Genomic DNA, 114,130 nt, shown 5'->3' with positions numbered 1-114,130 from the left:
ATATACGATTGAACTGCAGGCGCGTGCACCATTTGTCAGTAAATTAATACTTGCGCAGCTGAAACTAGCGATTACACTAGGTTTTTCAAAACTGGCAAAATCTGTATAAGCGGAAGTTTATGACAATTCAAATTATTACAATTGATGGTCCGAGTGGCTCTGGAAAAGGTACGCTCGCAGCAAAACTGGCTGATCACTATGGTTACCATCTGCTGGACTCAGGGGCGCTTTACAGGTTGCTTGGGCTGTCTTTGCATAAAGCTGAATTAATTGAAAAGCTTGATGATGAAGATGCGCTACAGCAAAGTGCTTCAATTGCAGAACATCTGAATATTGTATTTAAGACAGCAGAACAGGGTACCCATATATTTCTGGATGGCGAAGAAGTTACTCAGACCATCCGTACTGAACATGTGGGGGAATATGCATCTAGAGTGGCTGCCATTCCTGTTCTGAGAGCAGCACTCGTTGCACGGCAGCATGCTTTTGCTCAGGCTCCAGGTCTGGTTGCAGATGGGCGTGATATGGCGACATCCATCTTTCCACAGGCTCAGGCAAAAATATATTTAACTGCATCAGCAGAGTCGCGGGCACAGCGTCGCGTAAACCAGTTGCAGGGTATGGGTCTGGATGTTAAAATGAACGACATTTTAGCCAATATACAGGCTCGGGATAAGCGTGATATGGAGCGAACAGTTGCTCCTCTCAAGCCAGCCGAAGATGCATATATCATTGACAGTTCAGAACTGAACATCAATGAGGTGTTTCATCTGATGACTGAATATATCGACCTCAAACTGGCTGATTAAAAAATCTTTCAGCAGAAGCATAGCTTGATCAGTTTTATATGGACTATGTAGACGCTTTATTAAACCGGCCTTGTCTGATCCAAGACCGCTGACTTTATCAGGTATATCATGACCGAATCTTTTGCAGCCCTCTTTGAAGAAAGCGAATTAAACCTCAACGTTGAAAAGGGTGCTGTCATCCAGGGCGTTGTAGTAAACATCGATTCTGACTGGGTAACAGTTGACACTGGCCTTAAATCAGAAGGTATTGTTGACCGCGCTGAATTCTTAAATGAACAACGTGAACTTGAAGTTCAAGTTGGCGACACTGTAGACGTTGTTGTTGAAGCTCTTGACAACGGTATGGGTCAAACTGTTCTTTCTCGCGAAAAAGCTAAACGCGCTGAGACATGGACTAAACTTGAAAAAATCTTTGAAGACGGCGAAATCGTTACTGGTGTTATCTCTGGTAAGGTTAAAGGCGGTTTCACTGTTGACATCGGTCCAGTTCGTGCATTCCTTCCAGGTTCTTTAGTTGATACTCGTCCTATTCGTGATACTACTCACTTAGAAGGTAAAGAGTTAGAATTTAAAGTAATCAAACTTGACGCTAAACGTAACAACGTTGTTGTTTCACGTCGTGCTGTTATGGAAGCTGAATCTTCAGCTGACCGTGAAGCTCTTCTTGCTCAGCTTGAAGAAGGTCAGACAGTTACTGGTACTATTAAAAATCTTACTGACTACGGCGCATTCGTTGACCTTGGCGGTATTGATGGTCTGCTTCACATCACTGACATGGCTTGGAAACGTATCAAGCATCCTTCAGAAGTTGTTGAAGTTGGTCAGGAAGTTACTGTTAAAGTACTTAAATTTGACCGCGAACGTAACCGCGTATCTTTAGGTCTTAAACAGCTTGGTGAAGATCCATGGTTAGCGATCATGAACCGTTACCCTAAAGGTTCTATCGTTAAAGCTCGCGTTACTAACTTAACTGACTACGGCTGTTTCGCAGAAATCGCTGAAGGCGTTGAAGGTTTAGTACACGTTTCAGAAATGGATCACACTAACAAAAACATCCACCCATCTAAAGTAGTTCAGATTGGTGATGAAGTTGATGTTATGGTTCTTGAAGTTGATGAAGAGCGTCGTCGTATTTCTCTTGGTATCAAACAGACTCGTGCTAACCCATGGGAAGAGTTTGCTAAAGACCACGATAAAGGCGAAAAAGTTTCTGGTACTATCAAATCAATCACTGATTTCGGTATCTTCATCGGTTTACCAGGTGGTATTGATGGTTTGGTTCACCTGTCAGACATCTCTTGGAACGAACAAGGCGAAGACGCTATCCGTCGTTACAAGAAAGGTGACACAGTTGAAGCGGTTATTCTGTCAGTTGACGCTGAAGGCAACCGTATCAGCCTTGGTATCAAACAGCTGAACAACGACCCGTTCAATGACTTCCTTGCTGCTAACGAGCGCGGTGCGCTGGTTAAAGGTACAGTAACTGCTGTTGACGCTAAAGGTGCAACTGTTAAGTTAGCTGATGAAGTTGAAGCTTCTCTGAAAGCATCTGAAATCAACCGTGATCGCGTTGAAGATGCTACTAAATTCTTAGAAGTTGGTCAGGAAGTTGAAGCGAAAATCATCAACGTTGACCGTAAGTCTCGCTCTATCAACCTGTCTATCAAAGCGAAAGACGAAGCTGAAGAGAAAGAAGCTGTTGCTAACTTACGTCAGACAACAACTGGTCAGGACAACGGTCCTAAGACTATTGGTGATTTGATCAAAGCTCAAATGAACCACTAAGTAGTTGGATGTAAAAAAGTATTATTAATGTAATTTAACTAATACTTTTTGCACAATTACTGTAAACGGTAGCGTAGTATTCACTTATTACGCTACCGTTTTGTATTTAAACAGGTTATTATCTTCGCATCTATGAAAGTAGCTTGATAATTAAAGAGGTCGAAGATGACTACCGAAGCACTTAATAAGTCAGACTTAATTGAACGTATTGCACTTAAAAATCCACATCTGGCAGAGCCATTAGTGGAGGAAGCAGTTAAGATCATGATTGATCAGATGATAGAAGCTCTATCTACTGATAACCGTATAGAGATTCGTGGTTTTGGCAGTTTTGCACTGCATCACCGTGAACCAAGAGTAGGACGTAATCCTAAAACAGGCAGATCTGTAGATGTGGCAGCGAAAGCTGTTCCTCACTTTAAACCTGGTAAGGCATTGCGTGACGCTGTAAATGAATCAATCAACCAGGGATAACAGGTAGGTGTACAATGCGTTATGTTTTAGTTGCACTGCTGATCGTTCTGTTTGGTTATTCCCTGGCATTGGTTTTGCAAAATGGCACTGAACTGACAGTTGATTTACTGTTTACTCAGGTTCCGGCGATGCGTTTAGGCTTACTGCTTTTACTTACGCTGGCATTGGGTATAGTGGTCGGTCTGTTGTTGGGTGTTCAGGTGTTCCGTGTTTTTCAGAACAGCTGGGAAATTAAACGCTTGCGTAAAGATATTGATTATCTTCGTAAGGAGCAGATTAAATCTGCTCAGCAGGCTGCCGCTGAAGCTGCTGCAAGTACCCGTCATGAGAAGACTGTCCTGGACATTCAGCCTGAAGACAGACCTTCAAATCCGTTATAAGAACGATTAATATAAAAATGCCCTTTATCTTTATGGTAGAGGGCTTTTTTTATGCCTTTTAAAAAGAATATCGCCTGGATTGTCAGTATGGGTTTCAGGCTGTCTGTGCGTTGGGATGTTTTCAGCTGCGGTTAATCAGGGTATTTACCCGATTCTGAAGATACTGAATTCTATCTGAGCGTCTGAGCGTCTGAGCGTCTGAGCGTCTGAGCGTCTGAGCGTCTGAGCGTCTGAGCGTCTGAGCGTCTGAGCGTCTGAGCGGGTTTGGTTAGGTAGGTGTGCTTTAAAAGATTAAGCAGGGAGCTTTTTATAGGTCTTTTATCGGGGGAATCAGTAACATAAGCAAGGCTTGTGAGGTAAGCAATATTTGTCGATCTGGGTAAGATTAGACAGATATTGACCTCATATAAAAACAGATCTTGGTAAAATCCATTTTTATTTTCAGTGCTGCTTATTTTTTGATTTTATCAATTGCAACTGACAGTACTAAAACGATCAGAGCAGGAATAAGCCATGCAAGGTTTTGTTCATTTAAAGGCAGGTGCTGAATGGTTTCAGGCAGAACTGCTTCAAAACCTGCAACTTTTATACCTTCAATAATACCGAAGATAAATGCAACTGCTGTAACTGGAGCTACCACACGTGATGGGTTATTCCAGAACTTTGAGAAAAAGCTCAGCATGATTACCACAATCGCTGGTGGGTAGATTGCACTTAAAACAGGTACGGAGACAGCAATCAGCTTGGTTAAACCCAGGTTTGAAATGAGCAGGGAAAAACCCACAAGAACAAATACCAAGATTTTATAAGGGATCTTGGTCAGTTGTGAAAAATACTCGGCGCAGGCACAGGTCAGACCAATTGCTGTCACCATACATGCAAGGAAGATCATTCCTGTCAGAAACAGTGAACCTAAATCGCCAAAGGCATGCTGTACGTAGGCATGCAGAATAATTGCGCCATTCGCTGCATTTGGAGCAACTTCGTGACTTCCTAAGCCCAGTTTAAACAGGCTGAGATAAACCAGTGTCAGTCCTACACCCGAAATCAGGCTGGCAATAATGGCATAGCGTGTGACAAGCTTTTTGTCTGTAACACCGCGGGAGTGAATGGCGTGAATAATCACAATACCAAAAACCAGTGCACCTAATGTGTCCATGGTCAGATAACCGCTTACAAAACCTTCAGATACCGGGCTGCTGATGTAGTTACCTACGGCAGGTGGAATATAACCAGAAGGGATCATTACGGCAGCAATACCCAGGATCGCTAAGGAAATGATTTTCAGCGGAGCAAGAAAGTGTCCGACTGTATCGAGTAGCTTATTGGGGTAAAGTGAGACTACGGTGACAACAGCAAAATAGATAATGCTGTAGATCAGTAAACTGCCAGCGGATGTACCAAAGTAAGAAGAGAAGCCTATTTCGTAGGAAACAGTTGCTGTTCTTGGTGTGGCAAACAGTGGACCAACCGACAGATAACAGACCACTGTCAGGATCAGACTGGCGATTTTACCCAATGGAGAGCTGAGCTGCTGAATAGAGCCTTCAACGCGGGATAATGCCATAATTGTAATTACGGGTAATCCTACAGCTGTGATCAGAAATCCTGCTGCGGCAAGCCAGACATGAGCGCCAGCCTGCTGTGCAACGATAGGAGGGAAGATAATATTACCTGCACCGATAAACAGTGCAAAGGTCATAAAACCTAATGCAATAATATCCCTTGTGCGTAGATTCGTCATAGTGGGGAGAGGTATTGTTCACAAAAGAAAAGGATTTTAGTCCATGTTGCTTAAATTTTGTAATTTATTTTATGCATGCTATTAATTTTTTTTATGATTTAGAGGGTTGTTCTCGTAGAAGAAGTTTTATGGTTCATTTATATAATTAAAATATAAACAGAAAAATAAATAGTTAAAAACTGCATAAGTCATGATGAGATTTTGAGGGTGTTGGGCTTTTGATTGGTTGTATTAATGGGGGAGTATATAATCCGACCAGTTTTCGATGACTGAAGTTGATACTTGAGCAAAATACTCAGAAAAGGCATATAATTACAAGCCTTACTAAGAGGGCGATGTTATGCGAGCTTCCACTGTCACAATCAAAACCGAACAGGATCTGGAGAAACTTCGGATTTCGGGGCGTCTTGCCGCAAGTGTTTTAGAAATGATAGGGAAGCATGTCAAGCCCGGTGTCACCACGGAATATCTTGATGATATCTGTAATGACTATATTGTAAATACTCTGAAAGTGATTCCTGCAAATGTGGGATATTACGGTTATACCAAAACAACATGTATTTCACCCAATGAAGTGGTCTGTCACGGTATTCCATCGGGTTCAACGGTTTTAAAAGATGGCGACATTATTAATATTGATGTCGCGATTATTAAAGATGGGTATTTTGGTGATACCAGCCGGATGTATTATGTGGGAAATGTCAGCCCTGAAGCGCGCAAACTATGTGAGACCACTTATGAAGCAATGGTTGCGGGCATTCATACAGTAAAACCAGGCGCGACACTGGGTGATATTGGACATGCGATCCAGAAAGTTGCTCAGCGTGAAGGTTACAGTATCGTGCGTGAATATTGTGGGCACGGAATTGGTAAGGTGTATCATGAGCAGCCGAATATTCTGCACTATGGACAGCCAGGTACAGGCATGGTTCTTAAAAAAGGAATGGTCTTTACTATTGAGCCGATGGTCAATGCTGGAAAGCTTCATGTTAAAGAGCTGAAAGATGGCTGGACTGTTGTTACTGCAGATAAATCACTTTCAGCCCAATGGGAACACATGGTTGCTGTGACTGAAACAGGATTTGAGTTACTTTCACCATGGCCTGAGGGAACAGGGAAATATCCTGTAATCTAACTCACTACTTTAGTCTATGTTTGATTTGGAAATTGTTTGATTAATTGAGAGTTATTTATTATTTAATTTGAAAATTACGTAACTTATTGTTTTATTTAGATGTAAACTGTCTTAAATTATCGTTTTTAAGTATTAGTTGTAGTTTTGTAATGTGATTAAAATAAAACCTGAAGATACTAGCTGTAGTTTCTTTATTTTCAGTTTATAAGCTTATCCTCCAAGGATAAGCTTTTTTTTGCCTATAATTCAGCAAACAGCAGGCTGTTATCGGATGCTGAACTTTTCAACCAGATAATCTATGAATACGCGTACGGCAGGCAGCATTCCTCTGCGGGATGCATAAACGGCGTGGAATATACCGTGGGGAGCTTTCCATTCGGGCAGGACGCGCACGAGTTCACCTGTTTTAATAAAATCCTGGGCAATGGTATCTGGAAGAAGTGCGATACCACAGTTCTGACGGGTCAGTTGTGCAAGCATCATCAGATCAGAGCCCATTACGACAGGATTCACTTTAATTTTCTTTTGATGATTATTGTGATCATGTACCACGATATGCTGATCAAGATGTTCATCTGCCATGCTTAATATTTTGTGCTGGCTTAAATCTTCCGGCTGTTTCATATCGCCAAATTCATTTAAATATGCCTGGCTGGCAAACAGATGCTGTTCTATGGTGCTGAATTTTCGGATAACCAGGCTTGGGTCATCGTCCAGGCTGGAGCGGACACGTAAAGCGATATCAATGCCTTCATTAATAATGTCGATACGTCGGTTGCTGACCATGAGCTGAACTTTGATTTCGGGATAAATTTTTAAAAATTCAGGTAAAACTTTTGCTATTTCATTCTGGGCAATGGAAACGGGCAGGCTGACTTTGATCACACCACGAGGCTGAATACTTAAATGGTCAACCATATCATGTGCAGCCTGGGCAGCATTCATCATGACCTGTGCATGTCTGTAAATATTCATGCCCATGTCAGTCACTGCAAAATGTCTTGAGCTGCGCTGGATCAGTCTGACTCCCAGGCGTTCTTCAAGGTTGTAAACCCTGCGGCTGAGTTTGGATTTTGGGATATCTGTAGCGCGCTCGGCAGCACTGAAACCACCATGCTCAACCACGAGGGCAAAGCAATAAAAATCATCCAGATCGGAAAGCATTTGTTTACACCATTTTTGCAACAATGTTACAAATTAGAAAATTATCGTTGCACAATGTCAAATATAGATTTGTGTTTTTTAATTAACGTATTTGCTTGATTGGGTTCAGTTTCACTACCTGATTCAGAATAAAAATGACAGATGATTTAAGTCCAAAAGAGGTTTTGTACAGAAGAATGCAGGTTGAGTGTAAGGTTTATCATGTCGAGATGCATTTTTTGATTAACCTGCGGATACGAATCTTTTATACTTGGTGAAATCTTCATTTTTCAGTGTTTTTATGTCATATCATTTAATAGAAGTAACAGATGCATCTGCAAATATTCATTGCCCACACTGTCAGCAGGCAGTTGTGAATCTTGCAAATGAAGACTACATCCAGCCATGTAAACATACTTTGTTTATTGCGCTGAATATCGGTTTTGAATATGTGGCAGACAGATTTGAAAAACTGTTACCTAAATCTGTAGATGAGCTGCATGAAGATCTTGAGCAGGATATTTTTAAAATTGTGAGTGCTGTGAATATCAATGATATGACGATTGTGAAGTCAGATCTTGGGGTGATGGATATGTTCAGATATACAGGCTTTTCAAAGTGAAAATAAAAACTCCCTCATTTGAGGGAGTTTTTATTTAAAGACAGGTTCGTCTGATTCAGTACTCAGTTTTCCACTTCTTCTTCAACATCATCATCTGTACTGTCCATGCCCAGTTCTTTCAGCTTGCGGGTCAGGGTGTTGCGCCCCCACCCCAAAAGTTCAGCTGCATGCCGTTTACGTCCGCGGGTCTGTTGCAGTGCAGCATTAATCAGGGTGCGTTCAAACATGGGTGTCGCAATATCCAGGATTTTCATTTCACCATTTTTCAGTTTCTGAATCGCCCATTGTCCCAGCAGTTCATCCCAGTGGTGAAGTGAAATGCGGTCGAACTGCGTATTTGGCTGTTGTTCACCTGATTTTTCAATTGGGATCTGTTTCAGTTCCGAAGGCAGATCTTCAGGGTAGACTTCACGTCCGGTAATCATGACTGTCAGCCATCGACAGGTGTTTTCCAGCTGGCGGACGTTACCTTGCCAGGGCAGTTGCTGCATGTATTCCTGAGTTTCCGGTCTGAGTATTTTTGGACTCACCCCCAGTTCTTTGCCTGCCCGTGCAAGGAAATGCTGAGCCAGCATAGGAATATCTTCACTGCGGTGCGCAAGTTTTGGAATGTGAATGCGGATGACATTCAGACGGTGATAAAGGTCTTCACGGAAGCGACCTTCATGCACAAGTTTCTCGAGGTCCTGATGGGTTGCCGCAACAATACGGACATCCACTTTGACAGGAATGTGTCCGCCTACACGATAAAACTCCCCATCTGCAAGGACTCGCAGTAAACGGGTCTGAGTTTCAAAAGGCATATCGCCAATTTCATCCAGGAACAGTGTACCGCCATTTGCCTGTTCAAAACGCCCTTGCCGCTGTGAATTGGCTCCTGTGAATGCTCCTTTTTCATGACCAAAAAGTTCGGTTTCAATCAGGTCTTTGGGAATAGCTGCCATATTCAGTGCAATAAACGGTTTGCTGCTGCGCGGAGAATGGCGATGCAGTGCATGAGCGACCAGTTCTTTACCTGTGCCAGACTCACCATTGATCAGAACTGTAATGTGAGACTGAGACAGGCGACCAATTGCACGGAATACTTCCTGCATGGCAGGAGATTCACCGATAATTTCAGTGGACTGAATGGGCTGAACAGTTTTAGCAGATTCCTGTTGCTGTAATTTGGTGATGTGAAGAATAGCGCGGTTAACCAATGCCAGTGCTTCATCAATATCAAACGGTTTAGGCAGATATTCAAATGCACCTGTCTGGTAGCTTGAAACCGCAGATTCAAGATCTGAATGTGCAGTCATAATGATAACTGGCAGATCTGGATAATTCGCTTTTACTTTACCGAGGAAAGTCAGACCGTCTATTCCAGGCATGCGGATATCGGTGAGAATGACATCGGGCGCATCCAGACTAAGCTGATCCAGAGCTGACTGAGCTTCCTCAAAACTGGTTACATCAAAACCTTCTTCTTTGAATGTTTTTTCCAGCACCCACCGCATGGCGCGATCATCATCAATGACCCATATTTTATTTCGCGACATGATTTGACTCCCAAGGTAAATATAAGCTGAATGTTGTTTTTCCTGGAACTGACTGGCATTCAATCATTCCGTTATGTTGATGCATGATGTTCTGAGCAATACTGAGTCCCAGACCGGTACCTTTGGCGCGACCTGTCACGAGTGGATAGAAAACAGACTCAAGAATTTCTTCAGGGACACCAGGTCCGTTATCTTCAATATCTATTCTTATAGCTGATTTGTTCAACGTGCCATTAATAGTCACTAGTCGCTGAATCCGTGTTCTTAAAATCAGTTCGGGCTGATGATCTATAAAGAAGTCTTTATTTTCCATCATTGCCTGCACGGCATTGACACTGATGTTGAGCATGACCTGAATCAGCTGATCACGATCTGCTTTGACATCAGGTAAAGACAGATCATAGTCACGGGTAATTTTAATTTTCTTTTTGGTCTGGTTTGCAATCAGTGAGCGTACACGTTCCAGTGGCTCATGGACATTAACCGGTTCATAACTTGGCAGCTGTCTTGAACCGAGCATGGTATCTGCAAGATTTCTTAAACGCTCAACCTCACTGATAATAATATCGGTAAATTCTGCATACTGAGGATCGTTCAGACTGCGGGCAAGTAACTGTGTTGCACCCCGTATTCCGCCTAAAGGATTTTTGATTTCATGAGCGACACCCCGAATCAGCTGACGCGCAACCTGGTGCTGCTGGATCAGGTTTTCTTCTTTTGAGATCTTCAGCATGCGATCAATTGGATTGAGTTCTATCAGCAGCAGAGGGTGGTAAGGTTTGCCTGTGTTGAGCTGTGATACAGAATAATCGACATGAATGTCTTTGAAATTGACATTGATGGTTGCTTCACGTCTTGTGTAGTGCTGTCCCTTGGAAAGAGTGTTCAGTAAGGCTTCTCGGGTATTGAACTCATCATCCGGCATATGCAGTAAGTTCAGAACGGGCTGTCCTGATGCTCTGAGCAGGCTGATGTCAAACAGTGATTCGCAGGAGGAGTTTAGATAGAAGATATTCAGATTGCTGTCGGCGAGCAGAATTGCGGTGGTTAAATTGTCCACCAGTAATCGGTAGTCGATCGCATTCGGTTGTTCCATTAGCGTAAGCATCCTGTATTAAAATAGCGCAATGGCAACTTCATAAAATAAGCAATGTCCATATAAAAGGACTGAATTGAGGCAAATAAAGCAAAATATAAGCCAACTTTATAAAAATGGTGCCAGATAAGGTCATAAATGAAATAAATGCGCTCAAAGTGGACTTGTTATTAAATGTATAACCTGTTCATGAATCAGTGTATATTAAAAACGAACCAAAATGGTGCAACAAGTGTTATGGCATAATTTTGATGGTTGTATTTTGGTGCATTATACAAAGAGTCCGCTTTTCACCTGTTTTTATAAACAGAAAAGTCATACAATACGCGCATTCTAGTGGAGCGCAGATTCATGAAGTCCCCCAAAGTCGGTTTTGTATCTTTAGGTTGTCCTAAGGCATTGGTAGATTCTGAACGAATTTTAACTCAGTTAAAGACTGAGGGTTATGATGTTGCATCAGATTACGATGGTGCAGATCTTGTAGTTGTAAATACCTGCGGTTTTATTGAATCAGCAGTACAGGAGTCACTCGACGCTATTGGCGAAGCAATGAGTGCAAATGGCCGTGTTATTGTGACAGGCTGTTTAGGTAAAGATGAAGATAAAATCCGTGCAATGCACCCTAATGTTTTAAAAGTAACAGGTGCAGCTGCCTATCAGGAAGTGATGGAAGCCGTACACGAGTATGTTCCTGAACCACCGAAGCACAATCCGTTTATTGACCTTGTTCCTGAACAGGGTATCCGTTTGACCCCGAAACATTATGCTTACTTAAAAATATCAGAAGGCTGTAACCACCGTTGCACGTTCTGCATTATTCCAAGCATGCGTGGTGATCTGGTTTCCCGCCCTGTTGGTTCAGTATTGAGTGAAGCTCAGGCACTTAAAAATGCAGGTGTAAAAGAAGTCCTTGTGATTTCCCAGGATACTTCTGCCTATGGTCTGGACACTAAATATAAGCTCGATTTCTGGAATGGTCAGCCGGTCAAAACCAAATTTTATGACATGTGTGAAGCACTGGGACAGTTAGGCATCTGGGTGCGTCTGCATTATGTCTACCCATATCCACATGTGGATGCTGTGATTGACTTAATGGCACAGGGGAAAATCCTACCGTATCTGGATATTCCTTTTCAGCATGCCAGTCCGCGCATCTTAAAACTGATGAAGCGACCAGCCCACAGTGAAAATACACTGGAACGACTGAAATTATGGCGCGAAAAATGTCCTGATCTGGTCATCCGCTCAACATTTGTCGTCGGTTTTCCTGGTGAAACTGAAGAAGATTTCGTGATGCTGCTTGACTGGCTTAAAGAAGCTCAGCTTGATCGTGTTGGTTGTTTCACATATTCACCTGTTGAAGGTGCAACAGCGAACGATTTGCCTGATCATGTGCCTGAAGAGATCAAACAGCAGCGTTATGAACGCTTTATGGAAGTGCAGCAGGAAATTTCTGCAGCAAAACTGCAGAAACGTATTGGTCAGACAATGACAGTGCTGGTGGATGACCTGGAAGAAGAATTCCCGGTTGCTGTTGCACGTTCTTATGCAGATGCGCCAGAAATTGATGGTAATGTTTTTGTTGAAGATATCGACAAAACTCAGATTAAAGCAGGTGATCTGCTTGAAGTCGAAATTACCGATGCAGATGAATATGATCTGTATGCCCGATTAATTCAGGTTAAATCAGCTTAAGCTGGTTTTAAGTAGTTCTTAACCTGAAACGAATAAAATTTTAGAGATTGATATTGGAGTAAAGTGATGATGGATTCAAAAAAGCCACGTTATGAGCGCATCCTGCTGAAACTTTCAGGCGAAGCGCTGGCTGGAAACAAGGATATGGGTATTGATGCTCAGGTACTTGATCAGATGTCATTGTCCATTGCACACATGGTTGGACTGGGTGTGCAGGTTGGTATCGTGGTTGGTGGCGGTAATCTGTACCGTGGCAGCCAGCTGCAGAAAGAAGGTCTGGTTGGTCGTGTGACTGGCGATCAGATGGGTATGCTTGCAACTGTGATGAATGGTCTGGCTTTGCGTGATGCACTGGTCCGTCGTAATATCAAAACCCGTCTGATGTCTGCTCTGCCAATTGGTGCAGTGGTTGAATCCTACTCAAGCCGTGATGCAATCCGTCATCTGACTCAGGGTGAAGTCTGCGTATTTGTTGCTGGTACTGGTAACCCATTCTTTACAACTGATACAGCAGCGTGCTTACGCGGTATTGAAATTGAAGCCAATCTGATTTTAAAAGCCACTAAGGTTGATGGTGTCTACAACAAAGACCCAAGCAAATATGATGATGCTGTTAAGTATGACAATCTGACTTTTGATCAGGTGCTGGATGAAAAACTGGGTGTTATGGATCTGACAGCTATCTGCTTATGCCGTGACCACAATGTACCGTTACAGGTCTTTGATATGAATAAGTCCGGTGCTTTACTCTCAGTCGTTATGGGTGAAAAAGAAGGAACTCACGTTACAAACTGATGTACGTGAGCCTGAAAGCTCTTTATACTGCTGCAATTTTACGTTATACACATTTAGATTATTAAGTAAGGAAGATCATATGATTAACGATCTTAAAAAAGATGCTGAAGACCGTATGAACAAGTCACTGGACTCGTTGGAACATGGTTTTGCAAAGGTCCGTACGGGTCGGGCGCACCCATCCATCCTGAATGGTGTCATGGTTTCTTACTATGGTTCTGACGTACCTTTAAATCAGGTTGCGAACGTGGGTGTTGAAGATTCACGTACATTGCTGGTTCAGCCTTTTGAGCGTTCAATGGTTTCTGCAATTGATAAAGCAATCCGTGAATCTGATCTGGGCTTAAACCCGATTACTGCAGATGCTATCCGTGTTCCAATGGCTGCTCTGACAGAAGAAACACGTAAGGATATGCTGAAAGTTGCGCGTAACGAAGCTGAAAATGCTAAAGTTGCGATCCGTAACATCCGTCGTGATGTTCTGGGTGATGTGAAAGCATTGCTGAAAGAAAAAGAAATTTCTGAAGATGATGAGCGTCGTGCTGGCGATGATATTCAGAAAATTACAGATAAATTTGTTGCTGAAGTTGAAAAACGTCTTGCTGCGAAAGAAGCTGACTTGATGAAGGTCTGATACTCAATGACCTCATCCGAAGACTGTAAAAATCTTCCAGAACATGTTGCCATCATTATGGATGGCAACAACCGTTTTGCTAAAAAAAATCAGATGCAAAAGGGTGATGGACACCGTGAAGGAAAAAATGTCCTTGATCCGATTGTTGAGCATTGCCGAAAGGTGGGTGTTAAAGCACTGACTGTTTTTGCGTTTTCCAGTGAGAACTGGAACCGTCCACAGTTTGAAGTCGATCTGTTAATGAGACTGCTTGAAGAAACCATTCATGAGCAGTTACCCCGCATGGAAAAATTCAATATCGCATTGCGCTTTATTGGTGACCGTGCGCCATTACCTGAACATTTACGTGCATTAATGTTGCATGCTGAGGAAAGGACTGCTAAGTTCACAAGCATGACATTAACCATTGCGATCAGTTATGGTGGTATGTGGGATATGGCACAGGCTGCTCAACGGATTGCTGCGGATGTATCAGCAGATAAAATAAAGATTGAGCAGATAGACAGCCAGCTGTTTGGAAAGTATGTCAGTATGGCTGATTTGCCTGCTGTTGATCTGTTGATCCGTACTGGTGGTGATTTCAGACTGTCTAACTTCCTGCTCTGGCAGGCAGCTTATGCTGAATTGTATTTTAGCCAGACCTTGTGGCCTGAGTTTACTGTTGAAGAGTTTGATGATGCACTTGCTGTATTTGGTGGTCGTGAACGTCGTTTCGGTAAAACTTCAGAACAGATTCTGCAAGAAAAAACTGAGAATTAATAAATGTTAGAGCGGATTATTACCGCATTGGTACTGGTTGCTGTTGTATTGAGTTGCATGTTTGCAACTCAGTCACAATACCCAATGTTTGTGCTGATGATTATTGCAGCTGGGGTTGCGGGCTATGAGTGGTATAAACTCATGCCTAAAAAAACAAAAAACACCCTGAAACCGGTTGCATGGGCTTATGGCGCCTTTACAGCGGCACTTGCTGCACTGGCATTATATCTGGATGATGTTGCATTATTATTGTGGGCAGCATCCATTTTATCCTGGATACTGAGTGTTTACTGGGTAAAAGCCTATCCTGAATATGATGGCTGGTACAATCCGAGTCTGAATTTCATCGGTTTTATTCTGATTTCTGCTGCTGTAACCGCTATTTTTGCTGTATGGCATAGCTCACCATGGTGGCTGATGTATCTCTTTCTGCTGGTATGGGGCGCAGACAGTGGTGCGTATTTTGTTGGGCGTAAACTTGGTAAAAAGAAACTGGCGCCCGATGTCAGTCCTAATAAATCTGTAGAAGGTCTCTATGGTGGCTTGTTTACTGCAATGATCATTGTGGTTGCTGTTGAGTTGCTGTATCTCGATCTGACTTTTGCTCAGCATGTTTTATTTCTTATTCTTTCTGTTGTAACTGTATTCAGTTCAGTGCTTGGTGATCTGTTTGAGTCTATGATCAAACGTCGTGCCGGTATCAAGGACTCTGGTCGGATTTTGCCTGGTCATGGCGGCGTGCTGGATCGTATTGACTCGCTGCTTGCAGCAGCTCCTGTGTTTGCTGCGGGTATGTATATTTTAAAACTCATTGGTGTAGATTTATAGATGTCTCAATCTGTTTGTATATTGGGTGCAACTGGCTCCATTGGACAAAGCACCCTGAAAATACTGCAGCAACATCCTGGGCAGTATTCGGTTTTTGCAGTAACGGCACACAGTCGGATTGCTGAACTTGTAGAAATATGCAGACAGTTCCGACCGAAAGTCGCTGTAGTTCCTTCTGAAAAAGTCGGTGAATTACAGCAACTGTTAAAACAGTCAGATATTCATCAGATTGAAATTCTGTCAGGTGAAGCAGGGCTGATCAGCATTGCGGAACATCCTGAAGTGGATGTGGTGATGGCTGCTATTGTTGGAGCAGCAGGGCTATTGCCTACGCTGGCTGCGGTCAAGGCAGGTAAGCGGGTATTACTGGCAAATAAAGAAGCACTGGTGATGTCTGGTGACATCATGATGCAGGCTGCCATTGATCATCAGGCTTTACTGCTTCCTGTCGATTCAGAACATAATGCAATTTTTCAGTGCCTTCCTGCGGATTACCTTCAGGCAGAAAGAAATGGGCAGCCTAAAAAAGGAGTGTCCCGATTACTTCTGACGGCTTCCGGTGGTCCATTCCGAAATCACACACTTGATCAGTTACATCAGGTTACGCCAGCTCAGGCGTGTAAGCATCCAAACTGGTCAATGGGACAAAAAATATCCGTCGATTCGGCTACCTTGATGAATAAAGGGCTGGAATTGATCGAAGCGTGCCATCTCTTTGCAATATCAGAACATTTTGTTACAGTTGTTGTGCATCCGCAGAGTATCATTCATTCTATGGTTCAGTATGTAGATGGTTCTACACTGGCTCAGATGGGGAATCCGGATATGTGTACACCAATTGCGCATGCTTTGGCATGGCCTGAACGAATTCAGACCCATGTTCCTCCACTTGATCTGTTTGTAAATCATCAGCTGGATTTCCAGGAGCCGGACACATTGCGCTTTCCTGCATTGAAACTTGCAAGAGAAGCAATGAAAAGTGGCGGACTGGCACCCGCTGTGCTTAATGCTTCAAATGAAATTGCAGTCGGTGCGTTTTTAAACAATCAGATTAAATTTACAGATATTCCTGTGGTTGTTGAACATACGCTGAACCTTTTATCTAATGCAGCAGCATCCAGTCTTGATGTTATTCTTGAGGCAGATCAGAAAGCCAGGTTGCTGGCGCAGCAGTTTGTTTCAAGTAAAGGAAGTTAAACGATGAATGCCCTGTTTATTATTGTCGCAGCCATACTTTTACTTGGTCCATTGATTGCCATTCATGAGTTTGGGCATTATATCGTTGCGCGTAAACTGGGTGTTAAAGTGCTGGTCTATTCCATTGGGTTTGGTCCGACACTGCTGAAATGGACATCTAAAAAATCAGGTATTCAGTATCAGTTGTCTGCATTGCCACTGGGTGGTTATGTGAAGATGCTGGATGAGCGTGAAGGTGATGTGTCTGAAGAGGATCGCCCTAAAGCGTTTAACAGACAGCATCCGTGGAAACGTATTGCAATTGTTGCGGCAGGTCCCTTAATCAACCTGGTTTTTGCTGTTCTGCTTTTCTGGATACTGTTTCTGCCATCTCAGGAACAGCTGAACACTAAAGTGGGTAAGGTGATTCCTGGTACACCTGCGGCTACAGTTCAGATGAAATCTGGAGACCTGATTACTGCTGTTGATGGAACTCCTGTATCTACATGGGAAAAACTCAACTTTGCTCTGGTGGATCGGGTAGGTGAAACCGGCACAATTGAAATTCAGGCAGAGCGTCAGGGGCAGATCAGGACTTTTAATCTACCTGTTCAGAACTTTCTGAAAGATCAGAGTCAGTCTACGCTTGATGTACTGGGATTCACACCATACCGCCCACACATTCCTGCAGTGATTTCAAAGCTGAGTGAGGATGGTGCTGCTATCCGTCAAGGGATGAAAAATGGCGATAAAATTATCGCGATTAATGGTGTGAAAATGAATGACTGGTTTGATGTTGTTCAGGTTGTTCAGGCTTCACCAGAAAAACTGCTCAAAATTGATGTGCTGAGAAATTCTCAGCGGGTACAGCTTGAGGTTATGCCACAAGGCAAACGTGACAGTATGGGTAATGTCACAGGTATGCTTGGTGTGCAGAATAATCCTGGAAAAGTGGTTATTCCTGATGAATACAAACAGATGATTCAGTATTCTCCTGCTGAAGCGGGTATAAAAGCAGTTGAAAAAACGGGTCAGATCTCCAGCATGATTCTGAACTCGATTGTGAAAATGGTGCGTGGATTGATCGGTCTTGAAAATTTATCAGGTCCAATTACTATTGCCAAAGTCGCGGGTCAGAGTGCGGAAATGGGCTGGCAGACCTTTATTTCCTTTATGGCGCTGATGAGTGTCAGTCTGGGGATTCTGAATTTATTACCAATCCCGATGCTTGATGGTGGGCATCTGGTTTATTATTTTGTGGAACTTCTTCGAGGCAAACCTGTATCTGAACAAATACAATTGGTTGGCTTGAAAATTGGTATGGTATTGCTTGGCAGTATGATGCTCCTTGCATTATTCAATGACTTTATGCGTTTATAAGCGTCGTAATGGACTAAATTAACATCGGAAAAACAGGCATGCAGCACAAACATTTATTTATGCCACTGGCGCTCGTGAGTGCAATGGCAGCTGTACAACAAGTATATGCAGCAGATGAATTTATTGTACAGGATATAAAAGTTGATGGTCTTGTGCGTTTAACACCCGCCAATGTTTATGGAATGATTCCAGTAACGAAAGGTGATCGTGTTAATGACCCAGTGGTTGCAAATGCAATCCGTTCTCTTTATGCCTCAGGTTTATTTGATGATATTAAAGCTTCAAATGAAAATGGAGCTCTGGTTTTTAAAGTTGTAGAACGTCCGTTAATTTCAAAAATTGACTTTAAAGGCAATAAGCTGATTCCTAAAGAAGCACTTCAGGATGGCTTGAAGAAAATGGGCATCAGTGAAGGTGAGGTTCTGAAAAAGTCTGCACTACAGACAGTTGAATCAGAACTTGAGCAACAGTACATGCAACAGGGTCGTTATGATGCTGATGTAAAAGTCGTCACTACAGCCAGACCCAATAACCGTGTTGATCTGACGATTGAATTTATTGAAGGTAAGTCTGCAAAAGTTGTAGATATCAACATGATTGGTAATACAGTCTTTAAAGACAGTGAAATCAAACAGGCTTTCTCTGTGAAAGAAAGCAGCTGGAGCTCTGTGATTTCACGTAATGACCGCTATGCTCGTGAAAAAATGGCAGCAAGTCTTGAAGCACTGCGTGCGATGTATCTCAACAAAGGTTATATCAATTTCAATATTTCAAACTCAAGTCTGAATTTGAGTGAAGATAAAAAGAATATTTTTATTGAAGTCTCTGTCGATGAAGGCGAGCAGTTTAAATTTGGTGAAAGTAAGTTCCTGGGCGATGCGTTATATAAGCCGGAAGACCTGAAAGTTCTGCAGATTTATAAGGATGGCGCAACTTATTCTCAGGAACAGGTCAATGCTGTTAAACAGTTACTGCTCAGAAAATATGGTAATGCCGGTTATTACTATGCTGAAGTGAATGTCGTTCCTGAAATCAATAAAGAAACCAAAGTTGTTGATCTGAACTACTTTATCAACCCAGGTCAGCAGATTACTGTCCGTCGTATTAATTTCTCAGGTAATACTAAAACTGCTGATGAAGTTTTACGTCGTGAAATGCGCCAGATGGAAGGTGCTCTTGCGAGTAATGAAAAAATTGATCTGTCTAAAGTTCGACTTGAACGCACAGGTTATTTTAAAACGGTCAATGTAAAACCTGTTCGTGTACCAAACGTGCCGGATCAGGTGGATCTGAACATTGATGTTGAAGAACAGCACTCAGGTACCAGTACACTGGCTGTCGGTTATTCTGCCAGTGGCGGTATTACATTCCAGGCAGGCTTAAGTCAGACAAACTTCCTGGGTACAGGGAACAGTGTTTCAGTTGATTTATCCCGTTCTGAAACGCAGGATTATTATAACCTGAGTGTGACGGATCCATATTTCACGATTGATGGTGTTCGTCGTGGTTACAATGTCTACTACCGTAAAACCAAACTGGATGATGATTATAACGTCAACAACTACGTTACAGACAGTCTGGGTGGTGGTATCACATTTGGTTATCCAATCGATGAAAACCAGAGCATCAGTGCAGGTCTGAATATTGACCAGACTGAAGTGACGACAGGTCCTTACGTTTCGACTTATGTAAAAGACTATCTGATGGCGCATGATGGTAAGGGGACTAAAACAGCAACTTACTGTCCTCAGGATCTTGAAGCCATAAAAGACAAAGATGATGTAATTACAGGTTATAAATGCCCTGTAGATGAAAATACTTATTTCAGTGAATACAAGGGTGACTTTCTGACCTATAACCTGAATTTAGGTTGGTCATACAATACACTCAACCGTCCAATTTTCCCGACCAATGGTATGTCACATCGTGTTAATGCCGAGATTGCACTTCCTGGCAGTGATGTTGAATATCAGAAAGTGACCTATGACGCTCAGGGTTTCATACCTTTAGGTAAGGACTTTGTTCTGCGTGGTTATGGTAAACTGGGATACGGTAATGATCTGCCATTCTATAAAAACTTCTATGCAGGTGGTTATGGATCGGTACGTGGATATGACAACAGTACTTTGGGTCCTAAATATCCTGGTGTTTACTTTAATGAAACTAAAAACGTAGACCCTTCTTATGAAGAAGTTGGTGGTAATGCATTGCTTCAGTTTGGTACTGAACTGGCATTGCCATTACCGTTTAAAGGGGACTGGGTACGCCAGATCCGTCCGGTTCTTTTTGCTGAGGGTGCGCAGGTGTTTGATACACAGTGTGATGTACCTAAAGGTGAACTGTATCTGGGTGGACCAACCAATCGACTGCTCGATGCGAAAAAGTACTGTAAAGATAACTTTGGATTCGATTTTGGCAACATGCGCTACAGTGTGGGTGCAGGCTTTACCTGGATTACGATGATTGGTCCGTTATCACTCAGCTATGCTTATCCGCTGAATGATAAAGACGGTGATGATACGAAGAGCATTCAGTTTGAAATCGGCCGTACTTTCTAAGTACGGTTCGCATCTGACTTTAATATGGAAATATAGGGCTGAACATGAAAAAAATAATTTGCAGTATGGCTGTCGCAGCAAGTGTTCTGAGTTCTGGTGCTCATGCAGCAGGATATGGCGTGGTTGATCTGGAAAAAGTTGTAGAATCAAGCAGTTTTCTTAAACAGCAGAATGCAGCTTTACAGCAGTCTTTAAAGCCGCAATCAACGAAACTTGAACAGCTGGGTAAAGAGCTTGAGGCAATGCAGCAGAAAGCACAGCAAAGTACGAGTCTTTCTGAAGCGGATAAGCAGAAAATGTCTGCTCAGTATCAGTCTAAGATGAAAGAATTTAATACGATTCAGCAAAGTGTTCAGACGACTGTACAGAGTTCCATTCAGAGCACCAATAAGCTGATGGATGGTCGAATCAAGCAGGCTGCAGAGCAATTGCGTAAAGAAAATACACTGGATTTTATTTTAAATAAAAACTCTGCCCTGGCGTATGACGCTAAGTATGATTTAACTGATAAAATGATTCAAAAGGTTAATGCAATTAAGTAAACCATGATTTCAAAACAATATCGTCTTGATGAACTCGCAAAGCAGGTCCAGGGCGAGCCTGTTGGTCAGTCAGACTTAAAACTGAAGCGCCTTGCAAGTCTGGAAAATGCATCGTCAGATGATATTGCATTTGTAAATGCAGATAAATTTCTGGATCTGGCAAGGTCGTCTAAAGCAGGCGCTTTAATTGTCACTGAGCAGTTACGGGCTCAATTGCAGGATGTTCATCAGAACTTCATTGTGGTTGCAAATCCGTATCTTGCTTTTGCAATACTGACACATACATTTGAACGGAAGCATGAGCAGCGCGGTATTGAAAGCTCTGCATATATTCATCCATCAGCCATGATTTCTGACAGTGCTTATATTGGGCACTTTGTCTGTATTGGTGAAAACTGTGTAGTGGGAGATGACACAGTTATTCTTTCACATACAAAAGTGGATGATGGCGTTGAAATTGGAAAGCAGTGCTTTATTGATTCTCATGTCACATTGACAGGTGAGTGTACTCTGGCTGACCGCGTGCGCATTCATGCAAATACTGTGATTGGTGGGGAAGGTTTTGGCTTCGCACCTTATCAGGGAAAATGGAACCGCATTGCTCAGCTGGGTTCGGTCCGCATTGGAAATGATGTCCGGATTGGATCAAACTGCAGTGTGGATCGGGGTGCTCTGGATGACACTGTTATTGAAGATGGTGTGATTATTGATAACCTTGTGCAAATTGCACATAACGTCAGAGTGGGGGCAAATACAGCAATGGCTGCGAAGTGTGGTGTTGCTGGAAGTACGGTCATTGGCAAAAACTGTGTCTTTGCTGGTGCTGTAGGTGTTGTAGGGCACATTAATATTGCTGATAATGTAACTGTTACCGGTATGTCAATGGTCACAAAAAGTATTTCTGAAGCTGGAAGTTATTCTTCTGGTACACCAATGCTGGAAACTGCTCAGTGGAAGCGGGCTGCGATACGCTTCAAACAATTAGCAGATGTGCCATTGACCCAGTTTGCCAAAAAACTTGATCATATACAGGCTCAAATAGAGTCCCTTGAATCAACTTTTAAATTGCGTAAATAGAAATATGATGACTGAGTCGAATTCTCCTGTGTTTACGAAACCAGAACTGCCAATGCATATTCAAACGATTCGTGAATATTTACCGCATCGTTATCCTTTTTTATTGGTCGATCGCGTAGTTGAAGTAACTGACAATGGTATTGTGGGTTATAAAAATGTTTCCATTAATGAAGAATTTCTTCAGGGGCATTTTCCTGACTATCCAATTATGCCTGGTGTTCTGATTATTGAGGCACTTGCACAGGTTGCCGGTATTCTGGGTTTCATTATGAATAATGAAAAACCAGGACCTGGTTCATTGTTCCTGTTTGCTGGTGCTGAAAAAGTCAGATTTAAAAAACAGGTTGTAGCTGGCGATCAATTGGTCTTAAAAGCAGAACTTGTGATGCAAAAGCGTGGAATTTACAAATATAATTGTATTGCCACAGTTGATGGCGTAGTTGCAACCACAGCGGAAATTATTGTTTCGCATCAGAAAATAGAGAAGGCATGAGCAATACAGAACTTATTCACCCTACAGCTATTATTGACTCATCAGCAGTAATTGCACCTGATGTTCAGATTGGACCGTACTGTATTATTGGTCCAAATGTCAGCATTGGGGTTGGTACCCGACTTCGCTCTCATGTTGTAATTGGGGGTTATACCCGAATTGGTGAACATAATGATATTTTTCAGTTCGCCAGTGTCGGAGAAGAGTGCCAGGATTTAAAATATAAGGGTGAAGAGACCTGGCTTGAAATTGGAGATCATAACTCCATTCGTGAGCATTGCAGTCTGCATCGTGGTACGGTTCAGGATGGTGGAATAACCAAAGTAGGTAGTCATAATCTGCTTATGGTCAATACACATATCGCGCATGACTGTGTTGTGGGTGATCACAATATTTTTGCAAATAATGTTGGTGTAGCCGGTCACGTCCACATTGGTGACTATGTCATTGTTGGTGGTAACTCAGGTATTCATCAGTTCTGTAAAATTGATTCCTACAGCATGATTGGTGGAGCTTCTTTGATTCTGAAAGACGTTCCTGCTTATGTGATGGTTTCTGGTAATCCTGCACATGCTTATGCAATGAATGTGGAAGGAATGCGCCGTAAAGGGTGGTCCCGTGATGTTATCCAGGGACTGCGTGAGTCATTCAGAATTATTTATAAATCTGGGCTGACAACCGAACAGGCGATCAGTAAAATCCGTGACGAAATACTGCCAACAGTATCTGAAGCTCAGCTTCTGATTGACTCTGTAGAGAGTTCAAGTCGTGGTATCGTACGTTAATATATAACGATACGTTAATAAAAAGGCACCTGTAGGGTGCCTTTTCTTTTGGACAATAAAGAATATTTATTTTTTGAAATAGCTGGCTTCTTCGGATTTTGGATAGTTGGCAAGAATTTTATTTTTAGCTTTGGCTGCCTGCACAGAGTCACGATCTACGTCTTTTGCAATGCTGTATAGACGATAAAGTGCATTTGACGCTTTGGCAGAGTTTGGATACTGGTTTGCAACGATATTGAAGTTCTTTTTGGCTTCAGTGTAATTGGTCGGTTCAATTGCAAGATTAAATTCTGCCAGCCAGAAATAAGCATTGCCAATATAAACACTGTTGGGATGATTTTTAATAAAATTCTGCATAGGTGCAATGGCTTTTTTTGCACCGCCTTGCTTATAGGCATCTAAAGCAATGGTATAGGCTGCTTTTTCCAGTTCCAGCTGTGAGCTGACATTGACTGTGGTCCCTGCATTGATGGTAGGAGTGACTGTGGAGCTGACAGGAGCTTTAGGTTGTACAGCTGTGTTTACTGTGCCTGTGGTGCCTGTGGTGCCTGTGGTGCCTGTGGTGCTGGGAGAAGTATCCTGTTGGTTATCCTCCTCTGGGCTGGCTGCGCTTTCAGGGTCTACTTTCTGTTGTAGCAGTTCAAGTCGCTGATCCAGATCGGTATAGCGATTGGTCAGTTCTTTTTTTAGCTTCTCTATTTCATTGTCCTGTTCTTCCATTTTTCCACGAAGTACACGGATATCATTTTCAAGCTGCTGGTTTTTCTGTATCAGTTGCCAGGTTGGATTGGTCTGAACCTGAGCAGTGCTGTTGACTGCTGTACTGTTGCCAGAAGAAAGTTCATTGCTTCCCTGACTCAGACCTCGAGACTCAATTGGGATGTTGGCGTATAAAGATGCAGAGCAGGTAAGTGTGAGCGCATAAAGTGCATGCTTTTTTAGCATAGTAAATTCCCATCTGTATAACGGATACTGTAGATATTACGGAGTTCCGATAAAAATTCTTTGAATGAACACATTAAAAACGCCCATGCATTGAAATGCAATAAGCTTTTACAAAACAGGTCATACTTTAAAGTGTTTGATTGCATATATGAATTTTGTGTTCAGGAGTGTAAAAAGTACGGATTGTTTTTAAAATAATCAAACGGATAGCTGTTTCTTTAAAAGTGCTGTGCAAGGCTTGCAACTTAAGAAAAAATCTCTATACTCTGTTCCTGTAATGGTAGCCCTGCTGGTTACTTCGCAATTGTAATCTGAAAACCCCGCCAGGACCGGAAGGTAGCAACGGTATCAGAACTATGATGTGCCGAGGCTTTGCTGGTAGGGTTGCCACCATATTTTTAAAATAATAATATCCTTTCAAAATCTATTCTTAGCTTCTGTTTCCAGTCCTGTTATTTATTCTTCATCTTCTTTTCTTGATATTGCTTTCATAATCACATCCATTTCATAACCTCGATATTGTAAAAAACGGATTTGCTTGGCTTTGAGCTTCTGATCTTTTTCGACTTTCACGCCATATTTTTTAATCTTTAACTGATAAGCCTGTTCATACCAGTCAATTTCATTCAGATCATCCTGGATCAGGGTTCTATCCAGGCTTTTACTGCGTAAAGCCAGTTTTATCCTGTTGGGTCCTTTTCCTTTACGTACCTGACTGCGCAGCATCATTTCTGCAACACGTAAATCACTCTGATAGTTTTCTTTGGCAAGTTCATTGACCAGTTCTATCACTTCATCACGGCTCTGTGCGTACATTGCCAGTTTTTCTATCAGATCTGCTTTGGAATATTCTCTGCGTGTGAGGACGGCAAAAGCATAAGAGCGTAAGCGTGTGCCTGTCAGCCCTTGATCGGACTTCTGGTTGTCACTGGAAAATGAGAGGGCATTGGGGTCGGGATGATCCTGTGAAAAGTGCCTTAAAGATGCTTTTTCCAGTTCTTTCTGGGGGATGGATGGATCTGGTTCCCCATATTGTTCTTTCAGGGCTTCATAATCAATCAGTTTGGTAAATTTGGGGTGACTCATAATGTATGGAACAGATGCCTGAATATAACTAGATTAGTTTAATGCTTTATACGTCTGAATGTAGCTGAATTCATCGTAGATGTCTGAATGGTGGGCGATGCAGTGTGGCTGGTTCACTATTGCAGACTATTAAGGGCTTGAATATGTATTATGATAAAAAAACGCCCCGAAAGGCGTTTGATTATTGCTGAATCTTAGACATCCAGAAAATCTGGTTCTTCTTCGTCTTTTTCTTCAGCAGGTGCTGCATTTGCAGTAATCAGCAGCTGTTCACGGATTGCTTTATCCAGTTCCTGAACAATCTGAGGGTTTTCTTCAAGATGACGGATCACATTGTTTTTACCCTGACCAATTTTTTCGCCTTTATATGAATACCATGCACCCGCTTTTTGAACCAGTTCCTGTGCCACAGCCAGATCCACCAGTTCGCCTAAGTGGTTAACACCTTTGCCGTACAGGATCTGGAACAGTGCTTCACGGAACGGAGGCGCCATTTTGTTTTTAACAACTTTGACTTTAGTTTCAGAACCTACAATTTCATCACCTTCTTTAACCTGACCGACACGGCGGATATCAAGGCGTACAGAAGCATAGAATTTCAGTGCATTACCACCAGTTGTCGTTTCAGGACTGCCAAACATGACTCCGATTTTCATACGGATCTGGTTAATAAAGATCACCATGCAGTTTGAGCGTTTAGCATTACCGGTGATTTTACGCAGCGCCTGACTCATTAAACGAGCCTGTAAGCCCATGTGCGAATCGCCCATTTCGCCTTCGATTTCAGCACGTGGTGTCAATGCGGCTACGGAGTCGACAACAATCATGTCAATCGCACCAGAGCGCACCAGCATGTCTGCAATTTCAAGCGCCTGTTCACCATTGTCAGGCTGAGAAACCAGCAGGTTATCAATATCTACACCCAGCTTGCGGGCATACTGTGGATCAAGTGCATGTTCAGCATCAATGAATGCACAGGTTCCGCCAGCTTTCTGACACTGAGCAATGGCCTGGAGGGTCATCGTGGTTTTACCTGAAGATTCAGGACCATAGATTTCAACAATACGACCTTTTGGCAGACCGCCAATACCCAGTGCAATATCAAGAGTCAGTGAACCAGTGGATACTGCTTCAACTGCCTGTACATTATTATCACCAAGACGCATGACTGTGTTTTTACCAAACTGTTTTTCAATCTGGCTCAGTGCAGCATTCAGCGCCTTACTTTTGTTATCATCCATCTTACAACCTCAAAACGATGTCACTTAACTGTATACTCAAGTGGATGTATTAAATTAAAACCTTGTCCACGGCAAGTATAGTGACAGAATTTATATTTCTGTTCCATAAAAGTCATATCATGTGCGACATAATATGACGCTTGATTCAATCATCATTATATGACCAGAACCGGTCAAACTGGTGATCATTGTCCTGTTTAAACTTGTTGATGTCCCGACGGTCTTTTTTACTTGGCCGATTGTCAGGTCGGGCTAGATTATGCAACTTTCTCTGGGTTGCAATCAATTCCCTGCGTGCAATACTGACCTCAGTTTCTTCATAAAGAAGCTGGGCGACTGGAGCAGGACCCCGGACACTGGAGAGTGCTTTGACTGTCACGGTTTTTTTGTCAAAACCCTGCTGAATGGTCAGTTCCATGCCTATACGGACTTCTTTGGAAACTTTTACCCGATCGCCATTGTGGTGGACTTTTCCGCCTTCAATTGCAGCTTTGGCAATAGAGCGTGTTTTAAAAAATCGTGCAGCCCATAGCCATTTATCAATTCGGATACCCGCAGCGGTTTCAGGCATATTTTTTATTTCCCTCAATCTGTTCAATCAGTGGAATTAAGTCAGTCAGTCGGTTCAGCATAGGATAAGCGCTATGCTGTCGGATATTGCCCATGGAGGATGGTTGCTGAATGGTGACAAGATTCTGTATGCCATAATTCTGTGCGCCCTGTAAAACCTTTTCAGTATCGTCTACAAAGAACACCTGATCAGCATTAAAAGGGTGCTGTGTATTCAGCTTTTGCCAGAACTCAGGAAACTCTTTGGAATGTCCAAAACTTTCACTGCTGACAATCACATCGAAATACTGAGCCAGACCTGTGATTTCAAGTTTAAACTTTAATCCTGCCAGATCGGCATTGGTCGCAAGCCAGCAGGGATAGCGGTTTTCTTTCAGATAATCCAGTAATTCAAGACAACCGTCACGTAAAGCGACTTTGTGCTGAAATTCAATTTGCAGAGCCAGTACATCAACGCCTATTTTTGAAGTCCAGAAGCTGGATGAATACCATTTCAGGGTATGATTGTGTTCCTGATAAAATTCTGCAAGAGTGGACTTACTCTGTTCCAGTGAGCACTGATGGATCTGGGAATAGCGTTCAGGAAGCAGATGATTCCAGATCTGATCATCATAAGCTAGATCGAGTAAGGTTCCATCCATATCAAAGATGATGGTAGGTTTTTCAGACATATTCAGCATATAGGAATTCAATGTTTAAAATTACAACAGCGCCACAGGATGCGCTTATACAAAAACTGATCCCCATTGTGACACATGCCTGTGAAATTTTGCGAGAAGAATATGAGCGTTATTGTTCAGGCGCAGATTTTGACGTTGTAAAAAAATCCGACAATTCACCTGTAACTCAGGCGGATTACAGAGTGAACAGTTATCTGACGGATGCACTGGCACAGATTTCTGAACTGCCATTACTGTCTGAAGAAGGTAGTGCTGAACATCGGCAGAACTGGAAAGAATTCTGGTTGCTTGACCCTCTGGATGGAACAAAAGAATTTCTGCACAAAAGACCCGAATTTACAATCAATCTGAGTATGGTCAGAGGTGCAGATACCGTATTTGCGCTGCTCGCTGTTCCGGCTCAGTCTGTAATCTATGTCTGTCCAGAACAGGGTATGCCACTTAAGCTGAAAACAGACTCAGGTGAATGGAGTGTTTTTGAGTCGTCTGAAACTGAGCATGAGCTTTGTGTGGGCTTGAGTCACAGCAGTCAGGAGAAACAGGAATATGCAGCTTATCTGGATGAACTGGCAAACATAGCGTCTTTTGGAACTGTACGTGCAGGCAGTGCTTATAAATTCTGCATGATGCTTGAAGATCAGGTGGATATTTATCCAAGATTTCATCCAACCTGTGAATGGGATACCAGTGCAGGTCAGTGTTTGATCGAACGGATCGGTGGCGGGCTGGTCGATTTCAGGCAGCGTCCATTTCTGTACAATCAACGGGATACCTTGTTGAATAATGGTTTCATTGCTTATCGGAATATAAATATGAAAAAAATTGCTTTACAGGCACTTACGCAGATGCAGTACAAGCATTGAGCAAAAAAGAGAACATGCTATAGTGTCCATAAATTTGTTGAAATCTGACTGAATCATGGCATTAGACCTGCTCCCGACCAGTATGCTGAAGGCGATTGATTTATTGCCTGATGTTAAAACTCCAGTGACTCTGTTTACACGACATTCAATTCGTGAGGTTGTCAGTGGTCAGGGACTGGCAGGTTACGATCTTCAGTTAACTTCAGAGGGACGTGACCTTGCACAGGCATGGGGAGCGTATCTGATTGAAAATACAGACCGTGCTGTACAGCACTGTATCTCCAGCCCAATTCAGCGCTGTGTGGATACCGCAGCATTGATGATCCAAGGGGCTGATTCCATTACTGTTCAGCCCAATACGCATCATATTGAAATTGTGGAGCAGCGTTTGCTGGTGGAACCAGGAAGTTTTGTGCTGGATATCCAGCAGGCAGGCCCATATTTCAGGAAACAGGGTGCACTCGGGTTTATCAACAGTTTTGTCAATAATGCACTGCCTGGTATGAAACACCCGATTACGGGAGTTGTAGATGTACTGGAGCTGATTTATAAGACACATCCACAGCAGGCGGATGGTTTAAGCCTTGCTGTCAGTCATGACACGATTCTGGCTGCAATTCTGGCGGTTATTTCAGGACGGAATGAAGTCACTCAACAGGACTGGCCGGAAATGATGGAAGGTCTGTTTGTCTGGTTTGAAGGCGAGGATTTTCTGGACTCTCATCTGAAATGGATCTGGCGGGGAGAGCGACATGAGCTGTCTATCCGTGATTTTCAGAAAAATGGCTGATATTGATTTGGTGTCAACTGTTTAAATCCGTTCGTATCTCTGCTTTTATTGGTCATATTTTTTGTAGATCAGTTCCCATCCTTAATTCTGTTCTGATCAGTGTTATATGTAAAATTATAATTTTAAGTCTTTCTCCCTGTTCCACTCCTGATCTGTAAACTGAGTTGTATTGTTTTAATAAAACTTAATAACGATCAAATATACATGAATAATTATTTAATAAAAAAAAGTGAATAGTATTGAAGTTCCGACATCTGATTGTGTAGCATGCCTTAAGCATTAAATGCTTGATAAAACATGATTAATAAGTGCACATTTTTCTTTTTGTTAGAGAATCGTGCCAATTTTGAGTTGGAAAATGTGATGCAGCTTCAGTATAAATATTTAACTATTTGTACACTATCAGCCATGCTTATGGCTTGTGGTGGCGGGGGCGGAAGCCAGTCAGCTTCAGAAGGTGGAGTTGTACAAAAATATGCGGAGCCAGAAAAGGACAGCATTGAGAGCAGTACGCTGGGTTTTTATGACTTAAATGCAGAGGGACAGAACCGCGAAATCCGGAATGATCTGAGTGGAAATTTTGAAGCTATGCTTCAGTTTGCACAGGGGCATGTTGTAGATCCGAAAGGAAATGAAGATAAGAATATGCCTCGTCTGACCAGCGAACGTGAAGCGTTACTGCTGGTGACACCTGTACAGGGTATGGGAGATATTCGGCGTTTAAATGCTGAAATTTACCAGGATGGCCGTTTGCTCAGGACAGTTGAATTGAATGATCCAGCTCAGCTTCCGCTGTCTGATCAGGCAAATACGGATGACAGACCTAAAGTGCTGTATTCAAAAAAAGCATGGTCGGCTGTATTGAAGTGGGATGAGGTTGTGCCTGGTCTGAGTATTCAGATTGTTCAGCCGGACTCAGGTAAACGTGGTGAGATTACGGCTGAAGGTATTGATTTTGCAGCACCGGGTGAACTGGTACTGCAGAACATCCGTTTAGGTCTTTTGACCGATCCACCTAAATCAAGCGGTCATTATATGTTGCTTGAGCCTGAAAAAGCGGGAACGGATTATTTTCAGACAATTCCTGCTGCACAGATGATTGTCACTAAATATGATGATATGAAACTTGATCGGGTTATGATTGCCAGTGGCACAATTTATGATTCTGTCAGTGCATCAAACGGTGGTTATTATGAAGGGGATATGCGGGAAAATACTGCAAAATCAACCTTCAGTGTGGGAACCAATCTTGCGAACTGGGGCGTGACATCTTCATCCATGGCAAGTCAGGAACAGCCACAGTTGACTCAGAGCGTTGTTGTGCATCATGCACGTGGTAAATATGCCAATGGTGAAGCAAATCATGGTCTGAGTGGTGGTAATGGTATGCTGACCATTATTGACTCTGTTGGAAATGAGTTCAGTCATGAAATCGGGCATCATTATGGGCTGGGGCATTATCCTGGTTCTGTCGGAAACAACATGTTCTGGGCGGCGCATCATGCAGACAGCGGATGGGGTTATATCGCTTACCGTAACAAAATGCGGGGCAACCTGGACTGGGGCAATAAAAACCTTGGAGATGGAAGTAATGGTATTCCTAACTTCCAGAACCTGTATCCGTATGGTAAAGATGCGATGTCGGGTGGATATTCTTCGAGTTCGATTTCCCGTTATACCCACTACACGGGTTACAGCACCCGCTGGAAGATTCAGCCGCACTTCAATGCACGCCATGTCTGGGATGAAAAATCTCCTACGGGCTATAAAAAATGGAATGAGACGACCAGAAAAATGGAAGTCATTCAGCCTAAAGTGCCTAAATCAAGTGGGGTCTGGTATAACAGTGCAGATGGCAACTATCTGAAACCTGCCATGTTTGGTGTGCCAGTTTATACCATTCTGGGTGGTTACGATGTAGAGAACCAGAGCGGTATTATTTATCCTGCTGCACGTGGTAACTGGGGGAATGTCTTTAATCTGCCTGCACCTGTATTGTCTACTGGTACAGCCAACTGTTGGTTAAGTGTGCAGTTTGCAAATGGTGTAAAAAATATTGCACTTGCACCGGCTCAGCTGGCAGCCAACAGTAAAGCCAATAAATTCCATATCAATCTTGCACAGAGTGATCAGCCACAACACGTAGAGCTGTTCTGTCAGAAAGCAGGAGCTGATGCCGTGAAACTGTCACAGATTGATATTCCTGTTTTAGCGGCTCTGCCTGCTTATGTGAAAATTGGTCGTGAAGCGGGTTACAGTGCGCTGAGAAAGATTGAACTACCACTGCTGGAACAGGCATTGCTTGAAAATGCTGATAAATCTGTGATTCACCTGGGAACAGATGCACGACTCTGGATGGATTCGTATTCTGCGTATAAATCAGAGCTTTCAGCTGCAGCACAGGCTGTGTTTGACCGTTACGTCCAGCAGACAAGTACCATGCACCGTTTAAACCGTTGGGTGGATGCTTATCGTGCTGATCTGACATCTGATGTGCCTGAGGCTAAAGCAGCTTTTAAAAATTTTCTGACAGTATTGAGGCTGGATCAGGAAAAACCTCTGCAAGGAGTGACCAGTATCAAGAACAGAACAAACTGTCTGAAAACTGAAACTCTGGCAAATGGTCAGCTGAATGCTTATATCAGCGGTGCAAGTGGTTGCAGCAATGATGAAACTGAGCAGTGGATTTACGATATTGACGGTAAGATTCATAACCGTGCCGCGTTGGATCAGTGCCTGACAACGGGTGGTGGTAATGTTATCAGTATGGCTACCTGTCAGAGCAATCAGGCAAATCAGCTCTGGAGTATGCATGAAGCAACTGGAACAATCAGACAGGCAAATCAGTGTTTTGATCTTGAAGGTGGTAATCTGAAAGAAAACCGTGCCCGTCTGATCCGTTATGGATGTACCAATGGTGCAAACCAGAAATGGACAATAATGGAGCAGAATCAGAGTCTGATTCTTGGATTGTCAAAAGCTGAAAATCTTGGACTGATCACTCGTCTGATGACACCTGAAGTCAGTCAGTAAATGTGTAAATGATCATGATGAATAAGCTCCTTCGGGGGCTTATTCTGTATGTTTTGATCTGGGGCGCACCAGTAAAATCATCAGTGGTAATAATGAAAATGCAAAAAATCCACAAAGAATCGGTACGATCACAGGATCATTTGCAGGATTTCCTAAAAAAATATATTTATAAACAACACTCAGAAGCAGTGCAAACATGCCAAATGTTGCAAATGGGATCATGACCCGAAGAAGCAGAAAACTCCAGAGATTCCCTAAAGACTTTGTTTTGAAATCCATGGCATAAGAAAATAGCGTATAAAGCACCATTGCCATCATGAATGTCATTAAACCGCCTGCAAAAAGCAGCAGACCACTACGGGCAGACTTTTCTCCGACTCTTTTATCACCTGGCGTATAGACAATCGTAACTTTATCTCCAATGACAGGTCTTCCTCCAGAGCGTATATCGGTGGGTATGTCTTTGTGGACCATACCGTCTTCAGTCTGAAAACTGACATAACTGTGATACATCAGGATTCGGTTGCCACCTTTACCAGGGTTATTGCCCCATTCGCTGCTGTAGCCCTGTATGGTTGCTTCGTAGGCTGGTTTACTGAACAGGTTGTACACTGACTGTGGAATGAAAAAGGAAAAGGGAATAACCAGTGATGAAATGACAAAAATAATCAGTGCTGGAAAAATATATGTGCTGAGGGTGATTTTTTCAGAAGTATCCGTGTTGCTTTTGCGGATCAGTCTGATTGCCAGCCATCTTGACCAGATCACCAACAGAAAAAAGCAGATTACAAAAATATAGCCAGATGTTGTCATTATTCATTTTTATCATGGGGTTTTAATTTTGAGAGTATAGAAGATGATGCCGATGAAATTCGTTTTTAATTGTGTCGTTTTTATCAGGGTGAATTTATTTCAGGTATAAAAAAAGCCCTTGCGGGCTTTTTTCAAATGCAAAATTATTTAGCAACTAATGCTTTAACTTGTGCATTTAAACGGCTCTTATGACGAGCAGCTTTGTTTTTATGGATGATGCCTTTATCAGCCATACGGTCGATTACAGGAACCGCTACTTTGTATGCTTCAGCAGCAGCAGCATGTTCACCAGCTGCAATAGCAGCTACTGTACGTTTGATATAAGTACGAACCATAGAACGTAAGCTAGCGTTGTGTTTACGTGCTTTAACGTTTTGACGAGCACGTTTTTTTGCTTGAGCAGAGTTTGCCACTCGTGCACTCCTTGAAATAGATTGGTCTGGGCGGGCTGAAATTACATCTGAAAACCTACATCAGAGAATTTTCACCAGCCCGTAAACAAGTGCCATATTGTGATTAAATAGAGCACGGAAGTCAAGCCTTGACATACTTTGGCAACATTTTAGATGAAGATTTTTTTGAATTAAATCGTTAGATTAGTGCTGAGAGGGAGTGAGTGGTTAAAAAATGACAAAATCAATTGAAAGTGCAATCGTGATCGGGGCAACGGGTCTGGTGGGCAGAGAGCTGCTGAAACAACTGAACCAGCTACCTTCATGTAAAAAGATAACAGCAGTGGTCCGACATGAAGATGAGCTGTTTAAAAGTTTAAATAAAGTTGAACAGCTGGTTCTGTCTGATTTTCTGTTACTGAATGATGAAGATGTAAATGGTTATAGCCATGCTTTCAGTTGTCTTGGGAGTACGATAAAAAAAGCAGGGTCGAAATCAGTATTTTATAATATTGATTTTGAAATCAATGCACATTTTGCCGATCTGTTTGAAGAAACAGCGACACATTATCTTCTGGTCAGTGCCATGGGGGCTAAAGCTGGATCTAAAATTTTTTATAATCAGGTCAAAGGACAACTTGAAGATCATGTTCAGGCATTGCAACTGAGTAAGGTGTCTATCGTACGTCCATCACTGTTGCTGGGTGAGCGTTCTGAACAGCGTACACTTGAAGATGCGACACAGAAGCTGTACAGAAAATTCGCTTATCTGGTTCCAGATTCATTTAAATATAAGCCTGTTACTGCTGAACAGGTGGCTCATACTATGGTCGAGGCTGCACAAAAGCAGGAAAAGCCATTTGAAATTTATGATAATTTACGCATACAAAAATCCATATAAAAGGAAATAAGCATGACTGTTGCATTCGTTACCTGTGATTTACTTGATGATCATCCTGAAAAAGATATTCAGACTCTGATTCCATCGCTCGATGGTCGTTTTTTCCGTAGCTATGGCGCGCGTAAAAGTTTTGGTGGTCAGATTGTCACTGTAAAATGTTTTGAAGATAACTCACGTGTCAAAGAGTTGCTTGCTACAGATGGCAAAGGGAAAGTACTTGTTGTGGATGGTGGTGCATCAATGCGCTGCGCACTGATGGGTGACATGATTGCTGAATCTGCTGTAAAAAATAACTGGAATGGTGTGATTATTTACGGATGTGTCCGAGATGTTGACGCAATTGCAGAACTCGATCTGGGAGTACATGCATTGGCTTCAATTCCTCAAAAAAGTAACCGTAAAGGCATAGGCGAGGTTGATGTTTCACTGTATTTTGGCAGCGTAACATTCAGTTCTGGTGATTATGTCTATGCAGACAATAACGGAATTGTTGTATCCAAAGAAAAACTGGTCGATTTATAAAAATAGGCGCAAAGCCTGGAGATAACAAAATGGTGCATCATCAAATCAAAGTCATTCAGGCTTTGGCGACTTCGCTGACAGAAGGTGGTCGTGGAGCAAACGGAACCGCATTTCCAGTTCAACCTGAAAAAGCGTTAAAACTGTATGAGTTTGAAGGTTCACCATTTTGTCGCCGTGTCCGCGAAGTGATGACTTTGCTGAACCTGGATTATGAAGTGTATCCATGTCCAAAAGGCGGTACTAAATTCCGTAAAATCGTCAAAGAGCAAGGCGGTAAACTGCGTTTTCCGTATTTTGTAGATGAAAATACCGGCACAGCCATGTATGAATCACAGGATATTATTCATTACCTGTTTCAGCATTATGGTAAAAGTGGCAAAACGCCTGAAAAATATGCACATTATCCAAAATATCCAGTCGTTGCTTTAGCAGGAACGCTGTTGAATGGCGCACGGGGTGTCTGGGTCAATAAAAAAATTATAAACCGTGAAACACCTGAACAGCTTCTGGAACTGTGGGGTTTTGAAGCTAGTCCATATACCCGTATCGTGCGTGGGATTCTGACCGAACTGGAACTGCCTTTTGTTTTTCATAACGTAGCAAAAGAACGCTGGCAGGATCAGGGACCATCGGTTTTACGTTTAAAACCAGGCAAATATATTCCTCTGGCCGGAGGAAAACGTGAAAAAGTAGTTCCAGTCATGGGGCGTCATAAAAAAGATATTCAGGTGCCTTATCTGGAAGATCCTAATACAGGTGCAAAACTTTTTGAATCTGAGGTTATTGTGGATTATTTAAAACGTAGATATGCATAATCTTGCGTCATGAAGCATCCGAAAGGATGCTTTTTTTACCATTGGAATAAAATAGCCTAAGCATATCTATACTTTTATATGGGTTTAAATCAGACTAAACTGAATTATTGCTTGGAATGCTGGAATATCAGATGTTGAACAGAATTGCTGATTTATTTAAAGGTAAAGAGGCGAAAGCTGAACTTGAGTTTTTAGAAAAAAATAATATTCAGATAGATGCTGAGCGGGGTTTTATTGTCGATGGAATTGTTGCCAACAGTCTATCTGAACGGCTGGAATATTTTTCTAACCGTAAACTGAATAATTTTGATGATTTAAAAGAACTTTTTTATAAAGCTATTCTGATCAATGAAAAAATAGATCTGGAAATTGCATCAGGTCGTTATGTGGCTCGTTTAGGCAATAACGAAGAAAATCTGCAACAGCTGAAGACTGTGATTTTTAAGTTGAATGACTACTATAAACAGTTCAGACGGGATCGTTGATACTCACTGAACTTAGTCATGAAATGAATGCTTGCCTTTGATGCATCATGTTAAACTATCGCCCATGTCATTCTGACCCAAAGCAATTATGTTTACACAAGAAATTTCCGAACTGAATTTAAAACAACTCAAAGCTGGTGAAAAACGCTGGATTGGTTCCATGCTTGGTTCATCAGCTGCATTACTGTTCAAGGAAATTTCAGAAAAATCCAGCCAGTTATTTGTACTGGTGGCAAGAAACAATCAGCATCTGGGGCAACTGGAAAGTGAACTTGAGTTTTATGGCATAAAACCGACTATTTTCCCAGACTGGGAAATTTTGCCTTATGATCGACTTTCTCCACACCAGGATATTGTATCTGAACGCCTTTCAATTTTATCCAACATGCCTCAGTCGGGTATTCTGCTTGTTTCAGCGACTACACTGGCTCAGCGTGTAGCACCGACATCGTGGGTACTGGGTGAACATTTCGATATTAAAATCGGTCAGACATTTGATCTGGAGCAGCAGAAACTGCGACTGATTCAGGCAGGTTATCATCTTGTGGATACTGTTTATGATCATGGCGAATTTGCTGTGCGAGGCAGTATTATGGATATTTATGCATCTGGACAGGATGCTCCGATCCGTATAGACCTGTTTGATAATGAAATTGATACGCTGAAATTTTTTGATCCTGAAACCCAGAGAACAACAACAAAAATAGAGAGTTTTACTGTTCTTCCTGCCAAAGAATTTCCACTGAAAGAAGCACGCTCTACCTTTCGTGATCGTTATGCAGAAAGTTTTCCAACTGCAAATCCCAAGAAAAATCCAATATATCAGGATGTCATGGAAGGTATTGCATCACCAGGGCTGGACTTTTATTTCCCATTGTTCTTCAGTGCTGAGTCTATGCAGATCCAAAGCAGTCTCACATCGTACTTACCTGGTAATGCGGTTGTCATTACAGATAAGCATCTGGAAGATGGGTTGACCAGTTTCTGGAAAGATGTGATGCGCCGTTATGAAGACCGCCGTCATAATGTGAATCAGCCCTTACTACCGCCTGAACAGATTTTTTTACAGCCCAATCAGATCTTTGAATTTCTGAATCAGTTTCCGCGCATCATTGCAGATACAGAAGTTGTGGAAATCCGTTCAGGTGCATTGAATTTATCAGCAGAACAACCGCCACGCTTAGCTGTAGATCCGAAGCAGGAAAAACCTTTTTCAGCCGTCAAAAAATATATTGATGACGCAAATCATCCTGTATTGCTGGTGGCAGAAAGTGCAGGACGCCGTGAAACCCTGAAAGATGCTTTACGCCCAGCGCTGGGTGAAATTCCTGTAGTCAGTAACTTTGCTGAATTTCAGCAATCACATTTTTCAGTAGCAATCACCAATGCACCTCTGGATCGGGGGCTGGTCATTACAGATCATCTTTCGGTTATTTCAGAGAATCAGCTGTATGAACATCGAGTGGTTCAACGCCGTCGTAAACGTCAGCATGAAGTTTCTGAAGAGTTTCTGGTTCGCAGTCTGACAGAGCTAAGTATTGGTGCGCCTGTTGTACATATTGATCATGGTGTTGGGCGTTATGCAGGTCTGATCACGCTGAATATTGATGATCAGGACTACGAGTTTTTACAGCTGAATTATGCAGATGAAGCTAAAGTCTATGTTCCTGTGACCAACCTGCATCTGATCAGTCGCTTCAGTGGCGGAGATCCTGATCTTGCACCTCTACACAAACTGGGCACAGATGCCTGGAACAAAGCCAAACGTAAAGCACTGGAGCAGATTCACGATGTAGCAGCAGAACTACTGCATATTCAGGCACGTCGTCAGGCAAAACCTGGGATCAGTTTTGAACTTGAGCAAAGCAGCTATATGCAGTTTTCAAGTGGTTTTGCTTATGAAGAAACGCTGGATCAGGCGAATGCCATCGAAGCCACACTTTATGACATGCAGCTGGCCAAACCGATGGACCGACTGGTCTGTGGTGATGTGGGCTTTGGTAAGACTGAAGTCGCGATGCGGGCTGCATTTGTAGCTGTTCAGAACAATAAGCAGGTCGCAGTACTTGTGCCGACAACCTTGCTGGCGCAGCAGCATTATGAATCTTTCAAAGACCGTTTTGCTGACTGGCCTATCCGCATAGAGGTTCTGTCCCGCTTCGGAACAAGTAAAGCACATACCAGAACCATTGAAGATCTTGCTGATGGCAAAGTAGATATTGTGATTGGCACACATAAAATTCTGCAGGAAAATATCCAGTTTAAAAATTTAGGGCTGATGATTGTCGATGAGGAGCATCGCTTTGGCGTACGTGATAAAGAGCGTATTAAAGCGATGCGTGCAGATGTGGATATGCTGACCCTGACGGCAACTCCGATTCCACGGACGTTGAATATGGCATTCAGCGGCATGCGTGATTTATCTATTATTGCAACGCCTCCAGCACGTCGTCTTGCAGTCAAAACATTTGTCAATGAACAGACCGATGAAACAATGAAAGAAGCGATTCTGCGTGAATTGCTGCGTGGTGGGCAGGTCTATATTCTTCATAATGAAGTGGATACGATTGAACGTGCTGCGGAAAATATCCGTAACCTGGTGCCAGAAGCCCGTGTTGCTGTTGCACATGGTCAGATGCGTGAGCGTGAACTGGAGCAGGTCATGCAGCAGTTCTACCATAAAGAATTTAATGTCCTGGTCTGTTCAACCATTATTGAGACAGGTATTGATGTACCAAATGCCAATACCATCATTATTGAGCGGGCAGATAAACTCGGACTGGCTCAGCTGCATCAGCTGCGTGGGCGGGTCGGACGTTCACATCATCAGGCCTATGCTTACCTCATGGTACCTTCAATCAAAGGTTTGAAAGGTGATGCTGAAAAGCGTCTGGATGCCATCAGCCGGGCATCTACGCTGGGTGCCGGTTTCATGCTTGCGACCGAAGATCTGGAAATCCGTGGAGCAGGTGAACTGCTGGGCGAACAGCAAAGTGGTTCCATGCAGGCAATAGGCTACAGTCTGTATATGGAAATGCTTGAAAAGGCGACCAAAGCCATTCAGAACGGAAAAACTCCAAATTTCGATGCACCATTGTCACTGACAGCGGAAATCAACCTGCATATGCCTGCGCTGATCCCCGATGAATATCTGGGTGATGTCCATCAGCGTCTGATGTTCTATAAGCGTATCAGTAATGCAAATACTCAGGAAAAACTGGATCATATCCGTATGGAACTGATTGACCGTTTTGGTGTGCCACCTGTACAGGTCAAACAGCTTTTCAGTGTGCATCAGGTTCGAATCATAGCGGAAAAACTTGAAATTACTAAAATTGATCTGAGTGCAAACGGCGGTTCTATTGAATTTTCACCAGACACTCCCGTACAGGCAATCACCATTATTCAGATGATGCAGAAGCATCCGACCTGGTTCCGAATGGAAGGCGGGCAGCGACTGAGGGTCATGGTCATGATGGAAGAGTATGAAAAACGGATCAGATTTATCAGTGATCTGCTGAACAGTCTGGTCAGTGAATCAGGGCTTAAGCCGTAGTCTGATTGATCTGATACTTTCAGAAGGAAGCTCTGTTATGCGTGTCATGAGCCTATAGGTGGGAACAGGGAAAAATACAGAGACTTCCTGAAAGTATCTGAAAACTATATGATTATTTTAAACGATTGAAATCAGGAAAATAAGCGGAAAGAAGTTCTTGATTTTTTTAGATAATTTATTAAAGTTGAAGTGTGATGGATTTCAAAGCAAATATAGCTTTATTTGCATTGAAACACGCTCTATGGAATATTCACACTGATTTGTATGTGATAGTATTGGTCATCATTCTAATTTTGCATCATTTATAAAGATATGTTTAGTTTGCATCCACAACTTGCTCAAGATACTTTTTTTGTAGGCGATTTTCCGCTGTCAACATGTCGTTTAATGAATGATATGCAGTTCCCGTGGTTGATTCTTATTCCACGTGTACCTGGTGTTACAGAATTATACGAACTCAGCCAGGCGGATCAGGAACAGTTTTTACGCGAATCAAGCTGGTTATCCAGTCAGTTATCACGTGTGTTCCGTGCAGACAAAATGAATGTAGCTGCTTTAGGTAACATGGTTCCACAGTTGCATTTCCATCACGTTGTACGTTATCAGAATGATGTTGCATGGCCAAAACCTGTATGGGGTACGCCAGCAGTTCCATATAACAATGAAGTACTGGCACATATGCGCCAGACGCTGATGCTGGCACTGCGCGGTCAGGGTGATATGCCGTTTGACTGGCGCATGGATTGATATTCACATTTCGGTTGCATAGGGATGTGTAACTGTAAAGTCCGAAAGGGGTGAAAAGTGGTGTCATTGGACAGCTGGATGGAACGAGAGCCGAAGCAGTTTGATTACCTTCATCGTTTGATGGGGTATACAATGCTATCTCTGATATTGGTTGTTTATTATTACACCTCCCCAGATACAAATTATCAGATCTATCTGCCATTGTTTCTGGGTTTTTTGATTCTGATAATTCCAAAACTGTCTCACTGGCTTCAGTACCGTTTCAATAACCGCATACGTGCCAATGTCATGTTTATTATTGATATTGTGGTCGTTGCGATCTGTCTGTCAGCTGTACATCTCAATCTTGTACTGACTTTTGCAGCAATTTTTGTACTGCTGTATACCGCAATCAATATCAGAACATCCTTTGTGGTTGCTTCGCTGGCAAGCCTGATTGGGGCTACCGTCTTTTATATCTGCAATATTTTTGTATTTGGATTCGGTGAATACTTTGAGCACACATCCAGTGAGCTGACTGTACTCGCTTTTCTGTGCATGATCACATATTTCGGTGTGGGCAGTGTCTATCAGAGCAAGCGCATCCGTTATTCGATTGGGCGTAAGGACTATTACTACGCACAGATGAACCGTTATATGGAATTTGCCAATCAGCTGAGCCGTTATGCGCCTTTGCAGCTGTGGCAGTCCATCATGAAAGGTGAAGCCGAAGCCAAAATTGAATACAAACGTAAGAAAATGACAATTTTCTTTTCAGATATTCAGGGTTTTACTGAGCTGTCAGAAACGCTGATTCCTGATGATCTTGCGTTCCTCTTAAATGACTATCTGAGTCATATGACTGAGATCGCAAAACAGTACGAAGCAACCGTTGATAAGTTCATGGGTGATGCAATCCTGATCTTTTTTGGCGATCCGACCACTCAGGGCGTCGAGCAGGATGCAAAAACCTGTGTGGAAATGGCAATTGCCATGCGTCAGCAGATGAAGCTGTTACGGGAACGCTGGATTAAGATGGGTTATCCTCCATTGCATATACGTATGGGTATCAGTACGGGTTACTGTCACGTGGGGAATTACGGTGCTGCGCATCGAATGGCATATACCATTGTTGGACGGGATGCCAACCTTGCTGCAAGACTGCAAAGCGCAGCTGAAGTGGATGAAATCCTGCTGTCTGATGAAACCTATAAATTAATTAAAAATGATTATCTTTGTGCGCCCAAAGCTCCTATTTTTCTGAAAGGGATTAATGGTCCTGTGCGTACCTGGCAGGTTATGGAAAAATACACCGCCAGTAAGTCTGATTATCAGCGTTGGTTTGATTATGAATATAAAGGATTTCATCTGTTGCTCAATCTGGATGAAGTTCAGAACTTTGAGTATCCTGAACTGATTAATGTTCTGGAAAAAATGATCAAACGTATCCATACCCAGCAGAAACTGATGAACTCTCAGGGAATTGTGAAGCTGAAACTGGAAGATGAAATTATTGTAGATGAAGTTAAATAGTTTTTAATACGATCCATTTCATAACAGATGCTGAATCCAGGCAATAAAAAACCACTCTCATGGAGTGGTTTTTTAACATTCAATATTTCTACAGAATATCAGTGATTTTCTGAAGCATGGTTAATCGTGTATTTGGGAATTTCAATTTCCATGTCTTCATCTGTGATTTTCACCTGGCAGGATAAGCGTGAATCAGGTTCCAGACCCCAGGCACGGTCAAGCAGATCCGCTTCTACATCATCCATTTCTTCGAGTTCATCGAAACCTTTACGAACCACGACGTGACAGGTGGTGCATGCTTTAGACATATCACAGGCATGCTCAATTTTAATACCATTGTCCAGCAGGCTTTGACACAGGTTGCTGTTGGCTTCAACTTCAAACTCAGCACCATTTGGGCAAATTGTCGCATGTGGTAATACTTTGATACGTGGCATAGTTTTGACCTTGATTAGTTTGAGTTTGACCAGTCATCCAGCTTAGTGCCTTTCAGTGCATGATCAATATGTTGATTCATGCGGGCAGCAGCAAAAGCATCACTGTGTATTTTAAGCTGTTGTACGGCTTCTTCAATGTTTTTAATATCATCTGTTTCAAGCTGAGATTTTAAAATATCAGCTGCCTGATTCAGACTCGACAGCTGCTCGCTGTTCAGGAGTTTTGCATCAGCTTTTAAAGCCTGTTCAAGGGCTTCAAGTTCACGACGGGCTTCAACTTTTGTTTCATTCAGATGGCGTAAATTTTTGTCTTCTTCAGCAAACTTATAACCATCCAGCAATAAACGTTGAGTGTCATCTTCAGAAAGACCATAGGATGGTTTGATATCAATCTGAGCGTGAACACCTGAAGAGGTTTCTTTGGCAGACACAAAAAGCAGTCCATCTGCATCGACCTGGAAGGTGACTTCAATACGGGCCTGACCGGCAGTCATTGGTGGAATACCACGCAGAACAAAACGCCCGAGGCTTCGGCAATGCTCAACCAGATCGCGCTCACCCTGAACAACATGAATCAGCATGGCAGTCTGACCATCCTGATAGGTGGTGAATTCCTGACGGCGTGCGACAGGAATAGGGGTGTTACGTGAAATCAATCGCTCAACCAGTCCACCCATGGTTTCAAGACCAAGTGACAACGGAGTAACATCAAGCAGTAAGGAACCGTCCTGAGAGTTTCCAATCAGTTGATTGGCAGTGATTGCTGCACCAATGGCGACAACTTCATCAGGGTTGATGGTACACAGTGGTTCCTGATTAAATACATCGCGGATGGCATTCTGAACAGCGTAAGAGCGGGTTGAGCCACCCACCAGAACCACATTCTGAATATCCGTCAGTTCAAGTTTTGCATCACGTAAAACACGTTTGCAGACACTGATGGTTTTATCCAATGCAACCTGAATGATTTCTTCAAAAGTCTGACGGTTCAGTGTCAGCTTTTGATCGAGCAGTTTCATTTCTACCGAATCGGTATCTGAAAGTGCTTCTTTGGCTTTGCGGGCAGTCACAATAAAGTGAGCATATTCGGCATCATCCAATGTTTCAATATTCAGCTGTTTTTTAGCCCATTTGACAATCAGACGGTCAAGGTCATCACCACCGAGTGCAGTATGTCCACCAGTCGCCAGAACTTCAAAGACACCTTGTGAGAAACGCAGAATGGAGACATCAAAAGTACCGCCACCCAGATCATAAATCACATAGTTCTGGTTAGTTGCCAGACCTGTTTCCTGATCCAGTCCATAGGCAACAGCTGCTGCTGTCGGCTCATTCAGCAAACGCAGAACATTTAAGCCTGCAAGCTGAGCGGCATCACGGGTTGCCTGGCGCTGAGCTTCATCAAAGTAGGCAGGTACTGTAATTACAGCACCGTTTACAGGGTTTTTCAGGCTTGATTCTGCACGGTCTTTCAGCTGCTTTAAAATCTCTGCTGATATTTCAACAGGTGTTTTGCGTCCCTGTGCAGTTTCAAAAGCAGGCATCTGGTTATCTTCGCCCACAAGCACATACGGGTGCTGGAACTTAATATCAGACTTTGAACGACCCATGAAACGTTTTACTGAAACGATTGTATTTTTAGGGTCAGTCGTCATAAATGGCTTTGCAGCATCGCCATATTCAGTTGAATTTTTAGAATAGTGAACAATTGAAGGAAGTAACACCCGACCTTGTTCATCGTTCAGAACTTTTGCTTTACCTGACAGCAGGGTAGCAACCAGGGAGTGGGTTGTGCCTAAGTCAATTCCAATTGCAATGCGGTGTTCGTGTGGCGCACTTGATTGTCCGGGTTCTGCAATTTGCAAGAGTGCCATGGGTTACATCCTTAACAAAAAATATCAAAAAGTGAAATCAAAAATTAAAATTCGTCGTCCAGATTGAAACTGTCATCATCAAGCAACTGGTCTTCTGCTTTGTCGATATCATTCATCACTTTCTGGAAAAAACGCAGTTTACGTACAGCATCACGGGCTTCAGCCCAATCTTCATCGTCATAATCAATTTTGAACTCGCGGACAAGACCATCAATCCATTGCTGTACTTCAATTTTCAGTGACTGAAGTTCTTTGCTGTCAGCCGCTTCATCCAGCTGTTCACGAATTTCAAGCGCTGACTGTAAAAACTCAAAATCATTAATGGACTGATCAAGATGATGGTCCTGCTTTTTCAGCGCCAGTAAATATGCAGCACGGCTGTCTACATTGGCAAGCACTTTATAAGCCTGGTTGATTTCGCTGGATTTAATCAGGGCTGTATCTTTATCGGAAGCTTTATCGGGATGAAACTGTTGCTGTAATGCAAGAAAACTGGATTTTAGAATGGCAGGATCAAGATCAAGTGCGACAGGGAGGTTGAACAGCTCAAAATGACTCATGGGAGGATTCATCCACAATGATGTGTTTGACAGGTAATACAAAAATATTGCTGTAAATGTAATTAAAACAGTGCATTGCACTGTTTTAATGAAAAAGGTGCATAAATTTAAACGGTAAAGGATTCACCGCAACCGCATTCACCTTTTTTGTTTGGATTATTGAACTCGAAGCCTTCATTTAGACCATTTTTAACATAGTCCATTTCCATACCATCAAGATAAACGAGGCTTTTCGGGTCTACAAAAACTTTAACACCGAACTGTTCAAACATCTGATCATGTGTGTCGATATCATCTACGAACTCGAGTACATAAGCCAGACCAGAACAGCCGGAAGTTTTCACACCAAGACGAATTCCTTCACCCTTACCACGATTTTTCAGGTAATTGCTGATATGCGTTGCAGCATGTTCAGTTAAATGGATCATGAAAACTCCGTTAATTTATGTTCTGTTTAAAATCCAGACTGCTGTTAAGCTTTAGTCTTTTTACTGCGGTAATCTTCCACAGCTGCTTTGATTGCATCTTCTGCAAGTACAGAGCAGTGTACTTTCACCGGTGGCAGAGCAAGTTCAGTCGCAATATCAATGTTTTTAATTGCCTGAGCCTGATCCAGAGTTTTACCTTTGAGCCATTCAGTTACCAGCGAGCTGGATGCAATTGCAGAACCACAGCCGTAAGTCTTGAAACGTGCTTCTTCAATCACGCCATTATCATCGACCTGAATCTGTAAACGCATAACGTCACCACATGCAGGTGCGCCGACCATACCTGTACCAACGTTTTCAGCATTTTTATCCAGAACACCAACATTACGAGGGTTTTCGTAATGATCAATTACTTTTTCACTATAAGCCATGATGCTTCTCCAAACCTCGGGGTCAGCGTTAAAAATATGTATTGCTACATGCTAAATAATATGGGGGCATTTTACTGAATTTCAATAAAATGCCTTTAGAGTAAGGCTGAAAATCAGTGTTCAGCCCATTCTACAGAATTTAAGTCGATACCGTCTTTGTACATGTCCCAAAGTGGTGAAAGTTCACGTAACTTTTCAACCGCAGCTTTGGAAATGGCAATCACGTGATCAATATCTTCTTCAGTGGTGTATTTACCAAAGCTGAAGCGGATTGAACTGTGAGCAAGCTCATCAGACAGACCAAGCGCACGAAGAACGTATGATGGTTCAAGTGTTGCAGATGTACATGCTGAACCAGAAGATACAGCTACATCTTTAAGCGCCATCATCAGTGATTCGCCTTCAACAAAGTTGAAGCTGACATTCAGATAGTTGGCTACATTGTGTTCAGGATGTCCGTTCAGGAAAACCTGTTCCATTTCCTGTAAGCCATTCCATAATTTGTCGCGCAGAACACGTAAGCGAGCCTGTTCAGCAGCCATGGTTTTTCCTGCGATTTCAAATGCTTCACCCATACCAACAATCTGGTGAGTCGCAAGTGTACCAGAACGCATACCACGTTCATGACCACCACCATGCATTTGAGCTTTGATACGGACACGAGGACTGCGGCGTACAAACAGTGCACCAATGCCTTTAGGACCATAAACTTTGTGCCCAGAGAAACTCATCAGATCAACTTTCATGGTTGAAAGATCAATTTCTACTTTACCTGCAGCCTGAGCAGCATCGACGTGGAAATATGTTTTGTTGGCGCGGGTCAGTTGACCAATGGCAGCAACATCAGTGACAGTACCGATTTCATTGTTTACCATCATCAGGGAAACAAGAATGGTGTCAGCACGCAGAGCTGCTTTTACCATTTCAGGTGTAATCAGACCGGTACGTGGTTCTGGTTCAAGATAAGTAATTTCGAAACCTTCTTCTTCAAGCTCGCGGCAAGTATCAAGAATGGCTTTATGTTCAATTTTACTTGTAATAATGTGTTTACCTTTTGAGCCGTAGAACTGAGCAATACCTTTAAGTGCAAGGTTGTCAGATTCCGTAGCACCAGAAGTCCATACGATTTCACGTGGATCTGCTTTAATCAGGTTTGCGATCTGCTCACGGGCATATTCAACTTTTTCTTCTGCCTGCCAACCATACGCATGAGAGCGTGATGCAGCATTACCGAAAGTCCCGTCAAAAGTTAAGCATTCCATCATGCGTTCTGCAACTTGAGGATCGACAGGGGTTGTTGCTGCGTAGTCGAGATAAATAGGACGTTTCATGTCAAATACCTGTAACCGATAATAAAGCTGAATCAAAACTGGTTGTATTCTGGCGGATGGCAACGGTCTGAACGTTGTCACGGGCTACAAGGTCAGCCAGGGTGATCTTTGCAAGATAATCGGCAATGTGGTGGGAGAGTTCATGCCATAAGTCGTGAGTCAGGCACATTGCACCATTCTGGCAGTTTCCTTTATGGTCACAACGGGTCGCATCGACAGTTTCATTTACAGCTTCAATGATTTCCAACACTGTAATTTCTTCTGCGCTGCGTGCAAGGTGATAACCACCATTTGCACCTCGGACACTGGAAACCAGGCCATGACGCTTTAATTTTGCAAATAACTGCTCTAGATAAGCGACTGAAATGGTCTGGCGGGCTGCAATTTCTGCAAGTGTGATCGTCTGCTCAGATGGCTGCAAAGCTAAATCAAGAAGTGCAGTCACTGCGTAGCGACCGCGAGTTGTTAAGCGCATGATTCGATACACATGTTGTACTGGATGTGTAGATTTTAAGAATCCTGACTAAAATAGTCAAGTTTTTTATTAATGATCTATTATTTTTAATTCGTTAAAAAAATTAAGTATTTAGGCTAGCCAAAAATTATACACTAATAAAGCAATTAAAAGCACGACTGTTACAAAAAATGTGATGTTAATACGCTTCTGTTTCTGCTCCATGCGACGGATACGGTTCTGATACTGCTTCACTTCAACCTGTAAAGTATTGATCCGTGAGCGTTGCTGATCAATTTTCTCAAGCAGGGGAGCAATCCGTTTTTTTGAAGCAACAGCTTCATCTTCATCGGATGATCTGAACCAGAGTTTCCAGTCAGACAGAACTTTAGGGATGCTGAATATAAGCACAAGATCACGAAATTCATCCTTTAATGTACTGTCACCATCTATACGCATTGATTTGACGCTTTTTCTGTTTCCGAAAACAAAAATTTTCACCAGATCCATCAGGGTCGTGCGGATATCAAGGTCAACGGCTTTTTCAGGCGCTTTTAAGTCAAAAAGCACACCGTGTTCGCTGAACTGTACATAGAAGTCAAAATAAGGGATATAGCTGTTGAATTTGATAGCGATTTTCTGATCTACAAATTTCTTTGCCTGAAGAGCTGCCACTTTGTCGTGCTTCAAGATAATGGTGAAAACTGTTTCAATAATAATCATCATTAATGTCAGCAACAAATGTGGTTGATTTTGTCTTTGTTGCGCTTCACTCATAACAGCCTGTTCCTTTTCCTGTTCCTGAATTCAGGAAGTCCTGTTCCTGTGTAGGAAAATGATTTCAAAAAATCAAAAAATAAAACTGATTTGTAGAACAGTTTAATAAAACGTTCAAGTCTTTAATTTGATATTATGCGATTATACCCATATTTTGTGGATAAAATTGTCTTGCATATGTATTGCAGATTATAAAATAAGCAGGAGTATTGCTGATGGATAAAGCAACTACAGAGGTGGAAGTGGATCAGGATCTACAGGACGCTGTGCCGGAAAAAGGACAGAAATCCCGCCAGGGACGAAAATCTGCACTGGATTTCAGAAAATATACAAAACAGATCTGGCTTGCAGGTCTTGGGGCTTTTTCAAGAGCGGAAGAAGAAGGTAATAAACTGTTCGACTCACTGGTGAAGGTGGGTGAAGAACTGGAATCCAGGACGACTGATGCAGCTGATCAGGCTGTAGAGAAAGTTTCGGAAAAAGCAAAAGAATCTGTATCGGATACTAAAGACAAAGTGGAACGTCTGCTTGATCAGAGGGTTACGCATTCTCTTAACCGTATCGGGCTTGTTTCTGTAAAGGACATCCAGCATCTGGAACAATTGATCATGCAGCTGCATGAAAAGGTCGACACTTTGTCTGAAGAAAACAGGCAAATAAAAGAAAGAATCACTGAAAAGTGAAATTACTTTATCTGTTTCTCAATTTTTCACCGATTTTTTGGTCATTATTTTGTAGAAATGCATAAAACAAGTATTGCCTTTACCCCTAAAGCATTGCTATAAAGGCGTTATGGTAATATAAACTATATTTCTGGACCTTAAATAAACGATATTAAGAGGACGTAACCTTCATGAATAAATCAGAATTAATTGATGCGATTGCAGAAAAAGGGGGATTGTCTAAGACTGACGCTGGTAAAGCCCTCGACGCAACGATTGCTTCCGTTACAGAAGCACTTAAAGCTGGTGATACAGTAACTTTAGTCGGTTTTGGTACTTTCAGCGTTAAAGAACGCGCTGCCCGTACTGGTCGTAACCCACAGACTGGTGCAACGCTTGAAATTAAAGCAAGCAAAGTACCTAGCTTCAAAGCAGGTAAAGGTCTGAAAGATTCAGTTGCATAAGTAACTGTATTTGCCAGAAGACGCGCCAGTTTGGCGCGTTTTTTATTATTATTTCTAAAATGCATCGCCTGCGCATTCATTCATTACTGGTTTTCGGGTAAAATCCCCCAGAAATAAAATATTGGAATACTTATGGAATCTTTTCGTAAAGTTATTAAGGGTTGGTTGGGCAAGGTACTGCTGGTACTGTTTCTGACCCCATTGGCGCTTGTAGGTATTGAAGGATATTTTAGCAGTGGACAATCTAAAGACGCTGTGAAATCTGTCAATGGTCAGGATATAACGCAAAAAGAACTTGACTCACTGACCGATACATTCAAAAAACAATACCTTTCATATGTGAATGGCGATGAAACACTGCTGAATCAGAACTTTATAAAAAATAAAGCAATGGATACCTTAATTGCACGTACCTTGCTTTTGCAGCAGGCTGAAAAGCTGGGGATTTCATTAAGTGATACACAGATTGAACAGATGATTGCTCAACAGCCAAGTTTCCAGGCAAACGGTAAATTTTCTGAACAACTGTATTCCAATTATTTACAGTCTGTGGGTATGACCAGTCCAGCACTGATTGCAAATCTGCGTCAGGATCATGCATTAAAAATGCTGACAGCGACATTTACGGATTACACATTGGTCAGCCAGCTCGATATCCGTCAGATTGCTGCTTTACAGGCTGAACAGCGGACATTGCATCTTGCAAGTATTCAGCTTGATGAATATAAGCCAGCTGTCAAAGTCAGTGCTAAAGAAATAGCAGATTACTACGCTAAGCATAAAAACAGCTTTAAACAGGCTGAAAGTGTGGATGTGGATTATGTAGAGCTGACTCCTGCAGATATTGCACCTGCCAGTACCCAGGTTACCGATGCTGAGTTACAGCAGGCTTATGCGCAGTTTGTGGAAACACAGAAAAAAGAAGCGAAAGTTTCTGTTAAACATATTCTGATTACTGCTGATACCCGCAGTGATGCTGAAGCTAAAAAACTGGCTGCCGATGTTTCTGCCAAAATCAAAGCAGGTTTAAGCTTTGCTCAGGCTGCGGCACAGTATTCTGATGATCCTGCATCAAAGAGTGCGGGTGGTCAGGTCGCTGCTTATGATAAAGGTGTCTTTGGTGACAGTTTTGATCAGGCGGTGTCAGCACTGAAAGCTGGTGAGACTTCAGCACCTGTTAAAACACAGTATGGTTATCATCTGATTCAGGCAGAATCTGCACAGTTGAAATTGCCTTCGTTTGAAATAGAAAAACCGCGTCTGATGGCTGAACTTCAAAAGTCAAAAACTGCCAATGCCTTTTCAGATGCTGTAAACAGTCTGAATGAGCTGGTTGTGGGCAGTGATGATCTGAGCGTAATTACTCAGGAAGTGAAAGGGGTTCAGGTTCAGTCTGTTAAAGGTCTGACACTTTCTGCACAGCATCCTGTATTGAGTGATCCAGCAGTAAAAGTAAAACTTTTCAATGAAGATGTGAAAAGTGGTGACAGAAATGCATCTGGCAATATTCAGCTGACAAATGGCAATGTGGTCTGGGTGAAAGTTCGTAACCATGTTTCAGCAGGTGTACAGACACTTGCAGCAGCAACGCCTGCTGTCAAAGCTAAACTGATTGATCAGAAAGCATATGAAGCAGCTAAAGCTAAAATTCAGACAACTTTAAATGAGTTCAAAGTTCAGCCTGCATCAAGTGTTGTAGCAAAAAATAAAATTGCATTTGTTGATGCTGGTGTATTTACCCGTTCTGAAGGTCGTTTGAAACGTGAAATTGAAAGAGCTGCATTCAGTCTCAATACGCCAAAAGCAGGTATGTGGTCTGTAACAACAGCTGCCTTACCGGGAGAGATGGTTGTAGTGGCTGTTTCTGCTGTCGATAAATCAGCAGTGGATGCAATTCCAGCTGAACAGCTTCAGGAACTGACCAAGCTGTATCAGCAACTTCGTGGTCAGCAGGAACTGGATGATTACACTCAGTATCTGAAAGCTCATGCAAAACTGAAATAAAACTTCTGTAATAAAAAACCAGCCCTAAGGCTGGTTTTTTATGCTCTGTACAATCGCTGTATAAGTATGAAATAAAAATCATATAAGCTACAGGCTGATCACGGCAGGTTGTGTTGCAGATATATCGACTTATTCAGTTCGGATTTTTAATTCATAACCGGTATATTTACGGATATTGATAACGCCTGTGTCCATAATCAGATATTGCCCTTTAATCCCATGTAATTTCCCACGGATAACCGGTGTCTTATCCAGGTTATGTGATTTGATTTTTTCAGGGTATTGTTCAACTGGATAAATAAACTCCCGTGGCAGTTCATCTTCAAGCAGTTCAATATTTTCATTAAATTCCAGGTTTTGCCCGAACTCATTACGGATCGTTTCGATTTTTGGAGCAAACTCATCGATCAGTTGTTCTCTGATTTCAGTTAAATTAATCGGCTCAGCTTCACCCTTTAACAGTTTGCGCCAGTCCGTTTTATCTGCAACCTGAGTTCCGAACATAATTTCAAGCTGACCTGACAATCTTCTTGAGCCTACTTTCATGATAGGTAATGCCTGAGTTGCACCCTGATCCAGCCAGCGTGTTGGCATCTGCCCAAGACGGGTAATGCCAACTTTTAAGGCACTGGAATTGGCAAGGTAAACAATATGAGGCTGAAAGCAGACTTCATGAGCAAAAGAGTCTTCTCTGCATGTTCCCAGGTGATAATGGCAGGTTTCTGGCTTCATGATACACATATCACATGAAGCTTTTGTTTTAAAACACTTAAAGCAGTGTCCCTGCGAATAGGATTTTGGGGTTTTTGAACCACAGGATACGCAGTAAATATTTCCGGTCCATTCCAGCTCGATCTCCTGTCCAGGTAGAAATGGCAGCTGAACTTCTGATCGGTCCAGTATGAATTTGTATTCAACATTTGCCCTGTGCGTCTGTTGATCAGTTACACTAAGGTCTTTAAGACCCGCGTGCATTTTATGGCAAATGCCCTGAAGTTCCATTTAAATACTCTCAATCTGAAAAAGGATGCTGCAATGGCTGAACAGAATGTCATTACATCTATGCTGGAAGATTTATCTGCCGAGCAGTCTATACAGACAGCACTCTGTATTGGGCAGGATCTGACGCAATATGACAACAATCAAGCAATTCAATGGCAGTATTTTAACGCAACTGATTTTTTAAATCTGCCATTTACGCAGCGTTTTGATCTTGCATTTGTTTTGCTGGATACCGATGAAATGGTGGCAATCACACTTCAGCACAAATCTCAGCTGCTTGTGAAGTTGCGGGATCTGATGGCAAAAAAGATTGTTGTGGTCTGTCAAAGGCAGGATGAGCAACTTTTAAGGTCTTTAGGGTTTACACAGCTGATAGATAAAACAACACATGACAGCAATTTTGCACTTTGGCAGTTCAATATATTGACCTACAAACATGTGCCGGACTGGTTCAATTCAAAATTCTGGGCAAATCCTGAAAACTGGAATAAATTTCGTTGGTAAATACTTGAATATCCACCAGGAATAATAAAATTTCTTGCAAAAATTAACAAATCGCGCTGTTGTAACTCTGGTATTTCCAGGTATGCTGTCTTTGAGTAAAAAATTATCAGATAAAAGGATGACGTATGACTGATTTAAGTAATATTGTAGAAATTCTTGCGAAGCAGGCACTTGGTGGTCAACAGCAGTCACAGGGTGGACTCGGTGGTATTCTTGGCTCGCTCCTGGGTGGATTGGGTGGTGGACAACAGCAGTCGCAGGGCGGATTGGGCGGTATTCTAGGTTCAGTGCTGGGTGGATTGGGCGGTCAGCAGTCAGCGCCAGCAGCTACAGGCGGATTTAACGCACAATCGCTGTTGATCGCAGTTGTACCTTTGGTTCTGGGTTGGATTCAGCAACAGGGCGGTTTACAGGGTGCACTGGCTAAACTGCAGGGCGCGGGTCTGGACGGTCAGGTTCAGAGCTGGGTAGATCCATCTCAGTCCAACAGTGCCGCTTCTGCACAGCAGATACAGTCGTTGTTCAACACACAGGAGGTTGAACAGGTTGCGCAACAGGCACAGGTTTCAGCTCAGGAAGTCTACGGTGCTATTTCATCCGTATTGCCGCAGATCATAGATTCATTGACACCGCAAGGTGATGCAACTGATCAACATGAAGCGAATGCAGATATTCAACAGGTTATGAACCTGGTTTCTGGTTTTCTGAAACGTTAAGTTGTTTCTGCTGTAAAAAATCCAGCTATGTTGCTGGATTTTTTTTATCAGCAAAGTGGATATACAGACTTACTAAAAGCAAAAAAAGAATATGCCGAGGCATATTCTTTTTTATTCAGGAAGATACTGCTGATCAGAAGTTAAGTTCCAGACCTACACCAAATACAGTCTGTTTCTTCTCAGGAGTTTTTGTTGTTGTCCAGTCACGTTTCTGCTGAGCAACTAGACCGTACAGTTTTGCCTGTTTGTTCAGGGTATAGTCAACGCCTAAACCGTATTGATCAACGGTTTTGTCTTTCTGACCTTTTTCAGAAGTGTCAGCAGACTGGTACTGAGCTTTAACTGTTACAGGTGTTTCAGCAATTTTATATGCTGCATTGATTACCCATGCATCTTCTTCAAGGTTTGCAGCTTTACCTTCATCTGAAGTTGCTTCAGCAGTTTGATAAAGTGCATTCAGACCTAGACCTGCAACGCCTACTTTGCCTAGGTCATATGAACCTGCAAGGCGGAATGCATCAGTTGCCTGTTTCGTGCTGCCAAAAGTTGATGCAGAGTATTTACCTTTAACATCAAAGTCAGCACCCAGAGCAACTGCAAGACCTAAATCTTTATTTTCATAAGTAATGGATGATGAGATCGCATCGCCAATACCGTTGTCACCGTCTTTTTTGTTTTCTTCACCCTGCTGAAGCATCAGGTTGAAACCAATGCCGGCAAGCAGTTTAGGATCTGTTTCGAAACCAATAACGTTTTTAAGACGTTCTTCACCATAAATCATGCTTGTGATATCGAAAGCGTGATCATTGAAAATATCATTTTTACTGGCAGCAGCACTTTTGAAATATGAGTCATAGTTACCGACTTTTAAAGTACCGATATCCGCCCATTTTAAACCACCGAAAATATTACGTTTTTTGAAAGTCTGGCTGTCATCTTCGTCGCCATCAACACTGATTTCCCATTCAGCAAGGTAAACCGCAGAAAGTTTATCAGAAATTTTTTCTTCGCCTTTAACACCAATACGGGAAGCATTTGAATTTACTTCAGTCACATTTTCTGTGCCGAAGCTTTTATTATCAAACTGATCAACAGAGACATTCACCTTACCATAAAGAGTAGGTGCTGCTTGCGCTGCACTTAAGCTTAAGGTTGATACCGCGGCAGCGAGAAGCAATTTTTTCATTTAGATTTCTCCAGAACACAATTTTTTATGGCGTTAGCCTTAACTCTTTTTTTAAGTTTGCCTATGTAGTACAAAAAGTTACATGTGCTTACTAACTTGCATTGAAGTATCTGCAATCTATGTGACAGTGAAATGAAGAGGAGATGACAGTTTGATGACGTGGCTTAAAGTGTATGACAATTTTATATTTTCTTTATTTTTATAAGCTTAAATAAAAAGGAGCAGATGCTCCTTTTTATTTGTAGATGTATTTATTCTGAAAAGAGTCAGAGCGCAGCTTTAATTTTTTCCGCTAGCGCTGCAATTTTTTCCTGATCACCCATTTGAATGGCATGCTTACCCAGTTCGTGCACTGAACTTGGGATCAGGTGGAAATGTACGTGTGGAACAGTCTGACCTGCTGCCATACCTGACAGTTGCATCAGTACAATTCCTTCAACGCCCAGGCCTTTTTCCATAGCTCTGGCAATTTTTTGAACAATCTGGATGGTATATGCTGCATTTTCAGCAGGTAAGTCTAGCAGAGTAACGGCAGCTGTTTTAGGAATGACAAGTGTGTGACCATCTGCCTGTGGCATGATGTCCATAAAGGCAAGAACCTGATCATCTTCATAGACTTTGATGGCTGGTAGCTCGCCACGTAAAATTCTGGCAAAGATATTCTGATTGTCGTAAGCCATGTCTGTTCCTTATTAAGTGAATGAACGTAATTATTTACAGTTCAATTCTTTCTGACGATCCTTGATTTCGTCAAGTCGTTGTTGCTCTTTATCTGAAAACTTTGGTTTACTTGTATAACAGTTGTCATTACCAAACTTAGCTTTTGCTTCAGGGTCTTTAAAACAGAAACCTTTTGATGCATAGATGACATCATGATCATTTTTGAGTTTCTGACATTCCTGTTCAGGTGAAGCGGCCACAGAGTTTACCCCGGTAAGAGCAGCAAGACTCGCAAATACAGCAATAGTGAACCTGTTCATAAGAGTTTCCTCAGAGTTTGTAACATTGTGTGTTGGCACATATTCACAATATTGGGTTTCGTTATGATTAATCAATAGCACCTTATTATTCTATTGTAATCTTACTCCATGATTCGTACATTTTTACAGCAGTGGAAAAGTCACTGTCTTTTTCAGATAAATCACTGGCAGCCTGAATCAGGCTTTGTGTTAAAGCAATCACAGGTGCAGAGAGTTTTGCATCACGGATCAGGTCGAGTGCAATTCCTGTATCCTTTGCCAGTAAAGGCAGTGCAAAGGTTAAAGGAAATGAGCGGTTTAAAATACGCTGTGGTAAAACAGTTTCGGTCACCATGCTTTTTCCACTGGAAGCATTGATACAATCAAGTGCCTCATTCAGGTTCACACCATGTGCTTTCAGTGTGGTAAATCCTTCAGCGACTGAGCAGAGGTTTACAGCCATTAACATATTGTTTACGGCTTTGACTGCAAAACCTGCACCGGATTCACCGACATGTTTAATAAGTTTGCCAAATGTCTGCATGGCAGGCAGTGCTTTCTCAAATGCTGCGGCATCACCACCAACCATGACGGTCAGTGTGCCATTTTCCGCGCCTACAGTCTGTCCACTGACAGGTGCGTCCAGGAAATCGACATTTTTCAGTTTCAGTTGTGCAGCCAGTATTTTTGCAGATGCAGGCACGCCACTTGTACAGTCCACCCAGACAGAACCTGGCTTCAGTTCCAGTTCTGTAATGAGCAGTTCAACATCCTGGCTGGTTGGAAGGCAGGAGAAAATAATGTCTGCCTGAACAGCTTCGTTTAATGTTACAGCCTGTGTTCCATACTCAGCAGCATGCTTTTCAGCTTTCTCAAAGTTTCTGTTCCAGACCAGTACCGTACTGAAGTGCTTGGTTAAATGTGCTGCCATACGGTAACCCATTGCGCCTAATCCAATAAATGAGACTGACTGAATCATGAAAACTCCTTAAATTTTTGTTGAACGTTGATCCAGCCATTCAGCAAGTGCAGGCCAGAACTCTTCTGAGCTCTTCTGGCTGGACATCAGTCCCAGGTGTCCACCCGGAACAAGTGTAAATGTAACATCTTTACTGCCAGTTAATGCAGTCAGTGGTTCAACAGCAGCAGCTGTCACCATCTGATCATTTTTACCTGCACCAATCAGCAAAGGACAATCAATATGCTTTAACTCAATTTTTTGCTTTTTCAGCTGAATTGAGCCATTTTTTAATGGATTCTGCAGCCATACATTAAACAGCATATCCTGGTTTACGCCAGCGGGATAATCTACCATATGGTTCAGAAAATTACCCAGTGTTGCATGCTCATGAATGGTCTGATCATCATCCAAATTCTGTAACAGTTGCTTATGACCATCGTACCAGCCTTTAGGATCGAGTATTTTAAAGCCAATGGCGTTTAAGAGACCTGGGGTATGCAACAGTCGTTTCGGTAAAATCCCTTTATATACTTTTTGCTGAAAAGCAGGGCGTTTTGACAGCATGTAGTTAATACGGCGATACAGTTTACCAATGCCACCGGATTTATAGCTGTCAATCGGACTGCCCAGTACAATCAGGTTTTTAACGGCACTTGGGTGGTGGCGTGCAGTGTAAAGCAGTACAAAAATACCTGCCATGCTCCATCCGTGTAATGAAATCTTTTCACTGCCTGAATGTTTCTGAATGCTTTCGATACACTGTGGTATGTAATTGTCGATGAATGTCAGGAAATTAAAATCCCGGCTGTCATATTTCAGTCTTCCCCAGTCAAGCAGATAGACATCAAAGCCTGCATTCTGGAAGTATTTGATCAGTGAGCGGTAAGGGTACAGATCGTAAATTGCCATATTGATTGCCAGCGGTGCTGTAAACACCAGTGGCTCAGCATACTTTTTTTCTGGCGCTGCATAATAACGGACTCGGGTACGGTCGAAACGGGCAATGACCTCATAAGGTGTGGACTGAGAAAGCACCAGTGATTTGCCATTAAAAATCCGGGTGGACAGATTTTTGAGCTTGCTGTTGAGCAGTTGCTTTTTATTTTCGGTTTCTTTCATTCTTTTCATATTCTGAAATGGCGGGCTTGTATGAAGTCTAAGCGATAATTTCATATTATGCCTTGACCTTAAATACCGTAGACGCTCAAAATATTGGCAATGATTTATACAGGCGGTCTGAAGGACTGAGCAAAAGACATGAACCAACAAGATGAATTTGAATATCAACTGGATACTTTAGCAATCCGTACAGGTCATGACCGTACTTTTGAGGGGGAACACAGTGAGCCAATATTTCTGACTTCTTCTTTTGTCTGTGAAAGTGCTGCCGATGCTGCTGCTAAATTTTCAGGCGAAATTCCAGGGAATACTTATTCACGTTATACAAATCCAACCGTGCACACTTTTGAAAAGCGTCTGGCTGTCCTGGATGGTGCTGAACGCGCAGTTGCAACCAGTTCAGGTATGGCAGCAGTTCATGCGGTGTGTCTGGCTTATCTGAAAGCAGGTGATCATGTTATCTGTTCACGTGCAGTCTTTGGTTCAATCATTTCACTGTTTGAAAAATACGTCGTCAAATTCGGTGTGGATGTTACTTTTGTAGATCTTGAAGATCTGGATGCATGGAAAAAGGCAGTACGTCCAAATACCCGTCTGCTGTTTATTGAAACACCATCGAACCCTCTGGCTCAGGTCGGTGATATGCAGGCAATTGCAGATATTGCACATGAACACGGCGCTTTATTTGCAGTGGATAATACGTTCTGCACGCCTGTTTTACAGCAACCGATAAAATTTGGTGCAGACCTGATTGTTTATTCATCAACCAAATATATTGATGGTCAGGGGCGTGCGCTGGGCGGTGCTGTCGTGGGTAATCATCAGTTACTGGAAGAAATTAATGGTGTAATCAGAACTTTGGGTAACTCCATGAGTCCTTTTAATGCCTGGATTTTCTTGAAAGGACTGGAAACACTCAGTCTGCGTATGAAAGCACATTGTGCAAGCGCTCAAAAACTGGCGGAATGGCTGGATCAGCATGAAAAAGTTGAGAAAGTTTATTATGCAGGTCTGCCACATCATGAAGGACATGAATTGGCTAAAAAACAACAGTCCGGATTTGGTGGTGTTGTTTCCTTTGTAGTGAAAGGTGAACGTCAGGGTGCGTGGACAGTAATTGATAATACACGTTTCTTATCCATTACAAGTAATCTGGGTGATGTTAAGTCGACCATTACTCATCCTGCAACCACTTCTCATGGCAGAATGTCTGCAGATGCTAAACAGGCAGCAGGAATTGTGGAAGGATTAATCCGTATATCTGTTGGTCTTGAAGATATTGATGATATTATCGGTGACATCAGTCGTGGTCTGGATTTAATCTGATCCCGTTTTATGATTTAAATTTTATGTTCGGAGAACTTTATGAACATTAATATGTTGATGCAGCAAGCGCAGCGTATGCAGAAAGACATGGAAAGCAATGTCAAAAAAGCCAAAGAGGAGCTTGCGCAGACTGAAGTTCAGGCTGAAGCAGGTGGCGGTCTGGTGAAAGTCACCATGACCTGTCGCAATGTTGTTAAACGTATTGAAATCAATCCTGAACTGCTTCAGGACGATCCAGATATGATTGAGGATCTGATTGCTGCAGCAATGAATGATGCTGCACGTCAGGCTGAAGTGATTACTGAAGAGAAAATGAAAGGTGCTAATTCTGGAATGGGCTTGCCACCAGGTTTGTCAGGTTTATTCTAAGGAAAGCAGATAGTGTTCAGCGATCGTTTTGATCAGCTTGTACAGGCTTTGCGTATTTTGCCAAGTGTTGGGCCGAAATCGGCTCAACGCATGGCATTACACCTGTTGATGAAAAACAGGGAAGGTGCTGTAGGGCTTGCACATGCTTTAAATGAAGCAACTGGATATATTCAGGAGTGTACAGTCTGTCATTCTTTAACAGAGGATGAAGTCTGTAATATCTGCCTGTCTCATGATCGTGATACGCATGTACTGTGTGTTGTTGAATCACCGGCAGATGTTATGGCTATTGAGCAGAGTGGCAGTTTCAGAGGGAGATACCATGTTCTGGGGGGGCATCTGTCACCTTTGGATGGAATAGGTCCCGATGAAATCGGTATTCCGCATCTGATCCACCGTTTAAGCGATGGTCAGATTACTGAAGTCATCCTGGCGACCAATGCAACCGTAGAGGGGCAGGCAACGGCTCACTATCTGGTGGAAGCAGCCAGGCATTTACCTGTACAGATGACCAGGATTGCTCAGGGCGTACCTCAAGGTGGTGAACTGGAGTATGTGGACAGTCACACACTCAGTCAGGCAGTACACAACAGAATGCGTATGAAATAAGTGCTGAACTTATTTCATACATACCATGAACATTCATCTGTTTATAATGAAAGAATGCAGGTATTAAATAATATAAAAAACATATAAATAAACTATTAAATTTTTCTTAAACACCAAATATATATTAAATAAAACCTGAGTGGATGAAATTTGTTATATATATAGACTATATATGAGTTAGAATGCCATTCAAGAGAATCTAATATTAGACTCGCAGATTATGTTTCAGTTTATTCAACAGCAAAAAGATCTTGAAAATGTATTGGCATTGATGGGTCAGACGAAAACTTATGGGCTCGACACCGAATTTATTAAGGTGGATACCCTTTGGCCTAAACTTGGGCTTTTTCAGATCAACGTAAATGATCAGATTTATTTACTCGATGGTACAACACTGGATCTGACTGGTTTCTGGCAGCGGCTTTTTTCGGCTCAACAGAACGTCTTTCATGCCTGTAGTGAAGATATCGACCTGATTTACCATTATTCACAGCAGAAAGAGCTGAAGAATGTGTTTGATACACAGGTGGCATTATCTTTTCTGGGACATGGGTTGCAGGTCAGTTATCAGAATGCTTTAAAACTTATTCTTGATGTGGATATTGAAAAAGACCAGACCCGTTCAGACTGGCTGGCAAGACCCTTAAGTCCTGAGCAGATGAATTATGCAGCCAATGATGTGCTGTATCTGATGAAGCTCTCAGACAATATTCAGCTTGAACTTAAGAATAAAAGTCTACTCAGTTTTGTGCTTGAAGACTGTTCAAATCTGACACATGAAATTGGTGTGGAAACCCTTGCGGATGAGCTGTACCACGATATTGGCAACTACAGACATTCACGGCGTCAGTTAATGCAGCTGCAGCAGATTGCTGTCTGGCGCGAACAGATGGTCAAGGCATTAAATCAGCCGAGAAGTTTTATATTGCGTAATTCAACCATGATTGACATGGTCGAAAAAAATCCACGTAATCATTTTCAGCTTTCAACAGTAAAAGACATCAGACCCAATATTGTGCGAGAGCATGGTAAAACCATCCTGGATCTGCTGAAGTTTTTACCTGAGCAGGAACATTGGCCACTCAGAATGGCACGACCGATCAGACATGCAAGCAAAGAAACCGAATCCCGGGTGGAGATGGTGATTCAGAATGCATCGCTTGAAACGGATATTCCAAAAGAAGTTCTGATCAGAAAAAAATGGATGAATGCAATTTATCAGCATGTGGTATTTCATAATGATGAGGAAAAACTGCCTGCATTTTTGAAAGGGTGGCGTTATGAGTTGCTGACACAGCCCTTGATTGAAATTCTTCAGGCAGATGAACAGTATCTGTCAGGTCAGATGAAAGTACTTGATTAGTCAGGGACTGTTTGTTTAAAGAATTGTCAATTACACAATTTCACGACTGATGCGTTAATAATCACTAATGTATCAGTCTTTTTTTTGATGTATGCTTTGTTCTGAGTTTTATGAGTGCTGTTTTAAATATGTATTGTTCAATTTATAAATCGAGCAAAAAAGACGAGATGTACCTGTATGTGTCTAAAACACAGGAAGAGGGTACAGATCCTTTGGAGGTTGTACCTGAAGTCATGCGTACAGCTTTTGGTCGTGCAACATTTGTAATGCATCTGGAACTGAGTGAGTCGCGAAAGCTGGCTCGTGTAAATGTTCTTCATGTTATGGATTCAATTCAGAACCGTGGTTTCTTTATTCAGGTACCGCCAGAAGGTCTTATTGATGTAAATGCCATGGAACCGGAAGGTTTGCGTGGTGCTTAATGCAGCCTGGGGGGTTGAGCAATGAATGAATTTCTTTCCATACTGGACTCAATTCCTGAAGACAGTATTGCAATCACAGTATATCTGCTTGGCAGTATCATTATTTTATGGTGCTGGTATGCGGTAGCCAGACTGTTACCCAAGCCATTAGGTGGTATCAGCTGGATTATCGGTTTTGCAATACTGCTTACACCTACGGTCTCTGAAGGAAACAATGCGTCAATTGCTCCGGCATTTTTTGGATTACTTTTTGGTGTGTTGACAAAGGAACAACCGCTGATCTGGTCCAATCTTTCCGCTATTCTGTTTGTCACTGGGCTTGGAATGCTTGTGGGATACTGCTGGAACAGATACATGTCTGAAAAAGCAAAACTTGTGATTAACAAAAAAAGCACACCGCTTTAAGTAAAAAAATAAGGTTAAAACATGTCTGTTGATAAACAACAATTCACTGGTACAGATCAGTACATCGCTACGGATAGCCTTAAGCTTGCTGTGAAAGCAGCACGTGCACTGCAAAAACCACTGCTGGTTAAAGGTGAACCGGGTACAGGAAAAACCTTGCTGGCTGAACAGGTCGCAGAGAGCCTGGGATTAAAACTGATCACCTGGCATATCAAATCAACCACCAAAGCGCAGCAAGGGCTTTATGAATATGACGCCGTGTCGCGGTTGCGTGACAGTCAGCTTGGTGATGATCGTGTATATGATATCCGGAACTATATTAAGCCAGGTAAACTGTGGGAAGCATTTACGAGTGAAGAGCGCTGTGTTCTGCTGATTGATGAAATTGATAAAGCAGATATTGAGTTCCCTAACGATCTGTTGCATGAACTGGACAAAATGTCTTTCTATGTTTATGAAACGGGTGAGACCATTACAGCGACTCAGCGTCCGATTGTCATCATTACCTCAAACAATGAAAAAGAATTGCCAGATGCATTTTTGCGTCGCTGTTTCTTTCACTACATTGAATTTCCTGATGAAGCAACGATGCGGGAAATTATCAGTGTACATTTTGATGATATTTCTACGACACTGGTCAGCGAAGCTTTACAGATCTTCTTTAAATTACGTCAGGTACCAGGTCTGAAAAAACCACCTTCAACATCTGAACTGATTGACTGGCTGAGCTTACTGATGGCAGATGACATGCCTGAAGATGTACTGCGTAATCATGATAAATCCAAAGCAATTCCGCCTTTGTATGGTGCTTTAATTAAGAATGAACAGGATGTACAGTTACTTGAGCGTCTTGCTTTCATGTCCAGAAGATAATCCCTTTCAGACGATGGGTTACTGATTTTTCAGTTCCTGAGTATGGAAATAAAAAATCCTGCATTGTGCAGGATTTTTTTGTTATCAAAAAATGTGTGAATACAGGAGTTTAAGGATTGGATACAAAGATATTTAAATTATTTTAAATAAAAGCTTGCAATAATGATAACTGTGTCACATAATGTGTTTAAGAGATAGAAATAAGTCTCATTGAAAACAGATTTTTCAGTTAATAATCCTGTTACTTTCCCCAAAGTTTCAGGATTTTTTTTGTCCGTTATTTTTAATTGATTGCTGACCGTTGTAAAAAGATGGGCATAAACTGACTTTCTGTCAGAATAATTAGTTTATTTTTCAACTATCTGGCTGCTATGATCTGACTTATTTTTTATTGGGGAATGGGGAGATGCGGGTCAGGGTAAAACGGACAGACCGTAAAACAAAGGAAATTTCCGTAGGTTATGTGCAGTATGTATATGATGAAGAATGGGTTTCCTGTGGACAGGGTTACATTTCACTGGCTAAAAAAGGATACTGGGTCAGTGACTATGGTGCCAAAGTGATAGATCCATCTGTTTCTGACTTTTTTGATTCAGCAAGACCAGGGCAGGAATACGTGCATTCCTTATTTGTGCTGGAGATTCTGCATTAGTATGTTTTATGAAATATTTTCTGTCCTGAAGTGACAGTATGCTGAAAAATATAATGTTTATAATGAGCACAGAGTTATGGAGCTGATTCTGTATTCTCTGTAAAACATAGCAATGGATGCTGCTGAACGCAGAGTAAAGTTTTCTGACTTTACTTGTGTTTTGTGATCTCACATAATGAAAAAGCTAAATGATTTGCTGATGTTCTTGAATTTTGAAATTTCCCCAAGCCCAATCCAAAGCAAACAGTGTAATTAAACGAATAAAGTAAAAGGATTTGTCTCGGCATGTTTGTGCGACTTTTTTATACCCTCAGAAAATATGGTGTTCCTGTGACCACTCAGGAACTGATTGATCTCAACAAAGCTGTTGCTGCGGGTCTGGTATTTGCAGATCAGGAGGAGTTTTATCAGCTTGCCAGAACGGTCATGGTTAAAGATGAACGGTTCTTTGATAAGTTTGACCGAGGCATGAAAGATTATTTTGAAGGTATTTCAACCTTTGATCTTGATGCTTTGCTTGATCAGGTACATAAGTTGCCTAAAGAATGGTTTGATCTTGAGCTGCTGGAAAAGCATCTGACACCTGAACAGCGCGAAGAACAGCTTAAGGCGGGTTCACTTGAAGAACTGATGAAAATGCTGGAAGAGCGGTTAAGGGAACAGCATAAAAAACATCAGGGTGGTAATAAGATGATCGGTACCGGAGGGACTTCTCCTTTTGGTGCATTCGGTGATCATCCTGAAGGGGTTCGTATTGGTGGACCTGGGCGTAAAAAATCTGCGGTCAAAGTCTGGGAACAGCGTAAATATCAGAATCTGGATGATGAGCAGATACTGGGAACACGCCAGATGCAGCTTGCACTGCGCAGGCTGCGTAAGTTTGCCCGTCAGGGTGCAGCTGAAGAGCTGGATATTGACTCTACAATTAAAGAAACAGCAAGACAGGGTATTCTGGATGTACAGCTTGTTCCTGAACGACGCAACCGTATTAAAGTCCTGATGCTGTTCGATGTGGGTGGTTCTATGGACTCACATATTGCTCAGTGTGAAAAAATGTTCAGTGCTGCAAAAACCGAATTTAAGACACTGGAATATTTTTATTTTCATAACTGCCTGTATGACCATGTGTGGAAAGACAACTTCAGACGTTCAAATACACGGATGAACACATGGGATCTGTTCAATACCTATGGGCGGGATTACAGAGTGATTGTTGTGGGGGATGCCAGTATGGCACCTTATGAGCTGAACTCTCCTGGTGGTTCTGTTGAATATATGAACGATGAAGCCGGAAATGTGTGGCTGAGTCGTTTACGTAAACACTTTGATAAAACAGCATGGTTGAATCCTGAAGAACAAAACTACTGGCATTACACGCAGACTATTGGTTTAATTAAGCATATTTTTGACGATCATATGTATCCAATGACCCTGAAAGGTATTGAAGATATGACCCGTTATCTGGCCCGTTAAATCGGCTAAATTGAATTTGTACCAGGGATAAAACAGGGAACTTAAATGAATCATCAGATTAATGGCATCGCATTACCGAATGAAGACGGATTTTTTGGTGAATATGGTGGTCAGTTCATTCCACCTCATCTGAAAGAAGCGATGGATGAAATTAATGTTGCCTATGAAGCCATTCGTAATACATCTGAATTTAAGGATGAGCTGAATGATCTTTTTGCAAACTATGTCGGTCGTCCCAGCCCTTTGTTTCATGCAAAACGACTTTCTGAGCAACTGGGTGGGGCGCAGATTTATCTGAAGCGTGAAGATCTGAACCATACAGGTGCGCATAAAATTAACCATTGTCTGGGTGAAGCATTACTTGCCAAGTACATGGGTAAAACAAAAGTGATTGCGGAAACGGGTGCAGGACAGCATGGTGTTGCGCTGGCAACTGCCTGTGCTCTGGTGGGTATTCCATGTGAAATTCATATGGGGCAGGTGGATATTGAAAAAGAACATCCAAACGTTGTAAAAATGAAGATTTTGGGTGCAAAACTGGTTTCAGTGACCCAGGGCACAGCAACTTTAAAAGATGCTGTGGACAGTGCATTTGAAGAATATCTGAAAGACCCTGTAAATTTCATTTATGCAATCGGTTCAGTGGTTGGTCCACATCCTTTCCCTAAAATGGTTCGTGACTTTCAGTCGATTATTGGAAATGAAATTAAAGTCCAGACACAGGAGCGTTTCGGTGCGCAGCCCGACTATGTTGTAGCATGTGTGGGTGGTGGTTCAAATGCTGTAGGTGCTTTTACTGCATTTTTAAATGATCCGGCTGTAAAACTGGTCGGTGTGGAACCAGCAGGACATGGGCTGGATACAGATATGCATTCCGCGACTTTGACCCTGGGTAAACCGGGACAGATTCATGGTATGGCATGTTATGTTCTGGAAGATGAAGCAGGGGAACCATTACCTGTACATTCCATTGCATCTGGTCTGGACTATCCTGGTGTCGGACCACAGCACAGTTTCTTAAAAGATATTGGTCGTGTGGAATATTCGACTGCAACCGACCAGGAATGTCTGGATGCATTTATGACACTTTCGCGGGTTGAAGGTATTGTACCTGCACTGGAAAGTAGTCATGCAGTTGCATGGGCTTTACGTGAAGCACCAAAAATGTCTAAAGATATTAAGATTGTGGTGAATCTGTCTGGTCGTGGCGATAAAGACTCTGACTATGTAGCTGATAAGCTTGGTTTACACTGAGCAGATTATCCTGTCATAAAAAAATCCCTCTGATGAGGGATTTTTTTATTGCTGTCATCTGGTTTAGCCTGAAATGTATTGCTGAAGCTGCTCAATCAGTTTTTTCTGATCTTCCATGGTTGCTTTAACAAGGTCACCAATGGAAACCAGACCGATCAGTTTTCCATTTTCAACCACGGGTAAGTGTCGAAGATGTTTGTCCGTCATCAGGTTTAAGCATTCTTCAACTGTGGTTGCATTGGAAACAGTCAGAACTTTGGCTGTCATAATTTCACTGACAGTGGTGTCGAATGATTTACGCTGCATCAGGGCAATTTTTCGTGTGTAGTCACGTTCAGAGAGAATGCCTGCAACTTCTTCACCTTCAGTGACAACCAGAGCACCGATGCCTTTTTCAGCCATGAGGGTAATTGCTTCAAGTACTGTCGCTTCAGGGCTGATTGTATATACAGAAATGCTGGTTTTATCTTTAAGAACATTGGCTACATTTGTCATGGGGCTGATCCTGAATTGTTGTTTATTGTTTGATATTAAATTAGCGTGAAAACTGGAAAATGAAAATACTTCATCAGTCAGAATAAACTATTTACAAGATTCCAGCTTCTCCATATTATTTGTGCTTAAAATTTTCATGCAGTCTGCATGGCATTGTTTTCAGTAAAAAAGAAATGACGCATCTGTTGCGTTGTAAGTTTCAGTGTCTGACTTGAAGAGTTACACAGTGCAGGAATCACTTTAAGTCGTGTCAGCGTTGGCAGTAAGGATTTCTGGAAATCCTCAGGCGTAATTTTCCTTGGTGTATAGTGCGGCCAGTGACGTTTGGCATATCTGCTTGCCTGCACGCCATTCAGCCAGAATGGAAAAATATTATCTTCATGGTCAGACATGATTGCCCATCCCTGATGATAGAGTCCCCATAAAACACCACAATACATCATGGTTTTTAAAATATTGATTTTCAGAATGAAGTCTCTTTGCACTGGTTGCAATTGACTGATTTGATTCATGACCGTCTTTAGTTGTGAATACCATTATTATTTTAAGAAAAATCTATGAAAATTCAGTGTAAGGATTGATATAAATCGTAAAAAATTATGTCCTGGTTAAATCACAGGCATTAAAAAACGCCACCTGAGTGACGTTTTATTATGCCTGCATTGTGGCTAACTTCTGCCAGTACTGAGCTTTAAGCGAGTCACGTTCAACACGGAAACCCTGATAATAAAGTTCAGCAAGGAAAAGTGCTGCTTTACCGTGACCTGCACGAGCAACTTCTTCAAGTTGTTTTACTGCATCCACAAAGTTCATCTGAGACTGGATTGTATTGACCGCGTTTGCATAAGTGTGTTCGAGGTCATGGTGAGAGATGTTCTGAATCATATATAACTCCTTATTGTAATTATGATCTGATGGCTTTTAAGCCTGATACCAGTTTAACTGGCTATTGTTAAACTAATATTACAATTTAAATGAATTGTCAAATAAGTTATGGGGGTACATCGTTGAATTTCAAGGTTACACGATTAAACAATGAACAAAAATAATTTTTATTAAAATGATTATACAGGAAACTGTAATAGAAGGAGAAGAAAATGACAACAATGATAGATGGATTTGCGTTTGATGTTCCTCCGGATGCTTCACAGGTCGTTGCCCTGGCTCAGTTTCACAGACAGCAGCTTGATGAAGCAGTTTTTCACAATGAAATACATCTTGGAAACTATTGCCTGGCACAGCGCAAAAGGGTGTATGACTTTACCAGCAGCTTAGCTCCAGAACAGAGAGAAGCATTTTATCAGACCTATGATGGGGAATTACGCCGAATTGCTGATGATGAAGATCTGCATCCCGCAGATGCTGAAGGTGGTGTCAGTGCTTTTGCGGTTGTAATTGTTCTGTTGATTATCGCGGTGGTGCTTTATTCAGCAGTGTTGAAACTGGTTTAAACGATCCGGCTGTTTATATTGCTCAGATTCACAGCTTTACTGTTGTGAATTTGAGCAAATATGCTTGTGATTCTCAAATATGCGCCATACACTACCTTTGAACTGAGGTAGAACATGCATATTGCTATTCAAAAAATCATTAATATCAAATCAAAGTTTTCACTCGAACAGATTTATAATGGCGTTATTCTTCTGATTGTAGCAGTCATTATGCTGCTCTCAGTCTTCGCACTGTTACGTCCCATTGGCAGTGTTCAGTTTGAAAATATCAAAAAACTTTCCATGCAGCAGGTCCATACTCAGACTCAGGAGATGGCAACGGTGTTAATGGAGCAGGAACATATTTCTTATGATGAATACCTCAAACTGATGCAGGCGCATCAGACTGAACTTCATCAGGCAAAACAGCTTCCTGCAATGGCACTTGAGAATCAGTAACGTCTGTTTTCTTTGCAGGACTGACGGTATCTGGTTTGTAGGATGGGTCAGAGTTGCGTTGCAGCATCAGTTTCAGGTTTTCTTTATCCAGTTCTTCGCTGACAACTACAAGTGTCATATCCTGAGGGTGAATATATTTTCGGACGGCTTTTTGCACGTCATCCGCAGAGATTTTTTCCAGTAACTGCTGGTATTGACTCAGATAGCTGGCAGGTAACTGATAAAAACCAATCGAACCAAGTTGAGCATTGATGGATGCATTGCTTCGGTAGGTATTTGGAAATGCCCTTAACATGCCTGCCTTTGTTTCCCGAAGCTGTTTTTTGTCTATAGGATGGTTAACAAAATCAAGCAAAGCTTTATGTGCAACCTGAATGCTGTTGATCAGTTGATCCTGACGTGTTGAATAACTGAGGCTGAATGTCCCAGGTGCCTGAGAAAAACCGAATGAACTGTAAGCGCCATAGGTATAACCACGCTTGATACGTAATTCTTTCATCAGAACTGAGTTAAAACCAGAGCCACCGAACATCTGGTTGGCAATGCTTAAAGCAAGCCGATCAGGATCAGAATAAACAGTGCCCAGATGCCCCATCATGACATGTGCCTGGTTTGATGTATAACGGATATGCTGGATATTGAATCCTGTCTGCAGCTGTGTGGAGGGTAAAGGTGCTGCTTTTTCTCCCTGTTTAAGATTGCGTGTAATTTTTTCAGATAATTTTAAAGCCTGTCTGGGTGTCAGTTTACCGGTAATGGCAATATTCATATTCTGACTGACCAGATATCTGTCACGAAATTTTTGTAAAAGTTCAGGTGTGATATTTTTAATACTTCCGTTAGTGCCTGTAACAGGTTCTGCATACGGATGTTTGCCATAGATCGCCCGCTGAAACTGTATGCCCATAAGTCTGGAAGGATTTTCTTTCAGTTGTTTCTGACCGACCTGAGTGTTGCTGAGTACCAGTTCAATACTGGATTTTTTGAAAGTGGCGTTATTCAGCAGCTCGATCATCATTGCCAGTGCTGTTTCCATTTTCTGAGGATCAGCCAGGACTCTGAGTTTTACGATAAACATATCACGGTAAGCTTTTGCACTGAAATTGGCACCTGTCTGTTCAAAGACAGTCACAATTTCTTCAGCATTGTACCGTTTTGTACCTTCATCAAGCAGATTGGCTGCCATATTGGCGACGCCTGACTGACCGCCTTGCATTTCAGTATCACGTGCTGCACCTGCGTTGAATGTCAGCTGGATATCAATGATGGGTAAATCCTGAGATTCTGCAAAAAGTGTCCGTACGTCATAACGGTTTTTTAAATCGTGGATATAAGGGGCACGATAAGTATTATTTTTACTGACATTTTTCAGGCTGTTCAGCAGGGGGATCGAATGCATATCCGAAACAGAGTCTTCACTTGACTGTTCCTGGATGACATTTGCATATGAATAGGATGTTGAAAGCAGAACTGCGGTCAATGTGGTAATGAAAAATCTCATGAGCAGTTCCTTTTATTTACTTGTGTTCTGTTCTGGCAGCAGATACATGGTACTCAGGTTGTCTTTGGTCAGATAAAATGAGGCAACCCGCTGGATATCTTCGGGTGTGACATTTTCAAAATGTTTTGGGAGTTCATCCATCAGTCGGTAGCTCAGACCATTCACCTCCAGATTGCCGATCATCCTTGCCTGACCGACAATATCATCCTGCCCATAGACCAGGTTTGAAACAAATTTTGCGGTAATGCGTTCAACCTCATGGGGCTGTATCTGTTCTTTCTTTAGATTATTTATTTCATTGAGGATGGCTTTTTCCGCATCTTCCAGGCTGACACCATTGACAGGCAGTGCTGAAATACTGAAAAGACTGTCGCCTCGGTTATATGGGTCATAAGATACGCTGACAGCAGTCAGTAATTTTCGCTCTCTGACCAGTCGTTGTTGCAGTCTTGAAGAAATACCGCTGTCCAGAATGCTTTTTAAAATAGTCAGGGTGTAGGCGTCCTGAGGGTTCTTGGCAGTGGGTAATGAAGGAACATTCCATGCCATGAACAGGTTTCCGACCTGAACGGGATAATGCAGCTCCATATGGCGAAAACCGGCACGATCAAACTCAAGGACATCATTACGGGCGGGAATCTTTCGTTCAGGAATATTGCCAAAATAAGACTGTACCTGCTTTACGGCTTGTTCTGAATCGACATCCCCGACAATAACTAAAATTGCATTGTTTGGGCTGTACCAGGTTTTATACCAGTCTTTTATGTCCTGGAGCTGGATATTCTGCAGGGTTTTCATATGACCAATGACAGGCTGTCTGTAATGACTGGTCGGATAGGCAATCCATTTAAACCGTTCAAAGGCGAGTGTTCTGGCACTGTCGTCTGTACGTTGTCTGCGTTCTTCCATGACCACCCGAATTTCAGGATCAAAATCCTGTTGCTTGAGCTGAAGTCCGGTCATTCTGTCCGCTTCAAGCTCCAGTGCCATCGGAAAGTAGTTTTTAGGATAAAGTTGATAATAATTAGTGTAGTTGGTGAACGTTGAAGCATTGATACTTCCACCATACATTCGGCTCAGCCTGGTGAATTCATCATCTGGAACTTTTTTTGTGCCTTTGAACATCATGTGTTCGAGGACATGTGAAACGCCTAAAATATTGCCCGATTCATCGCTGCTGCCGACACGATACCAGATCTGAGTCATGACCATTGGCGAGCGATGGTCTTCACGGATAATGACTTTTAACCCATTTTTCAGTGTTGTTTCAAAAGTTGTTCTGGAAAGTTCACTGCGTGTTTCTGCATGACTGGGTGCAGCATGTAATGCAAAGACAAACAGACCTGACAAAAATCCTGCTTTTTTAAGTGTTGAGTAAAGTAAAGAGGATGATTTTTTATAAGGCACAGTTACAACCTGTCAATAAATTCATATTTCTATTCTCAGAAGATAAATACCTGAACGCAACATTAACGTGTTGCTTTTTAGTGTTTAAGCGCAGGGCTGAATTACAGGCAAAGCATTCAGCTTTATGATAGAATCCGATTTTTTAAACGCAATGCTTTTCAAGGATTCGGCATGCAACAGCAATCTAATGTGCAGAATAAATTTTTGATTGATGCTGATATCGGTGATGACGATGTTACTTTACCGAGTCTACCGGTCGTAAATGTTCCTATCACTGAAACTCAGGTTGAAATTAAAAAGGAAGAACCTGAAGTAAACTCTGTTGAAGTTACGGAGAATACTCAGCAGGATGAACAGCCGAAAACAGGTTTCTTTGGCAGAATGAAGGATGGTCTGACCAAAACCCGTCGTAACTTTACCGATGGTATGGTCAATATCCTGATCGGTGGTAAAGAGATTGATGATGAGCTGCTTGAGGAAGTTGAAGAACAGTTGCTTGTTGCAGATATTGGTGTCGAAGCGGCTAAAACCATTATTGCCAATCTGACTGAACGTACTGCACGTGGTGATCTGATTTATTCACACTCATTGTATAAAGCATTGCAGGAAGAACTGGTTGCATTACTGGCACCACGGGTAAAGCCGTTACATATTGATCCAAATAAAAACCCGTTTGTGATTCTTGTTGTAGGTGTAAATGGTGTGGGTAAAACAACCACCATTGGTAAACTGGCAAAACGCTTACAGGGTGAAGGCAAGAAAGTCATGCTGGCTGCAGGTGATACTTTCCGTGCAGCAGCGACTGAACAGCTTCAGATCTGGGGCGAACGTAACAATATCGCCGTGGTCGCCCAGGGGCATGGTGCAGACAGTGCTTCAGTGATTTTTGATGCTTTTGAAAGTGCGCGTGCAAAAGGTGTTGATGTACTGATTGCAGACACGGCAGGTCGTTTACATAACAAAAGTAATTTAATGCATGAGCTGACCAAAGTTAAACGTGTCATGCAGAAAATTGATGCGACTGCGCCACATGAAGTGATGCTGGTGGTTGACGCTGGTACAGGTCAGAATGCAATCAATCAGGTTGAAATGTTTGATGAAGCAGTTGGACTGACAGGAATTACAATTACCAAACTGGATGGTACGGCTAAAGGTGGCGTACTGTTTAATATTGCCAGCCGTACTCATGTGCCAATCCGTTTCATTGGCGTTGGTGAAAAAATCGATGATCTGCGTCCATTTTCAGCGAAATCATTTGTTGCTGCACTGTTTGAAACAGATAAATAAAAGCAGTCAGAACATTGATTGTTTAAGTTATGCTTAATCGGAACTCCACTTTCAGTGGAGTTTTTTATGGGCTGAAAACAGGTTGCTGAATTGTAGCAATCTGTTCTGAAACAGTGATTTGATATATTTCTGAAATAAAATTGATGATAAATAAAAGTTATTGTTCCAAAAATAAAACAGACTGTCACTGATTTAGTGCTGATTGCATGAGTAGGAATCAATATGCTGTGTGTATGGAATAATTCAAATATTTTAAAAGAGGTTTTACTATGTCATTCCTGAATCAACTTGAAAAACGCCGCAGTATCTATGCGATCGGTAAAAATGTATTTGCGTCACAAGCAGAAATAGAAGAACTGATTCAGAAAACAGTTCGTTTAAGCCCATCAGCTTTTAATTCACAGACTTCACGTGTTGTAACGCTTTATGGTGCGTCACATAAAAAATTCTGGGAAATTGTTCGTGAATCATTACGTAAACTGGTACCTGCTGAAGCATTTGCAGGCACTGACGCTAAAATCAGCAGTTTTGAAGCAGGGTATGGAACAGTATTGTTTTATGAAGACCAGGATGTTGTAAAATCCCTTCAGGAACAGTTTGCACTGTATGCAGATAACTTCCCTGTATGGTCTGAACATTCAACAGGTATTGCTCAGTTTGCTGTATGGACAGCGCTGGCAGAACAGAATATCGGTGCATCACTGCAACACTATAACCCCGTTGTAGATGCAGAAGTTGCAGATGTTTATGAGATCCCATCCAACTGGAAACTGCGTGCACAGCTGGTATTCGGTTCCATTGAAGCTCCAGCTGGTGAAAAAACATATATGGAAAACTCTGAACGTTTTAAAACTTTCAACTGAGTTTCAAAAAAGGCGCTTTGAGCGCCTTTTTTATTTATGCGGATAAACTGAGACAGAACAAGGTTAAAGCTTTGTCATAAAAATGTCATCAACTGGTAGCATAGTGCTGCAATATATAAATTCAATTAGAGAATGACAATGAAATCAAGAGCTGCGCTGCTGGTTGCGGGACTGATGATGGGAGCTGATGCTTTTGCCGCCGTGACAATTACTGTTCCTGAGGATATTAAAGTAGTGGCAGTAAATGATCAGGAAGTCAGTTCAGGATTTTTACGGGCGGCTGCCAGTCAGTATAAAGTCGACGCAGGAAAGAATTCGATCAGTATGCGTTACGTTCAGTATTTTGAGCATCGCAACGGTGAGCACGATATTGTGAAATCAGGTGTGCTGACGCTAAATACCCCGGAACTCGTGGATGGGGAGAAATATACTCTTAAAACTGTAAATGTACCGACTGAGTTTGAAGCTGCAAAAAAATATGCTGAACAGCCTACGGTTGCTCTTTTTAACAGTAAGCAACAATTGCTTGTGCAGCAGACAGGTGCAAACACAGCACAAAAATCATGGTTAGGCAAAGGATTGTTTGGTACCGATGTTGATCTCACTCAGAAAAAACAAAGTGTAAATGAACAACCTTCTGCTGTTTATCCTGTCAGTGATAAGGCTGTAGCAGACCCTCAAAAACAGAAACAGTCTCAAACAGCTGTCTCAGTATCTACTGCAGACCAGCAGCTGATCCAGATATGGAAAAGTGCATCCAAGTCAGAACGCCAGAAATTTATGACCTGGTTGGCTGAACAGTAATATTCTTGCTTTAATTGAAGTAAATATATACGAAAACTGTTAAGATGGATTAAAAAATAATCATACTGTCATCTTTTTTTGAATTATCCGAAACTAAGGGTTGCATTCATTTTTATATTCTATAGAATGCACTCATCCCGACGCGATACAGCAAACGAACTTAGCTCAAAGGGTTAAGTTGTTAAATGTTTATTGCGTTTTATTTATCACTGACGAGGTGATAAATAATTCATTAAGAGAATATGAAGAACAACTTGTGTGGATTTTTACTGATTGATCGATCGAAATTATTTTCATTGATTGAATGGTTTAAATTACTCGAAGTTTATTTGAGAGAATTTGTCAGAAAATTGATGAGCCAAGATTGGCACCCTTTAAGGTGCTAGCAAGTATTAAACTGAAGAGTTTGATCATGGCTCAGATTGAACGCTGGCGGCAGGCTTAACACATGCAAGTCGAGCGGAGAGAGGTAGCTTGCTACTGATCTTAGCGGCGGACGGGTGAGTAATGCTTAGGAATCTGCCTATTAGTGGGGGACAACATTCCGAAAGGAATGCTAATACCGCATACGCCCTACGGGGGAAAGCAGGGGATCATTAGACCTTGCGCTAATAGATGAGCCTAAGTCGGATTAGCTAGTTGGTGGGGTAAAGGCCTACCAAGGCGACGATCTGTAGCGGGTCTGAGAGGATGATCCGCCACACTGGGACTGAGACACGGCCCAGACTCCTACGGGAGGCAGCAGTGGGGAATATTGGACAATGGGGGGAACCCTGATCCAGCCATGCCGCGTGTGTGAAGAAGGCCTTTTGGTTGTAAAGCACTTTAAGCGAGGAGGAGGCTACTCTGGTTAATACCTGGAGATAGTGGACGTTACTCGCAGAATAAGCACCGGCTAACTCTGTGCCAGCAGCCGCGGTAATACAGAGGGTGCGAGCGTTAATCGGATTTACTGGGCGTAAAGCGTACGTAGGCGGCTTTTTAAGTCGGATGTGAAATCCCTGAGCTTAACTTAGGAATTGCATTCGATACTGGGAAGCTAGAGTATGGGAGAGGATGGTAGAATTCCAGGTGTAGCGGTGAAATGCGTAGAGATCTGGAGGAATACCGATGGCGAAGGCAGCCATCTGGCCTAATACTGACGCTGAGGTACGAAAGCATGGGGAGCAAACAGGATTAGATACCCTGGTAGTCCATGCCGTAAACGATGTCTACTAGCCGTTGGGGCCTTTGAGGCTTTAGTGGCGCAGCTAACGCGATAAGTAGACCGCCTGGGGAGTACGGTCGCAAGACTAAAACTCAAATGAATTGACGGGGGCCCGCACAAGCGGTGGAGCATGTGGTTTAATTCGATGCAACGCGAAGAACCTTACCTGGTCTTGACATAGTAAGAACTTTCCAGAGATGGATTGGTGCCTTCGGGAACTTACATACAGGTGCTGCATGGCTGTCGTCAGCTCGTGTCGTGAGATGTTGGGTTAAGTCCCGCAACGAGCGCAACCCTTTTCCTTATTTGCCAGCACTTCGGGTGGGAACTTTAAGGATACTGCCAGTGACAAACTGGAGGAAGGCGGGGACGACGTCAAGTCATCATGGCCCTTACGACCAGGGCTACACACGTGCTACAATGGTCGGTACAAAGGGTTGCTACCTAGCGATAGGATGCTAATCTCAAAAAGCCGATCGTAGTCCGGATTGGAGTCTGCAACTCGACTCCATGAAGTCGGAATCGCTAGTAATCGCGGATCAGAATGCCGCGGTGAATACGTTCCCGGGCCTTGTACACACCGCCCGTCACACCATGGGAGTTTGTTGCACCAGAAGTAGGTAGTCTAACCGTAAGGAGGACGCTTACCACGGTGTGGCCGACGACTGGGGTGAAGTCGTAACAAGGTAGCCGTAGGGGAACCTGCGGCTGGATCACCTCCTTAACGAAAGATTGACGATTGGTAAGAATCCACAACAAGTTGTTCTTCATTGATGTATCTGAGGGTCTGTAGCTCAGTTGGTTAGAGCACACGCTTGATAAGCGTGGGGTCACAAGTTCAAGTCTTGTCAGACCCACCATTCTGACGAATCAGCACAGAAACAGATATATCGGGATCTTAACTGGGGACTTAGCTTAGTTGGTAGAGCGCCTGCTTTGCACGCAGGAGGTCAGGAGTTCGACTCTCCTAGTCTCCACCATCACATTAAGTGAAGTTCTGAATTATAGAATTTAGTGAATATGACGATCATCTGATCTCAGTTTATTAAGTTCTGTGATTTATCACAGTTTGCTACCTGCTGACGAGGCGGTAGTTAATCATTAACAGCATATATTTGAGTTGAAATAAATTGTTCATACTCATGACCGACATTAACACTGACAGTAATTTATTACTGTGATGTGAAAATGAAGGAAATGAGAAACTAGCGATTAAACTGAATCAAGCGTTTTGGTATATGAATCTAATTGAAGCTGTACAGTGATTAATTTCACAGACGCCAACTGTATGAGAGTGATGAGAAATCGTCGCGATCTGTTGCTCATCCTACTTGTAGGGATGAACGACTGTTTGGGGTTGTATAGTCAAGTAATTAAGTGCATGTGGTGGATGCCTTGGCAGTCAGAGGCGATGAAAGACGTAATAGCCTGCGATAAGCTCCGGGGAGGCGGCAAATATCCTTTGATCCGGAGATTTCTGAATGGGGAAACCCACCTGCTATAAGGCAGGTATCGTAACATGAATACATAGTGTTACGAGGCGAACGAGGGGAAGTGAAACATCTCAGTACCCTTAGGAAAAGAAATCAATTGAGATTCCCTCAGTAGCGGCGAGCGAACGGGGAACAGCCCATTAAGTCATATAAGCTTTAGTGGAATGCTCTGGGAAGTGCAACCATAGTAGGTGATAGTCCTGTACGCGAAAGGGCTTATATGATGATGTCGAGTAGGGCGAGGCACGTGAAACCTTGTCTGAATATGGGGGGACCATCCTCCAAGGCTAAATACTCCTGACTGACCGATAGTGAACCAGTACCGTGAGGGAAAGGCGAAAAGAACCCCTGTGAGGGGAGTGAAACAGATCCTGAAACCGCATGCATACAAGCAGTGGGAGCCGACTTGTTCGGTGACTGCGTACCTTTTGTATAATGGGTCAGCGACTTATATTCAGTAGCAAGGTTAACCGTATAGGGGAGCCGTAGGGAAACCGAGTCTTAATAGGGCGTTCAGTTGCTGGGTATAGACCCGAAACCGGGTGATCTATCCATGAGCAGGTTGAAGGTTGGGTAACACTAACTGGAGGACCGAACCCACTGTCGTTGAAAAGCCAGGGGATGACTTGTGGATAGGGGTGAAAGGCTAATCAAACTCGGTGATAGCTGGTTCTCCCCGAAAGCTATTTAGGTAGCGCCTCGGACGAATACCATTGGGGGTAGAGCACTGTTTCGGCTAGGGGGTCATCCCGACTTACCAAACCGATGCAAACTCCGAATACCAATGAGTACTATCCGGGAGACAGACTGCGGGTGCTAACGTCCGTAGTCAAGAGGAAAACAATCCAGACCGCCAGCTAAGGCCCCAAAATTATAGTTAAGTGGGAAACGATGTGGGAAGGCATAGACAGCTAGGAGGTTGGCTTAGAAGCAGCCACCCTTTAAAGAAAGCGTAATAGCTCACTAGTCGAGTCGGCCTGCGCGGAAGATGTAACGGGGCTAAAACTATATGCCGAAGCTGCGGATTTGCAATTTATTGCAAGTGGTAGGGGAGCGTTCTGTAAGCCGATGAAGGTGGATTGAGAAGTCTGCTGGAGGTATCAGAAGTGCGAATGCTGACGTGAGTAACGACAAAACGGGTGAAAAACCCGTTCGCTGAAAGACCAAGGGTTCCAGTCCAACGTTAATCGGGGCTGGGTGAGTCGACCCCTAAGGCGAGGCCGAGAGGCGTAGTCGATGGGAAACTGGTTAATATTCCAGTACTTGTGTGTAATGCGATGAGAGGACGGAGAAGGTTAAGTCAGCCTGGCGTTGGTTGTCCAGGTGGAAGGATGTAGGCATGTATCTTAGGCAAATCCGGGGTACTCTATGCTGAGATCTGATAGCAAGCTGTACTTGTACAGTGAAGTGGCTGATACCATACTTCCAGGAAAAGTCTCTAAGCTTCAGTTACACAGGAATCGTACCCGAAACCGACACAGGTGGTCAGGTCGAGTAGACCAAAGCGCTTGAGAGAACTCTGCTGAAGGAACTAGGCAAAATGGTACCGTAACTTCGGGAGAAGGTACGCTGCCGGCGGTGATTTCCCTTGCGGAATGAGCGGCCAGCAGCCACAGAAACCAGGCCCCTGCAACTGTTTATTAAAAACATAGCACTCTGCAAACACGAAAGTGGACGTATAGGGTGTGATGCCTGCCCGGTGCTGGAAGGTTAATTGATGGGGTTAGCGTAAGCGAAGCTCTTGATCGAAGCCCCAGTAAACGGCGGCCGTAACTATAACGGTCCTAAGGTAGCGAAATTCCTTGTCGGGTAAGTTCCGACCTGCACGAATGGCATAATGATGGGGGCGCTGTCTCCAGCAGAGGCTCAGTGAAATCGAATTCGCCGTGAAGATGCGGTGTACCCGCGGCTAGACGGAAAGACCCCGTGAACCTTTACTGCAGCTTGACATTGAACTTTGATCTTACCTGTGTAGGATAGGTGGGAGGCTTTGAAGTAGTGACGCCAGTTGCTATGGAGCCATCCTTGAAATACCACCCTGGTAATATTGAGGTTCTAACTCTGTCCCGTTATCCGGGACGAGGACCATGTCTGGTGGGTAGTTTGACTGGGGCGGTCTCCTCCTAAAGAGTAACGGAGGAGTACGAAGGTGCGCTCAGCGTGGTCGGAAATCACGCGTAGAGTATAAAGGCAAAAGCGCGCTTAACTGCGAGACCCACAAGTCGAGCAGGTACGAAAGTAGGTCTTAGTGATCCGGTGGTTCTGTATGGAAGGGCCATCGCTCAACGGATAAAAGGTACTCTGGGGATAACAGGCTGATACCGCCCAAGAGTTCATATCGACGGCGGTGTTTGGCACCTCGATGTCGGCTCATCTCATCCTGGGGCTGAAGCAGGTCCCAAGGGTATGGCTGTTCGCCATTTAAAGAGGTACGCGAGCTGGGTTTAGAACGTCGTGAGACAGTTCGGTCCCTATCTACCGTGGGCGCTGGAAATTTGAGAGGATCTGCTCCTAGTACGAGAGGACCAGAGTGGACGAACCTCTGGTGTACCGGTTGTGACGCCAGTCGCATCGCCGGGTAGCTATGTTCGGAAGGGATAACCGCTGAAAGCATCTAAGCGGGAAGCCTACCTCAAGATAAGATTTCCCTAGGACTTTATGTCCTCTAAAGAGCCGTTGAAGACTACGACGTTGATAGGCTGGATGTGGAAGCACGGTGACGTGTGAAGCTGACCAGTACTAATTGCTCGTGAGGCTTGACTATACAACACCCAAACAGTTGTTGTATAAAGCTCAGTTGATTCGATATTCATCAGAATGACTTGATTCAGAATCGCAACAGTATGACAATGTTCCAACTCAGATAGAGCTGTTAATAACTCATTTGGAAAAAGCATTGGCATCTAAATAAGACCAAAGCAAGTATCCATAAACAGTTGTGCTGGCGACAATAGCAAGAGTGAACCACCTGATCCCTTCCCGAACTCAGAAGTGAAACCTCTTTGCGCTGATGGTAGTGTGGGGTTACCCATGTGAGAGTAAGTCATCGCCAGCTCATTATTCCTAAACACCCTCAATCATTTGATTGAGGGTGTTTTTTATTGTCCAGTGAAAGGAAAAGTCAAAGCTGTTTCAGACGGGTCATGCTTAAACCTGCTGCTTTACTGTAGCTGATTTCAAAGATCTGATTGTCCGGGTGCTGAGCTATACAGAGTTCCCCGTACATTACAGTTTTATAGCCTAAGTGCTGCTGTACAAAATTCATCAGTTCAGTCCGTTTAGGAATCAGTTCCTTCATGTAGTCTCCCCATACTTCAAAGAACAGCGGGGGAAAACCACAGTTTTTTAAGGTATGGACTCGAGCTGAAAGGGGCTTATTCACTAAAAACAGTCTGTTTTCCTATACACAATTGAAACAGAGTTAAACCAATGATGATATTTATTTCAAGGCTACAAAATAAAATAGATAAACAAGGAGTTACATAAACATTTCTATGCGGATTTCATGGTGTTCATATGGTCTCTTACGCATAAATAAGGATAGATTTTTTTAATTCTGTTAAATAAATATAGCGTTAAATGAATAACATAAAGACAGAGATATATTAAGCAATCTGTTTAAGACTCTATTAAAGAGAAAAAGATAATTTTCCAGCTGGTTTTATAAAGTAGAAGTAACGCTTTTATGATCTAGGTTTTGTAACGCTCTTAGAATACTTATGTACATGCTTCGCGAAATAGTGATTTCTGCTCAAATTATGTTTAATTTATATACAAATTATAGAGGGGTTGTATGTCAATCTGAGATTTGGAAAGTCTTTAATTTATAAAGTATAGGTCTGATATATTTCATTTGGAGTGAAATGATAGTGGTGCATTGTGTAATTTTTTGCTTTGGTCCGCTTGGAGGAAAATCTTATCATATTATTTCTTTCAACTGAACTGATCTTGTTGTATGTCATTTGAGAATGTGATTTCGGGTTTTGTGATTCATTCTGATGCCTAGTGTATGGGGATGAGCCAGGGTGATCAGGATCAGTTACGATAAATTCGGTTAAGTATTATATCTGTGAGCAGATCAACAGCATTGGTTTATAGAGAGTCAGGCAAAATCTGTTTAGCTATTTCAAAATAGATAAATACACTTCTTATTTGTAAGTGAGTGAAATGTAATTATAGCCATAATGAATTTATATTTGAATTATTAAAACTGTTACGAAAAATCTTTTGAAATTAAATATTCAGATTCTTTCTGAGTTAACTTCAATAAGCTTAAGACATGATTGTAATGTTTTGCAGGTTATTGATTTACAATTGTAAAGTCGCTATGTTGCTGCATTACTGTTTGTACGGCAAATAAACGGATTTGTTATATCAATAGTTTATTTATTTTAAAAAAACTGTTATTACTAGAAAGAAAGAATTTTAATAGTATGGGTTTAATTATGGATACAACTGTAAAATATATTGTCTTGAAAAGTAAAGATTATCAGTTGGGAACACCATTATTTCAGGAAGAATTGAAGGAAGATGCAACATATTTTGACCGAATTCCTGAAGTTATCAAATATCAGAGTCATAGTTTCAAAGTGCTAAGTAAAGAGCTTACTCGTTTACATAATATTGATGAAAATACTGAAAGCCAGACAATTTTAGTAAAAGTTATAGCAATGGTCAGTTAATTGAAATAAATAATGGAGTAATAGATCATATGATTTATTACTCTATATTTACAACAGTTGTTGAATGGTTATCCAAGTTATTGTTTAGTAATGCTAATTAATAGAGTGGGGTTGCCATTTGTAAATGATAAATACAAATTTTACTTTTTAATAAAAATAAATACTGAATTCAATGTTGTTGTTCTCATAAGATTGCTTTTATAATTGCAAAATTGTTTTTTAGGTCGTCTTCTTTCTTATGGAAATTTTAAAATTTTTAAAAAGTTTTAATACAAGTGGAACATATCTTGCCTTTGCCAGTATGCTTTTACTTTCTTTGGTCATTTATTTTTACTTAATCAATCCTGCATAGTCGAACAGTCTTTCATCTGGCCACCAAGAGGTAGATTTTTTTATTGAAAAATCTATATTGTGATTTTTATCACAAAAAGTATAATTATGTTGATGCATGATGAATTAATTGATACTATTTGTAATATTGGTATCTGAATTGTATCTGTAAATTCTTTTTAAGCATTTTATATTATACAAGTTATTGAATTTATAGGTTTTAGTCTAAAATTTTTTAGTCGTATAAAAATATCTCAGCTCCTCAATTAAATTAAAAAAGGTGGAATATGAAGACGTTTGAATTTTTATTTTTGTTATCTTCAGCATGTATGCTGATGTTTATGGTCTATAGCTTTGGTCAGTTATTTAATTGATTTTTAAAATAAAAACTGACCAAAGTGTAAAGATGTAATGTCTGAAAGATCAAAGTGCATTTTTTAGATTTTTTTGATGCGCTTTTACCTGTCGGGCATATTTTTTACCTTGTCTTTTCATTTTCCAGCTGTTGCTGTAACCCGTCGGACCGACATTATACCAGGCTAAAGCTTTCTTCCAGCTTCCAGCGGAATCATTGTATTTTGCCAGGATATATGTTCCACAATTAATATTGGTGTTTTCTTCAAACAGGTCTCCAGGGCATGTTTTTTGCCAGTATCGGGGAATGACCTGAGTCAGACCCACTGCTCCTGCAGGGGAAACCACATAGTTTCTGTAACTTGATTCCTGTTGGATCATTGCAGCTAATAATAGTGGATCAACACTGTATTTTTCAGCATTCTGTACAATGATAGGGGATATCCTGTTCGCTGTTTCTGGTGCAACGGAATAGGCATTCTGTATTCCATTTGATAACTTTGATGCCCGCTTTTGTATAGATCCACCACCTAATGATGAGCAGCCAGCAAGACTGATCATTACCACTGATAAGAAAACAGTCTGGATATTAAGAAATTTAAGTGAAGTCATAGCCTATTGATAAAATATATGAAAAATCAAATGATTTTATTGATTGTGTTGCTATCATGCTAGTAATTGATACTGATTGAGTCAAGTGAGTATTTATAGTCTAAGTTATTAATTTTGTTAAAGGCTTTGGATGGTTTATGTTCGGATGTGAAATTAACAAAGCTCTTTCTCAGATATAATGACTCAAAGTAATTTTAGACATTTTCTACTTTATTGACTGTTTTAACTGGAAATAAGAATGACACCTGCATGCAAGTTGTTAAGTACTCAAAAGATTGCATTTACTGTTCATGAATATGAACATGATGTTTCAGCGAAAAGCTTTGGGCTTGAAGCGGCAGAAAAACTGGGACTGTCCGTTCATGAAGTCTTTAAAACATTGATGGTTACTGATGATAAGAATTATTATGTTGCTGTATTACCTGTAAATCATCAGTTGAATTTAAAGAAAGTTGCAAATGCTTTGGGGTGTAAAAAACTGCATATGGCCGATCCTAAAGATGCTGAAAGGCTTACCGGCTATCTGGTCGGGGGAATCAGTCCTGTTGGGCAAAAAAAGCGTTTAAAAACAGTTGTGTGTGAGAGTGCAAAAGTACTGAATAAAGTGTATGTAAGTGGTGGAAAACGTGGTCTGGATATAGGTATAGACCCAAATGATTTGGTAAAAGTTTTAGGTGCTAGTTTTGCTGATATTGTGGATGGTTAAGTGGTATTTTTATCCGTCAATTTTAGCTTTAGAAAATCATGTTACTCACAATCTTACTCACAAAAATGTTACTCATAAAAAAACCACCTAAGCGGTGGTTTTTTTATATGAGATCAAATATCCAGAACTACAGACTGGACATAAGAATTGAGCCAGTAACTTTTTCGACCATCCTTATGCGGTTTTGTATAACGACCTTCTCTAATCCTAGCATCCAGAGTTTCAGGTTCAATATTTAATAATTTTGCAAACTCAGCTCGACCTACGCGTCGCTCATTTTGCTGCGTAAATGTTTTCTTTAGAACCTGTACTTCATTGAAGATCGCCTGAAGTAAGTCACTATCTTTTCCTTTAACCATTTGTTCACTCATGACTTTGCTCCTGATCTTCATCGTAAGCACCCAATTCAGCGCAAGCATCGTTTGCTTCGGCCATACCATCAAAATCATCTTCACACACATCACAAATAATCATCGATTCATAATGTGTGCAATTATCAGACAGAGTTCCACAAACATCACATACATCAATCATGACTTTGCTCCTGTGCTTGTTTTGGCGGTGGTGGAATTTTCCTCCAGTGGGTAGGCGGTTCATCTACGCAATTAGGCCAGTACTCGCTTAGGTCTTCATCTAAAGACATGTATTCCTTTTCAGGTTCTACATCTGGATGCTGGTTCCAGCAAACTAAAACCATTTCATCGATCGGTGGACCCACATCATTAACTGATATCCAATCTGTAGCAGCCTGTTCTTTTGCTGCCTTCCACGCACCCCAGGCAAGATTTAATTTATCTGGCCAGTACTTCCCGTCAGAATCCTTATTAAATGAAGCCCAACCATGAGAAGCTTGAAAAGCCCATTTTTCAAAAGCCTGTTGTTCAGTTTGAATATCCATCACGCCACCTTCAACATAATCGCTTGAGCCTGAAGACGAAGCACAAAAGCCTTGCCATTCTTTAGCCATAATTTCAGAAATAACTCATAACGTTTTTGAGCTGGTTCATTCATGTTTCCAAATCTGTCAATTTTAAGACCAGGCTTATTTGCTTTAGTGAATACAGCCTCACCGACAATCTTGTTGATGACACATTTGTAGCCATCAGTTGCAATAAACATAGTAAAAGCAGGGATCAGTTGTGCTGGACAGATCATGACACCACCTCGCTTGCCTGATTCTGCAATTCAAAGCGGCGCTGTTTTACACACCCCATCAACTTTGGCTGTATATCAACGTGACGTGAGTAAACATCTATCTCAAGAGCATCCAGTGCAGTCAGATCCGGTGCATTCTGAATCTGGACCATGAGTGATGGTGGAGCAGTAGGTTCAGTTTTATTTTGCTGATTAAGTTCAAGCAACCGTGCATTGATGACGGTCATCAACGGCTTTCTTTGTTCTTCAGTCCATTTCATCGTGTACTTATAAAGCGCATTCGCTTCTGCAGGAGAGGTTGCATTACGAGCACGTTCTTCAAGTTCAGCGAACAGTGATTCATATTCAGCATCTTTGATTGATTGAACAGATTGCTCAGGAGTTTTTGCTTCAACAGCAGGATCTATAACGAGAGCTTCAGCTTCCATCTGCATTTTCTTGAGATTAGCGATAGCATCTTCAGGTTCTTCCACTCGGACAGCATATTGTTCAGGATCCAACTCAAGCAACTTGTCTTCTGTGAGTTTGCATAAGTGTTGATGCTGCTCCCGCTCCAGGTGACCGTTGGCCAAAAACACATGACGGAATGAGAGCACATCATCAGTTTTAGTAAATTTTTGAATTTGCGACGTGAACTTTTCAACTAATTTAGCAGGATCAGTTTCAATCACTCCGCTTTCAGTTTGTTCTACTAAAGCCTCGTAATCAGCACATATTTGACGGGCTTGTAATTGATGATCATGATCCAACTTACCCCAGTTGTGATTCATGCTTGCTTTCATTAGATCAAGATTTCGGCGCGTAGGCTCATCCTTGGCACGGCTTAACCACATATCGATAAACTTCTGACCTGGTACCTGTGATGCTGCAGTAAAAGAATCTTGTTCAATGCCCCGAATATTTGACTGACTCTGAAATGACTTTTCTTCGACATCATTTGATGTTGAATTTTGGCTATTTTCGATTTCAGCTTTGGTTCTACGAGTGCGTTTCTTTGGTTTATCGTTAAAACCGTCTTTGACTTCAATCTCAGAAATCATATTGCCGAAAGTCTTACCGAATGCTTGCAGTTGAAGCTTTGCATTTTCTTCATCAAGTTGAGCAAATCCATTCGCTACACTGAGTCGGATATCAGCATGTTCACTGTCGCATGTCGTGCGTAGAATGCATGTCGGCATGACAATGTAGATCTCCTGGCCACTTTCAAGCTCATGAGGTGCAACTGGTTTGGTAAAGAGAATATCAGCCAAAGATAATGAATCACGCTTGATACAGTATTCATAACCTGACATAGCAAAGACAGTGGCAGGAAACTGGTTCAGATCATCAAAATCCATTAGTTCGCCGACAGCACGACACAGGATATTTTTACCAGCCATTAATGCAGCAAATGCTTCACTGCTGTTTAAAGTGTTCATAGTTATTATTCCTTATATGCTTTCTTTCGCCAGGTTGTCGATATCAGTCTTTACTGCCGTAAACTGAGCAGCATCAATTTGCGTCAGAGCATCAATCCCCAGATGTTCACAGACAGTTTTTGTATCAAGCCCACGTTCATCAATAAACGCCTGAAGCTCATCACGCTGAGCATCTGTGATAGCGTTAAACTCAGGTGGATTCATCCACTTTGATGACTCTTTGTTGTATTTGCAGTTAAGTTCCTGAGCCTTGAGCAACATCAGCTGTCGCATTGATTCTGCGTACATGTGCTTGGATTCAACGAGCAGCTGAAGTGATTCAGTCAGCTGATTCAGATCACCGGCATGCTCTGCTTCACTGCAGCTTTGTTTCCAGTTCTCAAGTTCTTCAGATGCTTTGATCTGAGCAAGTTGTGCAGGTGTCAGTGTGTTGATGTGCTGTTTGGCAGATGCAATCAACTCAGCAAGAAATGCAGGATGTTCCTTAAGATCCGGTACCCACACTTCACCCGCTTCGCCACCCAGTGCGCCAGAGTTTTTCGCATGATGCGTTGGTGAAGGTTTGAAGCTGATCACACGGGCATTCTTACCTTCGCCGGTTGTGACTGTGGTCATATAGCCCATGATGTCAGCAATACGGTATAGCTCGTTACGGTTTTTACCACCGAGATCAGGTCTGTAAATCACCTGATCCCCATTCTGATCTTCAGAAGCATGGGCAATGAAAACGACATCTTTGCCCAGGCTGAGCAGGGTGTTCACATATTGCTTGAATGTCTGATTTGCAAGACCCTGAGCTTTAAGCTTCAGAGCCCCGTCTTTTTGCCGGTTGTTTGCTGTTAAGAGTAAATGGGTTTTAATGCTTTCAAGCATCGCACCCACAGTATCAATAACGATGGTATTGAATGGAGCAAGATCCTGAGGAGTAAGGTTCGCCACATCTGACCATTGCTGAACAGGTACAACAGCTCCGCGACGAAGCTCACCGGTACGATGAGCACCACGGTCAAAGTCAAAGGAAACAGCGTTATCACCAGTGAAACCAAGAGAAGTTTTACCAAGCCCTGGATCCGCATAGATGTAAGTGATAATTGCACTTACGTTCAAAGCCTGATCAGCTGTAATAATAGGAATAGCCATAATTAATCCCCTTAAGCGCTACGACGTGGATGATTGCGTTTCCAGTTTTTATATTCCGGTGTGGAAAAATGTCCGGCATCTTCAAGAATCTGATTGTATTCAGCATTGTTTTTGGCTGTGCGTGCTTTACTGATTGCCGCAATAATCCAGTCCTGGATTTTTGATTTATCTACGAGTTTCAAGGAACCATTTTGCTCGAGATAAAGATCAAACCCCTTCAGCTGCTGAGGAAAAGAGTCATTATCAGTACGCTTCAAAACGTAATAAAAAGTACTTCTTTTCCCAACCCGATAGCGCTCATTCCGATCACCATCGAGTCCTGCAAATGCCGCAAGATAGTTTGATTCACGGTTCTTTTTGTCTCGGTCAAAGAAATTATCCATACCAGGTGTAAAGCGAAATTCAAGAAAACCACTGTAGATATCAGAAATAGATATCTGTGCAGAGCTGCTGATTTCAGTCCACTCATTGCAGCCGACTTCAGAGAAGTCGATTTTTATACCTTTCCCCAATGCCTCAAATACCATTGCAGGAGAGATGGTTTGTTTTACGTTAATCATCAGACAGTCTCCAAAAGTTTGAACTGCAGCATGTGAGCAACGAGCAGTTGATTGATTGCACGATTGTCATTGAAGTCTGTGAAATCAGGGATTTTGTAGCCTGATTCATCGGTGACGTTGTCTATAGCGAGGTTTGTGATTTCGGCATTGGTGAACTCACTTCCAGGTGCTCCAAACGAGTCATCAATGCGTTCAAAGTCAAAGCTGACATCAAGTGTGAAGCCATCTAAACGGACTACCGCTGTGCCTGATTCATCATTGAGATGCATAGCAGCAACAGTGGTAACAGCAGGTTGTACATCTGGAACAACAGCAGCAGGGCGACTGTATTCAGGTGGGTAAGCAAATGCGATTGCACCTGCTGTGAATATCGCGGCAGTGGCTGCCACCGCAATAAAGTTGATTGGTTTTGAATTTACGTTCATAATTGATCTCGCAAGTTTGCAAAGCCCTGTGTCCGTCGAAAGTAACAGGGCTTTTTTGTGGGTACGAGATTTATAGTAAACACTATGTTTACATCAGTCAACATAAATAATAAACAAATGTGTATTTTGTTGTTTTCAGCACAATAAACAGAAATAAAAAAAGGCCGCTAAAAGCGACCCTTTAAAAACAAAATGTTTATGGTAGTGGGTTTTGAACGTTAAATGCATAAGCAACAACGCAAAAATCTTGATCCATTATATCTTCAGCTGTCAGGATTTCTTCTGGATACTCATCTTTATTCGCACTAACAATGCGCACGCCGCCTTTAGGCATACGGTACAAGTATTTAAACTTAAAAAGACCACCATGATTAATAGCGTAAATCTTCCCATCGACTATGCTTGTGCGCCCAACATCTACGTAAACAGTTGCCCCATTATTAATAACAGGGGTCATTGAATCGCCAAATGCGGTTAATGCATAAGCATTAGTGCTTTCCACCCCATACTGCCGCAGTGTCGACTTACTTAATCTTAGTTTTCGCGTCTCATTTCCAATGATTTCAACAAGCGAACCAGAACCACATGAAACAAGGACTTCCTTATAGAAAGGGATCTCAACTTCATCATTATCAATAGGCGTATTTTCATCCCATTCAGTCACCTTACTGACATTGTTGTTATGTTTTTCACCAATGCCAGAAAGTATCCAGTTAGCAGAAACACCAAAACTGGCTGCCGCCTTAAGTGCCCCCGATTTAGATACACCGCGTTTCTTCCAATTTGTAATTGTTTGCGGAGACTCATCTATTGCTTTAGCGGTTTCTTCTTGTGTTAATCCGCTTGCCTCAAGCAACCGCACTACAGACGCGTGCGGCGCAATTTCAGGTTTCATCTCAGTGCCCATTAAATCAGTAAACATTAGATCTTAATTATCCATAAAGTAAACATTTTGTGTTAAACAAATGAATTGACACTAATAAACATTGTGTTTAATATTGGTTAAACAAATGTTTAATGAGGCTTATATGTCAATCAAAGCTGATAAAGAAACCCTTTTAAAGCTTGGCGGCTCAACCAAAGTGGCTGAGCTACTTGGCTACAAAGATAAGCAAAGAGTCCAGAACTGGATGACACGTGGAATACCAGCAAAAGTAAAACTCCAATATCCACACTTGTTTTTGAATCCAAATATTCAGAATGAAAGTGCTGCTTAAGGATAACCATGAGCAAATTATCAATTGAACTACCTGCAAGCGCTATCAATAACGCTTCATTGATTTTGAAGGCTGTTAATTCTAGCAACCAAAGCAAGGTTGCTGAGCAGTTAGGGGTGGATGCAAGTACGCTTTCACGCATGAAAAATGACAAGAGATCCAATAACTTGACGGATATTGAGCTTTTAAGCGGATTGTTGAGCGCTGTTGGATTAAAGGTGGTGAATGCAAATGACGTCTATTGTTCGCCTGAAGTTGCAGAGGCAACACGAGTGTTTCTTAGTAATTCTTTTAGCTCGCCTGACTATATGCGGATCTTATTTAAATAAAAAAAGCCTGATCTCTTACATCAGGCTTTCGGTAATTCAACACTTTGAGGGAATTGAATATGGAATCAAATGTAGCACAACAAAAAAGTAAAGACAATCAACAGGATTTTATTGCCGGTGATGTTGTTGTTTTCACAGATCCACATAAACCGGATGTCTTAATGACTGTACATAAAGTGCAGGGCGATGGTGTGCTGTTGGATGGCAATAGAAACTTTGCACTTAGCCATTTGATACGCACTGCATCTGCTATGGAGTTGAATGCTAAACGTCGCTTAACCAAAGCTGAACAGGCTTTAGCGGAGGTGTCATGAACAGTCATTTTCAAAAACAGGCTGATCATCGTCAGCAGGCACAGATCCAGTCTTTCTATGAGCCGACACTAAGGTTGCTCAGAGAGGTTTATGAACGCAAAAAGAGCAATCTTCGAAGCAAAGGCTATGACGAAAAGAATGCCGCCGTGACAAAGGTTGAGCTGTCTCAAAAAATGGCATCCCGCTTCAGAATCACAATCTGGCTGGCAGAGCAGGTAATCACCAGTCTGATTAGGGCTGACAGGGTTATTTCATTTGGTGGGTATTTGAAGCCTAAGGTTGGTGAGGTATGAGTAAGTTTGTTCCAAATTCATTCCAGGTACCCAATGCTTTTGTAGACGAAGTGCTTGGGAAAATATCTGATGCGGCATGCAAGCTGTATCTTGTGATCTGCCGCAAGACCCGTGGCTGGAACAAAGAGATGGATTCCATCTCCTTAACTCAGTTTGAAGAGATAACAGGCAAGTCCAGACCGACAGTAATCAAGTGTCTTCGTGAACTCGTAAAGGTGGGGCTAGTGGTTGAGCTTCAAAGCACATTTCACGGTAACACCTATAAACTTGGTGAAGAAACGAGCATTGGACTGGTGCTGAAGTTCCCTGGTAAAGAATTTTTACTAGCTAAAAAACAGGCAAATGATGGTAAAAAATCTTTACCCCTGCTGGTTAAAAATTTTAACTACACCAGTAAAAATATTTTACCTCTGCTAGTAAAAATTTTTTACACACAAAGTATCACTATCAAAAACAACTCTACAAAGAATAAAAAAATAAATAAAAAAAGTCAGAGTGTTTCTGAAAATCCAAAAGTTGAATCTGGAAATTCTTATGATCCGGCTCAGGCAGAATTACCTGAAAACGTAAATCGTGATTTGTGGACTCAGTTTGTTGGGATGCGCAACAGCAATAAAAAACCAATTTCTGAAAACGCCGTGAAATTGATTCTGAAAAAACTGGAGTCATTTGGAGTACTGGCAAATCAGTCCCTGGAAAACTCAATCATTGGGAATTATCAGGGAGTATTTCAGCCCAAGCCTGAATTTACACAGACTCCTGTCCAGCCATCAGGTCATTCTGAATCTGGTTATTTTGCAAACATGTTCAATGGCCATCAGCCGGACGATGTGATTGATGTCACTCCGGATGGTTATCAGATGGGGGTGTATCAGCCATGAATCAGTTAAACCAGGGAGACATCAAGTTTCTGATTGCAACTCTGCGCACGCTGTATGCATCGCAGTTCAATAAAAACTTCCCGTTTGATGGACCTAATGCTGTGCCATTGACCATGGTTGAACAGATTGTTGCCAACTCGCTGACGGGGGTATCAAAACAGCAGTTTGACCGTGGAATTGTTTTACTCAGCACGACAGGTAAAAAATTCATGCCGAGCTTTGCTGAGTTCAAGGAGCTGTGCGTAGGTCAGGACTGGTGGAACAGTCAGAAAGCTTGGGTCAAAGCCTGTGAATACACCCGGATCATGAAGCACGAACCAGTGCAGATTTCTGAGGACGTTTTTCAGTACCAGGAAATTACTACGATTGCAAAATTTGCATTGGACCAGGTCATGCTTTTGATCACTGATGGCGAAATGCACGAAGCAAAGCGTCAGTTTGTTCGTCTCTATGATGAGTATCTTGCTGAGGCGCAACTGAAGGGACGGGTGCAGCAATGGTACCAGGAGCCACAGCAACTGACCTGGAACAATGAAAAAAAAGAGCATGTACCTGTTGTCAGAGAAGAAGCACAGCGTGCACTGGAAGCACTGAAGCAAAAGCTGAATGTTAATAATCGGCAGATTCATAAACCTCAAAAACTGAAAGCCAAAGCAAAGCAGCCTGAAATTGACACGTACTGGCCGGATCCGTTTGATGACAAAGCTGCATACCTGAATGCATGTGACCTAGATGGGGTGGTAGTACCAATCGGGATCCGCAGACAGATGGAGAGTGGGGTATGAAGATCACACGAATAGATGCCGCAAACCTCATCCAGGGTCATACGGGTGGAGCAATGGCTAAGGCTTATGCAGCAGTTGAAAAAGCCTTGATCAGTGAGGCTCTGATTATGTGCAGAGGTAATCAATCTGAAGCTGCTCTGGTTTTAGGTATTTCAAGATCAACGATTCGGAAAAGAATTAATGAAATACAGGGGGCAAACTGATGGTTAAGCATGAAAAAGAATTTAAAGATGAGGTTTACGCATTTATCAAAGAACAGGGTGTAGATCGAATAAAAAACTCTGTAGAGCAGTTTGAGGGTGATCCGAACTTTACGTTCAAGACTTTTGACCCGTGTGCAGATTGTTGTTTTGACATCGGGTTGTATGCAGGTAAAGAAAAAGCCTGGCTTGATGTTTGCGTTTATGACTTAAAGCAAATTGTAGAGAGTCACAAACTGTTGGAGGACTTTTTTAATTTGTCATCTGTTGGTGTTGAAAAGTGCTTACAAAGTGCAAAAGCTCAGATACAGGAGTACGAGACCAATAGTGTTGAAAAGCTCAACGAGCGGTTTGCAGCTGGGTATTCATGCACAGTAGAGCGAATGAGGCAAGCAATCGATGATGTAGAGGCATGTAATTGAAGTCAATCTCGATAGCTGACTACAAAGCAAATTATCTGAAACCACGACGTGTGAAGCGCTGTGTATCGGTGAAAAAAATTAAAGCAGTGAGTGAGGGGGAAGCGGTTCTATCTCAGCACCTTAAAGCGCACAAAATTGAATATGTGCAGGAGTTCCGATTTAACCCGGAGCGCAAATGGCGGGCTGACTTTCACCTGGTGGATACAAAGATACTGATCGAAGTTGAGGGTGGGGTTTGGAGCAATGGGAGGCATACACGAGGTAAAGGATATATAGCAGACATGGAGAAATATAACTCAGCTGCATTGTTGGGTTATTCAGTGTATCGATACAGCACTGAGCAGGTGAAAAGCGGTAAGGCGATTGAAGAAATCAGACGGTTGATGGAGTGATGGTATGAATGCGGCGGCAAAAATTAAAGAAATGGATTGGTCAAAATTTACAATTGATGGTTGGCTGGAACAGTTTGGGGCATGGTGCGAGACCGTTCGCATGAAAGGCGGTGACCTGCCAGATGGTCTTCATGTAAATCAAATCTATTGGAAGATTATGGAGGCTGATACAACTCCTCGCAATTTCAAGTCTTTTATTACTTGTGAGATATCTGATGCAGAAGCAGATCATGTACATGCCTTACTACGAAGTATTTTAAAAAGCGATAGTGTTGATTACACGACTAAGTTTGCACTTTTGTGCTTGATAAAGAATAAAGTTGAAAATAAAGGGCTGAGTAGAGTTGCGAATGAGACCAATCAGTCAAAGGCTCAGGCGGCAATTATGGTAAGTTGTGCTAAATTTTACTTAGCTGGTCATGATAAACGATTGCGACAAGGATAAAATATGTTGGATTATAGAGTTACTTTATGTAAAGGGGTGGAATTTAAACACATTGAGAAGGTTATATCTCAATGCTTTCCTGACCTGCCTGAAAAAGTTATAATTTTAAGGTCAACTATTTCAAAAAGATTGTGCTTGACGCTAAGAGAAAATAGGAATTCAAATAAAGAAGATGCAAAAAATTTGATCAAACAATTTGTTTTAATTATTATGCTTAAAAATTATGTTGAACGTCATAATATCGAATTGACTGTCTAGACGCATTGTGGCATATTTCTGTTATAGTGACCGAAGTGTATGTAAAGCACTAAAGTTAATTTAAAGCTCGCCAAATGGTGGGCTTTTTTTAATGCTTAAAATGCTATAATGAAAATAAAACAAAGGCAGTTGGTGCTATGTCAGAATCTCATAATTATATTTATACTCAATTCAGTACATTTGGCTCACTACCTACACACAAGGTTTATTTAATAAACGCAGATGGGAAAGCTAAATTTATATTCGCTGACAATACATTCATGTATGGGAATATTTCGGATTGGGCATTAAGTCATTCAGCTCTTGATTCAAGAAAATCACTATGGTCAGAAGAACCAGAGTCTTTTTTGAAGAGTGAAAAAATCAGATTACGGAAATACAGAGACTTACATCCAACTTTTGTGACAGAATCCAACAGTGGTCATATTTAGATAATTTTTGATGTACAGTTTACCGTAGGTCTTAATATTTGATAATTATTTGCTATGTATGAATTTTAAGCGTATAACGATTACTCGTTGATGCGGGATGGAGCAGTCTGGTAGCTCGTCGGGCTCATAACCCGAAGGTCGTTGGTTCAAATCCAGCTCCCGCTACCAACCAAAAAATTTAAAGTTTATATACTCACTCCAAAGTGGGTATTTTTTTGTCTATTGGATTGATAATTGTGAACCTTGTATGGCGAGCCAGATTTAATACAGTACATGCCGTAAAAATTGTTTAAGCTGAAAATTAATAGAAAAAGAGGGTTAGATAATGAAATACATTATATGTTCAGCACTGGTTTTGACAGGTTGCATGAGTAATCAACCACAGCCATTTAGAGAAACGCCTGAGTGTATGAATTATCGTGGGATGATGACAGCCCCAATGCCACCGGATGCAATGGAACGACTAAAACAGCAGTGTGTAGAATCTCGAAATAACCAGGCGTAATCACAAATTTTAATTCTGATGTATTCACATCTTATACCCCACCACTAAGTGGGTTTTTTGATTAATAAGTGCTCAAATCTCAAATACTTAAACCAAAAAAATTTATCGAGATATTTTAAAAATTAATGTAAATTGTTATTGACAAATATTAGTAAAATTAAAGTCATATATTTTTGAATTGCTCTTATATTTGACTAAGTGTTCAAGTATTTAAAGTATCGTCTTTATTTCTGGGGTATCGAGTAATTAATGAATTTAAATTTATACCGATTGATATAATAAATTATATGAGTATCAGTTATGATTTTATCCTGAAAACAAAATACATTTTAATATAATGATATATAATGTGATGAAAATCTCATAATTTATGAGTTATGATACCTGTGTTATCCAGTGTACAGGATTGGATAACTTTACCTTTTGCCCGTATCATCATGCCGATACGGGTTTTTTTTTGAAACCTCTTTAGGTAAATTTTTTTTTCAATAAGTAATATTCTTTTGTGTTTGGTGTGATGGTTGATCGCTTAAAGTGTGATATTTATCAAAAAAAATTAAATAAATGTGACAAATTACCTTTTTTATTTGTTATACTAGCTCTGTTGCCTGTAACGCAACATAACCTTAGCCTATATTGCAAGTATAGGTTTTACTCCATTATTAATAGTATTTATTAATGGTAGTTTACCTCCTTTTTAAAGGAGGTTTTTTTATTATAGGTTGTCCAGTGAAAGATCCGTTTGCTAAGCAAACGGATCTTTTGATAATGATCTTAATTTAGATATAGCTATAGCTAAACCCAATAATAATAGAGCTTCAATGTATAGAAAAAAATGATCACCAGAAATTAAAAAAATCCATAAACATACAAGAATCAGTGTAATTACAAAAAGAGTTAAAACGAGATAAATAGCGAATTCCATAATTTTATTAGTGTTAATATTGCTTAATTATTCGCAATAATTGCAAAAATATTGAATTGCATCAAGTTATATGTGACTCTTTTTATGAATTAACTGTAATTACCTATTGTTTACGTCGGGTTTGAGTGGCAAAAAGTCTTAGTACTGTGATTGGATTATTAGACTTCATGGTTGAAATGTTTATTGATGAACTTGTAGACAAATATTGTTGTTTTTGATAATTTGATCATGTTATTTAATTATTACAAATAACAATACCTAAACTTATATCAGCGCAAGAATATAAGAGGGTAAACCCCATTGGAAACAGTGGGGTTTTTTTGTGGTTGAAAATTATGAACGCAGACGACTATTTCAGTAAAACCCAAAAGCGCCCACCTAAAGCTAAATCACGTGCCAAGTCTCTACCTAAGGCTAAGGAAGCATACCTGGAAGCTGAAAAAACTCTGTTTCAGGAATTAGAAGAAAACTTGATTGGGTATCGAAGAAAATTTCAATTTGAATCAACAAAGAACTGGCGGTTTGATTTCTATATTGTGCGTTTGAAACTGCTCATTGAAATAGCAGGCAGTCCTTGGGCTGTTGGGCGTGGTGGGAGAAAGATAGCGAATGCATTTAATAAATATAATTTAGCTGAGGAAATGGGTTTTAGGCATGAACGTCTCGAGCCGCATCAAATTGAGTCAGGCTATGCCCTTAAGTGGATTCAACGTCAGTTAGAGAGTTTAGAAGATGGAACAGATCAGACCTTTTCCACCAACAGACTTGATTGATCAAGCTGAGGAAGTTGAAGCAATTCTGCTTGCACCCGCCGTGGAGTTAAAAGACTGGGTGATTGCTAACTGGCTGACTATTGGTGGCCAGCTCCATAACCCTGATCATGACCATATTGCAGAGCTACTTCACGACGATGAAACCTTTTTAGCATTCGCTTGGGCATCAAGTGCTGCCGTGTCTAAGAAACGCATGGTACTTGGGCAGTGTGAAAAGGTGATGTTCAACCAAGGTGGATGGAAAAAGGCTCGGCAAGAGCAGCAAATGCGTGAATGGTTTGGCTGTGTGCCTGTATATCTCATTACGATTGATGCTGCATTCTGTGAACAAGCCACTGACAGAGATTTCTGCCGGTTGATTGAACACGAGCTGTATCACATCGGTGTAGAGCGTGATGCTGATGGTGAGATCATTTATAGCGATGTAACTGGCTTACCTAAGCATTACTTGGCTGGACATGATGTTGAAGTGTTCTTTGGTGAAATACGTCAACACGGAATTGATAGCTCAGTACAGCGTTTATTGGAAATCGCCAAGAATGCTCCATTTGTTTCGGAGACAAACATTGCAGCGTGTTGTGGTAACTGTGTGATGAATTGAGCCTAAGGGCTCTTTTTTTTGGCTATCTTGTACGACGTAGCACGACAAAGGTGAGTTTATGGCAGCACTTAAAGAGCCTGTAAAAATCTTTATAGTTCAGTCTCTTGCTTGCTTTGAAACACCTCAACAAGTTGCTGATTCAGTAGAAGAAACCTATAAGATTAAAATCGATAGAAAGCAATGCCATAGTTATGACCCGACAAAGTATGCAGGGCGAAATCTAAGCAAAAAGTTAAAAGACCTTTTTTACGAGACGCGGAAGAAGTTTCAAGAAAATATCTTGGATATACCAATCGCTAATAAGGCATTTCGACTTAAAGAGCTTCAGATGATGTATGAGGATTCAGGACGAAATAAACGAGCAAAGCAAAATTTACTGAAACAGGCATTTCAGGAAACAGATGGGCGTGTCACTAAGCAAGAAATCACAGGTAAAGATGGTAAGCCAATAGAGACTGTAAGTTCTGATGTTTCAACTGAAAGCTATCTTGCAGCAAGGGAACAGGTTTTAAATGATTACTGACCCAACGCGTGAGCTTGCAATTCAAATTGAGGCTCAGGAAGATCTGTATTTCTTTTCACGCTATATGTTTAAAGAGCGCCGGAAATACAAGTGGATGCACAATTGGCATCATCGTGTCATTTGCGATGCGTTAATGAAGGTGTTTCGTGGAAAGACCAGGCGACTGATTATTAATGTACCCCCACGCTACTCCAAAACGGAACTCGCAGTCATTAATTTCATGGCATGGTGCTTTGGGAGAATGCCTGATTGTGAGTTTATTCACATCAGCTACTCAGCCACTTTGGCAGCCAATAATGCATTTCAGACGAGAAATTTGGTTCAGGAAACAGCATATAAGCGCGTATTTCCTGATTTTCAGCTACGTGACGACAGTAAGGCAAAGGATGACTGGCGCACAGTTGCTGGTGGAGTCTGCTACTCACAAGGGACCGGTGGTACGATTACCGGTTTTGGTGCTGGTAAGATCCGTAAGGAATTTGGTGGCGCAATCATAATTGATGACCCGCACAAAGCAAGTGAAGCAAGCTCAGATACAATTCGTGGCAACGTGATTGAATGGTTCCAAAATACATTGGAGTCCCGAACAAACTCACCAGATACACCAATCATTGTGATCATGCAGCGTTTGCATGAAGAAGATTTGGCAGGATGGCTGCTTGATGGTGGCAATGGGGAGGAGTGGGAGCATCTTTGCCTGCCGGCTATTCAGGAAGATGGAACAGCGTTGTGGCCTGAAAAGCATTCAATTGAACGCTTAAAAGTCATGGAGGATGCAGCGCCTTATGTGTTTTCAGGGCAGTACCGTCAATTACCATCACCGCCAGCAGGTGGTTTTTTTAAGCCTGACAGAATTGAAATTGTGGATGCGCTGCCTGCTGAGTTCATAAAGGAAGTGCGTGCATGGGATCTTGCAGCTTCAGAGAATGAGGGAGATTGGACTGCGGGACCACGGATGCTGAAAACCAAAGATAACATTATCTACATCGTTGATATGGTTCGTGGTCAGTGGGGTCCAGATGGTGTTGAGAACACAATCAAGCAAACAGCTCAGATGGATGGCAAATCAGTAATGATCCGGCTACCACAAGACCCTGGTCAGGCGGGGAAATCTCAAGCGAAAAACTTCATAACCATGTTATCTGGTTTCAGGGTTAAAGCAGAAACTGTATCTGGTGACAAAATCACCAGGGCGCAACCTTTTGCTGCTCAGGTGAATATTGGGAATGTGAAGATGTTACGAGGCATCTGGAATAAGCCATTGATTGAAGAAATGCGGCATTTTCCAAATGGTAAACATGATGACCAAGTGGATGGGTGTAGCGATGGATTTAATGAGTTGAACGAGGCGCCACAAGTTACCCACATTGATATACCAATTCTTGGATTCTGATATGAGCATTACAACAAAACATGCCGACTATGAAAAACACATTTCAACCTGGAATAAGCTGGATGATGTTTGTGAAGGTCAGGAAGTCATCAAGGCAAAACGGGAAACCTACCTGGCGAAACCCTCACTGTTTACTTCAAAGAATGATCCTCATGGAAAACTGCGTTATGGCGAATATCTTTTGCGGGCAATCTTCCCGGGTGTGACCAGTCGAACCATGGCAAGCCATATCGGTCTGGCATTTGGTAAGACACCAGTTTTTCAGCGCCCTGATGATCTTGAGTATCTAGAGCGAAATGCTGATGGTTCAGGGCGTTCAATCTATCAGTGTGCACAAAGAGCGACACGATTGATCAGCCGGAATTACCGTTGTGGTTTGTATGTGGACTTCCCAAATATAGGTCCAAGCAAGAACAAGCAGGAAGAGAAGAACACCGGTGCTTTTCCGATGATTCACATCATACCTGCTGCCAATATTGAAGACTGGGATCACATTATTGTAGGCAATCAGAAAAAGCTGAGCTTCGTTAAATTGTTTGAAACAGTAATGGTCAGGAAAGAATTCAGTGTAGAAAAGCAGGAGCAATACAGAATCCTTACACTTGAGCCCACCGATTCTGGTTTTGTCTACACAGTTGAAGTTCAGACGAAAAATGACAAAGGGGAATGGGCTTCGAGCAGGAAGTTCACGCCGACTGATTACAACGGAAATCCATGGGATTACATACCGTTCACCTTTTGCGGTGCAATTGATAACTCGGATGAAATTGGAACTGCACCGCTTTATGAGCTGGCAACGATGGAGCTTTCATACTACACAAGTACTGCAGATGTGGAAGAGTCAGCATTTATTGTGGGGCAACCTACCTTATGCTTTCCAAACATTACTCCTGAGCAGTACGCCATGGTGAAAGAATCAGGAGCGAGTGTTGGTAGTCGTTCCGGCTTTCCTACAGACGCAAAAATGGTACAAGCTGAAAAAAATGGCCTTGCCTATGAGCGTATGCAGGACAAGTGGAATCAGATGAAGGAACTTGGTGCACGCCTGATCGAGGTCGGATCAGCCAATAAAACAGCGACGCAGGCAGATAACGACAGTTCTATTCAGCATTCGGTATTGTCGCTTGTGGTTGCCAATGTTTCTGAAGCATTTACCAATGCACTGCGGTGGTGTGCCAAATTTGCCACTGCAAATCATGACCTCAAATTCAATGAACTGAGTTTCACTATCGCACAGGATTTCAATAAGCCTAAGTATGACCCGGTACGCTCTAAATTGATTTATGAAGCTTGCTTGGCTGGTGAGTTGCCAATGTATGTTTGGTATCACTATGAGCAGACCGGAACATTCCCGGAAGATAAGTGGGAAGACATCATAAAGAAAATCGAGAAGCGGGATGATGGTGGCATGGACACAGAGGATGATTGAGAATGAATACATCGGCGCAGAAAGCCCTGGTTGATGCGCTGAGTCAGCATTCTGCATATCTCTACCGTGCGTCATCACAAGCAGTAAACGAACTGACAGCTCAATTTAACAAGCTATCGGTACGGCAACTTAATCGGCTTTCGGAACTTCTGAATGAATTGAGCGACTCAGAGCGAAACGCACTTAAAAGCCTGAACTTTTCAAGCAAAGCGAAAGTCAGCAAAAATATTGAAGAAATTAAGGCCATCCTGAATGAATGGTTCAAATCAATTGATGCTGATCTATTCGAGCAGTTCGACAAGTCAGCATTGCATTTAGCGGTCTATGAAGCGTCATATTCTGCGAAGTTGATTGCTGGTGCCGCTGCGATAGTAAATGCCGAGAAGAATTATAAAGCCGCAAAGAAAGCACCATTTGCCGGCGGTCAGTTGGTCGATTATCTGTTTACTGATATTGCTTCAAATCTTCGCAAGAAAGTGGAATACGTCATTCGTGATGGGGTTTCGCAGGGTCAGACGAATCAGCAGATTATTCAGCGGATCAGAGGTAAAAAATCCCTGGATTATAAGGATGGTTTACTGCAGAAGACAGAAACTGAAATTGAACGTCAGGTCAGGACAGTAAGAAGCCATATCAGCAATGCGACTTATATTGATACGTATAAAGCTCTCGGATATGAGTATGTGAAAGTAGTGGCCACACTGGATGGGCGTACATGTAAGTACTGCGCTTCAGTTGATGGGGAAGTATTTCACATTGATGATCCTGCACGACCACGCTTCCCCGTTCACCCAAATAACCGGACGACTTACGTTGGCTGTGATAAGGATGGAAATGTCGCAGGCTTGCGCCCATTTGTAATGGATGAGCGTAAGGTTAAGGATATTCCTAAGGAGGAACGGAAACACCTCATTGGCCAGCTGGATGCCAATACATCCTTTAAGGAGTTCTTTGAACAGTCCGATGAGTTCTTTCAGCGCACCTGGCTAGGTAAATCGAAGTATGAGCTTTATAAGAAGGGTGAATACAGTATTGATAAGTTTGCTGATCCACTGAATAAACGTGGTTATACATTGGCTGAGATGAGAGCTTTGGATAAAAAGACTTTTGAGGCGGTGGGACTCTGATTTTTATGATAAATTAGCTTCATACAAAATTATTCTAAAATTTTTTTATGGAAAATTTGATAAAAGCAATTCTAGATATTTTCAGAACACATAATATCCTTCTTTATGTAGTCTGTATCGTTTCAGGCGTGCTTTCTTATAATGTATTTGGTTTGGCTGAGTTAACAGGGTTTGTAAATATTAAGGGTGAGTACAGGAATTACGTTGGTCTAGTTTTTCTTGTTTGTGTAATCACAGTTTTAGTACTTTGCATTAAATCTATAGTTTCTTATTTTCGACACTCAATTACTGATATCAAAAATAGGAAGGAAAAAGGAAGGTTAATCGAGCAAAAGCTTATAAATCTCACAAACCCCGAGAAAGCTGTATTGTTTCAGTATTTTATACAAAATTCAGAAACAATATGGTTACCCTTGAGTGGTCAGGAGGTTGTAGAACTTTGTAATTCACATATTTTAACACTTGCAAGCAGCTCATCTAGACCGACAATTGCAGGTCAAGCAGTGATGTTGAAGCTATCTCAGCTTTTAAAGCAAAGGCTTGCGAACTTATATCCTGAAATATACTCAAACAATTATGATCAAAATGTAGTGAATGATTTAGTCCTAAAATTTACGCCAAATAGCGTTCATGAAGTAAATAAAAATAGAAAAATTTTTAATTATTAAATGGTTAAGTTATTTTAAGTTAAACACCAGTATCTGAAATGGTCTATTTTTAGGCGAGTAGAAAATGGTTAAAGAGCCAAAACAAATAGGGTTAGAGCGGACTGTATGGCTTTTTGAGCATGAGGTTTTACAGAAATTCGAAAAAACCAATCTCGAAGATCATCACAAAGTTCTTGAGTTCAATCAATTTTCTATGGAATACGAAATTAAAACTAAATTCAATAATGGTCGAGCTGATGCAATTGTAATGCGTAATACTGCAAATCATTGGTTTAAAATATGGTTTTCAGCGTTTGCTGCTTGTACAGCAGATCACAACATATTTAAAGCCAAATAACCAAATTCAACTTAAGCACCCAACAGGGTGCTTTTTTTATGCCTGCTGAAAGTGGAAACAGACAGCGTAACGAGCGGATGCTCAATTTAGAAATAGGGTCGGATGACTTATGAAACTTAAAACAACTCAGATTGATGGCAAAACGTATGCAGAAGTGAGTGAACAGGGCTTGCCACTGTATATCCATGATGACGGTAAAGAAGTTGCTCATGACGCAGCACAAACCGTAGCGACAATTTCACGCCTGAATGGTGAAGCAAAAACCAACCGTGAACGTTATGAAAAAGCTGAAACATCTCTTAAATCCTTTGAAGGTATTGAGGATCCAGTGGCAGCTAAAAAAGCCATGGAAACGCTGAAAAACTTTGACGATAAAAAGCTGGTGGATGCTGGTGAGGTGGAAAAAGTCAAAGCTGAAGCAATTAAAGCGGTTGAAGAAAAATATGCGCCAATTATTCAGGAACGTGATGCATATCAGGCGCAACTGCATAACGAGCTGATTGGCGGTGGCTTCGCTCGTTCTAAGTACATTCAAGACAACATTGCTGTACCCGTAGACATGGTCCAAGCCCAATTCGGCAGCCGTTTCAAAATCGAAGAAGGCAAGGTCGTGGCATACGGCACAGATGGTCAAAAGATCTTCTCCCGTGCACGTCCGGGTGAAGTTGCGGACTTTGACGAAGCCTTAGAGTCCCTGGTTGGTGGATACCAGCATAAAGATTCGATTCTTAAAGGTAATCGTTCAAATGGTGGTGGGTTCCATGGAGGTGGAAATAACAACTCAGGGTTAAAGCGCAGTGAAATGAGTGCCGATGCCAAAGCAGATTACATCCGTCAGCACGGTCAGGAATCATATTTAAAACTTTCAAAATAAGGAGTCGAAATGACGACTACAGTTAACAGTGACATGATTATCTACAATCAACTGGCTCAAACAGCGTATCTTGAACGCTTACAAGATAACTTGAATGTATTTAATCAGGCGTCTAATGGTGCAATCCGCTATGTGAATGAAATCATTCAGGGGGATTTTAAGCAGGATTCATTTTATCGCGTTGGTGGCAGTATTGAACATCGTGATGTGAACTCCACGGCAAAGGTACCTTCAAAAAAAATCGGAGCAGGTGAGGCGGTTGGCGTAAAGGTTCCGTTTAAGTACGGTCCATATGCATCTACCGAAGAGGCATTTAAACGCCGTGCCCGATCTCCTGCAGAGTTTGCTGAAATTGTGGGCTATGACCTTGCGGATGCTTTGGTCGCAGGACGGTTGCAATATGGTTTAACAGCCCTGAAAGCTGCGATTACCAGTAATCCTGACATGATTGCCAAAGGCAGTATTGCCGTCGATGGTCGCAAAGCTCTGACTCGCGGTATGCGTAAATTTGGCGATAAGTTTGGCCGCATTTCACTTTGGGTTATGAATTCTGATACTTATTTCGACATTGTTGATGAAGCACTGACAAACCAGGTGTATGGCGAGTCCGAACTTGTTATTTACGGTGGGCTGCCAGGCACGCTGGGTAAACCGGTACTTGTGACAGATATTGTGGGTGATAATGATGCATTTGGTCTGCAGGCGGGTGCATTAACGGTTACGGAATCTCAGGCACCCGGATTCCGGGCCTATGACATCAACGATGAAGAAAACCTTGCGATGGCTATGCGTGCAGAAGGTACTTTTAATCTTGATGTGCTTGGCTATTCATGGGATTCATCCAAAGGTGCAAATCCAACACTGGCATTACTCGGTGCAGATGCAAACTGGGTTAAACATGCAACCAGCAACAAAATGACAGCGGGTACATTACTTGATCTGTCAGGTACACCATAACAGGAGGGCATCAGCCCTCTTTCTTTTGGGAGAAAAAATTGAAAATTATCTATGCGAAAAATAGCTCAGGTATTAATGAGCAAGGCTCGTTTCAGAACCCTGCTTACTATGAAAAGCCTGATCCAGGTGCCAGGTCTGTGGTGGTTTATGGTGATTATCCACAAATTAAAGCCGACTATGAAAAGCTCGGTATTGAAGTGGAAGTGCGTGATTTACCTGAAGCCAAGCCACTAACAATTGATCTTAAGGTTGGTATTTCACCTGAACTGCAGGTCATTATTGATGAGGCTAAAGCTGAATGTGAAAAGGTTACTGCTGAAAACACCATCCTGGCAGAACAGCTTGCTACAGCACAGGGTGAACTGATCGCATTTAAAAATGACATCCCGGCAATGCAGGCGCGCATTGATGAACTGCAGCCGGCAGCTAAAAAGCCAACCGCTGCAGAAGTGAAAGCCGCTAAGACTGCAGAAGAAGCCGCCAAAGCAGACCAAACAAAGGAATAACCCATGAGCTTTATTACCCAGGAACAGGCTGAGCAGATTCTGGGGGCAGACTTTGCACCAGCTGGTGATAAAGCTCGCCTCATTAAATTAACCAATACGTGGATGAAGAACGAAGTTGGTCTAGTGCCAGACCCTGTTGATCCAGTTCTGATTGATGCTGCATGTGAAATTATCAAAGGCATTATTGCAGGAGTAATTTATTCCGGTATTGCCCGCCAGACCACCAGTGAAAGCGTAAAGGCTGATACGGTACAGGTCACTGAAAGCTATGCCGAGGGCAGCGTTGAAATCTCTGAATTTGAGCAGATAGCACGGGCTTATATTGCCTCACTGGATTTAAAGCCCTGTGGATTTGGATTTGAGGTGTTCCGGGTATGATCAAAAATAAGATCCAGTCTAAAGTTGCTGCTGCATTCAGTAATAAGCTTGCCGATGCGGTAGATTCATTCACCTGCTCCAAAGAAATACGTTCCGGTGAGCTGGATTTTGAGACTCAGACTTATCCTGTGACAACTGTTGAAGCCTATAGCGGGCGGGGTGTGCTGTTTGGCTCGTATCTGAAAGATATGGTCAAACCAACTGATTACCAGGTGACTGACTCAAAAGCCACAGTACTGCAGAATGAAGTGACTCAGGTACCGCAGATTGGTGATGTCTGGGACTCCATTAAAGGAAGCTTTAGGGTGGTGAATATTGGTGCAGATCCAACGGGAAGCATCTGGGTTTGCCAGTTGCGGAAAGTTTAGTAATATCCCTCTAATATTTAAGGGGGGATTTATGGAAAAAAAAACGTTAGAAGAAAAAATAAAGTACGTTTGCTGGTGGGCATTCGGCTTAACATTACTCTATTTTCTAGTTGGTGCGTGGTTAATTAGTGATGGGACTAAGTTTGATCCAGCTAAAACATATAATTTACTTAAAGACACATTAACTCTTACAGCCGCTTTTCTTGCTCCTGTAGCAGCCTTTGTGCTCTTTAGTGATTGGAGGTATCAACATAATGCGGTTAAAAATGAGAGGATTAGCGAAGAGATTTTAAAGATATTCAAAGAAGACCTTGATTATTTTTACACATTAACGAAAGAAGACTTGAATACATCACAGAAATATAATGAATATCGAGTCAAATTTTACAGCCAAATAAATAACTTGGTAAATACAATCAATAATATTAGAGAGTTTAATGATGAGTGTAGAGAATTTAGTAAAAACTCCAAGCTAATCATAATTGATTTACACGATTTATGGGATAATTTAGCTCAGCAAGTTTTCACTTCAAGTCAATTTGAGCCCATAGCATTGAATGAGGATCCTTTATCAAAGAATAAACAAAAGATTTTAATTAAAATGTTGAGCGATAAAATGCTTGATAACCAAAAAATATATGAACAAATAAAGCAAAAAATTAAAAAGCTTAAACCATTAAAGGTTTAAGCTGGCAAAACTCACTTCGGTGGTTTTTTAATAGGTGAAATATGGGCTGGAAAAACAAACCGACTGACTTCTCCACTCAACTCCTTAAAGATGGTGATGATCATATCCGCAAAATTGCTGGTGAAATGCTTCAGGGCGTAATCATGGCGAGCCCTGTTATGGACGGTACATTTCGCTCAAACCACAGAGTCACAGTTGATACAACGACAAATGAGACAGTGGAGAGCACGGGTAACCGATCACCGACAGGCACAATGGATCAGACAGCTTTCAGCGATGGGGTCAGAGAAATCCTGAAAGCACGGATTGGCTCATGTGTATATATACAGAACAATTTGCCGTATGCGCTAAATCTTGAAAACGGTAAATCAGATCAGGCACCACAGGGTATCTATGCTCTGACATTTCACCATGTCTGTGAGAAATACAAATGATGACAAATACTCAGGCATTACGGGCAATCATGGCACGTATTGGCACTTTCCGAGGGATGTTAAAAGAACACATCCAGCTTGCAAACAATCCTTTGTCTGAAGGTAAACAGTTTGAACCACCTGAAAAGGAGTTATGGGCAAAAGTGACAGTGAGCAACGGTGGGAAGTTTATTTCAGGCATTGGAGAGAAACCCTGTACCAGAACGACTGGCATAGTGTTTATTCAATTGTTTGCACCATTAAATACAGGCACTGATAGCCTGTCTCAGCTTGCTGATAAATGGGTTGAGCATCTAGAGTTCTATAAAAAAGACGATCTTGAGATGCGTGAAGCGAGTGTGATTGATGCTGGACATTCCAGTGCCATTGGTGATCCATCCAGTATGAGTTACTACCAATACAATGTGAATGTGGCATATGTGGTGAATTAATCATAAACACCATTTGGACTGCCCAAGAGGCGGTTTCTTTTCCCCATAAAATTAGTATCTTATTCTGAATTATAAATTTGGATAAATATGAAGAGTTTTTTACTTTTTGTTGTAGCACTATTCTGTAATGTTTCTGCCTATTCAAATCATGATTATTCAGATCGACTGGAGATGCTAACTAATACCCTTAGCCAAGGAAGTTACACAAGTGATGATTACAATCCAATAGCTAAAAAATATGTCAAATCCCCTAATATTAACATTAGAAATGCCCCAATAAATGGGAAGATCGTAGGCAGCTTAAAACAAGGACAATCCGTTCTTGTATATGACAGAATTAGCTCATGGGAACGAATATCTAAAGAGAATCAACAACCCAAGTGGGTATCATCCAGTCTGCTTTGTTCTGGCGAGGGGTGTTATATTAATTCTAGTAAAAATTACATCAAATCCAATTTGAATAGTCCCAAAACTAAATCCACCACTTCAAGAACACACAAGAGCACAAGCAGCTCCTATGGTGGTTCATGCCCTTGTTCTTCAAGTAGCAATTGCTTTGGTCCAAGGGGTGGGAGATATTGTATAACCTCAGGCGGAAACAAGAGATATAGATAATGGAATTTACTAGAGGTAATGGTTTGAGTATGAAGAAAATATTTATTGGCTTGGTTGTAGTTTTTTTCCTGATTTGGCTTATCGCTTAAGTAGGTAAGGAAATTCATTCGCAGCGGTTTGTAATAGAGCTACACTCATAAGAGAAGAAAATTAATTTAGAGTTACACTTATAAGAGAGGAGCTGTATTCACATGACAACTCAATGTGTGCCTTAAAGCCTTCCATACAAATAGGAATAACTGAACCGTCGTAATTGACGGTTTTTTTATGCCTGAATTTTAGGAAGCATTGCCACATTTAATTGTGAACCTGGGCCGATACAGTGGTCTGGAAAAGCAAAAAGCCCATGACTGGAATCATGAGCTTTTTAAATCTCAACCCACCGACAAAAGTAAGAGGAGATACAACTTATGGAAAATCATACACCAAAATCTGAATTAAAGGTAGATGGAAAAATGAGCGAACAAGGCGCTGACAAAGTGGGCAATAAGCTTGCAAATGCTGTGATTATTTTTGTTGTTCTGATTGGTATGGCGGCACTGATTGCCGCATGCCGATGGTGGTAGCCAATCCACCGAATTACTGCACCGCCTAAAAGGCGGTTTTTTATTGCCTAAAATCAGGAGACAGCTATGTCAAAAGGCACTGATGTGGTGATCCACATTACGAAAGAAGAAACACCAAATACGCTTCCGGCTTTGCCTGAATGGCACACCCTTCGACGCAATTCGGACTCTTTAAAAAAGACAGTATCCCTGACACAGTCAGATGAAATTGTTAATTCACGATTTGAACAGGGCTCAATTGCTACTTCAGGTGAAGCGACCGGCAATATCGAATATGAACTCTCTGCACTCAGTCAGGATATGTTCCTGGAGGGGATGGCAGGGAATGTATTCACAGATTCGGGTACACCGGATGTTTCTACACTTGAAATTGGTGGTGATACGCTGGCAACATATACGATTGTTAAACATGACAAAAAAGTTGGTCTCATTCAGGTGTTCACTGGTTGCCGTATTGGGGAACTGACAATACAGGGTGACACAGAAGGCAAGATTACCGGCAGCGTATCAGTCAGCGCTACAGGCTATGCGACACCTGCTGTGACACCGGTGACCAATCCACAGGCAGCAACAACAACCCCGTTTATGTCATCTCTTAATCTGAACTCTTTCAAAATTAATGGTGAAACTACGGTCGGCAAAGCCTGTGCTGAGTCATTCACGATCACTGTAAACAATAACCTGACAGCTAAACCCTGCCTTGCGAGTGGTAGCCTTATTCCAAACCGCTACACGGAAGGTAATGTGACCATCACACTGAATGTGACGCTGGCACTTACTGCCACCTCAAAAGAATGGATTCCTTATGTCGAATCACGGGAAACCATGACTGCTGAAATTGGCATGGAAGATACAGCAGGAAATGCTTATGGATTCCACTTCACCAGACTTGAACTGGATAACGATGGTTTGTCAGATACCAATAAAAATGATGACCACACACTCGCTATGGAGTTCCGTCATGTGAAGGAAGCTCCAACCATCACACGTACTACAGCTTAATCACAGCCCCTCAGGGGGGGGCTTTTCAGGATCATTGAAATGGCACTTAAGGCAGAAATTCAAAAGAGTAAAAATGCATCGTTATGGAAAGAGTATAAAGACTCATCAGGTAATGTACTGGCTGAGTTTAAAATCCGTGGCGATTCATACAAACCCTATCGTGTAGCACTTGAGCGCGCACAGAATCAGGTGGCATCCAAAGGCTACAATGTCTCAACCGCAAGCACTGAGGATAAGTTGTATCACGAGTTGCTTCTTGAAGCTGCTGCATGCCATTTGATTGAAGACTGGAAAGGGGTTGTGTTCTCTGAAGATGGAAAGGAGACAGAACAGCCTTACACTCCTGAAAATGCTGTGAAGCTACTGAGCATGGGGGATGTTGGGATATCTGTATGGGCTTTTGTGAAAAAATGCGCAGAGCAGATCCAGGCTGATGCGGATCGGGTGCTGGTAGACACTCTGGGAAAGTCTCAGAGCTTTACCGATGGCATACCGGAGAAGGTGGGCTGACAGACTTTCAAAAAAAGATCAGAGAAAAGCTTGGGCGCAAACTTGATGACGCGCCTGAGTTCAGCTATACAGCCCACATCATTCTGAATGCATTCAATGTTATTTCCAGATCCCGTGCTTATGAGCAGGGAGTTGCATTACCCCTCGATGGGCGAAGCATAAGTGCTTACCTTGAATTGTATGAAACACCGTGTGAGCTGCATGTATTTGTTGAATGTGTTTTTGCTTTGGATAATTTGTTTTTGGATGGGGTGAGGAAGAAATCAGCATGAGTGGGTTTCTTTTGTTGATAAAAAATATCTATGAACCCACTCTTCGGAGTGGTTTTTAATACTTGAGTTTTGCAAAAAGATCCACAAGACCTGAGCAAAATTAAATTTATATAACAAAAATTAATTTTACGGTATATTGAGTAGCATTCAATGGGGCATCATAAAATCTTATAACCATTGAGTGCTGTTTTTTTTATTTATATTTATTTAATTTTTAAGGTGTTTTTTATGAATAAGCTCGAACTCAATATTCAGGATCAATTTGGTGAGCAATATGTGGTTGAGGCTACTTTAGATGATGTAATCACTAATGAAGCGAAAACGCATGATCGAATTAAACATATTTCAGTTGAAGGCGAGATAATTAGACCTAATTTTGAGATGCTTTTTGAAAGCAATGAAACTGGAAAAATTTATAAAATTCTAAAATCCTAAATCTAAACATAGCAAAGAGCCACCCTCGGGTGGTTTTTTATTTGGGTAGTTGTATATAACTAATATGCAACTCTACGAAGTATAAATTTTTCAATTCAAGATTTAACTTAAGCCGTGCATGACACGGTTTATTTTATTTAGCAAAGCAAAAAGCCCGTGACTCGCAATCATGGGCTTTTTTGTTTCCAATCCAATGCAGACTAAAGGATCAGAACATAGATGAATTTTAACCTGGATTTAAAGGTTGATAAAGCAATGAATAAGCTTTCTGAAAGTAAAACGTTAAGAGTTTGGACATACATTATTTGTTGTGTCTTTTTTGTTTGGAATAACTATATGGAAAGCAGATTCAATACTAATTGCAATCGCCAGAATATTAGAAGTACTTAAATAAAACCGACCCGAATGAGGTCGGTTTTTTATTGTCTGTGCGCCTGTAGGCGCTTTTTTATTGCCCACAGGAAAGTGAAATGACACAAACAAGTAGACTGGTTATTGAGATTGACTCCAGAAATGCTGAAAGAAATGCACGTGCGGTAGCGGCAGAGCTTGAAAATCTGACAGTAAAAGGTGGTAAGGCTGAAATGCAGATGACAGAGATGTCTGCATCTATCAAAAGTCTTGTCGGGTACATGGGCGGCATCCTTACTATCAGCAAAGCAATTGCCATGGCTGATGGTTATACACAGATGGCTGCGCGAATTCGTAACGCCACAGCAAGTGCTGAAGAATACAGATTGGTACAGGATCGAGTGCTGGCTACAGCCAATACAACCTACCGTTCTTTAGGTGAAGCGCAAGAAGTGTATTTAAGTCTCGCAGGTGGCATGAAGTCACTTGGTCGCTCTACAACAGAAACACTCGATCTAGTTGATTCACTGTCGTTTAGTTTTACCCACAATGCGACACGAACAGACCAGGCTCAGTCAGCCATGGACTCCCTGTCCAAATCCATGGCAAAAGGCAAGATTGACGCTGATGCATGGATCTCTATTGTCACAGGTGCAGACAATGTAATTGCAGATATGGCTAAAACTACAGGTAAGTCTGAAGCTGAAATTCGGAAACTCGGTGCAGAAGGTAAAGCGTCTCTTGAAGACTTAATCAAGACACTGATTGCCACTCGTGAGCAAAACGAAAAGCTCGCAAATAATATGGAAAACAGCCTGGCAGATGGATTCACCATGCTTTCCAATGCTGTGACTGTATACCTTGGCAAGGCAAATGAAGCTACAAGTGCTACTGGAATTATGGCAGGTGCTTTAGGTGAACTTGCACAGAATCTGGATTCAGTCGCCAATGTGGCCATGATTGGTGGTGTAGCATTCCTGACAAAGACCATTCTTGCCCAGACTGTTGCAATTCGTGGATCTATCGCAGAATCGTTAAAAAAGAATTCCGTCAACCTAAGTGAACTTACCACGAATGCAGCCTTAACTGCTTCTGAAGCACGTAAAACAGGTGCTGTAGCTCAGTACACTGCAATGCAATTGGCAGATGCTAAAGCGACTGCCGCGCGGATGACAGGGTTACAACGGCTTTCATATATCCAGGCTACAGTGATTCCACTTGAAACGAAGGCTACTCAGGCAACTGCCGCCCATGCTGCTGCAACTGCAGCTGACACTATTGCACAGGAAGCCAACAATAAAGCCCGCTCACGTGCTGCTGCGTTATATAGTTTGATTGGTGGTCCAATAGGTGCTGTCACTCTTGGGGTAACTGCACTTGCAGCAGGTTATGTGTATTTCAGTAGCCGAGCAGAAGAAGCGAATAAGAAGCTTGAAGAGCAGGCAGCTGTAGCAAAAAAAGCCAAGGATGAATTGCTTGCTTTAAAGGGGCTTGAGAAAGATGGTGCGATCAATGATATGACCGCCGCTTTTGAGCGTCAGAATAAAGCTTTGTCTGAATCAAGCAGCAAAATCAACATGCAGCTAAATGCCATAGAGCAGCTTTACAAAGGAAATAAAGAGGTTGTACAGGTAGTGCAGGATGCCAGAAATGGCACCATTAGCATGACTGAAGCCGTTCAGCGCTTTAATGAATTACGCATCTCAAAGGATGTATATGAGTCCATAAAGGCGAATACAGCTGAATTTGTGAAAAATGCTCAGGAGGCGACCAATACCAGTTCAAAACTCAAACTGTTTGGGATTGAAGTCGAGGTGGCTGGAAGGAACGCACAGACAGCAATTGTTGGTGTCGATGGAAACACTAAAGCCCTTAAGGAAAATAAAAGTGCTGCAAACAGCGCAGCAGAGGCGCAGAAGAGTTTTAAGGCTTCATTATTTGATCGTGAGTTCGATGCCTATTTGACTAAAAATTTACTTGCCAAGGGTTATACGCCTGAACAAGTGGCCAATATGGTTCAGACAGCTAACTGGGCACGAAAAAATAATGTGCAGCTCACCAATGACTTGTTTCAAATTGGATTGCAGACTCTTTCAATAGAGCAGCAGAACAGCAAGGTCATTGAGTCTAGAAATAAAGTATTAAAGGAAAAT

General features: G+C 41.9%; 125 protein-coding genes, 3 tRNA genes, 3 rRNA genes and 1 other RNA gene (2 of these 132 cut by a window edge). 91 read left to right on the top strand and 41 right to left on the bottom strand.

The annotated features are described in order from the left end of the window. From CDG60_RS10300 to CDG60_RS10280, 5 genes are all read left to right on the top strand, one after another. A protein-coding gene (locus CDG60_RS10300) for an SRPBCC family protein (protein WP_171405499.1) crosses the window boundary here: on the top strand, positions 1 to 109 show its final stretch. Its footprint begins 326 nt before the window's first position; 109 of the gene's 435 nt are visible here — the last part of the coding sequence; the start codon falls outside the window, past its left edge; it ends in the stop codon at positions 107 to 109. A 10-nt stretch (positions 110 to 119) separates the two neighbouring features. After that, on the top strand, positions 120 to 809 hold the full coding sequence (gene cmk / locus CDG60_RS10295; protein ID WP_087512284.1) for a (d)CMP kinase: 690 nt from the start codon (positions 120 to 122) through the stop codon (positions 807 to 809). A 108-nt stretch (positions 810 to 917) separates the two neighbouring features. Then, positions 918 to 2,594, top strand: a complete 1,677-nt coding sequence (gene rpsA, locus CDG60_RS10290) for a 30S ribosomal protein S1 (RefSeq protein ID WP_087512283.1) — start codon at positions 918 to 920, stop codon at positions 2,592 to 2,594. A gap of 165 nt (positions 2,595 to 2,759) precedes the next feature. Further along, on the top strand, positions 2,760 to 3,068 hold the full coding sequence (locus CDG60_RS10285) for an integration host factor subunit beta (protein WP_087512282.1): 309 nt from the start codon (positions 2,760 to 2,762) through the stop codon (positions 3,066 to 3,068). A gap of 14 nt (positions 3,069 to 3,082) precedes the next feature. Further along, complete coding sequence (locus tag CDG60_RS10280; RefSeq protein ID WP_087512281.1) at positions 3,083 to 3,448, top strand: lipopolysaccharide assembly protein LapA domain-containing protein; 366 nt, start codon at positions 3,083 to 3,085, stop codon at positions 3,446 to 3,448. A 451-nt stretch (positions 3,449 to 3,899) separates the two neighbouring features. On the opposite strand, the gene brnQ is transcribed toward CDG60_RS10280, so the two are convergent. Beyond that, positions 3,900 to 5,192 (bottom strand): branched-chain amino acid transport system II carrier protein, encoded by a 1,293-nt coding sequence (gene brnQ, locus CDG60_RS10275; protein WP_087512280.1) that lies wholly within the window; start codon positions 5,190 to 5,192, stop codon positions 3,900 to 3,902. Between the two features lie 340 nt (positions 5,193 to 5,532). Between brnQ and map the strand changes: the two genes are divergently transcribed. Then, positions 5,533 to 6,327, top strand: a complete 795-nt coding sequence (map, locus tag CDG60_RS10270) for a type I methionyl aminopeptidase (RefSeq protein ID WP_087512279.1) — start codon at positions 5,533 to 5,535, stop codon at positions 6,325 to 6,327. Between the two features lie 264 nt (positions 6,328 to 6,591). Here the strand turns inward: map and CDG60_RS10265 are convergent, their stop codons facing one another. Beyond that, the gene (locus CDG60_RS10265) at positions 6,592 to 7,491 is read right to left on the bottom strand and encodes a LysR family transcriptional regulator (protein ID WP_087512278.1); all 900 of its coding nucleotides are present in this window, start codon (positions 7,489 to 7,491) and stop codon (positions 6,592 to 6,594) included. 280 nt (positions 7,492 to 7,771) lie between these two features. Between CDG60_RS10265 and CDG60_RS10260 the strand changes: the two genes are divergently transcribed. Continuing rightward, positions 7,772 to 8,092 (top strand): hypothetical protein, encoded by a 321-nt coding sequence (locus CDG60_RS10260; RefSeq protein WP_087512277.1) that lies wholly within the window; start codon positions 7,772 to 7,774, stop codon positions 8,090 to 8,092. Between the two features lie 62 nt (positions 8,093 to 8,154). On the opposite strand, the gene glnG is transcribed toward CDG60_RS10260, so the two are convergent. Continuing rightward, complete coding sequence (glnG, locus tag CDG60_RS10255) at positions 8,155 to 9,630, bottom strand: nitrogen regulation protein NR(I) (RefSeq protein WP_087512276.1); 1,476 nt, start codon at positions 9,628 to 9,630, stop codon at positions 8,155 to 8,157. Beyond that, positions 9,617 to 10,726: a nitrogen regulation protein NR(II) gene (gene glnL / locus CDG60_RS10250; protein ID WP_087512275.1), complete on the bottom strand. Its 1,110-nt coding sequence runs from the start codon at positions 10,724 to 10,726 to the stop codon at positions 9,617 to 9,619. The genes glnG and glnL overlap by 14 nt, the downstream gene beginning before the upstream one ends. A 351-nt stretch (positions 10,727 to 11,077) precedes the next feature. On the opposite strand from glnL, the gene rimO reads away from it, so the two are divergent. From rimO to lpxA, 12 genes are all read left to right on the top strand, one after another. Then, positions 11,078 to 12,421, top strand: coding sequence for a 30S ribosomal protein S12 methylthiotransferase RimO (gene rimO / locus CDG60_RS10245; protein WP_087512274.1), 1,344 nt, complete (start codon positions 11,078 to 11,080; stop codon positions 12,419 to 12,421). Between the two features lie 66 nt (positions 12,422 to 12,487). Further along, positions 12,488 to 13,216 carry a UMP kinase gene (gene pyrH, locus CDG60_RS10240; protein WP_087512273.1) on the top strand — a complete coding sequence of 243 codons (729 nt, stop codon included), beginning with the start codon at positions 12,488 to 12,490 and terminating at the stop codon, positions 13,214 to 13,216. A 79-nt stretch (positions 13,217 to 13,295) separates the two neighbouring features. Continuing rightward, complete coding sequence (frr, locus tag CDG60_RS10235; protein ID WP_087512272.1) at positions 13,296 to 13,850, top strand: ribosome recycling factor; 555 nt, start codon at positions 13,296 to 13,298, stop codon at positions 13,848 to 13,850. A 6-nt stretch (positions 13,851 to 13,856) separates the two neighbouring features. Continuing rightward, the gene (gene uppS, locus CDG60_RS10230) at positions 13,857 to 14,609 is read left to right on the top strand and encodes a polyprenyl diphosphate synthase (protein ID WP_087512271.1); all 753 of its coding nucleotides are present in this window, start codon (positions 13,857 to 13,859) and stop codon (positions 14,607 to 14,609) included. A 3-nt stretch (positions 14,610 to 14,612) separates the two neighbouring features. Next, positions 14,613 to 15,437 (top strand): phosphatidate cytidylyltransferase, encoded by an 825-nt coding sequence (locus CDG60_RS10225; protein ID WP_087512270.1) that lies wholly within the window; start codon positions 14,613 to 14,615, stop codon positions 15,435 to 15,437. Further along, positions 15,438 to 16,634 carry a 1-deoxy-D-xylulose-5-phosphate reductoisomerase gene (gene ispC / locus CDG60_RS10220; protein WP_087512269.1) on the top strand — a complete coding sequence of 399 codons (1,197 nt, stop codon included), beginning with the start codon at positions 15,438 to 15,440 and terminating at the stop codon, positions 16,632 to 16,634. 3 nt (positions 16,635 to 16,637) lie between these two features. Further along, the gene (gene rseP, locus CDG60_RS10215) at positions 16,638 to 17,993 is read left to right on the top strand and encodes an RIP metalloprotease RseP (protein WP_087512268.1); all 1,356 of its coding nucleotides are present in this window, start codon (positions 16,638 to 16,640) and stop codon (positions 17,991 to 17,993) included. Positions 17,994 to 18,031: 38 nt separating this feature from the next. Further along, positions 18,032 to 20,551 (top strand): outer membrane protein assembly factor BamA, encoded by a 2,520-nt coding sequence (gene bamA / locus CDG60_RS10210; protein ID WP_087512267.1) that lies wholly within the window; start codon positions 18,032 to 18,034, stop codon positions 20,549 to 20,551. Between the two features lie 44 nt (positions 20,552 to 20,595). Continuing rightward, positions 20,596 to 21,093, top strand: a complete 498-nt coding sequence (locus tag CDG60_RS10205) for an OmpH/Skp family outer membrane protein (RefSeq protein WP_087512266.1) — start codon at positions 20,596 to 20,598, stop codon at positions 21,091 to 21,093. 3 nt (positions 21,094 to 21,096) lie between these two features. Next, entirely contained in the window at positions 21,097 to 22,170 is a 1,074-nt protein-coding gene (lpxD, locus tag CDG60_RS10200; RefSeq protein ID WP_087512265.1) for a UDP-3-O-(3-hydroxymyristoyl)glucosamine N-acyltransferase, read from the top strand. Positions 22,171 to 22,177: 7 nt separating this feature from the next. Further along, positions 22,178 to 22,663 (top strand): 3-hydroxyacyl-ACP dehydratase FabZ, encoded by a 486-nt coding sequence (gene fabZ, locus CDG60_RS10195; RefSeq protein ID WP_171405497.1) that lies wholly within the window; start codon positions 22,178 to 22,180, stop codon positions 22,661 to 22,663. Beyond that, positions 22,660 to 23,448, top strand: a complete 789-nt coding sequence (gene lpxA / locus CDG60_RS10190) for an acyl-ACP--UDP-N-acetylglucosamine O-acyltransferase (protein ID WP_087512263.1) — start codon at positions 22,660 to 22,662, stop codon at positions 23,446 to 23,448. Before fabZ ends, lpxA begins: the two co-directional genes overlap by 4 nt. A 66-nt stretch (positions 23,449 to 23,514) precedes the next feature. Here the strand turns inward: lpxA and CDG60_RS10185 are convergent, their stop codons facing one another. Beyond that, a complete protein-coding gene (locus tag CDG60_RS10185) occupies positions 23,515 to 24,393 on the bottom strand; it encodes a tetratricopeptide repeat protein (protein ID WP_087512262.1) in 879 nt (292 codons plus the stop codon). A 287-nt stretch (positions 24,394 to 24,680) separates the two neighbouring features. Here CDG60_RS10185 and ffs point away from each other — a divergent pair. Next, an RNA gene (gene ffs, locus CDG60_RS10180) (signal recognition particle sRNA small type) lies at positions 24,681 to 24,777 on the top strand. Between the two features lie 72 nt (positions 24,778 to 24,849). On the opposite strand, the gene CDG60_RS10175 is transcribed toward ffs, so the two are convergent. From CDG60_RS10175 to CDG60_RS10160, 4 genes are all read right to left on the bottom strand, one after another. Beyond that, positions 24,850 to 25,479 carry a regulatory protein RecX gene (locus CDG60_RS10175; protein ID WP_087512261.1) on the bottom strand — a complete coding sequence of 210 codons (630 nt, stop codon included), beginning with the start codon at positions 25,477 to 25,479 and terminating at the stop codon, positions 24,850 to 24,852. 194 nt (positions 25,480 to 25,673) lie between these two features. Beyond that, positions 25,674 to 26,720 (bottom strand): recombinase RecA, encoded by a 1,047-nt coding sequence (gene recA / locus CDG60_RS10170; RefSeq protein ID WP_087512260.1) that lies wholly within the window; start codon positions 26,718 to 26,720, stop codon positions 25,674 to 25,676. A gap of 145 nt (positions 26,721 to 26,865) precedes the next feature. Then, on the bottom strand, positions 26,866 to 27,291 hold the full coding sequence (gene hslR / locus CDG60_RS10165) for an Hsp15 family ribosome-associated heat shock protein (protein WP_087512259.1): 426 nt from the start codon (positions 27,289 to 27,291) through the stop codon (positions 26,866 to 26,868). After that, positions 27,284 to 27,970 carry an HAD-IA family hydrolase gene (locus tag CDG60_RS10160; protein ID WP_087512258.1) on the bottom strand — a complete coding sequence of 229 codons (687 nt, stop codon included), beginning with the start codon at positions 27,968 to 27,970 and terminating at the stop codon, positions 27,284 to 27,286. The genes hslR and CDG60_RS10160 overlap by 8 nt, the downstream gene beginning before the upstream one ends. Positions 27,971 to 27,981: 11 nt before the next feature. Here CDG60_RS10160 and CDG60_RS10155 point away from each other — a divergent pair, with 11 nt between their 5' ends. From CDG60_RS10155 to CDG60_RS10145, 3 genes are all read left to right on the top strand, one after another. After that, complete coding sequence (locus CDG60_RS10155) at positions 27,982 to 28,833, top strand: 3'(2'),5'-bisphosphate nucleotidase CysQ family protein (RefSeq protein ID WP_087512257.1); 852 nt, start codon at positions 27,982 to 27,984, stop codon at positions 28,831 to 28,833. Between the two features lie 55 nt (positions 28,834 to 28,888). Continuing rightward, a complete protein-coding gene (locus CDG60_RS10150) occupies positions 28,889 to 29,623 on the top strand; it encodes a histidine phosphatase family protein (RefSeq protein ID WP_087512256.1) in 735 nt (244 codons plus the stop codon). A 363-nt stretch (positions 29,624 to 29,986) separates the two neighbouring features. Further along, a complete protein-coding gene (locus tag CDG60_RS10145; RefSeq protein ID WP_087512406.1) occupies positions 29,987 to 32,656 on the top strand; it encodes a M66 family metalloprotease in 2,670 nt (889 codons plus the stop codon). A gap of 39 nt (positions 32,657 to 32,695) precedes the next feature. On the opposite strand, the gene CDG60_RS10140 is transcribed toward CDG60_RS10145, so the two are convergent. Beyond that, positions 32,696 to 33,469: a DUF3592 domain-containing protein gene (locus CDG60_RS10140; RefSeq protein WP_087512255.1), complete on the bottom strand. Its 774-nt coding sequence runs from the start codon at positions 33,467 to 33,469 to the stop codon at positions 32,696 to 32,698. Positions 33,470 to 33,612: 143 nt separating this feature from the next. Further along, entirely contained in the window at positions 33,613 to 33,882 is a 270-nt protein-coding gene (rpsT, locus tag CDG60_RS10135) for a 30S ribosomal protein S20 (protein WP_087512254.1), read from the bottom strand. Between the two features lie 214 nt (positions 33,883 to 34,096). Here rpsT and CDG60_RS10130 point away from each other — a divergent pair, with 214 nt between their 5' ends. From CDG60_RS10130 to CDG60_RS10100, 7 genes are all read left to right on the top strand, one after another. Continuing rightward, positions 34,097 to 34,762, top strand: coding sequence for an NAD(P)H-binding protein (locus CDG60_RS10130; protein ID WP_087512253.1), 666 nt, complete (start codon positions 34,097 to 34,099; stop codon positions 34,760 to 34,762). Positions 34,763 to 34,774: 12 nt separating this feature from the next. Then, positions 34,775 to 35,284 carry a ribonuclease E activity regulator RraA gene (gene rraA / locus CDG60_RS10125; RefSeq protein ID WP_087512252.1) on the top strand — a complete coding sequence of 170 codons (510 nt, stop codon included), beginning with the start codon at positions 34,775 to 34,777 and terminating at the stop codon, positions 35,282 to 35,284. Between the two features lie 29 nt (positions 35,285 to 35,313). Next, positions 35,314 to 36,099 carry a glutathione S-transferase N-terminal domain-containing protein gene (locus CDG60_RS10120; protein ID WP_087512251.1) on the top strand — a complete coding sequence of 262 codons (786 nt, stop codon included), beginning with the start codon at positions 35,314 to 35,316 and terminating at the stop codon, positions 36,097 to 36,099. A 131-nt stretch (positions 36,100 to 36,230) separates the two neighbouring features. Next, complete coding sequence (locus CDG60_RS10115) at positions 36,231 to 36,584, top strand: hypothetical protein (RefSeq protein WP_087512405.1); 354 nt, start codon at positions 36,231 to 36,233, stop codon at positions 36,582 to 36,584. An 88-nt stretch (positions 36,585 to 36,672) separates the two neighbouring features. Then, complete coding sequence (gene mfd, locus CDG60_RS10110) at positions 36,673 to 40,140, top strand: transcription-repair coupling factor (protein WP_087512250.1); 3,468 nt, start codon at positions 36,673 to 36,675, stop codon at positions 40,138 to 40,140. Positions 40,141 to 40,452: 312 nt separating this feature from the next. Beyond that, a complete protein-coding gene (locus CDG60_RS10105; protein WP_087512249.1) occupies positions 40,453 to 40,887 on the top strand; it encodes an HIT domain-containing protein in 435 nt (144 codons plus the stop codon). 60 nt (positions 40,888 to 40,947) lie between these two features. Beyond that, positions 40,948 to 42,399 (top strand): adenylate/guanylate cyclase domain-containing protein, encoded by a 1,452-nt coding sequence (locus tag CDG60_RS10100; RefSeq protein ID WP_087512404.1) that lies wholly within the window; start codon positions 40,948 to 40,950, stop codon positions 42,397 to 42,399. A 98-nt stretch (positions 42,400 to 42,497) separates the two neighbouring features. On the opposite strand, the gene fdx is transcribed toward CDG60_RS10100, so the two are convergent. From fdx to CDG60_RS10060, 8 genes are all read right to left on the bottom strand, one after another. After that, a complete protein-coding gene (gene fdx / locus CDG60_RS10095) occupies positions 42,498 to 42,836 on the bottom strand; it encodes an ISC system 2Fe-2S type ferredoxin (protein ID WP_087512248.1) in 339 nt (112 codons plus the stop codon). 14 nt (positions 42,837 to 42,850) lie between these two features. Beyond that, a complete protein-coding gene (hscA, locus tag CDG60_RS10090; protein ID WP_087512247.1) occupies positions 42,851 to 44,710 on the bottom strand; it encodes a Fe-S protein assembly chaperone HscA in 1,860 nt (619 codons plus the stop codon). Positions 44,711 to 44,754: 44 nt separating this feature from the next. Further along, positions 44,755 to 45,270, bottom strand: a complete 516-nt coding sequence (gene hscB, locus CDG60_RS10085; protein WP_087512246.1) for a Fe-S protein assembly co-chaperone HscB — start codon at positions 45,268 to 45,270, stop codon at positions 44,755 to 44,757. A gap of 107 nt (positions 45,271 to 45,377) precedes the next feature. Continuing rightward, positions 45,378 to 45,698, bottom strand: coding sequence for an iron-sulfur cluster assembly protein IscA (iscA, locus tag CDG60_RS10080; RefSeq protein ID WP_087512245.1), 321 nt, complete (start codon positions 45,696 to 45,698; stop codon positions 45,378 to 45,380). 44 nt (positions 45,699 to 45,742) lie between these two features. Beyond that, the gene (gene iscU, locus CDG60_RS10075) at positions 45,743 to 46,129 is read right to left on the bottom strand and encodes a Fe-S cluster assembly scaffold IscU (RefSeq protein ID WP_067667749.1); all 387 of its coding nucleotides are present in this window, start codon (positions 46,127 to 46,129) and stop codon (positions 45,743 to 45,745) included. A gap of 113 nt (positions 46,130 to 46,242) precedes the next feature. Next, complete coding sequence (locus CDG60_RS10070) at positions 46,243 to 47,460, bottom strand: IscS subfamily cysteine desulfurase (protein WP_087512244.1); 1,218 nt, start codon at positions 47,458 to 47,460, stop codon at positions 46,243 to 46,245. Position 47,461: 1 nt separating this feature from the next. Beyond that, complete coding sequence (locus CDG60_RS10065; protein WP_087512243.1) at positions 47,462 to 47,935, bottom strand: Rrf2 family transcriptional regulator; 474 nt, start codon at positions 47,933 to 47,935, stop codon at positions 47,462 to 47,464. A 111-nt stretch (positions 47,936 to 48,046) separates the two neighbouring features. Continuing rightward, positions 48,047 to 48,691, bottom strand: a complete 645-nt coding sequence (locus CDG60_RS10060) for a hypothetical protein (RefSeq protein ID WP_087512242.1) — start codon at positions 48,689 to 48,691, stop codon at positions 48,047 to 48,049. 215 nt (positions 48,692 to 48,906) lie between these two features. On the opposite strand from CDG60_RS10060, the gene CDG60_RS10055 reads away from it, so the two are divergent. From CDG60_RS10055 to CDG60_RS10045, 3 genes are all read left to right on the top strand, one after another. Next, entirely contained in the window at positions 48,907 to 49,374 is a 468-nt protein-coding gene (locus CDG60_RS10055) for a phasin family protein (protein WP_087512241.1), read from the top strand. A 170-nt stretch (positions 49,375 to 49,544) separates the two neighbouring features. Beyond that, on the top strand, positions 49,545 to 49,817 hold the full coding sequence (gene hbs / locus CDG60_RS10050; RefSeq protein WP_087512240.1) for a non-specific DNA-binding protein Hbs: 273 nt from the start codon (positions 49,545 to 49,547) through the stop codon (positions 49,815 to 49,817). 132 nt (positions 49,818 to 49,949) lie between these two features. Continuing rightward, the gene (locus tag CDG60_RS10045) at positions 49,950 to 51,821 is read left to right on the top strand and encodes a SurA N-terminal domain-containing protein (protein WP_087512239.1); all 1,872 of its coding nucleotides are present in this window, start codon (positions 49,950 to 49,952) and stop codon (positions 51,819 to 51,821) included. A gap of 129 nt (positions 51,822 to 51,950) precedes the next feature. Here the strand turns inward: CDG60_RS10045 and CDG60_RS10040 are convergent, their stop codons facing one another. Then, complete coding sequence (locus CDG60_RS10040; protein ID WP_087512238.1) at positions 51,951 to 52,823, bottom strand: DUF2797 domain-containing protein; 873 nt, start codon at positions 52,821 to 52,823, stop codon at positions 51,951 to 51,953. A gap of 33 nt (positions 52,824 to 52,856) precedes the next feature. Here CDG60_RS10040 and CDG60_RS10035 point away from each other — a divergent pair, with 33 nt between their 5' ends. Then, complete coding sequence (locus tag CDG60_RS10035; protein ID WP_087512237.1) at positions 52,857 to 53,327, top strand: DUF6231 family protein; 471 nt, start codon at positions 52,857 to 52,859, stop codon at positions 53,325 to 53,327. A 125-nt stretch (positions 53,328 to 53,452) separates the two neighbouring features. Further along, positions 53,453 to 54,043 carry a YidB family protein gene (locus CDG60_RS10030; protein WP_087512236.1) on the top strand — a complete coding sequence of 197 codons (591 nt, stop codon included), beginning with the start codon at positions 53,453 to 53,455 and terminating at the stop codon, positions 54,041 to 54,043. Between the two features lie 133 nt (positions 54,044 to 54,176). Here CDG60_RS10030 and CDG60_RS10025 read toward each other — a convergent pair whose 3' ends face one another. From CDG60_RS10025 to CDG60_RS10005, 5 genes are all read right to left on the bottom strand, one after another. Then, positions 54,177 to 55,229 (bottom strand): porin, encoded by a 1,053-nt coding sequence (locus tag CDG60_RS10025; RefSeq protein WP_087512235.1) that lies wholly within the window; start codon positions 55,227 to 55,229, stop codon positions 54,177 to 54,179. 266 nt (positions 55,230 to 55,495) lie between these two features. Beyond that, positions 55,496 to 55,909, bottom strand: a complete 414-nt coding sequence (locus CDG60_RS10020) for an HIT family protein (protein WP_087512234.1) — start codon at positions 55,907 to 55,909, stop codon at positions 55,496 to 55,498. Positions 55,910 to 55,939: 30 nt separating this feature from the next. Continuing rightward, positions 55,940 to 56,209 carry a YARHG domain-containing protein gene (locus CDG60_RS10015; RefSeq protein ID WP_087512233.1) on the bottom strand — a complete coding sequence of 90 codons (270 nt, stop codon included), beginning with the start codon at positions 56,207 to 56,209 and terminating at the stop codon, positions 55,940 to 55,942. An 85-nt stretch (positions 56,210 to 56,294) separates the two neighbouring features. Then, positions 56,295 to 57,167, bottom strand: a complete 873-nt coding sequence (locus CDG60_RS10010; protein ID WP_087512232.1) for an NAD(P)-dependent oxidoreductase — start codon at positions 57,165 to 57,167, stop codon at positions 56,295 to 56,297. A gap of 9 nt (positions 57,168 to 57,176) precedes the next feature. Then, on the bottom strand, positions 57,177 to 58,277 hold the full coding sequence (locus tag CDG60_RS10005; RefSeq protein WP_087512231.1) for an alpha/beta fold hydrolase: 1,101 nt from the start codon (positions 58,275 to 58,277) through the stop codon (positions 57,177 to 57,179). Positions 58,278 to 58,406: 129 nt separating this feature from the next. On the opposite strand from CDG60_RS10005, the gene CDG60_RS10000 reads away from it, so the two are divergent. From CDG60_RS10000 to trpB, 10 genes are all read left to right on the top strand, one after another. Continuing rightward, entirely contained in the window at positions 58,407 to 59,594 is a 1,188-nt protein-coding gene (locus CDG60_RS10000) for an O-succinylhomoserine sulfhydrylase (RefSeq protein WP_087512230.1), read from the top strand. A 39-nt stretch (positions 59,595 to 59,633) separates the two neighbouring features. Further along, positions 59,634 to 59,963: a YbaB/EbfC family nucleoid-associated protein gene (locus CDG60_RS09995; protein WP_087512229.1), complete on the top strand. Its 330-nt coding sequence runs from the start codon at positions 59,634 to 59,636 to the stop codon at positions 59,961 to 59,963. Between the two features lie 12 nt (positions 59,964 to 59,975). After that, a complete protein-coding gene (gene recR / locus CDG60_RS09990; protein WP_087512228.1) occupies positions 59,976 to 60,572 on the top strand; it encodes a recombination mediator RecR in 597 nt (198 codons plus the stop codon). Between the two features lie 220 nt (positions 60,573 to 60,792). Then, complete coding sequence (locus CDG60_RS09985; protein ID WP_087512227.1) at positions 60,793 to 61,935, top strand: ribonuclease D; 1,143 nt, start codon at positions 60,793 to 60,795, stop codon at positions 61,933 to 61,935. Between the two features lie 128 nt (positions 61,936 to 62,063). Beyond that, entirely contained in the window at positions 62,064 to 62,357 is a 294-nt protein-coding gene (locus CDG60_RS09980; RefSeq protein ID WP_087512403.1) for a YcgL domain-containing protein, read from the top strand. 21 nt (positions 62,358 to 62,378) lie between these two features. After that, positions 62,379 to 62,762: a hypothetical protein gene (locus tag CDG60_RS09975; RefSeq protein ID WP_087512226.1), complete on the top strand. Its 384-nt coding sequence runs from the start codon at positions 62,379 to 62,381 to the stop codon at positions 62,760 to 62,762. 21 nt (positions 62,763 to 62,783) lie between these two features. Continuing rightward, positions 62,784 to 63,635, top strand: a complete 852-nt coding sequence (locus tag CDG60_RS09970) for an AAA family ATPase (RefSeq protein ID WP_087512225.1) — start codon at positions 62,784 to 62,786, stop codon at positions 63,633 to 63,635. A gap of 406 nt (positions 63,636 to 64,041) precedes the next feature. Continuing rightward, positions 64,042 to 64,287, top strand: a complete 246-nt coding sequence (locus CDG60_RS09965) for a hypothetical protein (protein WP_087512224.1) — start codon at positions 64,042 to 64,044, stop codon at positions 64,285 to 64,287. 285 nt (positions 64,288 to 64,572) lie between these two features. Continuing rightward, the gene (locus tag CDG60_RS09960; RefSeq protein ID WP_087512223.1) at positions 64,573 to 65,760 is read left to right on the top strand and encodes a vWA domain-containing protein; all 1,188 of its coding nucleotides are present in this window, start codon (positions 64,573 to 64,575) and stop codon (positions 65,758 to 65,760) included. 45 nt (positions 65,761 to 65,805) lie between these two features. Further along, a complete protein-coding gene (gene trpB / locus CDG60_RS09955) occupies positions 65,806 to 67,014 on the top strand; it encodes a tryptophan synthase subunit beta (RefSeq protein ID WP_087512222.1) in 1,209 nt (402 codons plus the stop codon). A gap of 63 nt (positions 67,015 to 67,077) precedes the next feature. Here the strand turns inward: trpB and CDG60_RS09950 are convergent, their stop codons facing one another. The 3 genes from CDG60_RS09950 to CDG60_RS09940 form a co-directional block, all read right to left on the bottom strand. Further along, complete coding sequence (locus tag CDG60_RS09950) at positions 67,078 to 67,509, bottom strand: CBS domain-containing protein (RefSeq protein WP_087512221.1); 432 nt, start codon at positions 67,507 to 67,509, stop codon at positions 67,078 to 67,080. 134 nt (positions 67,510 to 67,643) lie between these two features. Further along, positions 67,644 to 68,021, bottom strand: a complete 378-nt coding sequence (locus CDG60_RS09945) for a DUF2750 domain-containing protein (RefSeq protein WP_087512220.1) — start codon at positions 68,019 to 68,021, stop codon at positions 67,644 to 67,646. Positions 68,022 to 68,160: 139 nt separating this feature from the next. Then, complete coding sequence (locus CDG60_RS09940) at positions 68,161 to 68,394, bottom strand: SEL1-like repeat protein (protein ID WP_087512219.1); 234 nt, start codon at positions 68,392 to 68,394, stop codon at positions 68,161 to 68,163. Positions 68,395 to 68,606: 212 nt separating this feature from the next. Here CDG60_RS09940 and CDG60_RS09935 point away from each other — a divergent pair, with 212 nt between their 5' ends. Continuing rightward, entirely contained in the window at positions 68,607 to 68,960 is a 354-nt protein-coding gene (locus tag CDG60_RS09935) for a hypothetical protein (RefSeq protein WP_087512218.1), read from the top strand. Positions 68,961 to 69,074: 114 nt separating this feature from the next. Further along, positions 69,075 to 69,398 carry a hypothetical protein gene (locus CDG60_RS09930; protein ID WP_087512217.1) on the top strand — a complete coding sequence of 108 codons (324 nt, stop codon included), beginning with the start codon at positions 69,075 to 69,077 and terminating at the stop codon, positions 69,396 to 69,398. Here CDG60_RS09930 and CDG60_RS09925 read toward each other — a convergent pair. Then, a complete protein-coding gene (locus tag CDG60_RS09925) occupies positions 69,322 to 70,899 on the bottom strand; it encodes a M16 family metallopeptidase (protein ID WP_087512216.1) in 1,578 nt (525 codons plus the stop codon). The two genes, CDG60_RS09930 and CDG60_RS09925, sit on opposite strands and share 77 nt — an antisense overlap. Positions 70,900 to 70,911: 12 nt before the next feature. Then, the gene (locus CDG60_RS09920) at positions 70,912 to 72,249 is read right to left on the bottom strand and encodes a M16 family metallopeptidase (protein ID WP_087512402.1); all 1,338 of its coding nucleotides are present in this window, start codon (positions 72,247 to 72,249) and stop codon (positions 70,912 to 70,914) included. Between the two features lie 228 nt (positions 72,250 to 72,477). Here CDG60_RS09920 and ftsY point away from each other — a divergent pair, with 228 nt between their 5' ends. The 8 genes from ftsY to rrf all read left to right on the top strand — a co-directional run bounded on the left by ftsY (position 72,478) and on the right by rrf (position 81,015). Then, entirely contained in the window at positions 72,478 to 73,593 is a 1,116-nt protein-coding gene (ftsY, locus tag CDG60_RS09915; protein ID WP_087512215.1) for a signal recognition particle-docking protein FtsY, read from the top strand. A gap of 269 nt (positions 73,594 to 73,862) precedes the next feature. Further along, entirely contained in the window at positions 73,863 to 74,456 is a 594-nt protein-coding gene (locus CDG60_RS09910) for a nitroreductase family protein (RefSeq protein ID WP_087512214.1), read from the top strand. 138 nt (positions 74,457 to 74,594) lie between these two features. Next, positions 74,595 to 75,260, top strand: a complete 666-nt coding sequence (locus tag CDG60_RS09905; RefSeq protein ID WP_406565286.1) for a DUF2057 family protein — start codon at positions 74,595 to 74,597, stop codon at positions 75,258 to 75,260. Between the two features lie 394 nt (positions 75,261 to 75,654). Next, positions 75,655 to 77,191 (top strand): 16S ribosomal RNA (locus CDG60_RS09900). A 59-nt stretch (positions 77,192 to 77,250) separates the two neighbouring features. Further along, positions 77,251 to 77,327: transfer RNA gene (locus tag CDG60_RS09895), tRNA-Ile, on the top strand. A 44-nt stretch (positions 77,328 to 77,371) separates the two neighbouring features. Then, a tRNA-Ala gene (locus tag CDG60_RS09890) sits at positions 77,372 to 77,447 on the top strand. Between the two features lie 383 nt (positions 77,448 to 77,830). After that, positions 77,831 to 80,724, top strand: a 23S ribosomal RNA gene (locus CDG60_RS09885). A 176-nt stretch (positions 80,725 to 80,900) separates the two neighbouring features. Continuing rightward, positions 80,901 to 81,015, top strand: a 5S ribosomal RNA gene (gene rrf, locus CDG60_RS09880). Together the 16S, 23S and 5S rRNA genes with 2 tRNA genes alongside form the textbook arrangement of a ribosomal RNA operon. Positions 81,016 to 81,081: 66 nt before the next feature. Here rrf and CDG60_RS18190 read toward each other — a convergent pair. Then, positions 81,082 to 81,258: a hypothetical protein gene (locus CDG60_RS18190; protein ID WP_160117025.1), complete on the bottom strand. Its 177-nt coding sequence runs from the start codon at positions 81,256 to 81,258 to the stop codon at positions 81,082 to 81,084. 1,147 nt (positions 81,259 to 82,405) lie between these two features. On the opposite strand from CDG60_RS18190, the gene CDG60_RS09875 reads away from it, so the two are divergent. Together CDG60_RS09875 and CDG60_RS18410 are read left to right on the top strand one after the other, a co-directional pair. Then, positions 82,406 to 82,642: a hypothetical protein gene (locus tag CDG60_RS09875; RefSeq protein ID WP_087514167.1), complete on the top strand. Its 237-nt coding sequence runs from the start codon at positions 82,406 to 82,408 to the stop codon at positions 82,640 to 82,642. A 238-nt stretch (positions 82,643 to 82,880) separates the two neighbouring features. Beyond that, on the top strand, positions 82,881 to 82,994 hold the full coding sequence (locus CDG60_RS18410; RefSeq protein ID WP_087514161.1) for a hypothetical protein: 114 nt from the start codon (positions 82,881 to 82,883) through the stop codon (positions 82,992 to 82,994). A gap of 401 nt (positions 82,995 to 83,395) precedes the next feature. Here the strand turns inward: CDG60_RS18410 and CDG60_RS09870 are convergent, their stop codons facing one another. Further along, positions 83,396 to 83,887: a lytic transglycosylase domain-containing protein gene (locus CDG60_RS09870; protein ID WP_227542865.1), complete on the bottom strand. Its 492-nt coding sequence runs from the start codon at positions 83,885 to 83,887 to the stop codon at positions 83,396 to 83,398. Between the two features lie 289 nt (positions 83,888 to 84,176). Between CDG60_RS09870 and ybaK the strand changes: the two genes are divergently transcribed. After that, positions 84,177 to 84,644, top strand: coding sequence for a Cys-tRNA(Pro) deacylase (gene ybaK, locus CDG60_RS09865; RefSeq protein WP_087514159.1), 468 nt, complete (start codon positions 84,177 to 84,179; stop codon positions 84,642 to 84,644). Between the two features lie 113 nt (positions 84,645 to 84,757). On the opposite strand, the gene CDG60_RS09860 is transcribed toward ybaK, so the two are convergent. From CDG60_RS09860 to CDG60_RS09820, 9 genes are all read right to left on the bottom strand, one after another. Continuing rightward, the gene (locus CDG60_RS09860) at positions 84,758 to 85,015 is read right to left on the bottom strand and encodes a hypothetical protein (RefSeq protein WP_171405449.1); all 258 of its coding nucleotides are present in this window, start codon (positions 85,013 to 85,015) and stop codon (positions 84,758 to 84,760) included. Next, positions 85,008 to 85,178 (bottom strand): hypothetical protein, encoded by a 171-nt coding sequence (locus CDG60_RS18185; RefSeq protein ID WP_160117023.1) that lies wholly within the window; start codon positions 85,176 to 85,178, stop codon positions 85,008 to 85,010. The genes CDG60_RS09860 and CDG60_RS18185 overlap by 8 nt, the downstream gene beginning before the upstream one ends. Then, complete coding sequence (locus CDG60_RS09855; RefSeq protein ID WP_087514158.1) at positions 85,171 to 85,542, bottom strand: hypothetical protein; 372 nt, start codon at positions 85,540 to 85,542, stop codon at positions 85,171 to 85,173. Before CDG60_RS09855 ends, CDG60_RS18185 begins: the two co-directional genes overlap by 8 nt. Next, positions 85,542 to 85,799, bottom strand: a complete 258-nt coding sequence (locus CDG60_RS09850; protein ID WP_087514157.1) for a hypothetical protein — start codon at positions 85,797 to 85,799, stop codon at positions 85,542 to 85,544. Before CDG60_RS09850 ends, CDG60_RS09855 begins: the two co-directional genes overlap by 1 nt. Next, a complete protein-coding gene (locus CDG60_RS18405; protein WP_227542864.1) occupies positions 85,796 to 87,217 on the bottom strand; it encodes a hypothetical protein in 1,422 nt (473 codons plus the stop codon). The genes CDG60_RS09850 and CDG60_RS18405 overlap by 4 nt, the downstream gene beginning before the upstream one ends. Positions 87,218 to 87,229: 12 nt before the next feature. Further along, entirely contained in the window at positions 87,230 to 88,357 is a 1,128-nt protein-coding gene (locus CDG60_RS09835) for an ATP-binding protein (RefSeq protein ID WP_087514156.1), read from the bottom strand. An 11-nt stretch (positions 88,358 to 88,368) separates the two neighbouring features. Then, entirely contained in the window at positions 88,369 to 88,917 is a 549-nt protein-coding gene (locus CDG60_RS09830) for a hypothetical protein (protein WP_087514155.1), read from the bottom strand. Continuing rightward, positions 88,917 to 89,342 carry a hypothetical protein gene (locus tag CDG60_RS09825; RefSeq protein ID WP_087514154.1) on the bottom strand — a complete coding sequence of 142 codons (426 nt, stop codon included), beginning with the start codon at positions 89,340 to 89,342 and terminating at the stop codon, positions 88,917 to 88,919. The genes CDG60_RS09830 and CDG60_RS09825 overlap by 1 nt, the downstream gene beginning before the upstream one ends. Before the next feature lie 196 nt (positions 89,343 to 89,538). Next, complete coding sequence (locus CDG60_RS09820; protein ID WP_087514165.1) at positions 89,539 to 90,237, bottom strand: LexA family transcriptional regulator; 699 nt, start codon at positions 90,235 to 90,237, stop codon at positions 89,539 to 89,541. Positions 90,238 to 90,370: 133 nt separating this feature from the next. Here CDG60_RS09820 and CDG60_RS09815 point away from each other — a divergent pair, with 133 nt between their 5' ends. From CDG60_RS09815 to CDG60_RS09640, 33 genes are all read left to right on the top strand, one after another. After that, entirely contained in the window at positions 90,371 to 90,559 is a 189-nt protein-coding gene (locus CDG60_RS09815) for a hypothetical protein (RefSeq protein WP_087514164.1), read from the top strand. An 8-nt stretch (positions 90,560 to 90,567) separates the two neighbouring features. Continuing rightward, positions 90,568 to 90,888, top strand: coding sequence for a helix-turn-helix domain-containing protein (locus CDG60_RS09810; protein ID WP_087514153.1), 321 nt, complete (start codon positions 90,568 to 90,570; stop codon positions 90,886 to 90,888). 59 nt (positions 90,889 to 90,947) lie between these two features. After that, a complete protein-coding gene (locus CDG60_RS09805) occupies positions 90,948 to 91,202 on the top strand; it encodes a hypothetical protein (protein WP_087514152.1) in 255 nt (84 codons plus the stop codon). Next, on the top strand, positions 91,199 to 91,495 hold the full coding sequence (locus CDG60_RS09800) for a hypothetical protein (RefSeq protein ID WP_087514151.1): 297 nt from the start codon (positions 91,199 to 91,201) through the stop codon (positions 91,493 to 91,495). The genes CDG60_RS09805 and CDG60_RS09800 overlap by 4 nt, the downstream gene beginning before the upstream one ends. Next, positions 91,492 to 92,376, top strand: a complete 885-nt coding sequence (locus tag CDG60_RS09795; protein ID WP_118868749.1) for a phage replication initiator YdaU family protein — start codon at positions 91,492 to 91,494, stop codon at positions 92,374 to 92,376. Before CDG60_RS09800 ends, CDG60_RS09795 begins: the two co-directional genes overlap by 4 nt. Beyond that, a complete protein-coding gene (locus CDG60_RS09790; RefSeq protein WP_087514150.1) occupies positions 92,373 to 93,161 on the top strand; it encodes a hypothetical protein in 789 nt (262 codons plus the stop codon). Before CDG60_RS09795 ends, CDG60_RS09790 begins: the two co-directional genes overlap by 4 nt. Next, a complete protein-coding gene (locus tag CDG60_RS09785; RefSeq protein ID WP_087514149.1) occupies positions 93,158 to 93,364 on the top strand; it encodes a helix-turn-helix domain-containing protein in 207 nt (68 codons plus the stop codon). The genes CDG60_RS09790 and CDG60_RS09785 overlap by 4 nt, the downstream gene beginning before the upstream one ends. Further along, entirely contained in the window at positions 93,364 to 93,783 is a 420-nt protein-coding gene (locus tag CDG60_RS09780; RefSeq protein ID WP_087514148.1) for a hypothetical protein, read from the top strand. The genes CDG60_RS09785 and CDG60_RS09780 overlap by 1 nt, the downstream gene beginning before the upstream one ends. Further along, a complete protein-coding gene (locus CDG60_RS09775; protein WP_087514147.1) occupies positions 93,780 to 94,175 on the top strand; it encodes a DUF559 domain-containing protein in 396 nt (131 codons plus the stop codon). Before CDG60_RS09780 ends, CDG60_RS09775 begins: the two co-directional genes overlap by 4 nt. Positions 94,176 to 94,179: 4 nt before the next feature. After that, a complete protein-coding gene (locus tag CDG60_RS09770) occupies positions 94,180 to 94,620 on the top strand; it encodes a hypothetical protein (RefSeq protein ID WP_087514146.1) in 441 nt (146 codons plus the stop codon). Positions 94,621 to 95,400: 780 nt separating this feature from the next. Then, positions 95,401 to 95,477 (top strand) — tRNA-Met (locus CDG60_RS09755). Positions 95,478 to 95,634: 157 nt separating this feature from the next. Beyond that, positions 95,635 to 95,814: a hypothetical protein gene (locus CDG60_RS09750; RefSeq protein ID WP_087514143.1), complete on the top strand. Its 180-nt coding sequence runs from the start codon at positions 95,635 to 95,637 to the stop codon at positions 95,812 to 95,814. Positions 95,815 to 97,074: 1,260 nt separating this feature from the next. Next, positions 97,075 to 97,512, top strand: coding sequence for a hypothetical protein (locus CDG60_RS09745; RefSeq protein ID WP_087514142.1), 438 nt, complete (start codon positions 97,075 to 97,077; stop codon positions 97,510 to 97,512). Beyond that, entirely contained in the window at positions 97,472 to 98,113 is a 642-nt protein-coding gene (locus tag CDG60_RS09740) for a putative metallopeptidase (protein ID WP_087514141.1), read from the top strand. Before CDG60_RS09745 ends, CDG60_RS09740 begins: the two co-directional genes overlap by 41 nt. 58 nt (positions 98,114 to 98,171) lie before the next feature. Further along, positions 98,172 to 98,636 carry a DUF2280 domain-containing protein gene (locus CDG60_RS09735; RefSeq protein ID WP_087514140.1) on the top strand — a complete coding sequence of 155 codons (465 nt, stop codon included), beginning with the start codon at positions 98,172 to 98,174 and terminating at the stop codon, positions 98,634 to 98,636. Beyond that, positions 98,626 to 100,029, top strand: coding sequence for a phage terminase large subunit (terL, locus tag CDG60_RS09730; protein WP_087514139.1), 1,404 nt, complete (start codon positions 98,626 to 98,628; stop codon positions 100,027 to 100,029). Before CDG60_RS09735 ends, terL begins: the two co-directional genes overlap by 11 nt. Before the next feature lies 1 nt (position 100,030). Next, entirely contained in the window at positions 100,031 to 101,458 is a 1,428-nt protein-coding gene (locus CDG60_RS09725; RefSeq protein ID WP_087514138.1) for a DUF4055 domain-containing protein, read from the top strand. 2 nt (positions 101,459 to 101,460) lie between these two features. Further along, positions 101,461 to 102,585 carry a minor capsid protein gene (locus CDG60_RS09720; RefSeq protein WP_087514137.1) on the top strand — a complete coding sequence of 375 codons (1,125 nt, stop codon included), beginning with the start codon at positions 101,461 to 101,463 and terminating at the stop codon, positions 102,583 to 102,585. A gap of 47 nt (positions 102,586 to 102,632) precedes the next feature. Next, entirely contained in the window at positions 102,633 to 103,253 is a 621-nt protein-coding gene (locus tag CDG60_RS09715; protein ID WP_087514136.1) for a super-infection exclusion protein B, read from the top strand. 64 nt (positions 103,254 to 103,317) lie between these two features. Further along, positions 103,318 to 103,590 (top strand): hypothetical protein, encoded by a 273-nt coding sequence (locus tag CDG60_RS09710; RefSeq protein ID WP_087514135.1) that lies wholly within the window; start codon positions 103,318 to 103,320, stop codon positions 103,588 to 103,590. A gap of 109 nt (positions 103,591 to 103,699) precedes the next feature. After that, positions 103,700 to 104,464: a DUF6651 domain-containing protein gene (locus CDG60_RS09705; protein WP_087514134.1), complete on the top strand. Its 765-nt coding sequence runs from the start codon at positions 103,700 to 103,702 to the stop codon at positions 104,462 to 104,464. A gap of 9 nt (positions 104,465 to 104,473) precedes the next feature. Further along, positions 104,474 to 105,421 carry a major capsid protein gene (locus CDG60_RS09700; protein WP_087514133.1) on the top strand — a complete coding sequence of 316 codons (948 nt, stop codon included), beginning with the start codon at positions 104,474 to 104,476 and terminating at the stop codon, positions 105,419 to 105,421. 38 nt (positions 105,422 to 105,459) lie between these two features. Further along, the gene (locus CDG60_RS09695; RefSeq protein ID WP_171405419.1) at positions 105,460 to 105,927 is read left to right on the top strand and encodes a hypothetical protein; all 468 of its coding nucleotides are present in this window, start codon (positions 105,460 to 105,462) and stop codon (positions 105,925 to 105,927) included. A 3-nt stretch (positions 105,928 to 105,930) separates the two neighbouring features. Next, positions 105,931 to 106,305, top strand: coding sequence for a hypothetical protein (locus CDG60_RS09690; RefSeq protein ID WP_087514132.1), 375 nt, complete (start codon positions 105,931 to 105,933; stop codon positions 106,303 to 106,305). Next, a complete protein-coding gene (locus tag CDG60_RS09685) occupies positions 106,302 to 106,673 on the top strand; it encodes a glutamate 5-kinase (protein ID WP_227542863.1) in 372 nt (123 codons plus the stop codon). Before CDG60_RS09690 ends, CDG60_RS09685 begins: the two co-directional genes overlap by 4 nt. Before the next feature lie 31 nt (positions 106,674 to 106,704). Continuing rightward, on the top strand, positions 106,705 to 107,361 hold the full coding sequence (locus CDG60_RS09680; protein ID WP_087514131.1) for a hypothetical protein: 657 nt from the start codon (positions 106,705 to 106,707) through the stop codon (positions 107,359 to 107,361). 41 nt (positions 107,362 to 107,402) lie between these two features. After that, positions 107,403 to 107,795 (top strand): hypothetical protein, encoded by a 393-nt coding sequence (locus CDG60_RS09675; protein WP_087514130.1) that lies wholly within the window; start codon positions 107,403 to 107,405, stop codon positions 107,793 to 107,795. Continuing rightward, a complete protein-coding gene (locus CDG60_RS09670) occupies positions 107,792 to 108,226 on the top strand; it encodes a phage tail terminator-like protein (protein WP_087514129.1) in 435 nt (144 codons plus the stop codon). The genes CDG60_RS09675 and CDG60_RS09670 overlap by 4 nt, the downstream gene beginning before the upstream one ends. A gap of 1,025 nt (positions 108,227 to 109,251) precedes the next feature. Beyond that, positions 109,252 to 109,407, top strand: a complete 156-nt coding sequence (locus CDG60_RS18305; protein WP_171405448.1) for a hypothetical protein — start codon at positions 109,252 to 109,254, stop codon at positions 109,405 to 109,407. 66 nt (positions 109,408 to 109,473) lie between these two features. Then, a complete protein-coding gene (locus CDG60_RS09660; protein ID WP_087514128.1) occupies positions 109,474 to 110,409 on the top strand; it encodes a phage tail tube protein in 936 nt (311 codons plus the stop codon). 39 nt (positions 110,410 to 110,448) lie between these two features. After that, entirely contained in the window at positions 110,449 to 110,919 is a 471-nt protein-coding gene (locus tag CDG60_RS09655; RefSeq protein ID WP_087514127.1) for a phage-derived protein YdaY family protein, read from the top strand. A 500-nt stretch (positions 110,920 to 111,419) separates the two neighbouring features. After that, positions 111,420 to 111,626 (top strand): hypothetical protein, encoded by a 207-nt coding sequence (locus tag CDG60_RS09645; protein WP_087514125.1) that lies wholly within the window; start codon positions 111,420 to 111,422, stop codon positions 111,624 to 111,626. A 470-nt stretch (positions 111,627 to 112,096) separates the two neighbouring features. Then, on the top strand, positions 112,097 to 114,130 hold the start of the coding sequence (locus tag CDG60_RS09640; protein ID WP_087514124.1) for a tape measure protein. The gene runs 2,046 nt beyond the window's last position; the window shows 2,034 of its 4,080 coding nt (coding positions 1-2,034); it begins with the start codon at positions 112,097 to 112,099; its stop codon lies beyond the right edge, outside the window.

The sequence above is a fragment of the Acinetobacter chinensis genome (assembly GCF_002165375.2).
GTDB lineage: Bacteria > Pseudomonadota > Gammaproteobacteria > Pseudomonadales > Moraxellaceae > Acinetobacter > Acinetobacter chinensis.
This window is presented reverse-complemented; position numbering and strand designations above follow the sequence as displayed.

Coding starts and splice junctions, on each gene's coding strand:
- CDG60_RS18185 (WP_160117023.1), bottom strand. CDS start 85,178: ATGATTGATGTATGTGATGTTTGTGGAACTCTGTCTGATAATTGCACA.
- CDG60_RS09800 (WP_087514151.1), top strand. CDS start 91,199: ATGAACAGTCATTTTCAAAAACAGGCTGATCATCGTCAGCAGGCACAG.
- CDG60_RS10010 (WP_087512232.1), bottom strand. CDS start 57,167: ATGATTCAGTCAGTCTCATTTATTGGATTAGGCGCAATGGGTTACCGT.
- lpxA (WP_087512263.1), top strand. CDS start 22,660: ATGAGCAATACAGAACTTATTCACCCTACAGCTATTATTGACTCATCA.
- CDG60_RS09980 (WP_087512403.1), top strand. CDS start 62,064: ATGTATTGTTCAATTTATAAATCGAGCAAAAAAGACGAGATGTACCTG.
- CDG60_RS09995 (WP_087512229.1), top strand. CDS start 59,634: ATGAACATTAATATGTTGATGCAGCAAGCGCAGCGTATGCAGAAAGAC.
- CDG60_RS10140 (WP_087512255.1), bottom strand. CDS start 33,469: ATGACAACATCTGGCTATATTTTTGTAATCTGCTTTTTTCTGTTGGTG.
- CDG60_RS10260 (WP_087512277.1), top strand. CDS start 7,772: ATGTCATATCATTTAATAGAAGTAACAGATGCATCTGCAAATATTCAT.
- CDG60_RS09985 (WP_087512227.1), top strand. CDS start 60,793: ATGTTTCAGTTTATTCAACAGCAAAAAGATCTTGAAAATGTATTGGCA.
- cmk (WP_087512284.1), top strand. CDS start 120: ATGACAATTCAAATTATTACAATTGATGGTCCGAGTGGCTCTGGAAAA.
- rraA (WP_087512252.1), top strand. CDS start 34,775: ATGACTGTTGCATTCGTTACCTGTGATTTACTTGATGATCATCCTGAA.
- CDG60_RS10265 (WP_087512278.1), bottom strand. CDS start 7,491: ATGCTTTCCGATCTGGATGATTTTTATTGCTTTGCCCTCGTGGTTGAG.
- hslR (WP_087512259.1), bottom strand. CDS start 27,291: ATGCCTGAAACCGCTGCGGGTATCCGAATTGATAAATGGCTATGGGCT.
- CDG60_RS10045 (WP_087512239.1), top strand. CDS start 49,950: ATGGAATCTTTTCGTAAAGTTATTAAGGGTTGGTTGGGCAAGGTACTG.
- CDG60_RS09860 (WP_171405449.1), bottom strand. CDS start 85,015: ATGAGTGAACAAATGGTTAAAGGAAAAGATAGTGACTTACTTCAGGCG.
- hbs (WP_087512240.1), top strand. CDS start 49,545: ATGAATAAATCAGAATTAATTGATGCGATTGCAGAAAAAGGGGGATTG.
- uppS (WP_087512271.1), top strand. CDS start 13,857: ATGACCTCATCCGAAGACTGTAAAAATCTTCCAGAACATGTTGCCATC.
- CDG60_RS09830 (WP_087514155.1), bottom strand. CDS start 88,917: ATGATTAACGTAAAACAAACCATCTCTCCTGCAATGGTATTTGAGGCA.
- CDG60_RS10205 (WP_087512266.1), top strand. CDS start 20,596: ATGAAAAAAATAATTTGCAGTATGGCTGTCGCAGCAAGTGTTCTGAGT.
- CDG60_RS09970 (WP_087512225.1), top strand. CDS start 62,784: ATGTCTGTTGATAAACAACAATTCACTGGTACAGATCAGTACATCGCT.
- CDG60_RS18405 (WP_227542864.1), bottom strand. CDS start 87,217: ATGAACACTTTAAACAGCAGTGAAGCATTTGCTGCATTAATGGCTGGT.
- CDG60_RS10015 (WP_087512233.1), bottom strand. CDS start 56,209: ATGAACAGGTTCACTATTGCTGTATTTGCGAGTCTTGCTGCTCTTACC.
- CDG60_RS09815 (WP_087514164.1), top strand. CDS start 90,371: ATGTCAATCAAAGCTGATAAAGAAACCCTTTTAAAGCTTGGCGGCTCA.
- ybaK (WP_087514159.1), top strand. CDS start 84,177: ATGACACCTGCATGCAAGTTGTTAAGTACTCAAAAGATTGCATTTACT.
- CDG60_RS10120 (WP_087512251.1), top strand. CDS start 35,314: ATGGTGCATCATCAAATCAAAGTCATTCAGGCTTTGGCGACTTCGCTG.
- CDG60_RS09705 (WP_087514134.1), top strand. CDS start 103,700: ATGAAACTTAAAACAACTCAGATTGATGGCAAAACGTATGCAGAAGTG.
- iscA (WP_087512245.1), bottom strand. CDS start 45,698: ATGATCCATTTAACTGAACATGCTGCAACGCATATCAGCAATTACCTG.
- CDG60_RS10025 (WP_087512235.1), bottom strand. CDS start 55,229: ATGAAAAAATTGCTTCTCGCTGCCGCGGTATCAACCTTAAGCTTAAGT.
- CDG60_RS09770 (WP_087514146.1), top strand. CDS start 94,180: ATGAATGCGGCGGCAAAAATTAAAGAAATGGATTGGTCAAAATTTACA.
- CDG60_RS09745 (WP_087514142.1), top strand. CDS start 97,075: ATGAACGCAGACGACTATTTCAGTAAAACCCAAAAGCGCCCACCTAAA.
- pyrH (WP_087512273.1), top strand. CDS start 12,488: ATGATGGATTCAAAAAAGCCACGTTATGAGCGCATCCTGCTGAAACTT.
- CDG60_RS09710 (WP_087514135.1), top strand. CDS start 103,318: ATGGTTAAAGAGCCAAAACAAATAGGGTTAGAGCGGACTGTATGGCTT.
- CDG60_RS10020 (WP_087512234.1), bottom strand. CDS start 55,909: ATGGCTTACGACAATCAGAATATCTTTGCCAGAATTTTACGTGGCGAG.
- brnQ (WP_087512280.1), bottom strand. CDS start 5,192: ATGACGAATCTACGCACAAGGGATATTATTGCATTAGGTTTTATGACC.
- CDG60_RS09820 (WP_087514165.1), bottom strand. CDS start 90,237: ATGAAACCTGAAATTGCGCCGCACGCGTCTGTAGTGCGGTTGCTTGAG.
- CDG60_RS09740 (WP_087514141.1), top strand. CDS start 97,472: ATGGAACAGATCAGACCTTTTCCACCAACAGACTTGATTGATCAAGCT.
- CDG60_RS09720 (WP_087514137.1), top strand. CDS start 101,461: ATGAATACATCGGCGCAGAAAGCCCTGGTTGATGCGCTGAGTCAGCAT.
- CDG60_RS09655 (WP_087514127.1), top strand. CDS start 110,449: ATGGCACTTAAGGCAGAAATTCAAAAGAGTAAAAATGCATCGTTATGG.
- CDG60_RS10115 (WP_087512405.1), top strand. CDS start 36,231: ATGTTGAACAGAATTGCTGATTTATTTAAAGGTAAAGAGGCGAAAGCT.
- CDG60_RS10150 (WP_087512256.1), top strand. CDS start 28,889: ATGGCATTAGACCTGCTCCCGACCAGTATGCTGAAGGCGATTGATTTA.
- CDG60_RS09685 (WP_227542863.1), top strand. CDS start 106,302: ATGATCAAAAATAAGATCCAGTCTAAAGTTGCTGCTGCATTCAGTAAT.
- hscA (WP_087512247.1), bottom strand. CDS start 44,710: ATGGCACTCTTGCAAATTGCAGAACCCGGACAATCAAGTGCGCCACAC.
- CDG60_RS09715 (WP_087514136.1), top strand. CDS start 102,633: ATGGAAAATTTGATAAAAGCAATTCTAGATATTTTCAGAACACATAAT.
- CDG60_RS10030 (WP_087512236.1), top strand. CDS start 53,453: ATGACTGATTTAAGTAATATTGTAGAAATTCTTGCGAAGCAGGCACTT.
- CDG60_RS09790 (WP_087514150.1), top strand. CDS start 92,373: ATGAATCAGTTAAACCAGGGAGACATCAAGTTTCTGATTGCAACTCTG.
- CDG60_RS09945 (WP_087512220.1), bottom strand. CDS start 68,021: ATGAATCAAATCAGTCAATTGCAACCAGTGCAAAGAGACTTCATTCTG.
- CDG60_RS09725 (WP_087514138.1), top strand. CDS start 100,031: ATGAGCATTACAACAAAACATGCCGACTATGAAAAACACATTTCAACC.
- map (WP_087512279.1), top strand. CDS start 5,533: ATGCGAGCTTCCACTGTCACAATCAAAACCGAACAGGATCTGGAGAAA.
- CDG60_RS09690 (WP_087514132.1), top strand. CDS start 105,931: ATGAGCTTTATTACCCAGGAACAGGCTGAGCAGATTCTGGGGGCAGAC.
- CDG60_RS09735 (WP_087514140.1), top strand. CDS start 98,172: ATGGCAGCACTTAAAGAGCCTGTAAAAATCTTTATAGTTCAGTCTCTT.
- fabZ (WP_171405497.1), top strand. CDS start 22,178: ATGACTGAGTCGAATTCTCCTGTGTTTACGAAACCAGAACTGCCAATG.
- ftsY (WP_087512215.1), top strand. CDS start 72,478: ATGCAACAGCAATCTAATGTGCAGAATAAATTTTTGATTGATGCTGAT.
- CDG60_RS09875 (WP_087514167.1), top strand. CDS start 82,406: ATGGATACAACTGTAAAATATATTGTCTTGAAAAGTAAAGATTATCAG.
- rseP (WP_087512268.1), top strand. CDS start 16,638: ATGAATGCCCTGTTTATTATTGTCGCAGCCATACTTTTACTTGGTCCA.
- CDG60_RS10065 (WP_087512243.1), bottom strand. CDS start 47,935: ATGCGCTTAACAACTCGCGGTCGCTACGCAGTGACTGCACTTCTTGAT.
- CDG60_RS09795 (WP_118868749.1), top strand. CDS start 91,492: ATGAGTAAGTTTGTTCCAAATTCATTCCAGGTACCCAATGCTTTTGTA.
- CDG60_RS09930 (WP_087512217.1), top strand. CDS start 69,075: ATGCATATTGCTATTCAAAAAATCATTAATATCAAATCAAAGTTTTCA.
- CDG60_RS10040 (WP_087512238.1), bottom strand. CDS start 52,823: ATGGAACTTCAGGGCATTTGCCATAAAATGCACGCGGGTCTTAAAGAC.
- glnL (WP_087512275.1), bottom strand. CDS start 10,726: ATGGAACAACCGAATGCGATCGACTACCGATTACTGGTGGACAATTTA.
- CDG60_RS10070 (WP_087512244.1), bottom strand. CDS start 47,460: ATGAAACGTCCTATTTATCTCGACTACGCAGCAACAACCCCTGTCGAT.
- mfd (WP_087512250.1), top strand. CDS start 36,673: ATGTTTACACAAGAAATTTCCGAACTGAATTTAAAACAACTCAAAGCT.
- CDG60_RS18190 (WP_160117025.1), bottom strand. CDS start 81,258: ATGAAGGAACTGATTCCTAAACGGACTGAACTGATGAATTTTGTACAG.
- CDG60_RS09675 (WP_087514130.1), top strand. CDS start 107,403: ATGGGCTGGAAAAACAAACCGACTGACTTCTCCACTCAACTCCTTAAA.
- terL (WP_087514139.1), top strand. CDS start 98,626: ATGATTACTGACCCAACGCGTGAGCTTGCAATTCAAATTGAGGCTCAG.
- trpB (WP_087512222.1), top strand. CDS start 65,806: ATGAATCATCAGATTAATGGCATCGCATTACCGAATGAAGACGGATTT.
- CDG60_RS09700 (WP_087514133.1), top strand. CDS start 104,474: ATGACGACTACAGTTAACAGTGACATGATTATCTACAATCAACTGGCT.
- CDG60_RS09660 (WP_087514128.1), top strand. CDS start 109,474: ATGTCAAAAGGCACTGATGTGGTGATCCACATTACGAAAGAAGAAACA.
- CDG60_RS10175 (WP_087512261.1), bottom strand. CDS start 25,479: ATGAGTCACCCCAAATTTACCAAACTGATTGATTATGAAGCCCTGAAA.
- CDG60_RS09965 (WP_087512224.1), top strand. CDS start 64,042: ATGCGGGTCAGGGTAAAACGGACAGACCGTAAAACAAAGGAAATTTCC.
- CDG60_RS09810 (WP_087514153.1), top strand. CDS start 90,568: ATGAGCAAATTATCAATTGAACTACCTGCAAGCGCTATCAATAACGCT.
- CDG60_RS09940 (WP_087512219.1), bottom strand. CDS start 68,394: ATGATTCAGAACATCTCTCACCATGACCTCGAACACACTTATGCAAAC.
- CDG60_RS09870 (WP_227542865.1), bottom strand. CDS start 83,887: ATGATCAGTCTTGCTGGCTGCTCATCATTAGGTGGTGGATCTATACAA.
- CDG60_RS10035 (WP_087512237.1), top strand. CDS start 52,857: ATGGCTGAACAGAATGTCATTACATCTATGCTGGAAGATTTATCTGCC.
- bamA (WP_087512267.1), top strand. CDS start 18,032: ATGCAGCACAAACATTTATTTATGCCACTGGCGCTCGTGAGTGCAATG.
- CDG60_RS09805 (WP_087514152.1), top strand. CDS start 90,948: ATGGAATCAAATGTAGCACAACAAAAAAGTAAAGACAATCAACAGGAT.
- CDG60_RS10160 (WP_087512258.1), bottom strand. CDS start 27,970: ATGCTGAATATGTCTGAAAAACCTACCATCATCTTTGATATGGATGGA.
- CDG60_RS10105 (WP_087512249.1), top strand. CDS start 40,453: ATGTTTAGTTTGCATCCACAACTTGCTCAAGATACTTTTTTTGTAGGC.
- CDG60_RS18305 (WP_171405448.1), top strand. CDS start 109,252: ATGGAAAATCATACACCAAAATCTGAATTAAAGGTAGATGGAAAAATG.
- iscU (WP_067667749.1), bottom strand. CDS start 46,129: ATGGCTTATAGTGAAAAAGTAATTGATCATTACGAAAACCCTCGTAAT.
- fdx (WP_087512248.1), bottom strand. CDS start 42,836: ATGCCACGTATCAAAGTATTACCACATGCGACAATTTGCCCAAATGGT.
- rimO (WP_087512274.1), top strand. CDS start 11,078: ATGAAGTCCCCCAAAGTCGGTTTTGTATCTTTAGGTTGTCCTAAGGCA.
- CDG60_RS10060 (WP_087512242.1), bottom strand. CDS start 48,691: ATGAGTGAAGCGCAACAAAGACAAAATCAACCACATTTGTTGCTGACA.
- CDG60_RS10155 (WP_087512257.1), top strand. CDS start 27,982: ATGTTTAAAATTACAACAGCGCCACAGGATGCGCTTATACAAAAACTG.
- CDG60_RS09905 (WP_406565286.1), top strand. CDS start 74,595: ATGAAATCAAGAGCTGCGCTGCTGGTTGCGGGACTGATGATGGGAGCT.
- lpxD (WP_087512265.1), top strand. CDS start 21,097: ATGATTTCAAAACAATATCGTCTTGATGAACTCGCAAAGCAGGTCCAG.
- CDG60_RS10185 (WP_087512262.1), bottom strand. CDS start 24,393: ATGCTAAAAAAGCATGCACTTTATGCGCTCACACTTACCTGCTCTGCA.
- CDG60_RS09960 (WP_087512223.1), top strand. CDS start 64,573: ATGTTTGTGCGACTTTTTTATACCCTCAGAAAATATGGTGTTCCTGTG.
- CDG60_RS10130 (WP_087512253.1), top strand. CDS start 34,097: ATGACAAAATCAATTGAAAGTGCAATCGTGATCGGGGCAACGGGTCTG.
- CDG60_RS10005 (WP_087512231.1), bottom strand. CDS start 58,277: ATGAAAAGAATGAAAGAAACCGAAAATAAAAAGCAACTGCTCAACAGC.
- ispC (WP_087512269.1), top strand. CDS start 15,438: ATGTCTCAATCTGTTTGTATATTGGGTGCAACTGGCTCCATTGGACAA.
- CDG60_RS09950 (WP_087512221.1), bottom strand. CDS start 67,509: ATGACAAATGTAGCCAATGTTCTTAAAGATAAAACCAGCATTTCTGTA.
- CDG60_RS09670 (WP_087514129.1), top strand. CDS start 107,792: ATGATGACAAATACTCAGGCATTACGGGCAATCATGGCACGTATTGGC.
- recA (WP_087512260.1), bottom strand. CDS start 26,720: ATGGATGATAACAAAAGTAAGGCGCTGAATGCTGCACTGAGCCAGATT.
- CDG60_RS10055 (WP_087512241.1), top strand. CDS start 48,907: ATGGATAAAGCAACTACAGAGGTGGAAGTGGATCAGGATCTACAGGAC.
- CDG60_RS18410 (WP_087514161.1), top strand. CDS start 82,881: ATGGAAATTTTAAAATTTTTAAAAAGTTTTAATACAAGTGGAACATAT.
- CDG60_RS09855 (WP_087514158.1), bottom strand. CDS start 85,542: ATGGATATTCAAACTGAACAACAGGCTTTTGAAAAATGGGCTTTTCAA.
- CDG60_RS10000 (WP_087512230.1), top strand. CDS start 58,407: ATGAACCAACAAGATGAATTTGAATATCAACTGGATACTTTAGCAATC.
- hscB (WP_087512246.1), bottom strand. CDS start 45,270: ATGAGTCATTTTGAGCTGTTCAACCTCCCTGTCGCACTTGATCTTGAT.
- glnG (WP_087512276.1), bottom strand. CDS start 9,630: ATGTCGCGAAATAAAATATGGGTCATTGATGATGATCGCGCCATGCGG.
- frr (WP_087512272.1), top strand. CDS start 13,296: ATGATTAACGATCTTAAAAAAGATGCTGAAGACCGTATGAACAAGTCA.
- CDG60_RS09935 (WP_087512218.1), top strand. CDS start 68,607: ATGACAACAATGATAGATGGATTTGCGTTTGATGTTCCTCCGGATGCT.
- CDG60_RS09780 (WP_087514148.1), top strand. CDS start 93,364: ATGGTTAAGCATGAAAAAGAATTTAAAGATGAGGTTTACGCATTTATC.
- CDG60_RS09925 (WP_087512216.1), bottom strand. CDS start 70,899: ATGAGATTTTTCATTACCACATTGACCGCAGTTCTGCTTTCAACATCC.
- CDG60_RS09975 (WP_087512226.1), top strand. CDS start 62,379: ATGAATGAATTTCTTTCCATACTGGACTCAATTCCTGAAGACAGTATT.
- CDG60_RS10225 (WP_087512270.1), top strand. CDS start 14,613: ATGTTAGAGCGGATTATTACCGCATTGGTACTGGTTGCTGTTGTATTG.
- CDG60_RS10145 (WP_087512406.1), top strand. CDS start 29,987: ATGCAGCTTCAGTATAAATATTTAACTATTTGTACACTATCAGCCATG.
- CDG60_RS09750 (WP_087514143.1), top strand. CDS start 95,635: ATGAAATACATTATATGTTCAGCACTGGTTTTGACAGGTTGCATGAGT.
- CDG60_RS10285 (WP_087512282.1), top strand. CDS start 2,760: ATGACTACCGAAGCACTTAATAAGTCAGACTTAATTGAACGTATTGCA.
- CDG60_RS09850 (WP_087514157.1), bottom strand. CDS start 85,799: ATGATCTGTCCAGCACAACTGATCCCTGCTTTTACTATGTTTATTGCA.
- CDG60_RS09910 (WP_087512214.1), top strand. CDS start 73,863: ATGTCATTCCTGAATCAACTTGAAAAACGCCGCAGTATCTATGCGATC.
- CDG60_RS10280 (WP_087512281.1), top strand. CDS start 3,083: ATGCGTTATGTTTTAGTTGCACTGCTGATCGTTCTGTTTGGTTATTCC.
- CDG60_RS09835 (WP_087514156.1), bottom strand. CDS start 88,357: ATGGCTATTCCTATTATTACAGCTGATCAGGCTTTGAACGTAAGTGCA.
- CDG60_RS09645 (WP_087514125.1), top strand. CDS start 111,420: ATGAATAAGCTCGAACTCAATATTCAGGATCAATTTGGTGAGCAATAT.
- CDG60_RS09680 (WP_087514131.1), top strand. CDS start 106,705: ATGGAAAAAAAAACGTTAGAAGAAAAAATAAAGTACGTTTGCTGGTGG.
- rpsA (WP_087512283.1), top strand. CDS start 918: ATGACCGAATCTTTTGCAGCCCTCTTTGAAGAAAGCGAATTAAACCTC.
- CDG60_RS09785 (WP_087514149.1), top strand. CDS start 93,158: ATGAAGATCACACGAATAGATGCCGCAAACCTCATCCAGGGTCATACG.
- CDG60_RS09825 (WP_087514154.1), bottom strand. CDS start 89,342: ATGAACGTAAATTCAAAACCAATCAACTTTATTGCGGTGGCAGCCACT.